Raw genomic sequence first — 111,701 nt, 5'->3', positions numbered from 1 at the left:
TGAACAAGGGCACGGTCACGCTGGAGAAGCGGGTCGAGCCCTGCGTGTGGCCTGCGAAGATCGTCTCGGAGGCCGGGCCCGTGACCGTCTTCGACCCCGGATTCCCCGTGCATTGGCACGTCGTGACCTGACCGCTCCTCGATGACTTCGTCACTCGTCGCTTGCGAGGAGAAGCCGAAGGCGCACGACGAGCCCCGCCCGAAAGGACCGCAGAATGATCCCCTCGACCTTCCCGCCCAAGGACGAAATTGCCCGCCTCACCGCGCGCGCACTGCTGGAAATCAAGGCGGTGCATTTCAACGCCGAGACGCCCTTCACGCTCGCCTCGGGCCTGCCCAGCCCCACCTACATCGACTGCCGCAAGCTGATCAGCTACCCGCGCATCCGGTCGACCCTGATGGACTTCCTGGCCGTGACGGTGATGCGCGAGGCGGGATTCGAAGCCTTCGACAACATCGCGGGCGGCGAGACGGCGGGCATCCCCTTCGCGGCTCTGGTGGCCGAGCGGCTGGCGCTGCCGATGACCTATGTCCGCAAGAAGCCCAAGGGCTATGGCCGCAACGCGCGGATCGAGGGCGCGATGACCGAAGGTCAGCGAGTGCTGCTGGTCGAGGACCTGACAACCGACGGCGGCTCGAAGCTGAGCTTCGTCGACGCGATCCGCGAGACGGGGGCCAGTTGCGGCCATACGGCGGTGATCTTCTACTATGGCATTTTCGCCGACACCGAGGCGAAGCTCGGCGCACATGGGGTGAAGCTGCACCACCTCTGCACCTGGTGGGACGTGCTGGCCGAGGCCCGGGCGCAAGGCGCCTTCGATGCCGCGACGCTGGCGGAAGTGGAAAACTTCCTCAGGGCGCCGCGCGCCTGGCAGGACGCGCGGAAACCTGCCTGACGCTGCGGCAACCGCCGAAATAGCGGGGGGCAGGTCTGTGGGCCGATCTGGGGAAAACTGACAAGGAATCGTTACATCGCACGCGAGCGGTCAAGATGTGGTAGGCTGACCGCCAGAGCAAACAATCAGATGCGAGTCGCCCCACCTTTTCCACAGAGTTGTTCCGGGATTGCGGACCACCCTGCGGATCGGGCAGAGAAGGCGCCGGCAGGAGGCAGAGATGACCGAGATCACCGCGCTACGACCCATGGTTCCGGCGCAACCCGCACCCGACGCCGAGGTCCTGCCGCACAATATCGAGGCCGAGCAGCAGCTGCTGGGCGCAATTTTGACAAACAACGATGTGTTCGACCGCATCTCGTCGCTGGTCCGGGCCGAGCATTTCTTCGATCCCGTGCACCATCGCATCTTCGAGATCGCCGCCGCGCGCATCCAGAAGAACGCGCTGGCCTCGCCCGTCACGCTGAAGGCGTTCCTGGAGGATGACGACGGGCTGAAACAGCTGGGCGGGCCTGCCTACCTGGTTCGGCTCGCCGGAGCGGCGATCTCGGCCTATGCCGCGCGGGACTATGCGCAGATGATCTACGACCTCGCGGTGCGGCGCGAACTGATCCAGCTGGGTCGCGACATCGCGGCGCAGGCGGCGAAAGTCGAGGTGGCGTCAGAGCCGAAGGACCAGATCATCGAGGCGGAGCAGCGGCTCTACAAGCTGGGCGAGCAGGGTGTTGCCGAACGTGGGTTCCAGAGCTTTCTCAAGGCAGTAACGGACGCTGTTAACGTGGCCAATGCCGCCTACCAGCGCGACGGCGGGCTGGCGGGCATCTCCACCGGCCTGATCGACATGGACAAGAAACTGGGCGGGCTGCACTCTTCCGACCTTCTGATCCTTGCGGGGCGTCCGTCGATGGGCAAGACCTCGCTTGCCACCAACATCGCCTTCAACATCGCCAAGGCGCACAAGCGGGGCCGGTTGCCGGATGGCACCGAAGGGTCTGTCGAAGGCGGCGTGGTCGGGTTTTTCAGCCTGGAGATGAGCGCCGAACAGCTGGCCGCGCGAATCCTCTCCGAAGCCGCCGAAGTGCCGTCCGAACAGATCCGCCGGGGCGACATGACTGAACAGGAGTTCCGCCGCTTCGTCGAGGCCGCGAAGGCGCTGGAGGCCTGTCCGCTGTATATCGACGACACGCCCGCCCTGCCGATCAGCCAGGTCGCGGCCCGGGCGCGGCGGCTGAAGCGCACCCATGGGCTGGACGTGCTGATCGTCGACTACCTGCAGCTTCTGAAGGGCTCGTCCAAGGACAACCGGGTGCAGGAAGTCAGCGAGATCACACAGGGGCTGAAGGCGATTGCGAAGGAACTGAACATCCCGGTCATCGCGCTGTCGCAGCTTTCCCGCGCCGTTGAAAGCCGCGACGACAAGCGCCCGCAGCTTTCCGACCTGCGGGAATCGGGGTCGATCGAGCAGGACGCCGACGTGGTGATGTTCGTGTTCCGCGAGGAATATTACCGCGAGCGCGAGAAGCCGGGCGACCACGAGCTGGAGAAGATGGCGCAGTGGCAGGCGCTGATGGAATCGGTGCATGGCAAGGCCGAGGTCATCATCGGCAAGCAGCGCCACGGCCCGATCGGCACGGTGGAGCTTTCGTTCGAGGGCCGCTTCACCCGCTTCGGCAACCTCGCCCGGCCCTGGCAGGGTCAGGGCGGGCCGGACGTGGGATTCTAGGACCGCGCCCGGATCGGGTCGGCCAAGAGGCGTAACCCGTTCAGCACGACGAGAAGCGTGCCGCCCTCATGGCCCAGTACGGCAAGCGGCAGCGGCAGGTCGAAGAACAGGCTGCCCGTGACCAGAAGCGCCATTGCCCCGATGGAGATCGCGAGATTCTGCCGGATCACCCCTGCCGCGCGGCGGGAGAGCGCGCGGGCGGCGGCGAGTTTGCGCAGATCCTCGGCCATCAGCGCGACATCGGCGGCTTGCAGGGCGACCTCGCTGCCTGCGACCCCCATCGCCACGCCGACATCGGCGCGTGCGAGGGCGGCAGCGTCGTTCACCCCGTCGCCGATGAAGGCGACCTTGCCACGCTGCGCGGCGCCATCGACCAGCTTCACCTTGTCGCCCGGCAGGAGGCCCGCATGGATTTCCCCTGGTGCGAGGCCGAGTTGCGCGCCGATCCGGGCGGCCACCGGGGCGCGGTCGCCCGTCATCATGAGGATATCGGTGCGGCCCCCCGCCTTCAGGTCGTGTAAGGCCTCGGCGGCGGTGGCGCGGGGTTCGTCGGCAACTGTCACCCCGCCCAGGACGCGGGAGCCGCGACCGACGAGGACCAGCGTTTCGGACCCGTCCGCAAGCGGGGCGAGGGTCTCGGGGAGTGTCGCCCCCATCGCCGCCAGCATCCGTGCGTTTCCGGCCCAGACCGGCCCCTCGGCATCCTGCCCGGTGATCCCCTCGCTGGGATGGGCGCGAACGTCGTCCACCGGAACCGGCGCGACCCCGCGTTCACCCCCCTCGCGCCGGATGGCCGCGGCGATGGGGTGTTCGGACTGCGCCTCAAGCCCGGCGGCCAGCGCGAGGAAGGCCGCCTCGTCCCCCTCCAGCGCGACGACATTCGTCACCGAGGCAAGGCCGGTGGTCAGCGTGCCGGTCTTGTCGAAGGCGAAGGTCCTGACCTCGGCCAGGCCCTCCAGCGCCGCGCCGCCCTTGAAGAGCACCCCGCCCCGCGCCGCCGCCGACAAGGCCGAGAGAATCGCTGCGGGGACCGAGATCACCACCGCGCAAGGGCTGGCCGCGACGAGAAGCGTCGCCGCGCGGTAAAGCGCTTCGCCGGGGGCGTGGCCGATGAAGCGGAAGGCGAACCACGACAGGAAGGACCCGACGAAGACGGCGATGGTGTAACGCTGACCGAACCAGTCGGAGAACCGCTCTGAGGGTGCCTTCTGTGCCTGTGCCTCGGTAACGAGCCTGATCATCTGCGCAACGGTGCTGCTCTCCAGTCCGCGCAGGACCTCGACCGTGAGGACGCCGTCGAGGTTCACCGTTGCCTCGTGGACCGGATCGCCCGGCACCTTGCGGACCGGCGCCGATTCGCCGGTGACGGTGCTTTCGTCCAGATGCCCCGAACCCACGACGACGCGCCCGTCCACCGGCACCCGCGCGCCGGGGCGCAGGATCACCCGCTCGCCGGGGACCAGATCTGCGACCGGCACCTCGACCACACCCTCGGGGCCTTCGAGAAGCGCCGTCTCGGGCCGGAGATGCATCAGCGCCTCGACCGCGCGGCGGGCCTTGCCCATCGAGCGGTGCTCCAGCGTATGCGAGAGCGAAAACAGCGCCAGCAGCACCGCCCCCTCCAGCGCCGCGCCGACCGCAGCCGCCGCAAGGGCCGCCACCACCATGAGGAGGTCGATGTCGAGCCGCCGCTCGTGCCACAACTCGGAAAGCGCGGTGCGCAAGGGCGGGATGCCGCCCGTCAGGTAGGCGAGGCCGAGCGAGGCCCAGACCAGCCCCTGCGGCAGCGGTTGCAGGAAGGCATGAAGCGCCGCAAGGCCCAGGCCCGCCCAGCACAGGACGGTCAGATAGAGCCCCGCTTCCTCGTCTTCTTCATGGTCGTGGGACTGTGTGCTCACACCGGCCTCCTGCGTTCGTCCCACCGTCGCGCAGGGGGCGGGAAAGGGCAAGCGCCCGCCCCGCCGGGAGTTTCCCCCTTGACCAGGCCTTCGCCCCGGTCGAAACAGCCGCATGGCAACCGGAACCCTGACCATCGACCTCGACGCCATTGCGGCGAACTGGCGCGCGCTGGACCGGATGACCGGCGGCGGCGTGCAGACGGCTGCCGTGGTGAAGGCCGACGCCTACGGGCTGGGCGTGACCCGGGTGGCCCGCGCGCTGGCCAATGCGGGCGCCCGGCGCTTCTTTGTCGCCGCGGCCGAGGAAGGCGCGGCAGTCCGTCAGGCGCTGGGGCCGGGGCCGCAGATCGCGGTCCTGTCCGGCCATATGGCCGGCGATACCGAGATGATCCACGATCTCGACCTGACGCCGATGCTGAACAGCCTGGACCAGATCACCCGGCACCTCGAATCGCTGCCCGGCCATCCGTTCGGGGTGCAGCTCGACACCGGGATGAACCGGCTGGGCGTCGAGATGCTGGAATGGCAGGCGGTCGCGCCGATCCTGGTCGAGGCCGGGCCGGAGCTGCTCATGAGCCACCTCGCCTGCGCCGACGAGCCGGATCATGCGCTGAACGAGGCGCAGCTCAAGGCCTTCCACGAGATGACCGACGGCACCGGCCTGCCGCGCAGCCTTGCGGCGACGGGGGGCATCCTCCTCGGGCCGCGCTATCATTTCGACCTGACCCGCCCCGGCGTGGGGCTTTTTGGCGGGCGGCCCTATGAGGCGGCGATCCCGGCGCTGACCCTCTCGCTGCCGGTGATCCAGACCCGCGAGGTGAGCGAGGGCGAAACGGTGGGCTATGCCGCGAGCTGGACCGCGACGCGCCCCTCGGTCATCGCCACGCTTGCGGCGGGCTATGCCGACGGGCTGCCGCGCACCTTGTCGAACCGGGCGCAGCTCTGGGATGGCGACACCGCCTGCCCACTGGTGGGCCGGGTCTCGATGGACATGATCACCGTCGACATCACCGACCTGCCCGAAGTACCGAGAAGTCTCGACATCATCGGCCCGAACCAGCCGGTCGATGTGCTGGCCGACATTGCAAGCACCATCGGCTACGAACTGCTGACGGCGCTTGGCGCGCGTTATACCCGCCGCTATCAGGAACGTCCGGCATGATTTCCGGCACCCTTGGCGGCATCGGCCGCCCGGTGTTGCAGGCCATCGCCGCCGTGGGCCGTGTGGCGCTTTTCGCCGCCTCCATCCTTGGGCATTTGCTGCGTCCGCCCTTCTACCTGCGCGAACTCGGCGTCTCGCTCCTGCAGATCGGCTGGTATTCGCTGCCCGTCGTCGGCCTGACCGCGATCTTCACCGGCGGTGCGCTGGCCTTGCAGATCTATGCCGGCGGGTCACGCTTCAACGCCGAATCCGTCGTGCCCTCCATCGTCGCCATCGGCATGACGCGCGAGCTTGGCCCGGTACTCGGGGGCCTGATGGTCGCCGCGCGGGTGGCGTCGTCCATCGCAGCCGAGATCGGCACGATGAAGGTGACGGAGCAGATCGACGCTTTGGTCACATTGTCCACCAACCCACTGAAATACCTGGCCGTTCCCCGTGTCGTGGCCGCGACCCTGGCAATGCCGGTGCTGGTCGCCACCGGCGATGCCATCGGCATCATGGGCGGCTGGCTGGTCGGCATCACAAGGCTCGACTTCAACTCCGCCGCCTACCTCAAGAATACGGTCGATTTTCTGGAGGCCTGGGACGTGGGTTCCGGGCTGGTCAAGGGCGCGGTCTTCGGTTTCATCGTGGCGCTGATGGGTTGCTATCACGGGATGAATTCGGCCCGGGGGGCGCAGGGCGTGGGGGCGGCGACGAAATCCGCCGTGGTCTCGGCCTCGGTCCTGATCCTCGCGGCGAACTACGTCCTGACCGAGGTGTTCTTCTCGTCATGATCGAGCTTCGCGATGTCCACAAGCGGTTCGGCGAGAACCGGGTGTTGCAGGGGGTGAACCTCTCCATCGCCTCGGGGACCTCGATGGTAATCATCGGCGGCTCGGGCACGGGCAAGTCGGTGCTCTTGAAATGCATCCTCGGCCTCGTGCGACCCGACAGCGGGACGATCACGCTGGACGGGCAGGATGTGACGACAGGCGACCGCGACGCCTTCCTCGCCCGCTTCGGGATGCTGTTCCAGGGCGGGGCGCTCTTCGACTCGCTGCGTGTCTGGGAGAACGTCGCCTTCCGCCTGGTCCGCGGCCCGAAGGCCCTGCCCAAGGCGCAGGCGCGCGAGGTGGCGGTGGAGAAGCTGCGCCGCGTCGGGTTGAAGCCCGAGACCGCCGACCTTTACCCCGCCGAGTTGTCGGGGGGGATGCAGAAGCGCGTCGGCCTCGCCCGCGCCATCGCGGCGGAACCGGAGATCATCTTCTTCGACGAGCCGACCACGGGGCTGGACCCGATCATGGCGGGCGTCATCAACGACCTGATCCGCGAGATCGTGGTGGAGATGGGGGCAACGGCGATGACCATCACGCACGACATGTCCTCGGTCCGCGCGATTGCCGACAACGTCGCGATGCTGCACGGCGGGGTGATCCGCTGGACCGGGCCCGTCGAGGAAATGGACGCGACGCCAGACGCTTACGTGCAGCAGTTCATCCACGGGCGGGCGGATGGGCCGATCGAATCCGTCCGCTGACCGCTAAACCTTGATTCAAATTGCGCTCGCTCCTTGAAGAAATACTCCACAGGAGGTCTGAAGGGTGTGAAACCCTCCAGACCGCCGCCGGTCACGGGAAACAACGATGAAGTACCTGAACCTCACCCTCCTCATCCTCTTCCCCGTCGCCTGGTTCGCCCCCCTCCTCCGCGCCGCGATCCTGCCGATCTTCGGGATGGACGAGATCAGCGTCATCACCGGCCTGCAATCGCTATGGGAATCCGACGCAGGCCTAGCCCTCCTCGTCACCTTCCTCGCCATCTTCGCGCCCTATGCCAAGACCATCGGCCTCGCGCTTCTGCACTGGAACCTGCTTTCCCCGAAGACCCTTCCGGCGCTGGAAATCCTCGGAAAACTGGCGATGGCCGATGTCTTCCTGATCGCGCTCTACATCGTCATCGTGAAGGGCGCGGGCCATGTGACGGTGGAAACCGCCTGGGGGCTCTACCTCTTCACCGCCTGCGTGCTGGCCTCGATCCTGATCTCATGGAAATCGAAGCCTGCGGCCTGAAGGTCAGCGGGTGGGCAACATGTCCCGCAATTCTGGCGGGATGTCGGCCTCGGGAACGCGGTCCAGAGTATAGGTGACCGTGCCCATCGGCGGCGGCAGGTCGACGAACATCAGCAACTCATCGCCTGAACAGCTTTGTCGCATCGGCATCACGGACACGTCACCGTCGGGCACAACGGGCGCTGGAGACCCATCCATCGTCACCGTCGCGAAGCCCCCGGTCATCGAACAGAAGGCGAGAGTGTCACCGCTGCCGGCGGTGAAGAACCCCGTTCCGCCCGTCGTCCTCAGCGCCACCTCCATCTCGCCGGCCGAACCGGAATCGGTCAGGAAAGTGATATCGGCACCGGCGCTGAGGGTAGAAGTGACAAACCAGCCGTCCCGCTCGATCCGGATGAAGAGCGCCCGGCCGGAACTCTCCATTGCGTGGGCGCGGACGTTTTCGGGCAGGCCTGCAAACATCATCTCCATCCGCTCGGCCATGTCGCTGGACCCAACCCAGGTCCCGACCATGCAGGGCGGCACCAATCCTGTTTCGACCGTGCACATCGTCTGGGTCGCGGCTGGACTGGCCACACATGCGACAACAATCGTCAAGCGCCACATTCCGAATTTCCGCTTCCGTTCACACGTCATACCATCACCCTCCACGGCAAATCTGTCAGAAGGATCGCACGCAATCTGCTCGTTCCTTCGCCTTGATACTGCCCAAAAGTCCCGGCACTGTCGCGCCTCATGAAACAGAATGTCTCGTTCACCTGCACTGTCTGCGGCGCCGCCTATCGCAAATGGGCCGGCAAATGCGACGCCTGTGGCGGGTGGAACACCATCGTCGAGGAGGCGCCTCTTTCCACCGGCCCGAAGGCGCTGGGGGCCAAGGGCCGGGCGATTCCGCTGACCGATCTGGCGACCGAGGAAGCCCCGCCGCCCCGCGCCTCGTCGGGCATTGATGAACTGGACCGGGTGCTGGGCGGCGGGCTGGTCCCGGCCTCGGCGATCCTGGTCGGCGGCGACCCCGGTATCGGCAAGTCCACGCTCCTGCTGCAAGCTGCCGCAAGTTTCGCGCGCAAAGGGTTGAAGTGCCTCTATATCTCCGGCGAGGAAGCCTCTGCCCAGGTGCGGATGCGCGCCCAACGTCTCGGCCTCACCGACGCCGCCGTCCACCTCGGCGCCGAGACCAACCTGCGCGACATCCTGACCACGCTCGACGCCGAACGCCCGGCACTGGCGATCATCGATTCCATCCAGACCATGTGGCTGGACCAGGTCGAGGCGGCGCCCGGCTCGGTCTCACAGGTCCGCGCGGCGGCGCATGAGCTTGTCACCTTCGCCAAGCGGCGCGGCGTGGCGGTGGTGCTGGTCGGCCATGTCACCAAGGAGGGCCAGATCGCCGGCCCCCGCGTGGTCGAACACATGGTCGACACCGTGCTCTACTTCGAGGGCGAGCGCGGCCACCAGTTCCGCATCCTACGCGCGGTGAAGAACCGCTTCGGCCCGGCGGACGAGATCGGCGTCTTCGAGATGACCGGCGGGGGGCTGGCCGAAGTGCCGAACCCTTCGGCCCTGTTCCTGTCGAACCGCGACCAGCCCGCGCCGGGTTCGGCGGTCTTCTCCGGGATCGAAGGCACCCGCCCGGTCCTGACCGAGATCCAGGCGCTTGTCGCCCCCTCCACCCTCGCCAGCCCGCGCCGGACGGTTGTGGGCCTCGACTCGGGCCGCGTCTCGACCATCCTCGCCGTGCTCGAGGCCCGCTGCGGCATTCCCTTCGCGGGGCTGGACGTTTTTCTGAACGTCGCGGGCGGCCTGAGGGTCAGCGAACCCGCCGCCGACCTTGCCGTCGCCGGGGCGCTCCTTTCGGCCCGCGAGGATGTGGCGATCCCGCCAGACATGGTGCTTTTCGGAGAAATCAGCCTCTCCGGCGCGCTGCGCCCCGTGGGCCAGACGGAAAACAGGTTGAAAGAAGCCTCGAAACTTGGTTTCTCACAGGCAACTGTGCCATCCCATTCAAAGATCGAAGGGACGGCAGGGCTGACGGTCCGGCAGATGGCGGACCTGACGGCGTTTGTGGGCGAAATGTTCGGGGCAGGATAAGCCCTTTGAAAAGAACGGAATGGGGACGTAAGCGATGGAAAACCTGACCGCAGTTGATGGGGGCGCGGCGCTCATCATCATCATTTCGGCCATTCTCGCCTTCTCGCGCGGTCTGGTGCGGGAGTTGATGGCGATCCTCGGCTGGATCGGCGCCGCCATCGCCGCCTATTACTTCGCGCCCGGCGTGCAGCCGCTGGTCAAGGAGCTGCCGGTCGTCGGCGAGTTCCTGTCCGACAGCTGCGAATTGTCGGTCGTTGCCGCCTTCGCGGGTGTCTTCGTCATCGGCCTGATCGTCGCTGCGCTCTTCACGCCGCTCTTCTCCGGCGCGGTGCAGCGCTCGGCGCTTGGCGGGATCGACCAGGCGCTCGGCTTCCTGTTCGGGGCGGCGCGGGGCGTCCTGCTGATCGCCATCGCTTTCATCGTCTACGACCGGGTCCTCAGCGATCAGCGGATCGAGATGATCGACAACAGCCGCACCGCGCTCGTCTTCGCCAATTTCCAGGCCCAGATCGACGACAACATCCCCTCGGATGCGCCGGGCTGGATCGTCGAGCGTTACAACGAGCTGACCAATGTCTGCGCCACCGGCACCGCGCCGGCGCCGGTCACGCCCGAAGCCCCCGCGCCCACGACCGAGGCGCCTGCCACCAATCCGTGAAGCCCGACCGGCGTTTCGGGGCGTGACAGCCCCGGACGGCTGCCGTAAAGAGCGGGCCAAGGCTTCTGACAGGATTCGGACGCATGGCCCCCTTCCGCTCGCACCCCTTCGATGACGACAAGCTGAAGGAGGAATGCGGCATTTTCGGCGTGGTCGGCGTGGCCGATGCGTCGAATTTCGTGGCGCTTGGCCTGCATGCCCTGCAACACCGCGGGCAAGAGGCCGGGGGGATCGTCTGCTATCACCCCGAGCATGGCTTCAACTCGGCCCGCCGCTTCGGCTATGTCCGCGACAACTTCACCAAGGCCGACGTGATGGACACGCTGCCGGGGTCGCTCGCCATCGGTCATGTGCGCTATTCCACCGCCGGATCCAAGGGCGCAACGGCGATCCGCGACGTGCAGCCCTTCTTCGGCGAGTTCTCGATGGGCGGCTGCGCCATCGCGCACAACGGCAACCTCACCAACGCGGCGGCCCTGCGGCGCGAGTTGATCGAGCGCGGGTCGATCTTCCAGTCCTCGTCCGACAGCGAATGCATCATTCACCTGATGGCGCGGTCGATCCAGAAGAACCTGTCCGAGCGGATCAAGGACGCGCTGCGCCGGGTGGAGGGCGCGTTCAGCGTGGTCGCCATGACCCGCACCAAGCTGATCGGCGTCCGCGACCCCTTGGGCGTGCGGCCTCTGGTCCTGGGCCGCGTCGGTGATACCGGCTGGGCACTGTCGTCGGAAACCTGCGGGCTCGACATCATCGGCGCGGAATTCGTCCGCGAGATCGAGCCGGGCGAGATGGTGGTGATCGAGGGCAACAAGGTGGAATCGACCCGCCCCTTCACCCCGGCGAAACCGCGCTTCTGCATCTTCGAGAATGTCTATTTCTCGCGCCCCGACAGCATCATCGGCGGCCGGTCGGTCTATGAAACCCGCCGCCAGATCGGCGTGGAACTGGCGCGCGAGGCCCCGGTGGATGCCGACCTCGTCTGCCCGGTCCCCGACAGCGGCACCCCTGCGGCCATCGGCTTCAGCCAGGAAAGCGGCATCCCCTACGCGATGGGGATCATCCGCAACCAGTACATGGGCCGCACCTTCATCGAGCCCACCGACCATATCCGCAACATGGGCGTGCGGCTGAAGCTGAACGTCAACCGCGCGCTGATCAAGGGCAAGCGGGTGATCCTGGTTGACGACTCGGTCGTGCGCGGCACCACCAGCCGCAAGATCAAGGACATGATCCTCGAGGCCGGCGCGGCAGAGGTCCATTTCCGCATCGCCTCGCCCCCCACCGCCTGGCCCTGTTTCTACGGGGTGGACACGCCGGAACGCTCGAAACTCCTCGCTGCGACGATGTCCGAGGACGAGATGCGCGACTGGATCGGGGTGGACAGCCTGAAGTTCATCTCGCTCGACGGCCTCTACCGCGCCGCCGGTGAGGCCGCAGGCCGCGATCCCGCCAACCCCCGCTTCTGCGACGCCTGCTTCTCCGGCGACTACCCGGTGGCTCCCTCCGACAAGATCGAGGAAGGCTTCGAGATGAAGGCGGCGGAGTGAGCCCCGCCGATCCCGCATCGGTCGACGCCTATATCGCCGCCCTGCCCCCTGATCAGCGGGACGCTTTGACCGACCTCCGAGCACGGCTCAATGCGCTTCTCCCCGACCACATTGAGGTCATGTCCTACGCCATGCCTGGCTTCCGCCAACCCGGCCCGAAGGGCAAGATGGTCGCGGGCTACGCGGCATTCGCCAAACACCTCGGCCTCTACCCCCATTCCGGCAGCGTCATCCCCCGGATCGACTGCTCCCCGTTCAAGACCTCCAAGTCCGGCGTCCTCTTCACCCCCGATCGGCCGCTGCCCGACGCGCTCCTGCGCCAGATCATCGAGACCCGCCAGGCCGAGATCGCTGCGGGATATGGCCGCAAGGGTTGAAGACCCTCCCCCTTGCCCTTTCATACTGGGACAAATATCCCCGCCGGAGGCTCCGACGCCTCCAGAAGGACAAACGCATGACCCAGAAGATCGCCCTCGTCACCGGAGCCTCGCGTGGCCTCGGCTCGGCTATCGCCGAGCAACTGGCGCTTCGGGGTTGGCACGTCGTGGCCGTTGCCCGCACCGTTGGCGGGCTTGAGGACCTCGACGACCGGGTCAGGCGCGCGGGCCTGCCGGGGGCGGGCAGCCTGACGCTCGCGCCGATGGATGTGACCAACGACGATGCGATGCGCCACCTGTGCCGCAGCATCCACGACCGCTGGGGCGGGCTCGGCCTCTGGGTCCATGCCGCGATCCATGCGGCACCGCTGGCCCCGGCGGGCCATGTCGACCAGAAGGACTGGGAGAAGTCGCTTTCGACCAACGCCCGCGCGTCGGGGATGCTGATCCCGATGGTCGAACCGCTTCTGCGCGCGCATGAGGGGACGGCCCTCTTCCTCGATGATCCCCGCGCCGGACAGCCGTTCTTCGGCGCCTATGGCGCGACGAAAGCCGCCCAGATCGCGCTGGCGCGCAGCTGGCAGGCCGAGACGGCGAAACATGGGCCGAGGGTGGTCATCGCCGCGCCCGCAGGCCTGCCCACCGCCACCCGCGCGCGGTTCTTCCCGGGAGAAGACCGGACGAAGCTCGCCGATGTGCAGGCCGAGGCGGCGCGGATTCTCGACGCCTTGTAAGCCCGGACCCAAATTCCTTGAGCAAGGAATTTGTCAAATTTCTTCCTCAAGAAATTTGGGGCCTACGCCGCCAGTGCCGCCTCGATGGTGGACCACAGGGTCTCCACCGGCTCGACCCCGACCGAAAGCCGGATGAACCCCTCAGCCACCGCATCGCCCCAGCGCGACCGGCGTTCGGCAGCGGTGTGGACGCCCCCGAAGCTGGTGGCCTGCTCGATCAGCGGACAGCGGGCGAGGAAGGCCTCCGCCGCTGCCTCATCCGCCAGTTCGAAGCCGATCAGGAAGCCGCCGTTGGCCATCTGCCCTCCGACCGACCTGTGCGATGGATCGCCCGGCAGGCCGGGATAGCGCAATCCCCGCACCTTGGGATGGGCTGCCAGCCGTCCGGCGATCACCGTCGCCGAGGCGCACATCCGGGTCAGGCGGACCTCCAGCGTCTCCAGGCCGCGATGGACGAGATAGGCCTCGAACGGCCCCGGGACCGACCCCGACTGCCGCCGCCATTCGCGGATGCGGGCCATCAGGTTCGGGTCCCGCCCGGCGACATGGCCGAAAAGCGCGTCGGAATGGCCCGCCGGGGCCTTGGTGTCGGCGGCGACCACCAGGTCGGCGCCAAGGTCCAGCGGGCGCTGGAGAAGCGGCGTCATCGTCGTGTTGTCGGCGATCAGCAGCGCCCCGGCGGCATGGGCCTTCCGCGCGAGGGTCGCGATGCCCACCGTGTCGAGGCCGGGATTCGAGGGGGTCTCGATGTAGATCACGTCGAAGCCGGTGAAGTCCTCCACCTCCATCTGCGCCGTCGGGACCCGCGCCACCTCGACCCCATAGACCTGCAACAGGTCACGGCCGAGGAGGCGGGTGACGTAGTAGCCGTCGGCGGGGAGCATCACCTTCGCCCCCGCCTTCAGGCTGCAGACCAGCGCCGCCGTGATCGCGGCCATGCCGGAGGGGAAGGCGACCGTCTCGGCGGCCTCCAGGATGGACAGCTGCGCCTCGACGGCGTCCCAGGTCGGCTGGCCGGAGCGGCCGTAGTAATGGGCGGCCCCCTGCGCCTCGGGCAGGTGGAAGGTGGTCGCGACCGAGATCGGGGGCACGACCGGCTCGCCCAGGGCGAGGCCCGCCTTGCGGTGGTGGAGGAGGCGGGCGATGCGGGCGTCAGCGTCGGCGGTCATGGCGGGCTCCAGGGTGTCCACGGTGGACAAGAAGAGGACCCGCAGCGAAATCAAGCACTTGGCCGCGGGCGTTTACCGAACCTTAACCTGCGTCCTGAGCGCCCTCAAGCGCTCACTCCAGCCGCGCCGGGAAGCCTTCGGCGCGCAGGTCGGTGCCCAGCAGATCTTCCAGCAGCTTCGCGATCATCGGCGATTGCGCGGCGCCGCCATAGGCCGCCCTGGCCGCGATATAGGTCTGGTTGGTGATCGAGGCGAGGTCCAGCGGCACACCGAATTCCTTGCCGAAGCCAAGCGCAAACCCGAGGTCCTTCAGCGCCAGGTCGATGTTGAAGGCGATGTCGTAGGAGCCGTTCAGGATCAGCGCGCCTTCGGTTTCATGGACGAAACTGTTTCCGGAACTGGCAGCAATCGCCTGCCAGGCCTGCCCAAGGTCCAGCCCGCCGCGCTTGGCCAGCATCAGCGCCTCGGAGGTCGCCTTGAGGTGGATGAAGGCCAGCATGTTGGTGATGACCTTGATGATCGCCGCCGAGCCGAGCGGCCCCATGTGGAAAAGCCGCTTGCCGATGACCGACAGCGCCGGGCGGTGGAGGTCCACCAGGTCCTGATCGCCGCCCAGAAGCACGGTGATCTCCCCCCGCGCGGCAAGGTGGACTCCGCCCGTCACCGGCGCCTCCAGGAGGCGCACCTGCCCGATCCGCGCGAGGCCCGCGAGGCGCAGCACGTCGTCGCGGCCGAGGGTGGAGTTCTCGATCCAGGTCGCGCCCGGTTTCAGCCCGGTCATCAGTTCGGCCAGCACCGCCTCGGAGACGGCGGGGTTCGGCAGGCAGGTGAAGACATGGTCCACCTGCTCTGCCAGCGCGGAGACCGAGGGCGCGATGGTGGCCCCCAGCGCGGCATGGCGTTCGGCGAGTGCCGGGTTGCGGTCATAGACCGTGACGCGGTGTCCCGCCTGCAAAAGGCTGACAGCAAGATGGCCGCCGAGGTTGCCGAGACCAATATAGCCGTAGTGCATTTGCATTTCTTTTCCAAGCGTTGTGCGCGCTACCTGAAGTGGATGTTGAACCGCTTGCGGATCGCTGCGTCGATCTCCGGCTCAATGCGGCAGCCGGCTTTCGCGAGGATTGAATTCTTCCGGGCGATGGCCGTATCGAGGAGCAGCGGCTTCCCGGCCTCGTTCCACTCCTTCGGCGACATGCGGTTGCCGACAGCGGGGTAGATGTACTCGGTCTGCATCAGCCTCAAGGTCTGGTCCGAGCCGAGATAGTGGCCGGGGCCGCCGAGGCAGACGTCCTTCATCGCCTCGATGGAGGTCGAGTCGGGCGTCACGTCGATGCCGCGCACCAACCGCATGGCCTGGCCGAGGAGGTCGTCGCCGAGGACCAGCGATTCCAGGCAGAAGCCGAGAAGCGAGGCATGCATCCCCACTGCCTCGTAGCACATATTCAGCCCCGCGAGACCGGCGAGGGCGTTGGTGATGCCCTGCTCCCATCCCGCCTGCATGTCGGGGAGCTTCGAGTCGCTGATGCCGCTCGCAGCGCCACCCGGCAGGTCGTAGAAGCGGTGCATCTGAGCGCAGCCCGCGGTGAGGAGCGCCTGTTCCGCGCTGCCCCCGGACATGGCGCCTGTTCTCAGATCGGAAACGAAGGGCCAGGTGCCGAAAATCGCCGGGGCACCGGGCTTGATCGCGTTGACATAGACCACGCCCGCCAGACATTCCGCGACCGCCTGCACGATGGTCAGCGCGATCGGCGCGGGCGCGGTGGCCCCGGCCTGCCCTGCCGACAAAAGCAGCATCGGCATGCCGCGGCGGATGCAATCCTCCATCGTGATGCAGCTCTCCTCGGCAAACTTCATCGGCGGGACGACGAAGCAGTTGGAGTTCGAGACGAAGGGGCGTTCCAGCCACTTCTCCTCGCCCCCGGCGACCATGTGCAGCATCTCGAAGCAATCGGCCACGTGGGAGGGGTCGGAGAACGAGGTGCCGACGTGTTTCACGGTGCCCGCAAGGCTGCCATAGAGCGTGTTGAGGTCCATCTCCTTGTTGTCGGTGACGTCCCGGCAGACCATCGTGCGCTGGTAGAAGTGGATGTTGTCGAGATTGTCGACGAGACGCGCCGCGTCATAGAGGTCCTGCGCGGTCGACTCCCGGTAGTCGAGGGTAATGGGGTCGACGATATGCACCGCCGCGCCCGCGGTGCCGTAGTGGACGTTGGTCCCGGTCAGGTGCAGATCATGCTTCGGGTCGCGGGCGTGGAGCGTGATGTTGCGGGCAGCCTTGGCCAGCATGTCCTCGACCAGCGCGCGGGGAAAGCGGATGCGGCCGTCGTCGCCCTGGATCGCGCCCGCTTCGGTCAGAAGCTTGACGCCGGAGGGTGGGGCCTGGCTCAGGCCGATCTGTTCCAGCGCGTCCAGTGCTGCGGCATGGATCTGCCGGACTCCGGCCTCGGTCAGGGGCTTGTACTGGCCGCCGGGCAGACCCGCGCGGACGGGTTTCACATCGTCGGCGAGGGGTGCGGCGCGCAAGGCCACGCGAGCCTGTCGGCCTCCGCTGCGGCGGGCGCGGGCGGGTTCGCAGGTCTCGCCGATGTCGGGCATGTCGGTCATTGGGAGGCTCCTTTCAGGAGAAGCGCGTCGATCTCGTCGCCACTGGCGGTGGTGGCGAGGGGGGCAAAGCTGCCGTGGTTCAGCATGGCGGTCACGCTGTCGCGGATCGCGGCATGGGTGAGGCGAGCGATCTGGCTGCCGAGGGAGATACGGCGGACGCCGATTGTCGCGAGTTCGGCGACGGTAAGCTGTTTGAGCGGCCCGGCGGCGAGGGCGTTCACCGGCTTGGTCACGGAGGCAACGATCTGCTTCAACTCGGCGGGTCCGGGGGGCACGGGGATGTAGAGGAGATCCGCCCCGGCGGCCTCGAAAGCCTGCAATCGGCGGATGGCTTCGGTCAGGTCATAGGTGCCGTGCATCACCCCGTCAGCGCGGGCGCAGAAGATGAAGGGACGCCCCAGCGCGCGGGCAGCGGCGGCCCCGGCCTTGATGCGTTCCACCGCCAGATCAAAGGCGTAGGGCGCGTTGCCGGGGATCATCTGCGTATCCTCGACGCTGATGCCGGACAGGCCCACCTCAGCCGACAGGCGGACGGTTTCGGCCACGTCCTCGGGGCTGTCGCCGAAGCCGTTCTCGAAATCGCCGGAGACGGGGAGCGGCGTCGCGGCGATCAGGTCCTGCGCATGGGCCAACGCCTCGTCGCGGGTGACGCCACCGAGGTCGGGGCGGCCGAGAGTGAAGGCATGGGCGGCGGAACTGGTCGCCAGCGCCCTGGCCCCCAGCGCCGCCATCATCTGTGCAGAGCCCCTGTCCCAAGGGTTCGGGATGACGAAACAGCCCTGCTGGTGCAGGTCGTGAAAGGCCTGATGGCGCGCGGCCAGGCTCATGCGCGGATCCTTTCGGATTTCGGGTCGTACATCGGGGCGAGGCTGGCGATGGCCTCATGCCGCTGGCCCGCGACTTCGACTTCGTAAGTGGACGACAGGATCTCTTCATCGCTCTGGCCTTTGGCAGGGACATAGCCCATGCCGATGGCCCCGCCGAGGTGGTGGCCATAGGCGCCGGAGGTGACGGGGCCGACGATTTTGCCATCGCGGACAATGGCTTCGTTGTGGAAGAGCAGCGGCTCGGGGTCCTTGAGGCGGAATTGCAGCAGCTTGCGGTCGAGGCCCTGCTGTTCGCGGCGGAGCACCGCCTCGCGCCCGATGAAGGCAGGTTTCTTGCGGCTGACGGTGAAGCCGAGGCCCGCGTCCAGGACGTGATCCTCATCGGTGATGTCATGGCCCCAGTGGCGGTAGGCCTTCTCGATCCGGCAGCTGTCGAGCGTGTGGAGGCCGCAGAGCTTGAGGTCGGGAGCGGCCTCCATGATTGCCTCGAAGACATGGGCGGTCTGGTCGGTCGGTATATACAGCTCCCAGCCCAACTCGCCGACATAGGTCACGCGATGGGCGCGGGCGAGGCCCATACCGATCTCGATTTCCTTTGCTTTACCAAAGGGGTGCGCGGTGTTGCTGAAGTCGTTGGGCGAAACCTTGGCCAGCACGTCACGGGACTGCGGACCCATCAGGCAGAGGACCGACTCGGCAGCAGTGACATCGGTGATCACCGCGAAGTCGTCGCCGACATTGGCCCGCATCCAGGCGAGGTTGCGTTGCAGGGTGGCGCCGGGGACGACAGCAAGGAAGGCAGTCTCGCCAAGGCGCGCCACGGTAAGATCGGCCTCTATCCCCCCATTTTCATTGAGGAACATGGTATAGACAATCCGCCCTTCGGCCAGATCCATCTGCGCCGAGGAGATGCGGTTCAGGAATGCGCAGGCATCCCGGCCCTCGATCCTGATCTTGCCGAACGAGGTCATGTCGAACAGACCTGCCGCCTCGCGGACCGCCATGTGTTCGGCGCGGCTGTTGTCGAACCAGTTCTGCCGTTTCCAGGAATAGCGATACTCCCGCTCCTGCCCTTCGTTCGCGAACCAGTTCGCGCGCTCCCAACCGGCGACCTCGCCGAAGACCGCGCCACGGGCGGCAAGGTGATCATGGATCGGGCTGCGCCGGACGCCGCGAGAGGTGACGACCTGCCGGTAGGGGAAGTGGTCGGCGTAGAGAAGGCCCAGCGTCTCCGACACCCGCTCTTTCAGATACTTGCGGTTCTTCTGGAACGGCTGCGCGCGGCGGATGTCGACTTCCCAGAGGTCGAAGGGCGGCTCGCCTTCGGTGATCCAGTGCGCCAGCGCCTGCCCCGCGCCGCCAGACGAGACGATGCCGATGGAATTGTATCCGGCGGCGATCCAGTAGCCCTTCACCTCGGGCGCCTCGCCCAGGTAGTAGCGGTCGTCGGGGGTGAAGCTTTCCGGTCCGTTGAAGAAGGTGTGAATGCCCGCGGTCTGGAAGAGCGGCATCCGGTGCATCGCATGTTCCAGGATGGGCATGAAATGATCCCAGTCCTCGGGCAGGGTGTCGAACTCGAAGTCCTTGCGGATGCCCTCCATGCCCCAGGGTTTCGCCTTCGGCTCGAAGGCGCCGAGCATCATCTTCCCGGCGTCCTGCTTGTAATAGGCACATTCGTCCGGCACGCGGAGGACGGGGGTATTCGGGTCCAGCCCGGCGACGGGTTCGGTGATCAGGTAGAAATGCTCGCAGGCATGAAGCGGCAGCGTGACGCCGTTCTGGAGCGCAAGGTCCCTGCCCCACATCCCGCCGCAGTTGACGATCACATCGGCCTCGATATGCCCCGGACCCGCGTCTGTTTCATAGTCGACGCCGGTGACGCGGCCCCCGGCGGTCGTGACCTTCGTCACCAGAGCGCCCTCGAAGATCTTCGCCCCCCGCATCCGCGCGCCCTTGGCCAAGGCCATCGCGATATTGGCGGGGTCGCATTGGCCGTCGAGCGGCAGCGCCACAGCACCGACCACGCCGTCGATGTTCAGGTGGGGATATTTCGCCTTGGCCTCGGCGGGTGAAATCTCATGCACCTCCACGTCGAAGATCCGCGCGACGGTCGCCTGCCGCAGCAGTTCCTCGTGCCGCTCTCTGGTCAGCGCGACCGAGATCGAGCCGACCTGCTTCATGCCGGTGGCGACGCCGGTCTCGGCCTCCAGCCCGCGATAGAGATCGGCTGAATACTTGGCGAGCCGGGTCATGTTCGCCGACCCACGCAGCTGGCCAATCAGCCCCGCAGCATGCCAGGTCGTGCCGGAGGTCAGCTTGCGCCGCTCCAGGAGAACCACATCGGTCCAGCCCGCCTTGGCGAGGTGATAGGCCACCGAACAGCCCGAGACCCCGCCCCCGATCACCACCGCCCGCGCTTTCGTCGGAACCTCAGCCATCACTCTGGTCTTTCATACTGGTCCAAATATCCCGGGGGTCCGGGGGCTGGCCCCCGGTCCGCCCGCCGTCACGCGCGAATCCGCTCGTTCTTCGCGTCCCAGGCCGGGCCGTCCGGCAGGACCACGGCCTTCACCCGGTCGCCGAAGATTTCCACCTCGACCTCGGTCCCCGGCACCGCCAGGTCGGCCCGCAGCATCCCCAGCGCCAGCGAATGCCCGACCCGATAGCCCCAGGCGCCCGAGGTGGTTTCACCCACCACCTGTCCATCCTGCCAGAGGGTCGACATATAGGGCGCGTCGCAGTCCCTTGCCTCCACCTTCAGCGAGACGAAGCGCTTCCTCACGCCGCGCTGCTTCTCGGCGGCGAGCGCGGCCTTGCCGGGAAAGTCGTGGCCCCAGTCGATGAAGCGCTCCAGCCCGCCTTCCAGGAGGGAATAGTCGGTCGAGAGATCGCCCTTCCACGCCCGGTAGCCCTTTTCGATGCGGAGCGCGTTCAGCGCCTTCATGCCGAAGGGCTTGGCGCCCGCAGCCAGCAGCGCGTCATAGATCTGCGCCGCATCGTCCCGGTCGCAGTGGATTTCCCAGCCGAGTTCCCCCGCGAAGGAGACGCGGACCAGCGCCACGTCCCTGCCCGCGACCTTGGCGAAATACTGCACCGAGAGCCAGGGCAGTGTCAGGTCGGCCTCGGCGATCCCGGCGAGCAGGTCGCGCGCCTTGGGGCCGGTGACGATGAAGCAGTGGATCCTGTCGGTCCAGTCTTCCAGCGTGACACCTTCCGGCAGGCCCTTGCGCAGGATGTCGGCGTCGTGGGACTGCGCGACCGCAGCGGTGATCACGCCCACGTCTTCGTCGGAGAACGGCAGGCAGGTCATCTCGGTGACGATGCGGCCGCGGTCGTCGGCGAAATACAGCAGTCCCGTGCGCCCCGGCTGCGGCAGTTTCGAGGCGGTGAGGCTGGCGAGATGCGCTCGCGCGCCCGGCCCTGCGAGCCGCAGGCGGGTGAAACCCGGCAGATCCAGCACCCCCACCCCGTCACGCACCGCTTCGCATTCGGCCTTGATCCGCTTCTCCCAGGGACCGCTGCGGCCCCAGGTCTGGGTCTCCTCCCAGGAGGTGTCGTCGCCGGTGGCGGCGAACCATTCCGCGCGCTCCCAACCGTTGTAGGGGGCGAACTGCGCGCCGAGAGCCTTCAGTTTGTCATGCACTGGCGAAAGCTTGCGGTCGGGCGCGGCGGGCCAGCGGGCCATCGGGAAATGCATGCCGTATTCGTGGCCGTAGACCTCCTTGCCCTTGGCGACAAGATAGTCGTGATCCTCCCACCCCGTGAATCGCCGGGGGTCGCAGGACCACATATCCCATTCGGTGCCGCCTTCGGTCACCCATTCCGCCAGCACCTTGCCCGCGCCGCCCGCCTGGCAGATGCCGAAGGTGAAGACGCAGGCCTCGAAGGCGTTCGGCACGCCGGGCATCGGGCCGATCAGCGGGTTGCCGTCGGGGGTATAGGGGATCGGGCCGTTGATCACCTTGGTCAGGTTGGCCTGTGCCAGCAAGGGCACCCGCGCCATCGCGTCGTTGATGTGCCACTCCAGCCGCTCGAGGTCGTCGGGGAACAGCTGGAAGCTGAAGTCTTCCGGCATCGGGTCGTCGGGCGTGGCCCAATGCGCGCGGCAGGGGTTCTCGTAGGGGCCGAGGTTGAAGCCCATCTTCTCCTGCCGGAGATAGTAGGAGGAGTCCACGTCGCGCAGGAGCGGCAGCTTGTGGCCAACCTCCTTCGACCAGGCCTCCAGCTCGGGGATGGTGTCGAACAGCATGTACTGGTGGCTCATCACCATCATCGGGACGCGGCGCCCGAACATCGCGCCGACATGGGCGGCATAGTAGCCGCCGGCGTTCACCACATATTCGGCCCGGACCTCGCCCTTCGGGGTCGTCAGCACCCATTCCGAGCCGGTCCAGCGCGCCGCCGTCACCGGGCAGAAGCGTTCGATCCGCGCGCCGAGCTTGCGCGCCCCGGCGGCCAAGGCCTGCGTCAGCTGCGCGGGGTCGATGTCGCCGTCATAGGGATCGTAAAGCGCGCCGGTCAGGTCGTGGGTTTCCAGGAAGGGATATTTCGAGCGGATCTCGCCCGGGCCGAGGATCGTCAGGTCCATCCCCTGATAGCGGCCCATGCCGACGACGCGCTTGAATTCCTGCAACCGCTCGCGGCTATGGCCCAGCCGCACCGAGCCGGTGACATGGTAGTTCATCGGATAGTCCACCGCCTCGCCAAGCCCCCGGTAAAGGCTGGCCGAATAGCGCTGCATGTTCATGATCGACCAGCTGGCGGAAAACGTCGGCACGTTGCCCGCCGCGTGCCAGGTGGACCCCGCTGTCAGCTCATTCTTCTCCAGCAGCAGCGCATCGGTCCAACCGGCCTTCGCCAGATGGTAAAGCGCCGAGGCCCCCACCGCCCCGCCGCCGATGATCACCACCCGCGCTTGCGCAAATTCCGCCATGACCGCCCTCCCGAACCTTGCGACACTATCCGCCGCCACGCGCCCGCTTTCAATTCGGGCGGAACCGGGCTATTGATCGACAAACTCGATCAGGAGACCATTTTCTGTCTCCAAATATCCCACGGGGGTCCGGGGGTGTGAAACCCCCGGCACTCACCACCAGGTGTCACGGCCCGCAATGCAGATCGACCTTCTCGAAACCTTCCTTGACCTGGCGGAAACCCGCAGCTTCCACCGCACGGCGGAGCGGCTTCGGATCACCCAGTCCACCGTCTCTGCCCGCGTGACCGCCCTGGAACAGGCCGTCGGGTCAAGGCTCTTCGACCGCTCGCGCGCCGGGACCGACCTCACGCCCGAGGGCAAGCGGTTCGAGCCCCATGCCCGCGCCCTGCGCCACGAATGGAACGAGGCGCGGCGTCGCATCCAGATCCCGCAAGGCGCCTCGCAGCTGATGCGGCTTGGCATCCAGAACGACCTTGCGGCGGTCTATCTGGGCGACTGGGTGGCGCGGTTCCGTGCGGTCCTGCCCGAGACCGCCTTCTACATCGAGCCGGATTATTCCAACCAGATGTGCGCCGACCTTCTGACAGGGATCCTCGACTTCGCGGTGATGTTCAGCCCCAAGCCCCACCCCGACCTGCATTTCGAAAGCGTGGGCGACGTGACCTACCGCATGATCTCGACCGAGACCGCGAGACTGGCCGAAGTCACGCCCGCCCGCTTCGTGTTCGCGCATTTTTCTCCCGCCTTCGAGGAGATGCATCGCCAGCTGACGCCGGACCTTGCCACGGCGGCGGTTTCGGTCGGGCAGTCGGGTTCCGTCGTGTCGCTGCTGACGGCGATGGGCGGGTCGGGCTATGTGCTGGAAAAGACCGCCGCCGATCTTGTGGCGGGGGGCCGCTTCATGGCGGTGGAGGATGCGCCGGACCTGCGCCAGCCGGTCTTTGCGGCGATCCACATCCGGCACCGGACCCTGCCCCTGCACCGCAGGCTGACGCAACTGGTCGCGCGGAACTTCGGCTGAAGCGCTGCCCCCCGCTAGAACGTCATCTGCACCCGATGCCCCGGCGCATGGGCGAGCCGCACCAGCGTCACCGGCCCGGCGGTGCCATGGGTCGTCCGTTCCGCCACCAGAAGCGCCGTGCCGGGGGCTACGCCCAGCACGTCCGCCTCGCGCGCGCCGGCCGGTTCGGCGGTGAAGGCGATATCGCCAGAGACGAGGCTGACATGCGTCACCAGCCACTCATTCGCGCTGACCCTGGCGAAATCGGGCGTCGGTACGGGAAGCGCGGCGGGATTCAGCCAGCGGCTTTCCAGAACATATGGCCTGCCGCCCGCCAGATGCAGCGTTTCAAGGCAGCGCATCTGGGTGCCCTCGGGCAGACCAAGCCTGGCCGTCACCGGCACCGGCGCAGGGGTCAGACGGTCGGCCAGAAGCTTGAAGTCATAGGTCAGCCCGCGGCCCAGTACATCCAGCCGGATCACCGGGATCTCCAGCCGTGCCCGCCTGACCGGCAGCTCGGCGACCCGCGTCCCGGCCCGCTTCTTGCGCTCGATCACCCCGGCCTCGGCAAGGTCGCGCAGGGCGCGGTTCACCGTGGCGCGGGCCACGCCGAATTCCTCGGCCAGCGCCTCCTCGCCCGGGATCAGCGCACCGGGAGGCCAGTCGCGCGCCCGGATGCGGCGCAGCACTTCGGCGCGGATGTCCTCCCAGCCCAGTGTCACAGCGCCTCGCGCAGGCGGCGCATGGTGGCGCGGAAGCGGGCCTCCACGGCGTCTCGGGCGATGTGGCGGCCCTCGCGGACGATGTGGCGCCCGGCGGACCAGAGGTCGGTCACAAGGCCGTCGCGCCCGGCGAAGAGGAAGGCGTCAAGCAGCTGGTCTCCCTGAACCCCCTCCAGCCGCAGATCGCCGGTATCGAGCGCAACAAGGTCAGCCCATTGCCCGACCTCGATGCGGCCACTGGTCCGCCCCGCCGCCTGCGCGCCGCCCTTCAGCGCCCGCTCCCACAGGAAGCGCCCGGTAGACCGGGCGTCGGCCATGACAGCCCGCGCCTTGTGGTTGAGGCGCTGGGAATACTCCAGCAGCCGCAACTCCTCGGCCAGCGAGATGCGGACGTTGCTGTCCGTCCCGACCCCGAAGGCGCCGTCCGCCGCCATCCAGCCGGGGCCGTCGAAAATGCCATCGCCGAGGTTCGCCTCGGTGATCGGGCAGAGGCCCGCGACGGCCCCGGTCCTCGCCAGCGCGGCGGTTTCGGAGGAGGTCATCTGAGTGGCGTGGATCATGCACCAGCGCGCGTCGAGGGGCAGGTTTGCCAGCGCCCAGTCGACGGGACGCGCGCCCCAGGCGGCCTGGACTTCAGTCACTTCGGCGACCTGCTCGGCGATGTGGATGTGCACCGGCCCGCCGGGCACCATGCCCGCGACCTTGTCCAGCGTCGCCCGGCTGACCGCCCGCAGCGAATGCGGTGCGACGCCTAGCCCGGCGTCGGGCAGAACCGACAACGCCGCCCGCGCCCCTTCAAGGATGGCGGCATAGACCTCGGGCGAGGAACCGAAGCGCAACTGCCCCCCGGCCAGCGCACGACCATCGACTCCGCCCTGTTCGTAGATCACCGGCAGATGGGTCAGCCCCAGCCCGGTCTCACCCGCCGCCGCCGCGATCCGGGCCGACATCTCCGCCGGATCGGCATAAGTGCCACCGCCGACCGGGTGGTGCAGGTAGTGAAACTCGCATACCGCCGAGAAGCCGCTCTCCGCCATCTCCACCATCGCTTGCGCCGCGATCGCCTGCACATCCTCGGGCGAGAGCCTTTGGAGGAAGCGATACATCAGCGCGCGCCAGGTCCAGAAACTGTCCTGCCCCGCGGTTCGCGCCTCGGTCATTCCGGCCATCGCCCGCTGGAAGGTGTGGGAGTGCAGGTTCACCGGTGCCGGGACAAGACAGCCGTAGGCCAGCCCCTCGGGCGCGTGGCCATGGTTGACCGAGGCAATGCGACCGTCCTCGATCACGATACGGACGTCGCTTGCCCAGCCCTCGGGCAGCAGAGCGGATTCGGCGTGCAGGATCATGGCGACTCACTTGACTTGCATTATGTCTAGACATATTAGCCATTACACCACGCATAAGGCAAGCCGATGCTCCTGACCCATGCCACCCTTGCGACGATGACGAATGGCTACGGCCTGATCCCCGACGCTGCCGTGGCGCTGGAGGGCGAGCGGATCGCCTGGGCGGGGCCGATGGCCGACCTGCCTGCCGCCTATCGGTCGCTTCCCGGGCATGACGCCGCGGGCAGGCTTGTCACTCCCGGCCTGATCGACTGCCACACCCATGCGGTCTTCGGCGGCCACCGGGCGGTGGAGTTCGAGCTGCGGCTGAAGGGGGCGAGCTATGAGGAGGTCGCCCGCGCCGGGGGCGGGATTCTCTCGACCGTGACGGCGACGCGGGCGGCTTCGGAGGCGGAGCTGCTGGCGCGCGCCCTGCCCCGCGTCGACCAGCTGATCACTTCGGGTGCCACGACCATCGAGGTGAAATCGGGCTATGGGCTGACGGTTGCGGACGAGCTGAAGATGCTGCGCGTCGCGCGCCGGATCGGGCAAGAATGCCCGGTGACAGTGAAGACGACGCATCTTGCCGCCCACGCCATCCCGCCGGAATTCAAGGGCAATGCAAAGGGTTATATTGCCGAGGTGGCGATCCCCTCGCTGCGGGCGGCCCATGCCGAGGGGCTGGTCGATGCGGTCGATGCCTTCTGCGAAACCATCGCCTTCTCGGTCGAGGAACTGGCGCCTTTGTTCGCCGAGGCCCGCGCGCTTGGCCTGCCGGTGAAGCTCCATGCCGAGCAGTTGACCGACCAGGGTGGGGCCGCCTTCGCGGCGCAGCGCGGGGCGTTGTCGGCGGACCATCTGGAATATCTTTCGCCCGAAGGGATCGCCGCGATGAAAGCGGCGGGCACCGTCGCCGTGATCCTGCCGGGCGCGTTCTACACCCTGCGCGAGACGCAGGCGCCCCCGATCGCCGCCCTGCGCGCCGCAGGGGTGCCGATGGCGGTGGCGACCGACCTCAACCCCGGCTCCTCGCCGCTGGCTTCCTTGACGCTGGCGATGAACATGGCTTGCACCCTCTTCCGCCTGACGCCGGAGGAAGCGCTGCTGGGCACCACCGCCCATGCGGCGAAGGCCCTCGGCCTTGCCAACCGGGGCCGCATCGTGCCGGGCCTGCGGGCCGATCTCTGCATCTGGGACGCCGACCACCCGGCGGAACTCGCCTACCGCATCGGCGCAACGCCACTTTCCAAACGCATCTTCGGAGGCCGTCTTGACGCCTGAAATCCTGATCCCCGGCCAGGTCACGCTGGCGCAGCTTGAGCGCATCTTCCGCGGCAAGCTGCCGGCCCGGCTGGCCGACAGCGCCCGTCCCGGCATCGAACGGGCGGCAAGCCACATCGCGGCAGCGGCGAATGGCGGTACGGCGGTCTACGGGGTGAACACCGGCTTCGGCAAGCTGGCCAGCATCAAGATCGCGCCGGAAGACACTGCCACGCTTCAGAAAAACCTGATCCTCAGCCATTGCTGCGGCGTGGGCGCGACGATGCCGGAAGACGTGGCGCGGCTGATGATGGTGCTGAAACTTCTGTCGCTCGGGCGCGGGGCCTCTGGCGTGCGCCCCGAAGTGGTGGCCTGCATCGAGGCGATGCTGGAACACCGTGTCACCCCGGTGATCCCCGACCAGGGCTCGGTCGGCGCCAGCGGAGACCTCGCGCCCCTGGCTCACATGACCGCCGTGATGATCGGCCATGGCGAGGCCACGGTCGACGGTCAGGTGAGGCCCGGCGCGGAAGCGCTTGCGATGAAAGGCATTTCACCCATCCGCCTTGGAGCGAAAGAAGGGCTGGCGCTGATCAACGGCACCCAGTTCTCCACGGCCTACGCGCTCGCCGGCCTCTTCCAGGGCTGGCAGGCCGCGCGCGAGGCGCTGGTGATCTCGGCGCTCTCGACCGACGCCATCATGGGCTCCACCGCGCCGCTGGAAGCGGAAATCCATGCGCTTCGCGGCCAGCCGGGGCAGATCGACGCGGCCACCACCATGCGCGCCCTCCTGGCGGGCAGCGAAATCCGCGAAAGCCACCGCGAAGGCGATACCCGCGTGCAAGACCCCTACTGCATCCGCTGCCAGCCGCAGGTGACGGGCGCCGCGATGGACGTGCTGCGCATGGCCGCGCGCACCCTGCAGACCGAAGCCAATGCCGCGACCGACAACCCCCTGGTGCTATCGGACGGCCAGATCGTCAGTGGCGGCAACTTCCATGCCGAGCCGGTGGGCTTTGCCGCCGACATGATCGCCATGGCGCTTGCCGAAATCGGCGCGATTGCCCAGCGGCGGGTGGCGCTGATGGTCGACCCGACGCTGTCGTTCGACCTGCCCGCCTTCCTGACGCCGAAGCCCGGCCTGAACTCCGGCCTGATGATCGCCGAAGTCACCACCGCCGCCTTGATGAGCGAAAACAAGCACCTGGCGCATCCGACCGTGATCGACTCGACTCCGACCTCCGCCAACCAGGAGGACCATGTCAGCATGGCCGCCCACGGCGCGCGCCGCCTGCGCCGGATGGTGAAGAACCTGAACGTGATCCTCGGGGTCGAGGCGATGTGCGCCGCGCAAGGGGTGGAGTTCCGCGCACCGCTGAAGACCTCCGCCCCCCTGCAAGCCGCCGTCCGCGCGCTGCGCACCGAGGTTCGCGCGCTGGAGGACGACCGCTATCTCGCCCCCGACCTTGCGAAAGCCGCAGCGCTGGTGGCGGCAGGCACCCTCTCCCAAGCCACCGGCATCCCGATGCCGGACCTATCTGCATTTTCTGTCTGAAAGTATCCTCTGGGGGTCCGGGGGGCGAAGCGCCCCCGGGGCCTCCACCAGCGATGGAGCCTGACCATGACCAACCCCCGCCACAACCTGCGCGACATCTACCCGCCGACCGGCCCCGAGAAGACCGCGAAGACCTGGGCCGGCGAGGCCGCGATGCGGATGCTGATGAACAACCTGCACCCGGACGTGGCCGAAAATCCGCATGAGCTGGTGGTCTATGGCGGGATCGGCCGGGCGGCGCGGACCTGGGAGGATTTCGACCGCATCGTCGCCGGCCTGAAGGACCTGGAGGCCGACGAGACTCTGGTCGTCCAGTCCGGCAAACCCATCGCCATCGTGCGCACCCACACGGACGCGCCGCGAGTGCTGATCGCGAACTCGAACCTCGTGCCGCATTGGGCGACCTGGGCGCATTTCAACGAGTTGGATAAGAAGGGCCTGATGATGTATGGCCAGATGACCGCAGGGTCCTGGATCTATATCGGCACGCAAGGCATCGTGCAGGGCACCTACGAGACCTTCGCCGAGGCGGGTCGCCAGCACTATGGCGGAGATCTCAAGGGCAAATGGATCCTGACCGGTGGCCTTGGCGGCATGGGTGGCGCGCAGCCTTTGGCGGCGGTGATGGCCGGGGCCTCATGCCTGGCGGTGGAGGTCGACGAGACGCGGATCGACTTCCGCCTGCGTACCCGCTACGTCGACGCCAAGGCGAAGACGCTGGACGAGGCGCTGGCCCTGATCGCGGAGTGGACCGCGAAGGGCGAGGCGAAGTCGGTGGGGCTCCTCGGCAACGCGGCGGAGGTCTTCCCGGAACTATTGAAGCGGGGCGTGCGGCCCGACATCGTGACCGACCAGACCTCGGCCCACGATCCGCTGCACGGCTATTGCCCGGCGGGGTGGTCCGTCGCGGAATGGCGGGCGAAGCAGGAGACCGATCCGGCGGCGGTGGAAAAGGCCGCGCGCGCCTCGATGCGGGTGCATGTCGAGGCGATGGTCGGATTCTGGAACGCGGGCGTGCCGACGCTGGACTACGGCAACAACATCCGGCAGGTCGCTAAGGACGAGGGGTTCGCCGAGGCTTTCGCCTTCCCCGGTTTCGTGCCCGCCTATATCCGTCCGCTCTTCTGCAAGGGGATCGGGCCGTTCCGCTGGTGTGCCCTCTCCGGCGACCCGGAGGATATCCGCAAGACCGACGCGGCGATGAAGCGGCTCTTCCCCGAGAACGCCCATCTGCACCGCTGGCTGGACATGGCGGGCGAGCGGATCGCCTTCCAGGGGTTGCCCGCGCGCATCTGCTGGATCGGCCTCGGCGACCGGCACCGGGCGGGGCTGATGTTCAACGAGATGGTGGCCTCGGGCGAGCTGAAGGCGCCGATCGTGATCGGACGCGACCATCTGGATTCGGGGTCGGTGGCGAGCCCGAACCGCGAGACCGAGGCGATGCGGGACGGGTCGGATGCGGTTTCCGACTGGCCGCTCCTGAACGCGCTGGTCAACACCGCCTCGGGGGCGACCTGGGTCAGCCTGCATCACGGCGGGGGCGTGGGGATGGGGTTCTCCCAGCACGCCGGGGTGGTGATCCTGGCGGACGGGACGCCGGAGGCGGCGAAGCGGCTGGAAAGGGTCTTGTGGAATGACCCGGCCTCTGGCGTCTGGCGGCACGCGGATGCGGGGTATGAGACCGCCATCGCCTGCGCGAAGGAGCATGGGTTGCGGCTGCCGGGGATATTGGGGAACTGAGGGCTGTCCACGCAGGACAGGCCCTTGGTTCATAGCGGAATCAGGGGGTTGGGTGTGGGTGTTCAGAGAATGTCAACCATCGGAGAGTCGGGGCAAGCCCCGACCTACGGGCGCGGTCAGTATTCGGTGGCGCCCTTGCCCGCGAGGATCTTCGCGCGGCCCTTCGCGATCCGGGAAAGCCGGGTCGCCGGGGTCTTGGTGCTGGTCAGATGCAGCGCCCAGCTTTTCTGCCGTCCGGGGGTGAGGGCGGCGAAGGCCTCGGCCAGCTCGGGATCGGCATCCAGCGCTTCGACCAGTTCGGGGGGCAGGTCGATCTCGGAGCGCTCCTTCAGCGGCAGGAGGCCCTGGTCGGCGTATCTCATCGCCTCGGCCAGATAGGCGCGGATCACCGGCGCCAGCGCGGCGGGGGCGGCGTTGTCGGTGAAGCGAAGGCAGTCGGGGTGCCGGGTGTTCGGGCCCTGTTTCTCCAGCACACCCTCGGGGTCCTGCATCAGGGCGGCGTTGAAGAAGGTCAGGCGGAAGTCGTCACGGAAGGCGCCCATGATCGCGATGTTGCGGCCTGCATGCATGTAGCAGGGATGGCCCCATTTCGCGGTTTCCTCAAGGCCCGCGTCCTGCGCGAGGCGGCGCAGCGCGAGGAGGCCGGACAGCCAGCGGCGGGTGGAGCAGTCCGGCGTGGCGAAGCGGTCGCAGCGGCCGCAACCTTCAGCGAAGAAGACCTCGGGGTCGGTGATCATGACGCGGTCGGGCATCGGTCCTCCTGCCGAAGCAGTGTCGACCGCGGGCGGGCGAGACGCAAGGGCGGAGGCGCTGCGGACATGGCAGTCCGGGTCGCGGTCTGGCCTGGCCTGTCGTTCAGTGCTGCCGGTCCCGCCTCGGGCCGCGCAACAGCGTGGCGGATTCCGTCCGATCGTTCGGGGATCGCGCCCCTTTCCACGATCCCGCCATCATCTTTCCCCGAATTTCCTTGGATCGGCCATCTGCGGCACAACTTATGCGGGAGAATTTCATTAACCAAAGCCATCCTGGGGAGAGAGACATGAGCGGTTCGAGAGCAGTCCTGACCTGGTGTTTCCGAGCGATGTGGCGCGAAGATCCGGCGCTGCGGCGGATCGAACGGCTGAAGGGATATCGGACCGATCCGGCGAAGGCCCGGGTCCCGGTGTTCCTTACCCAGAAAGGGTCGCTGGCCTGACTCTGCCGCTGGCGGATGGGGCCCGCGCCCCGGGCTGACCCGGACGCAGGCCGAAGTGGTTTCACAGGATGCGCGGGTTCTTTCCCGCTTCACGCCAGATCGGGTTGGACCAGGCGCGGCGGCCTGCGGCGTCGATGACCGAGACCCGGACCCAGGGGCTGCCGAGCAGACGGTCGAGCGGAACCTCGCAGCGGGTCATCGAATGGCCGTGCACGCCCTGCGCGCCGGTGCCCCAGCCCATCGCCACCACCGAGACGGCGGCCGAGCATTCGACCACCGCCTTGCCGCCATCAAGATACACGTCATGGATCTGCGGACCCTGGCTGGAGTAGAAGTCGCCGCGCTTGAGGGCGGCGAGCAGCGCCTCGGGCGTGTTCTCGGTGGCCTTGACCATGACCCAGCCGCCGAAATGGTCGGGCTCGTGGAAATGCGCGTCGTCCGTGGCGATAAGGCTGAGCCTGCGGCCCTCGGTCAGCAGCAGGTCGGCGATCCCTGCCCCGTCCGGACGGTCGCAGCCGGTCGCGCAGCCGTGGTTGTAGATCTCGACCGCATGGGCGGCCTCGATGGTTCGGGCGTCGGCCAGCGTCAGGCCGGACCATTGCGGATGGGCCACGGCGACGAAGGCCCCGGCGGCGACGGCGCGGGCGGCGATCTCGGGCCCGGTCTCCTGCCCCGGCTCGGCGATGAAGCTGGTCGTCGCGGGCGGCGCGAAATCGTCGGGCAGGCCCACGGCGAGGATATGCCACAGCTCGCCGTTCGACTGCGCGCCGGAATGCAGCTCGGCGCCGATCAGGGTGGTGAAACCCTCGGTGCGGAAGGGGCGGGTATCGACCATCGGATAGCCGTAGATACCGATGAAATGGTCGGTGATCGCCAGGAAGTCATAGCCTTCGGCCCGGTAGCGGCGGCAGACCTCCTCGGGCGAGAGCACGCCGTCGGAGCGGGTGGAATGGGTGTGCAGGTTGCCGCGCCAGAAGCGGCCGGGGGCGGTAAAGGCAGAGGGTCGCATTGTGGATCCTTCGGCAGAGCGGCGGGACGGCCCCGCGCTTCGGCGGAACCTTGCCCGGCGGCGGCGCGCCTCGCAAGGGACTGTCGTGGTGGCCTGCGGCACATGCTATCGGTTTGCAATGTGAGGTTGTGTGGGTGGTGTAATGAGGATGGAGCGCGTCGATGCAGGCCCGGCCCGGGTGGAGGATCACGAGATCGCCCCATGGATGACCGGGCGGGCCGAGGAGATCGCGGCCTTCCTGAAGGCGATGAGCCATGAGGGACGGCTGCTGATCCTGTGCCATCTCGCGGGCGGCGAGAAGTCGGTGACCGAACTGGAGGGGCTTCTCGGCCAGCGCCAGGCCGCCGTCAGCCAGCAGCTCGCCCGGCTGCGGCTTGAGGGGCTGGTGAGCACGCGGCGCGAGGGGAAAGCGATCTATTATGCGCTGCATGATCCGCGCGTGATGAGCCTTCTGCGCGACTTGCCGCACAGTTTCACCTGAACCGGGGCGTCCGGGGACGGAAACCAGGTATCCGGGAATTCCTGAACCTGGTCGGCGGGTCTGGTCAGCCACGCCCGATATAGGGCATGTCGCGGGCCATGATCGTCACGAAGGGCGTGTTCACGTCGAGCGGCAGGCTGGCCATGTGCAGCACCATGGCCGCGACATGGCCGACGTCCATCACGGGTTCCACGCGGGTTTCGCCATTCGCCTGGGGCACGCCGGTCGTGAAGGCCGAGGCCATGTCGGTCAGCGCGTTGCCGATGTCGATCTGCGCGCAGGCGATGTCGAAGGCGCGGCCGTCGAGGCCAAGGGTGCGGGTCAGGCCGGTCACGGCATGTTTCGACATGGTATAGGGGGTGCTTCCGGGCCGGGGCACATGCGCCGAGATCGAGCCGTTGTTGATGATGCGGCCGCCACGCGGGGACTGCCGGCGCATCAGGCCGAAGGCGGCGCGGGCGCAGAGGAACATGCCGGTGATGTTGGTGCGACTGACTTCCAGCCATGTCTCGACCGGGATTTCGTCGATGGGCGCGGCGGGGGCGGCAATGCCCGCGTTGTTGAAAAGGACGTCGAGACGGGGAAGCTCGGCGAAGGCGGCGTCGACCTGCGCCGGATCGCCGACATCGGCGGTCAGGATGCGGGCGGTGTAGCCCTCGGCGGTCTCCTCCAGCGCAGCGCGGCGGCGGCCGAGGAGCGTGACCTCCCAGCCTTCAGCGAGGAAGAGCCGGGCGGTGGCGCGGCCGATACCGGCCCCGGCGCCGGTGATCAGGACCCTGCGGGTCATCCCGGCACCTGTTGCAGGAAGTGATATTTCAGGAGCCAGAGCGAGGCCCGGGCGATCATGGCGGTGGGCAGGCGGGTGGCGGCGGCGATCTCGGCCTCGGTGGCCCCCCCCGGGCCGGTGGCGGCATAGGCGGCAAGGATTGTCTCGATCCGGGCCGGGTCTTCCAGCAGGCGGCGGCGGGCGACGTAGTTCCGGAGTTCGAAGGTCTCGGCGGCGGAGGCGCGGCCGCTTGTCCCGGTGGCAGCCAGGCGGCGGTCCGGGGCGGCGAAGGCGGTCGGGTAGGCGGCGAACATCTCCTCGACGGCGGGGCCGACCGGGATCAGCCCGGGCTCGCGCGGGGCAAGCGCGGGGCCGCCTTTCGCGCGGGCGTGGGCCAGCATCGCTGCCTGTTCGCCCCAGAGCGCCTGCATCTGCGGGATCACCGCCGACCAGTCGTAGAGCCGCCGCGCCCTGTCGCGCGCGGCGGCGCCCATCCGCGCCCGCAAGGCGGGGTCGCGCGCCAGCGTCGCCAGCGCGCGGGCCAGGGCGGCGACGTCGATCGGGGTCATCGCCGAGAGCTGGCTGAGGTATTGCAGGTAGCTGTCGGTGCCGCCGAGGTAGCGGTGGCTCACATAGCTCGAAACCCCCGTGCGCGGCAGTTCGGTCGGGATGCGGAAGCCCACGTCGGGCGTCACGGTGTCCTTCATCCCGTCCCAGTCCGAGACGATGACCGGCAGGCCCGCCGCCATCGCTTCCACGGGGGCGAGACCGAAGGTTTCCTGAAGGTTGTCGATGGGAAAGACGAAGACATCGCCGCCGGAGAGCGTCGCCCTGCGCTCGGCGGGATCGGCGCCGTCGAGCAGGCGGTAGCCGCAGGAGGGCATCAGCCGGGCGGCGGCGGTGGCAAAGACCTCCTGCCAGAGGGGTTCGGAGAACTGGCCGCAGAGAACGAGGTGGAGCTTGCCGCCGCCCTCGGCGCGCCAGGTCGCGGCCGCTTCTTCCATCGCCAGGAACAGCGGCAGCGGGTCGAATTTCTCGTCGGGGGTAAGCCGGGCGATGGAGACGGCGACCAAGTCGCCGGGACCGGCGCCGATGCGGTCGCGGAGGGCCGAACCGGAGGCGGCGTCGGGCTGGAACGCGGCGCAATCCACCCCGAGCGGGATCACCGGCAGCAGCGGGCGCGCAGGCAGGATCGCGCCGGAAAAGCGTTGGGAAAGATGCGCCTCGGCCAGTTCCATCAGGCGGCGAACCGAAGCCTGCACCGCCTTCGAAGTGCAGATCACCGCGTCCCAGGGCATTTGCGGGGCCGAGCGCAGGTCGAAAAGGCACTGCATGACGTTGCGCGTGGCGGTGGTATGGGTGATGCCGCAGAGCGCCCAGGCCGCGGCGCCCTCCGGGGCGCGACGCCACAGCTCTGTCGACGAGATCGGCGCGGGGTAGTGCACCACATCGACCGGACGCAGCGCCATCGGCGTGTCGAGACGTACCCCGCGCAGGGGGGCGGTCACGCCGCTGGCGCGGGCGAGGTCGGCAAAGGCGGCATGGTCGGACCGGGAATGGGCGAAGGAGACGTATTCGTCCACCTCGCCATGGGCGAAGAAGCCGCGCAGGAAGCTTTCGCCCGCGACGCGGCGACCGTTGATGCCCTTCTTGACCGGATCGTAGCCGTCGGTGGCAAACCAGATTGCGGCATTCGTGGCGGTCATCAGAGGCCTGTCCCTGCGGTGTCAGCCCATCGGTAGAGGCTGGGCCGGGCTTCGGCAAGCCGGATCAGGCGGTGGGACCCTGGGCGCGGCGGGTCAGGATCACCCGGCGCAGGAAGGCCATGAGGAAGAGGCCGGTCAGGATCAGGATGATGGTCGGCGCGGGGGCCGAGTCGAGATGGAAGCTGGCCCAGAGCCCGGCGAGCATGGCGAGGAGGCAGACAAGGGTCGCCGCGATCAGCATGGCGCCGAAGCTGCGGGCGATGAGGAAGGCGATCGCCCCCGGCGCAATCAGAAGGCCGATGGCAAGGATCAGGCCGACGGAGGACAAAGTGGCGACGATGGTCAGCGCCAGTATGGCGAGGAGGCCGTAGTGCAGAAGCTTCACCGGCAGGCCCGAAACCTGGGCCTGGGCCGGGTCGAAGGCGTGCAGCATCAGGTCTCGCCATTTGAGCGCGAGGACAAGGGTCACGGGGGCGGCGATGGCAGCGGCTGTGATCAGGTCCCCCTGCCCCACCCCGAGCATGTTGCCGAAGAGGATGTGGTCGAGGTGCACATCGGTCGGGAAGGCGGTGATCAGCACGACTCCGCTGGCGAACATCGCGGAGAAGACCACGCCCATCACCGTGTCACGCTTGATCCGGCTGTTGTCGGCAAGGTAGCCGGTCAGGAGCGCCGAACCGAGGCCGGCCACGAAGGCGCCGACCAGCAGGGGGATGCCCGCCATGTAGGCCAGCACGATGCCGGGCAGGACGGCATGGCTGACCGCATCCCCCATCAGCGCCCAGCCCTTCAGCACCAGGAAGCAGGAGAGAAGCGCGCAAGGCGCCGCCACGATCAGCGCGATCAGGAAGGCGTTCTGCATGAACGGGAACTGGAAGGGCTGGAGAAGCGCGTCGATCATGCGCTTGCCCTCCGCTTCGCGGCGAGAAGGCCGTGTTTTGGGGCGAAGACGAAGGCCAGCGCGAAAAGGGCCGTCTGGAGGAGGACGATGATGCCGCCGGTAGCGCCGTCGAGGAAGTAGCTGACGTAGGCGCCCACGAAGCCGGTCGTGGCCCCGATGCTGGCGGCCAGCGTCAGGAGGCGGGGAAAGCGGTCGGTCAGGAGATAGGCGGTGGCGCCGGGGGTGACGACCATGGCAACGACAAGGAAGGCCCCCACCGTCTGCATCGCGGCGACGGTCGAGGCGGAGAGGAGGGTGAAGAAGACGAGCTTCAGGAGATCGGGGCGCAGGCCGATGGTGCGGGCATGGGCCTCATCGAAGAAGGTGACCATCAGGTCCTTCCAGAGAACCAGCAGGATCGCGGCGGAGACCCCGCCGATGATCACGAGTTGAGCCGTGTCGCCGGGGGAGATGGCGAGGATATTGCCCATGGTGATGGTCTGGATCGAGACGGAGGTGGGGTAGATCGAGATCAGGAACAGGCCGAGGCCGAAGAAGGAGGTGAAGATCAGGCCGATGACGGTGTCGGTCTTCAGCCCGGTGCGGGTGCCGAGAAACAGCATGGCGGCGGCGGCGAGGCCCCCGGAGAGGAAGGCGCCGAGGGCGAAGGGGAGGCCGAGGATATAGGCCCCCGCGACACCGGGGACGACGGAATGGGAAAGCGCGTCGCCGATCAGCGACCAGCCCTTGAGCATGAGATAGGCGGACAGGAAGCCGCAGACGCCGCCGACGAGGGCCGAGACCCACATCGCGTTGGTCATGTAGCCGTAGGCGAAGGGTTCAAGCATGAAGTTGGCTCCCATGCCCCGCGATGGGGAGGGCATCGAGGCGGGAAGAGCCTCCGGCGGGGATATTTGGGCAAAGATGAAAGACGGGGCGGGTCATCTGTCGCCCTTCCGGCCGTATTGCACGAAGGGGCGTTCGTCGTCGGTCAGGATGCTGATCTCGCGGGTGTCGTCGTCTTCGTGCAGGTCGGTGCCGCCGAGGGTGAAGTGACGCAGGACGCCGCCGAAGGCGCGTTCGAGGTTGTCACGGGTGAAGGTGGTTTCCGTGGGCCCGTGGGCAAGGACGGTGCCCTTCACCAGCACGGTCCGGTCGCAGAAATCGGGGACCGAGCCAAGGTTGTGGGTCGAGACCAGCATGACATGGCCCTCGTCGCGGAGCGTGCGGAGAAGGGCGATGATCTGCTCTTCTGTCTTCACGTCGACGCCGGTGAAGGGTTCGTCGAGGAGGATGATCCGGCCCTCCTGTGCCAGCGCGCGGGCAAGGAAGACGCGCTTCTTCTGGCCGCCCGAAAGCTCGCCGATCTGGCGGTGACGAAGGTCGGTCAGGCCCACCCGCGCCAGCGCCTCATCCACCTTGGCGCGGTCGGTGGCGGAGGGGCGACGGAGCATCCCCATATGGCCGTAGCGGCCCATCATGACCACATCCTCGACCAGGACGGGAAAGGACCAGTCCACCTCCTCGGCCTGGGGGACATAGGCGACGAGGTTCCGGCGCAGCGCCTCGCGCACGGGCAGGCCGAGAAGGCGGATCGTGCCGCGGGCGACGGGGACGAAACCCATGATCGCCTTGAAGAGGGTGGATTTCCCGGCGCCGTTCACCCCGACAAGGGCGGTGATCGTGCCGTGGGGGATCTCGAAGCTGGCGTCGGTCAGCGCGGTCAACCCGTTGCGGTAGGTGACGGTGACGCCTTCGGCGAAGATGCCTTCGGAGGTTTCGGTATTCGCCTGATGGTCGCGCATCTGCTCACTCCGCCGGGGCCAGGCCGCGGGCGATGGTTTCGGTGGTGACTTTCAGCAGGTCGAGATAGGTCGGGACCGGGCCGCCCTCGTCTGACAGGCTGTCGACGTAAAGCACGCCGCCGAAGGCCGCGCCGGTTTCGCGGGCGACCTGTTCGGCGGGGTCGGAGGAGACGGTGCTTTCGCAGAAGACCGCGGGAATCTGATGCTCGCGCACCCCGTCGATCACTGCCCGGACCTGGCGGGGGCTGCCCTGCTGGTCGGCGTTGATCGGCCAGAGATACAGCTCGGAAAGGCCAAGGTCGCGCGCGAGGTAGGAGAAGGCACCCTCACAGGTGGCGAGCCAGCGGCGGTCTTCCGGCAGGGCGGCGATCTGGGCCTTCAGCGGGTCGAGCGCGGCGGCGAGGGTCGCCTTGTAGGTCTCGGCATTGGCCTTGTAGGTCGCGGCATTCTCGGGGTCGGCGGCGGACAGCGCACCCGCGATGTTGTCGACGTAGATCGCGGCGTTCGCGAGGCTCATCCAGGCATGGGGGTTGGGCTTGCCGTCGTAATCGCCGCCGGTGATCGAGATCGGCTCGATTCCGTCGGTCAGGGTGGCCGAGGGCACGTCACCGAGGTTGCCGAGGAACTGCTCGAACCAGCGTTCGAGGCCGAGGCCGTTCCACAGGATCAGGTCGGCGTCGGAGGCGGCGACGATGTCCTTCGGTGTGGGCTCGTAGCCATGGATCTCGGCGCCGGGCTTGGTGACGGAGACGACATCCACCCCCTCGCCCGCCACGTTGCGCGCCATGTCGGCGATCACGGTGAAGGTGGTGACGACCTTGAGCCGGTCTTGCGCCTGCGCGGAGAGCGGCAGGGCGAGGAGGCTTGCGAGGATCAGGGCTCGGCGAGGAAGGTGCATGGACGCTCCTTTGGTTGGGCGGAGTAGAATGTAAATGAGAAGCATTTGCAAGAAGGCAAGGGGCAGCTGCGCGACGACCCTGCGAAAGCGGAAGCGTTCCGAGCCTTACGGGTCGCGCTGCACCAGCCGCACCAGCACGGGCGCCACGACGATGACCACCAGGATGCGCACGACGTGATGCAGGGCGACGAAGGCCACGTCGGCGTGGATGGCGAGTGCGATGAGGCCCATCTCGGTCAAGCCCCCCGGCGCCAGCGCCAGCAGGGCCTGGTCGATCCCGACCCCTGCGCCCACCTGCATGGCGAAGGCCCCGACCAGCGCGAGGCAGAGCGTCAGGACGGTGGCGCCGAGGCTCAGGAGCCCGGCGCGGAACAGCATGCGGGTGTCGATCCCGAGGAAGCGGCAGCCGAGGATGGTGCCGAGCGCGACCTGGGCCGCGTTGATCAGCATGCCAGGCGGCGCGCTTTCGGTGAGCCCGGCCATGTGGATCGCGGCCGAGAGGATCAGCGGGCCAAGGAAGGTCGGCGCAGGCAGCCGCAGACGGGGACCGAGGATCGCCCCCAGCACGGCGCAGGCGGCCAGTGCCGCGGCATCCGTGAGCCCCAACGCCGTTCCCGCGACCGCACTGCCCGCCGCGCCCACGTCATAGCCCAGCACCAGGCGGAAGAGGACCGCCATCAGCCCGATGGTCAGCACGATCCGCAGCGAATGCGCCAGCACGATGGCGGGCACGTCGGCGCCCTTCGCCTCGCCGAGTTCGACCATTTCCGACAGGCCGCCGGGCATTCCGGCGAAATAGGCGGTTGTCCAGTCGACCCGCGCGACGAAGCGGTACCAGGGCACCACGACGGCGGCGACGGCGGCGAGGTAGACCATCAGGATCGACAGCGTGACCAAGGCCTCGCCCGCCTGGCCGATGACGGCGGGGGTGAAGCGCGAGCCGAGGAGCACGCCGATCACCGCGACGATGGCGGGCCGAAGGCGCATCGGCCCCGCGACCGGCAGCCCCGCGACCGAGGCGGTCATGGTGGCGAAAAGCGCGCCCAGCATCCAGGGCAAGGGCAGCGACAGGGCGTAGAAGACGAGCCCGCCCAGGGTTCCCAGGCCAAGGCCTGCTGCTATTCGGGCCAGTGGCGGCAAGGGTGCGTCCAAGGTCAGGCAGGCCCGACGACTGGCCGACGGCGGGCCGGAGCGGGCAGGAGGGGCTGGCGCACCCAGCACGATTCGAACGTGCGACCTTTGCCTTCGGAGGGCAACGCTCTATCCAGCTGAGCTATGGGTGCCTGGGGCCGTCCTTAGCGGAAGGCGCCGGGGGTTTCAATGGTCGACCTGCATCAGGCAAAGAGATCATGGGCCAGCTCCAGCGCGCTGACCAAAGCGTCGACCTCCTCCACCGTGTTGTAAAGCCCGAAGGAGGCGCGGCAGGAGGCGGTGATGCCATAGTGCTCCATCAGCGGCATGGCGCAATGGGTGCCAGCGCGGACGGCGATGCCGCGCTTGTCAAGGATGGTGGAGATGTCATGCGCATGCGCCGCGCCCTCCATCGTGAAGGAGAAGATCGCCCCCTTCCCCGCCGAATTCCCCTGCACATTCAGCCAGTTGAGACCCTTGAGCCGGTCACGGGCATAGTCGCGCAAGCTGCGTTCATGCGCCGCGACATCGGCCATGCCGAGGCCCATCAGATAGTCCAGCGCCACGCCGAGGCCGATCTGCTGGACGATGCCGGGGGTTCCGGCCTCGAATTTCATCGGCGGGTCGGCCCAGGTGATCGTCTCACGCGTCACCTCGCGGATCATGTCGCCGCCGCCGAGGAAGGGCCGCATCTCGGCCTGCCGCTCGCGGGCGATCCAGATGCCGCCAGAGCCGGAGGGGCCGTAAAGCTTGTGCCCGGTGATGGCGTAGAAGTCGCAGCCGATGGCCTGCACGTCGACCGGCATGTGGACGGCGGCCTGCGAGCCGTCAACCAGCACCGGCACGCCCTTTTCCCGCGCGCCCCGGCAAATGGCGGCCACGTCGACCACAGTGCCGAGGACGTTCGACATATGGGTGACGGCGACCAGCTTCGTCTTCGGCCCGATGGCCTCCAGCACCGCCTGCGGGTCGAGGTCGCCGTTCGCGTCCACCTCCACCCATTTCAGCACCACCCCCTGACGTTCGCGCAGGAAATGCCAGGGCACGATGTTGGCGTGATGCTCCATGATCGAGAGCACGATCTCGTCCCCCGGCTGCAGGCGCGGCGCGGCCCAGGCGTAGGAGACGAGGTTGATGCCTTCCGTCGTCCCGGTGGTGAAGACGATCTCCTCCTCCGAACCGGCGTTCAGGAAGCGGGCGATCACGCCGCGGGTGGATTCGTAGTGCTCGGTCGCGAGGTTCGACAGGTAGTGCAGGCCCCGATGGACGTTCGCGTATTCCTGGGAATAGGCCCGGGTCATCGCGTCGATCACCACCTGCGGCTTCTGGGCGCTTGCGCCATTGTCGAGGTAAACCAGCGGCTTGCCGTTCACCTCGCGCGCGAGGATCGGGAAATCGGCGCGGATTTTCCGGACGTCATACATCGGCAAAGGCCTCCGGGCCAAGAATCAGGACTGCCGCGATGCCCAGGATCAACCCGGTGCCAAGCGCTGTCAGCACCAGTCCCAGGAACACCCGCCCGCGCGAGCGGAAGCCGTGCAGTTCGGCAACGAAGGCGGTCATCAGCCAGAGGAAGAGCGCAAGGCCGCCAAGGCCGATGATCCCGGCCAGGGGCGGCGCGACCAGCGTGGCGGCGAGTTGCAGGACTTGCAGCGCCAGCATCGGCAGCTGCAACCAGACCACGACCAGAAGCGCATCGGGCAAGCTGCCGTCTCCGCCGAAGGCCCGCCCGACGCGGTGGATCAGCACGACGGAAAGCGCCAGGAAGAGCCACTGGAAGACGGCGGCGCGGAGGGGGCTGGCCAGCATGAAGCGGCTGAACGGGTCGAGTTCGGCGAGGCCCGGCCCGACCTGAAGGCTGGCGAAAAGCGCCGAAAGGACGGCCACCAGCAAGAGCCCCGCCGTCCGTGCCCGCATCGGCACGCCCTCGGCCAGAAGCGCGCGGGCCGCCTGCCGGGGCTCTTGCAGGGTCAGTCGCGCCAGCGCGCCGATGCGGTGCGTGAGGGTCGTCATCCGTGCTCTGCCTCGTGCAGAAGGGTGGCCCAGAGCCAGAGGAAGGCCGCGCCGACCAACAGCGTCACCAGCGTCAGCGCCGGGCCGGGGCCGATCATGCCCGAAACCAGGCCTTGCAGCAGCAGCAGCGGCCCGATGCAGGCAAGCGCCCAGAACAGTGCGATGCGCGCGCCATGCCACGTGCCCTGCCCCCCCATCGCCCGCGCTGCGATATGCCCCAGTGCGGCAAGGCCATACCAGAGCGGGATGGTCGCAAGGACGGCGAAAGCCCGCGCCATGATGCGGGGGCTGGCCGAGGGCTCGCCCGCAAGGAAAGCCTCGCGCGCGGCGACGGGCCATTGGCCGATGAAGGCGAGCGCGAGGAAGATCAACAGAAGCGAGAGTGCGAACGGCTCCGACTGCCCCCGCGCAAGGTGCTGCCGCAGGATAGCGCGCGGTCGGGCCCAGGTGGCGACGAGGTCGGTGGTGACGGTCATCCCCGCACCCTCACCCCTTCGTCCCGTGCCGCGCCAGCCAGCGTTCCAGCCGGGCGCGGATGTCTTCGGCGATGTCCTCGTCGGCGATTTCCTGGATCGCCTCGGCGAGGAAGGCAAGAACCAGAAGCGCCTGCGCCGTCCGCCGCGGAAGCCCGCGCGATTGCAGGTAGAAGAGCGCCGTTTCGTCGATGGCGCCGGAGGTGGAGCCGTGGCTGCATTTCACATCGTCGGCGTAGATTTCCAGCTCGGGCTTGGCCAGGAACTGGCTGTCCTCGTCCAGAAGCAGCGACTGGCTGATCTGGTAGCCGTCGGTCTTCTGCGCGCCGGGTTTCACCAGGATCTTGCCCTGGAACACCCCCGTCGCCCCGTTCATCAGCACTTTCTTGAACACCTGCCGGCTTTCGCAAGCCTCGGCGGCATGGGTGATGAAGACCGTATCGTCGTGATGGAACTCGCCGTCGCCGACCGCCGCGCCCGCCAGATGCGCCCGGCCCTCGGTCCCGGTCAGCTCCACCACCGCCTCGTTGCGGGTCAGGCGACCGTTGGCGGTGAGGGTGAAGGACCGCATCTCGGACCTGGTGCCGAGACGGGCGAAGACATGGGTCACGGCGCGGCGTTCATGGTCGCGGCCTTGCAGGCGGATATGGTGGAACCGGGCACCGTCGGCGACCTCGACCTCCAGCACCTTGGAGAAGCGCGCCGCGGCAGGGCCGTTTTCCAGAAGCGTCAGCTCCGCCCCCGGGTCCAGCTTCACGCAATGGTGGAGGATCGCGTCGGAAGTCTCTGACTGATGGACATAAATCAGCGAAACCGGCTTGGCCGCCCTGGCCGTGACATGGATCAGAACACCATCGGTTGCATGGGCGGTGTTCAACGCCGCGAAGGGTCGGGCGACCGGGGTCTGGCCACGCGCCTCAAGGATGCCATAGGTGCCTTGCGCCCAGTGGATGTCCTTCGACCCGGCCTCGGCCAGCCGTTCGATGGTCACGCCCGCAAGCGTCAGGTCGTCCGAGGCCTTCGGGTCGAAGACACCGTCCACGAAGACCACCTTAAGCCGGTCCATCCCGTCGAAGGGCGGAGCTTCATCGCTGGCATCGAAGCGATGCGCGACCGGCGCCTCGGGGGCGTTCAGGCTGGCCGGATCGGTGTAGCGCCAGTATTCGTCGCGCCGGACGGGCAGGCCCATGGCGTCAAGGCGCGCCAGAGCCTCGCCCCGTGCCGCCGCGAGCCATCCCTTGCCGGACAGCGCCGGCAACCCCGCCAGCCGCGCTTGCAGCGCGTCTTCCTTCGCCTTCGGCAATGCCATCAGCCCACCTCGCTCAGGATGTCGGCATAGCCATTGGTTTCAACCTCCAGCGCCAGTTCCGGCCCGCCGGTCTTCACGATCCGGCCCGCCGCCATGATATGCACCACGTCGGGGTGGATATGGTCCAGAAGCCGCTGGTAGTGGGTGATCACCAGGAAGGACCGGCCTTCGCTGCGCAGCGCGTTCACCCCGTCCGCGACCAGCTTCATCGCATCGACGTCCAACCCCGAGTCGGTCTCGTCCAGGATGCACATCCGGGGCTCCAGCATCGCCATTTGCAAAATTTCGTTGCGCTTCTTCTCGCCGCCGGAAAAGCCCACGTTAACCGGGCGCTTCAGCATCTCGGCGTCGATCTTCAGGGTCTTTGCCTTCGCCCGCACGACCTTCAGGAAGTCGCCCGCGCTCAGCTCCTCCTCGCCCCGCGCCTTCCGCTGGGCGTTCACCGCCGTCCGCAGGAAGGTCATGTTGCCGACGCCGGGGATTTCGACCGGATACTGGAAAGCCAGGAAGAGGCCCGCCGCCGCACGTTCCTCGGGCTCCATCTCCAGCAGTTCCTGCCCGTCGAGCGTGGCCGACCCTTCCGTCACCTCATAGCCGTCGCGGCCGGACAGCACATAGCTGAGCGTCGACTTGCCCGATCCGTTCGGCCCCATGATCGCATGGACCTCGCCCGCGCCGATCTTCAGGTCGACGCCGTTCAGGATCACCTTGTCCTCTTCTTCAAGTTTGACGTGCAGATTATTGATTTCAAGCATGATTTCTTTCCTTGTGGCCTCAGCGCAGATCGGAGAACCAGCCGATGGCCTGGGTGACCATCTCGGGCGGTATCGCGCCGGGGGTGACGGTGAAGCGGGCCATGCGGCCCACGATTTCCTCCAGGCGGGCCAGGCGTTCGACGCCGTGGTAATAGCGCCGGTCCTTGTAGTCGTCGAAAAGCACCGTGACCGGCCTTGTCGCGCGCAGCATCACCGCAACAAGGCATGAGGCGCGGAAGCGGCCGTCGATCAGCACCAGGTCGGGCTCGACGAAATCGGGACGGTCCCAGACCGACAGGGCATAGCCGGGAAAACTGCGGTGCTTCCGCGCCTTCAGCGGCACGCCCCACTCTCCCGTCGGTCCGATATTGGCGTAATGGATCACCGCCTTGTCCGAGATCGGTTGCAGATGCGCGGCGAGGCGCTCGGCCCAGGCCTTGTCGCTTTCCACACTGAACACGGTGCGGCCAAGCTCGGCGGCAAGGACGGTGGACCCGCCGCTGCCGTATTCCAGGATGACATCCGCCCGCTTGTAGGCAGCTTTCAGGATGGCGGCTTCCGCGGTTGGAAGGGTCAACTTGAAGCTGACAGGCGCGGCTTCCGGCGCGACAGCAGGCTCGGCGGGAACAGGCTCCGCCGGCAGATCAGGCTCTTCCAGCTGCAACATGACACGCTTCACCAAAGCCTCCGACGCCGCAACCGCAGGCGCAACGTCGGGAAGGCGCAGCAAGCGGGCCATCTCTTCGGTCACGGCCTCCTGCCATTTCAGGATCGTCCGATCTTCCATCTCGTTGCGGTCATATTCGTGGAAGAACGCTTCCGTATGACGAAGATTGGCGGCCCCCGCCGCATCCGGCTTGTAACCGCGGCCCCGCACCCGCTTCAGTGCAAACAAGTCCGGGGTTCGAACGATGTAGTGGTTGATCTGAGCGACGGCCCAACCGAACTCTTCAAGCGGAACGCGGCTGGTGCCTCCGGTATCCACCCCCTTCAGCCAGCGGTGATGCATTTTTACCTGATCGGAGGCAGAATGGCCGTTGCCGACCAGAACATCCTCCAGGCGGATATCGGACCCACGGGCAATCAGCGGTCGGTTGATGCCGTAGCGGGCAAATCCCCGTATCCCCGGCGAAAAGCGGAACAACGATTTCACCTCGAGGTTTGGCAGGAAATCCGGCAGCGACGCCCCGCTGAAGACCGGATCGACGAAGCGGCCGCCGAAGCGCGCCTGTCCACTTGCCCCGAACACACGCCAGTTGATCAGCGCGCATTGCTTTGTACCCATGTACCGGATGAGAGCATCGACGGTTCCGTCACCGACATGGACATTCAGGAACTCATCGGCGTCCAGCCAGAGATACCAGTCGCCGTCGCGATAGCCGATCTCATCCGAAAAGGCTATCGAAGCAACGCGTTGCGGGGAGTCCCCTTTGTTCACAACGGTCTTCAGATGGGTTACCTCGCCCGCTTCTGCCAAAGCCGCAAGGACTTCCTCCATTCCGTCGTTGGAGGGATTCGAGCAGATGACGATCCGGTCGAACCCGATCACCTTGTGATAAGCGATCCATTCCAGAAGGAAGGGCGCTTCGTTCTTCATGGCCGAATACAGCACCTTGCGGGCCATGCCCGCAGGTCTCACCGGCATCGCATTCTCAGCCGACTCCGCCTCAGAACGCGTCTGATCCTTCATCACCCCACCGAGCCTTCCAGCGAAATCGCGACCAGGCTCTGCGCCTCCATCGCGAATTCCATCGGCAGGGCTTGCAGGACTTCCTTGCAGAAGCCGTTCACCACCAGGGCCACCGCCTCTTCCTCATCCATGCCACGGCTGCGGCAGTAGAACAGCTGGTCATCATCGACCTTGGAGGTGGTCGCCTCATGTTCCACGCGCGAGGAATTGTTGCGTACCTCGATGTAAGGCACGGTATGCGCCCCGCATTTGTCGCCGATCAGGAGACTGTCGCACTGGGTATAATTGCGGCTGTCCTTGGCCTTGGGGTGCATCGACACGAGGCCGCGATAGGTATTCTGCGCCCGGCCCGCCGAGATCCCCTTCGACACGATCCGCGACTTGGTCCGCTTGCCGAGGTGGACCATCTTGGTCCCGGTATCGGCCTGCTGGGCGTTGTTGGCGATGGCGATGGAGTAGAACTCGCCCTGCGCATCGTCGCCGCGCAGGATGCAGGAGGGATATTTCCAGGTGATCGCCGACCCGGTTTCCACCTGTGTCCACATCACCTTGGCCCGGTCGCCCCGGCAATCGGCGCGCTTCGTCACGAAGTTGAAGATGCCGCCCTTGCCATTCTCGTCGCCCGGATACCAGTTCTGCACCGTGGAATATTTCACCTCGGCATCCTTCAGGATCACGATCTCCACCACCGCCGCGTGCAGCTGGTGGGTGTCGCGCTTCGGCGCGGTGCAGCCTTCCAGGTAGCTGACATAGGCGCCCTCGTCGCAGACGATCAGCGTGCGTTCGAACTGGCCGGTGTTCTCGGCGTTGATGCGGAAATAGGTCGAAAGCTCCATCGGGCAGCGGACGCCCGGGGGCACATAGACGAAGGAACCGTCGGAGAAGACCGCCGAATTCAGCGTCGCGAAGAAGTTGTCGGTCGGCGGCACGACCGAGCCGAGATATTGCTTCACCAGTTCCGGATGCTCGCGCACGGCTTCGGAGATCGAACAGAAGATCACCCCGGCCTTGGCCAGTTCCGCCTTGAAGGTGGTGCCCACCGAAACGCTGTCGAAGACGGCATCCACCGCCACCTTGCGCGGCTCCGCCTCACCTTCAACTCCGGCCAGAAGCATCTGTTCCTTCAGGGGAATCCCGAGCTTGGCATAGGTCGCCAGCAGCTTGGGGTCGACCTCGTCCAGGGACTTCGGCTTTTGCGCCATGCTCTTCGGCTTGGCGTAGTAATACTGGTCCTGGTAGTCGATTTCGGGATAGTTCAGCATCGCCCAACGCGGCTCTTCCATCTTCAGCCAGCGCTGGTAGGCGGCCAGCCGCCAGTTCAGCAGCCACTCCGGCTCGCCGTTCTTCTGGCTGATCAGGCGGACGATGTCTTCGGAAAGGCCCTTCGGGGCATATTCCGTCTCGATCTCGGTTTCCCAGCCGTATTTGTACTTGCCGGCCATGGCCTGCACGGTCTCGATCGTCTCGCGATCGACGCCCTCGCGCAGATCCGGGGTGGTTTCGAGAATCGCGGTCATCAGCGTCTTCCTTTCAGGCAGCCCGTGCCCGGGCCTTGGCATAGGCGGCAGTCCAGGCATCGCCGAACCGCAGCACGTCGTCTTGTCTCACCCCCGGGCCGATGGAGACCCGGATCGCCTGCGCGGCAAGGGATTCGCTGAACCCCATGGCCGTCAGCACGCGGCTGGCCCGCACCTTGCCGGAGGAACAGGCCGAGCCCGCGGACACCGCAAACCCCGCAAGGTCCATCGCCATCACCTGGGTCTCGCCCCGCCAGCCGGGTGCGATCAGGCAGAGCGTGTTCGGCAATCTAGGCGAACCATTCCCGACTGAAATAGTCCCGATTGCCGCAGCCGACAACTGCGATTCTAGAATATTTCTAAGTTCGGCGACCTCGTCCCAGACCCCGGCCGCCAGATCCCGCGCGGCGGCCTCGGTGGCGGCGGCAAAACCGGCGATGCCGATCAGGTTCTCGGTCCCCGCCCGGCGGCCCATCTCCTGCCCGCCGCCCTTGAGCTGCGGCGGCACCTCGACCCCCTGCCGCACCACCAACGCGCCGATTCCCTTCGGCCCGCCGAGCTTGTGGGCGGAGATGAGGCCCATCTCGCAACCAAGCCAGTTGAAGGCGAAAGGCACCTTGCCGAAGGCTTGCGTCAGGTCGCTGACGGCAAGTCCCGGTTGCAGGTCCTGCAATATCCCGGTCTCGCTGTTTGCCAGCTGAAGCGCGGTCTGCGCGGGCTCCGCGACCGCCACCCTGCCCTGCCCGTCCACCGGCAGGCTGACGTCGCACCACGCCGCCACCGCATCATGCTCCAGGCCCGCGCAGACCAGTCCCCGCCCCGCGCAGGCCAAAGCGGCCGCCTCGGTTGCGCCGGAGGTGAAGACGATATCCGCCCCCTCGGCCCCCAGCGCCGCCGCGACCTTTGCGCGCGACCGCTCCAGCAATGCCTTCGCCGCCCGCCCCTCGGCATGGACGGACGAGGGGTTGCCCACCACCTCCATCGCCGCGGCCATCGCCGCCTTCGCCTCGGGGCGCAGCGGGGCGGTCGCGTTCCAGTCGAGGTAGAGCCTAGTCATGCTCATCGACCACCCGGAAGAGCGAGGGCACCGCCGGGCATGGCGTCAGGTCGTTCTTCACCACGTCCGAAAGCCGCACCTGATGCAGGAAGACATAAACGTTGGCCGACAGGCTTTCCCACAGTCGATTGGTCAGCGACTGCGCGCGCGACCCCGAGAGGCCACCAGAAGCCCCGGCCCCGGTGTGCATCGCGTCGACGGTTTCCTCGACCGCCTCCATCACTTCGGAAATACGGATCTCGTTCGGGCTGCGGGCCAGCTTGTAGCCCCCGCCCGGCCCGCGCACCGCCTCGACCAGGCCGGCGCGGCGCAGCTTGACGAAAAGCTGCTCCAGATAGGGCAGGCTGATGTCCTGCCGTTTCGAGATCGCGGCCAGCGAGACAAGCTCGTCACCGTCCGATTTCGCCTCGGCCAGCGCGAGATCCGCCAGCGCCACCATCGCATAGCGACCTTTGGTCGACAGCTTCATTCCACCCTCCTGCCCCCGGCATCGGGGAATCGCAACCGCATTGACGCCGCGCGCGGCGCAGATTACCTCAAACAGGCCCCGAAAAAAGTCGGCCGGGAACAGACCTGGCCCACTTTAGAACGGTTCTAGTTTAGCCGAGCGAAAGCGTCAAGAAATCGCTCCCGCATGAGAAGTGAGCAATGCCCGAGGTAATCTTCGCCGGCCCCGATGGACGCCTGGAAGGCCGCTATCACCCGCAAAAGGACCGCGACGCCCCCATCGCCATCGTGCTGCATCCGCATCCCGCCTATGGCGGCACGATGAACAACAAGGTCGTCTACAACCTGCATTACGCCTTCTACAACCTTGGCTTTACCGTGCTGCGCTTCAACTTCCGCGGCGTCGGAAGGTCGCAGGGCGAATACGACCAGGGGATCGGGGAACTCAGCGATGCGGCCTCCGCGCTGGACTACCTCCAGGCGATGAACCAGAATTCCAAGCAATGCTGGGTCGCGGGCTTCAGCTTCGGCGCCTGGATCGGGATGCAGCTTCTGATGCGGCGGCCCGAGATCACCGGCTTCGTCTCGGTCGCGCCCCCCGCGAACCTTTACGACTTCTCCTTCCTCGCCCCCTGCCCCTCGTCCGGGCTGATCATCAACGGCACCGCCGACAAGGTGGCGCCGCCCAAGGACACCAAGACGCTGGTCTCCAAGCTGCACGAGCAGAAGGGGATCACCATCACCCATACCGAGATCGAGGGCGCCGACCATTTCTTCAAGGACGAAGAAGCGCATATGACGCCGATGATCCAGACGGTTTCGGACTATGTCCGCCGTCGGATGACCGAGGCCACGCGCTGATGTCGGTGCTACAGGACATGGCCGACAAGCTGGCCGATGACGTGCTCGCCGCCGAGGCCGAACTTGGCGACGACCGCTTCTACGAGAAGGTGGCGCAGGTGCTGATGGCGGCCTCGCCCACCTTCCAGGAGGCCTATATCACCTCGATCCGCGTCCGCCTCGCCGAACGCCGGGGCCGCGCCTTCCTGGAGCGGGCGCTGGCCGCCAAGCGTGGCGATGTCGTCGAGGAAGAGGTTGCCGAGGAGCCGGTCATCGACATCAGCTCGGGCCATTGACGCGGTGACGGACCGGCTGGAGCGGCAGTTCGCCTTTCTGAACGAGGCCGACCGGCTGAAGCATGTCCTGCGCGCGACGACGCTGGTCGACGGCTCGCGGCCCGAGAATTCCGGCGAACATTCCTGGCATCTGGCGCTTTACGCGCTGGTCCTGGCCGATCAGGCCGGGCCCGGGGTCGACATCAACCGGGTGATCCGGATGCTGCTGATCCACGATCTGGTGGAGATCGACGTCGGCGACGTGCCGATCCATTCGCAGAACGGCACCGCGCATGCGAGCGTGGAGACACAGGCCGCCGAAGCCAAGGCCGCCGACCGGATTTTCGGCCTCCTACCCAATGACTTGGCCGCCGACCTTCGCGCGCTCTGGGAGGAGTTCGAGGCGGCTGAGTCCCCCGACGCCCGCTTCGCCAAGAGCCTCGACCGGGTGCAGCCGGTGATGGCCAACCTGATGTCCGGCGGCGGGACCTGGGCCACCTACAACGTGAGCTTCGACCAGCTGGAAAGCCGCGTGGGGTCCAAGATCGCCAACGGCGCTCCGTCATTGTGGGACTGGGTGCGGGAGAAATGCATTGCCTACTTCCACTTCTAGGGTAAGGCAGGCCGTCGTATGGCTTGTTCGTTGGAGCGTTGTGCTATTGCTCCCCAGTCTACTTTGGTTGTGCGTTCTGCGCCTCTCCAGACTGCTGTTGCGTGACGGGTTCGCCAACCCGGCCTTCCAAGTCGTTTCTTTCTTTTCTGGTATACTGATCGCATTCGTGGCGATCAGTTCGGTCGGTATGCTTGCACGGCGAGATGGTTCGCCAACACATTTCGCGAACGTCCTAACGGCCAGCTTTATCGCGATCTACCTGTATATCGACCCGGACAGGCTCGCTCTATGGCTTTGGCCACATGTGTCTGTTCCGGCACTAGTCACCGCTGTTGCTGTTGCCTTTGCTATATGGTTGCGACGCAGGAAGGGCACCTGGAAAACTGGCCAGCTATAGGGCGGACAAAAAGCTAACGGTATACAATCGCATACCGCCCTTCCCAAGCCCGCCCTTTTCCGCTATGCACCCGGCAACGAATCCCTCAGGAGGCTTGCGATGTCGAAGATCAAGGTAGCCAACCCCGTCGTCGAACTCGACGGTGACGAGATGACCCGGATCATCTGGGACTTCATCAAGAAAAAGCTGATCCTGCCCTACCTCGACATCGACCTGCACTACTATGACCTCGGGATCGAGGAGCGCGACCGCACTGATGACCAGATCACCGTCGACGCGGCCCATGCGATCCAGAAATATGGCGTCGGCGTCAAATGCGCGACGATCACCCCGGACGAGCAGCGGGTCGAGGAATTCGGCCTGAAGCAGATGTGGAAATCGCCGAACGGCACGATCCGCAACATCCTGGGCGGCGTGATCTTCCGTGAGCCGATCATCTGCAAGAACGTCCCCCGCCTGGTGCCGCACTGGACCCAGCCCATCGTCGTCGGCCGCCACGCCTTCGGCGACCAGTACCGCGCGACCGACTTCCGCTTCCCCGGCAAGGGCAAGCTCACGATGAAATACGTCGGCGACGACGGCACGGTGATCGAGCGCGACGTCTACTCCGCGCCGTCGGCGGGCGTCTACATGGGGATGTACAACCTCGACGACAGCATCACCGACTTCGCCCGCGCCTCGCTCAACTATGGCTTGGTACGGAACGTTCCGGTCTATCTCTCGACCAAGAACACCATCCTGAAAGCCTATGACGGGCGCTTCAAGGATATCTTCCAGCAGGTCTTCGACGCGGAATTCGCCGAGGAATTCAAGAAGCGCGGCCTGACCTACGAGCACCGGCTGATCGACGACATGGTGGCCTCGGCGCTGAAATGGTCGGGCGGTTATGTCTGGGCCTGCAAGAACTACGACGGCGACGTGCAGTCCGACATCGTGGCGCAGGGCTTCGGCTCGCTCGGCCTGATGACCAGCGTGCTGATGACGCCCGACGGCAAGATCGTGGAAGCCGAGGCCGCCCACGGCACCGTGACCCGCCACTACCGCGAGCACCAGAAGGGCAAGCAGACCTCGACCAACTCCATCGCCTCGATCTACGCCTGGACCGGGGGGCTGAAGCACCGCGCCAAGCTGGACAACAATGACCAGCTGATGCGCTTCGCCACCACGCTGGAGAAGGTGACGGTCGACGCGGTGGAAGACGGCTACATGACCAAGGACCTCGCGCTTCTGGTCGGGCCGGACCAGAAGTGGCTGACCACGATGGGCTATCTGGAGAAGGTCGACGAATACCTGGACAAGGCCCTGAAGGGGTAAGTGTAGGGTGGGTTCCAACCCACCATCCATCGCGATCCATCGCGCGGGGCCGGGGGGAGACCTCCGGCCCTTCTCATTCGCCCCGACAAAAATAGGTCAATCTTATTGACTTTAAATGCGGCAGAGATTATGATCTAGCTGCCCTCGAGAAATCCCCCATGCCCGACCGTCCTGACCAGATCACCGACCACCCGCGCCACAGCGCGGTGGATGATGCGCAAGGCATCGGTTTCGGCGTAGTCATGGCCGCGCTCGGGATGCATATCCTGACGCATATGGGCTTCGTGACCGGCCAGACCACCGGCCTTGCCGTGCTGATCGCCCATGTCACCGGCTTGCCCTTCCCGGCGGTCTACTTCGCGGTGACCCTGCCCTTCCTCGGCCTCGCCTGGCGCCGGATGGGCGCACGCTTCGCACTGAAGACGCTGGCGACGACTGCCGCCCTGTCGGGCCTGGTGGCCGTCCTGCCGGGCTGGATCGAACTGGGCCGGATCGAGCCGACGGTGGCAGCCGTGCTCTTCGGCCTTCTCTTCGGCATCGCGGGGCTGGCGGCGATCCGGCATGGCGGCAGTTTCGGCGGTCTCTCGGTGCTGTGGATCGAATTGCAGGACCGCACCGGCTTTCCGGCGGGACATGCGCAGCTCTTGTCCGACGTGGTGATCTTCGCCCTCGCCGCGCTGGTGCTGCCGCTGGATACGCTTGCCTACAGCTTCCTTGGCGCGGCGGTGTTTTCGCTGTTCCTCGCGGTCAACCACCGCCGCGACCGCTATATCGCCGCCTGACCGGCCTGGGCAGGTGTTAAGATTTCCTGAACGCCCGCGCCCAAGCCCTTGATATCAATCGGCTTGCGAGTCTTGTCCACTGTGGACACCGCACCCCCTCTGGCGGCGTGAAAGAAAACCCTGTAAGGCCCCGCCAACCTTCTCAGGACCCGGACCCCCATGGAACTGCGCAACATCGCGATCATCGCCCACGTCGACCACGGCAAGACCACGCTGGTGGACGAGCTTCTGAAACAGAGCGGCGCCTTCCGCGACAACCAGGCCGTCTCCGAACGGGCGATGGATTCGAACGACATCGAACGCGAGCGCGGGATCACCATCCTGGCGAAGTGCACCTCGGTGGAATGGAACGGCACCCGGATCAACATCGTCGACACCCCCGGCCACGCCGATTTCGGCGGCGAGGTCGAACGCATCCTCTCGATGGTCGACGGCGTCTGCCTCTTGGTCGACGCCGCCGAAGGCCCGATGCCGCAGACCAAGTTCGTGCTGACCAAGGCCCTCGCCCTTGGCCTGCGGCCCATCGTGGTGCTGAACAAGGTCGACAAGCCCGACGCCGAACCCGACCGCGCCCTGAACGAAGTCTTCGACCTTTTCGCCAACCTCGGCGCCGACGACAACCAGCTCGACTTCCCCCATGTCTATGCCTCCGGCCGCGCCGGCTGGGCGGATGCGGAGCTGGACGGGCCGCGCAAGGACCTCTCGGCCCTCTTCGACCTGATCGTCCGCCACGTCCCCGCCCCGGCGCAGATTGCCCGGCAGGACGAGCCCTTCTCGATGCTGGCGACCACCCTCTCCGCCGACCCCTATCTCGGCCGCATCCTGACCGGCCGGGTCGAGACCGGCAAGATCACCACCGGCACCTCGCTGAAGGCGCTGTCGCGCGATGGCGAGCGGCTGGAGCAGTTCCGGGTGACGAAGATCCTTGCCTTCCGCGGGTTGTCGCAGGCCCCGATCGACGAAGCGGTCGCCGGCGACATCGTGACCCTGGCCGGCATGACCAAGGCCACCGTCGCCGACACGCTCTGCGCGCTGGAGCTGGACACCGCCCTGCCGTCGCAACCCATCGACCCTCCGACGATCACCGTGACCTTCGGCATCAACGACTCGCCGCTCGCGGGCCGTGACGGCAACAAGGTGCAGTCCCGCGTGATCCGCGACCGGCTGATGAAAGAAGCCGAGGTCAACGTCGCGATCAAGGTCGCCGACACCCCCGGCGGCGAGGCCTTCGAGGTCTCGGGCCGGGGCGAACTGCAGATGGGCGTTCTGATCGAGAACATGCGCCGCGAAGGGTTCGAACTGTCGATCTCCCGTCCCCGCGTCATCATGCAGGATGTGGACGGCGTGCGGCAGGAGCCGATCGAGGAGGTCATCGTCGACGTGGACGACGAATATTCCGGCGCCGTCATCGACAAGCTGACCGGCGAGCGCAAGGGCGACCTGGTCGAGATGAAGCCCGCCGGCGTCGGCAAGACCCGGATCATCGCCCATGTCCCCTCGCGCGGGCTGATCGGCTATCAGGGCCAGTTCCTGACGGATACGCGTGGCACGGGCGTGCTGAACCGCATCTTCCACGGCCATGCGCCGCACAAGGGCCCGATCCAGGGTCGGCGGCAGGGGGTGCTGATCTCGACCGAAAGCGGCGTCTCGGTCGCCTATGCGCTGTGGAACCTGGAAGACCGGGGCCGGATGTTCATCGGCCCGCAGGAGCAGGTCTATGTCGGCATGATCATCGGCGAGCACAGCCGTGACAACGATCTGGAAGTGAACCCGCTGAAGGGCAAGAAGCTGACCAACGTCCGCGCTTCGGGGACGGATGAGGCTGTACGCCTGACCCCGCACATCAAGATGAGCCTGGAAGAGGCCATTGCCTATATCGACGACGACGAACTGGTCGAGGTCACGCCGAAGATCATCCGGCTGCGCAAGCGGGAACTGGACCCGAACGAACGCAAGCGGGCGTCGCGGAAGGAGTGAGCTGTCAGACCAAGTGCAAGAATTTTAAGTAAAATTCTTGGCAAATTCCTTACTTAAGGAATTTGGGCCCGCTCAGGCGGCAGCGGCGAGGCGGCAGGGCAGGAAGTCCTCCACCATCGCCGTTTCGCCGTCGAAGGTGCAGAAGCTATAGGGCGGCACCTCTTCCCAGCCGCCCTCTTCCGCTTCCAGCGGCTCCGACACCACCGCCCGGCCCTGCCTCGTCTCCGACCAGCGGTGATAGAGCGAGGGCGCGGCATCGTCGGTGGCATAGCGCACGGCGTAGAGGCGCTGCCCATCGCTGAGCGCCGCCGTCATCCGCAGGTGCGGCCCCTGCCCCTTGTCCCGTGCGAGCCGGATGAACCGCGCCGCCGCGCGTTCCAGCGCCCCGCGCGGATCGGCGTCCAGCCCCTCGGCCAGCGCCACCAGGAACAGCGCCTCACTGTCGGTCGCGCCCTTGCGGTGCGGATACAGAGCTTCCGGGATCATCATGTCGGCATCGCGACGGAAGGCGTCATAGCCACCGACCTGGCCGTTGTGCATGAAGCTCCACCGGCCATGGGTGAAGGGATGGCAGTTGTTGCGGCTGGTCGCGGTGCCGGTAGAGGCCCGCACATGGGCGAGGAAAAGGTGCGATTGGACCTGTGCCGTCAGGCTTTTCAGGTTCGGGTCCGACCAGGCGGGCAGCACGTCACGGAAAAGGCCCGGTTCCGGCTTCGCGCCATACCAGGCGATGCCGAACCCGTCGGCGTTGATCGCGGTATGGCACTGCGTGGCGCAATGGCTTTGGTGGATGAGGGAGTGACCAGGGCGGCTGACGATCTCCTCCAGGAAGATCGGCGCGCCGGTATAGGCGGCCCAGCGGCACATCAGCGTGCCCTCGTCTGCAAGATCATGCTCTGCCTCGTTTTCTATCAGCATAGCCGATCCCGCCCCGCGAGGCGAGGCGGGATTTCCGGACAATTCTTCTGATGGGCAGTGATGAAGTCTAAAATTTTTCGTCGAAAAATTTTAGACTGCAGGGTGTGCTACTCCACTTCCTCCACCACCATCAGGTCGCGCACGCTGGCCCCCTTGGCATGGGCAAGCGCAGCCTGATAGGCGGGGGAGTTGTAGCATTCCACCGCCTTTTCCAGGCTCGGGAAGCGCGCCACCACGTTGCGCGGGCGATCGTTGCCTTCCAGCTGCACATAGCGGCCGCCGCGGGCGAGGAAGACGCCGCCATGGGCCGCGATGGCCTCGGTCGCGCCCCTGGCGTAGCGGCCATAGGCTTCGGCATCGGTGACATGGACATGGGCGATCCAGAGAGCGGTCGGCATGTCAGGCTCCAATCGCGGCTTCGGCCGCCTTGATTGCGGCCTCGGCCTGGGCGATGTCGGCACCCCCGGCCTGGGCCATGTCGGGGCGGCCACCCCCGCCCTTGCCGCCGAGAGCTTCCGCCGCGGCCTTGACCAGCGTGACGGCGGAGAGCTTCGCGGTCAGATCCTGCGTCACGCCGGCCGCCACCGCCGGTTTCGCCCCGGTGTCGGCGATGAGGAGGACGGCGCCGGACCCGAGCCGGGTCTTCATCTCGTCGATCAGCGCCGGAAGGTCTTTGCCGGATACACCAGAAAGAACCTGGGCAATGAACTGTACCCCGTTGATTTCCTTTGGTGTCGGGCCAGAGGCCTTGCCCCCCATCGCCACCTCGCGGCGCAGCTGCGCGACCTCGTTCGCCAGTGCCTTGCGTTCGTCGAAAAGCGCGCGGATGCGGTCGGCCAGTTCACCCGCCGGGGCCTTGATGATCGTGGCGATGTCGTTCAGCCGCGCGTCCTGCTGGCGCAGGTGGTCCAGCGCCGCCTGCCCGGTCAGCGCCTCGATCCGCCGCACCCCGGCCGAGGAGGCGCTTTCCGACAAGAGCACCATCGCCCCGATGTCGCCCGTGCGCCCGACATGGGTGCCACCGCACAGCTCGAGGCTATAGGTCTTGCCGTCCGTTCCCTTGCCCGATCCGTCGAGCGTGCCCATCGACACCACCCGCACCTCATCGCCGTATTTCTCGCCGAACAAGGCCTGCGCGCCGATGGCGCGGGCGTCGTCAGGGGTCATGATCCGGGTCTCGACCGGAGAATTCTGGCGGATGAAGGCGTTGACCTCGGCCTCGATGGTTTGCAGGTCCGGCGCCGAGATCGCAGCCGCATGGCTGAAGTCGAAGCGCAGCCGGTCGGCGGCGTTGAGGCTGCCCCGCTGGGCGACGTGATCGCCCAGCGTGCGGCGCAGCGCCTCATGCAAGAGATGCGTCGCCGAGTGGTTGGCGCGGATCGCCGAGCGGCGGCTGTGGGACACTTCCAGCTTCGCCGGTTGCCCCTTAATCACAGTGCCTTCCATGACATGCCCGATGTGGATGAAGACCCCGGCGGCCTTCTTCACATCGCTGATCTGCACCATACCGGTGTCGGTGCGGATGAACCCGGCATCGCCGACCTGGCCCCCGCTTTCGGCATAGAACGGGGTCTGGTTCACCACGATCTGCACCGCCTCGCCCTCGGAGGCCTGGCCTGTGGCCACCCCGTCGCGGACCAGCGCGGTGATCACGCCTTCGGCCGTCTCGGTGTCGTAGCCGAGGAATTCGGTCACGCCATGCTCTTCCGCCAGGTCGAACCAGATCTTCGCATCGCCAGCCGCCCCGGTCCCGGACCAGGCCGCACGCGCCTTGGCCTTCTGCTCGGCCATTGCGGCATCGAAGCCCTGCACGTCGACCTCGCGGCCCTTCTCGCGCAAGGCGTCCTGCGTCAGGTCGAGCGGGAAACCATAGGTGTCATAAAGCTTGAACGCCGCCCCACCCGGCAACGCGCCGCCGTCGGGCAGTTTCGCCAACTCGTCGTCCAGAAGCCGGAGGCCCCGGTCGAGGGTCTGCTTGAACTTGGTTTCTTCCAGCCGCAGCGTTTCGGTGATCAGCGCTTCGGCGCGAGAAAGCTCTGGATAGGCGCCGCCCATCTGGCGAACGAGCGCCGGAACCAGCCGGTACATTACCGGATCCTGCGCGCCGAGCATATGGGCATGCCGCATCGCGCGCCGCATGATGCGGCGGAGGACATATCCCCGGCCCTCGTTCGAGGGCATCACCCCGTCGGCGATCAGGAAGGAGGTGGAGCGCAGGTGATCGGCGATCACGCGGTGGTGGATTTTCCCAGGACCGTCAGGGTCTTGCGAGGTGACATTCGCGCTGGCCTCGATGAGGGAACGCATCAGGTCGGTGTCATAGTTGTCGTGCTTGCCCTGCAATAGCGCGCCGATCCGTTCCAGCCCCATGCCGGTGTCGATCGACTGCATCTCCAGGGGAACCAGCCGCCCGTCGGCGAACTGTTCGTTCTGCATGAAGACGTTGTTCCAGATCTCGATGAAACGGTCGCCGTCTTCCTCCGCCGAACCCGGAGGGCCGCCCCAAATGCTCGGCCCATGGTCGTAGAAGATTTCGGTGCAGGGGCCGCAGGGGCCGGTCGGGCCCATGCGCCAGAAATTGTCGTCGCTGGCGATGCGGATGATCCGGTCGTCCGGCAGGCCCGCGACCTTCTTCCAGATCGCCGCCGCCTCGTCGTCGGTATGGTAGACGGTGACGAGAAGCTTGTCCTTCGCCAGACCGAAGTCCTTGGTCAGCAGCTCCCAGGCGAAGGCGATGGCCTGGTCCTTGAAATAGTCGCCGAAGCTGAAATTCCCCAGCATTTCGAAGAAGGTATGATGCCGGGCGGTATAGCCCACGTTGTCGAGGTCGTTGTGCTTGCCCCCGGCGCGGACGCATTTCTGCGCGGTGGTGGCGCGCTTGTAATCCCGCGTCTCGACCCCGGTGAAGAGGTTCTTGAACTGCACCATGCCCGAGTTGGTGAACATCAGCGTCGGGTCGTTCCGGGGCACCAGCGGAGAGCTGTCCACCACCCGGTGATCGTTGCGGCGGAAGAAGTCGAGATAGGTGGAGCGGATGTCGTTCAGCGAGGCCATCGTGGGGCGGTCCTTGGCGAGATCGGGGCGAAAGCAGGAATTCGATCCGCTCCGTGTAGCCCCCTGCCGGGGGCCTGTCCACAGCCCGGCCTTCGCAGATGCAAAAAACCCCTTGCGGCGCCCGGCAAGGGATCAGCGCTGGACCTGAACCCTGTCGACGTTCCGGATCACGCCGTCCCGTTCTATGCTGCACAGGACCCCGCGCAGGCGCAGGGGCTTGTGCCCGGGCGCGCGGGCCCAGTCATAGGCGTCGGTGCCGTAGCGGACCTTCCACTTGGCGCAGCTGCCGTTGAACACTTCGGAGACCCGCAGGACGGCGGTGCCGACGGCCAGAAGCTGACCCTCGGGCAGGTTCGCCTCGGTCATGTCGAGATCGCAGACGAAGGTGTCACCCGGATGCACCACGCTCTCGCGGTCGCGCCAGACAAGATCAAGCACCCGGCGTGGCAGGATCGAGACCTGGATGCCGGGGTGGCCGGAGCCATCTGGCAGCTTCAGCCAAGGCGCGGTTTCCCAGCGCTCGCCGGGAATGCCCCGGTCACGGGTCAGGGTCAGTTCCTGCACGAAGCGGCGCTCGCCGTAGCCAGGGCGGAAGCACAGATACTCGACCGCGCTGCCGGTCTTGGGCGCGGAAAGCACACCCGGCAGCGCGGCCATCAGCGCGTCATATGAGACGGGGTCGGTCACTCGTCCAGCACGTCCCCGCTCTCCTCACCCGCCATCGTGAAGTCGAGCCCATTGGCGGCGCGGATCTTGTCCTCGATCTCCAGCGCGACCCCAGGGTTCTGCTTCAGGAAGGCCTTTGCGTTCTCACGCCCCTGGCCGATGCGTTCGTCCTTGAAGGAATACCAGGCTCCCGATTTCTCCACGACCCCGGCCTTGACGCCGATGTCGATGAGTTCGCCGGTCTTCGAGATGCCTTCGCCATACATGATGTCGAATTCGATCTGCTTGAAAGGCGGGGCCACCTTGTTCTTCACCACCTTGACGCGGGTCGTATTGCCGACCACTTCCTCGCGGTCCTTGATCGCACCGATGCGGCGGATGTCGAGCCTGACGGACGCATAGAATTTCAGCGCGTTGCCGCCGGTGGTGGTTTCGGGGCTGCCGAACATCACGCCGATCTTCATCCGGATCTGGTTGATGAAGATCACCATGCAGTTCGACCGTCCGATGGAGGCGGTCAGCTTGCGCATGGCCTGGCTCATCAGCCGGGCCTGAGAGCCCATCTGCATGTCGCCCATGTCGCCCTCGATCTCGGCCTTGGGCACCAGGGCGGCGACCGAGTCGACCACAACCAGGTTGACCGCCCCGGAGCGGACCAGGGTATCGACGATTTCCAGCGCCTGTTCACCGGTGTCGGGCTGCGAGATCAGCAGTTCATCCAGGTTGACGCCCAGTTTCTTGGCATATTGCGGGTCGAGCGCGTGTTCGGCGTCGACGAAGGCGCAGACGCCACCCTTTTTCTGCTCCTCGGCCACGACATGCAGGGTCAGCGTGGTCTTCCCCGACGATTCCGGCCCGTAGATCTCGATGATCCGGCCCTTGGGCAAGCCGCCGATGCCAAGCGCGATATCGAGGCCGAGCGAACCGGTCGAGGTGGCCTCGATCTCCATCGCCGGGCTGTCGGCACCAAGGCGCATGATCGAGCCCTTGCCGAACTGCCGTTCGATCTGCGCGAGTGCGCTTTCCAGCGCCTTCGACTTGTCCATATCCCGCTTGCTCCCAAGGTCGAGGAGGTTTGCCACCGCCATGTCGTTCTCCTTATTTCACAGCCGCCGGGGGGCGGCAATCCTTGCCCATGTTCCCCAAGTGTTCTTGCACTTATGCAAACAAAGCGGGAACATTTCAACCCAATTCTCGTGATGGCAGTTTCGTCCGGGTTTGGTTAAGGGAGTGTTGACGAAGACCCGGCACAACCGGGTGACGCGGAAAAAACGGGGGCTTTGGAGCAAGATGCTGGTGTTCTGGGAGCAGAGGCTCGCGTTTCTGGCCACACCGAAGACCGGGTCGACCGCGATCGCCGCGGCGCTCGAATCGCTGGCGGCGGTGTCGATCCAGCGCCCGCCGCTTCTGAAACACACCACTGTCCACCGCTACCGCCGCTTCATCGGGCCCTATCTCGAGGCGGCGTCGAAGGACACGTTCACGCTGGTTGCCCTGATGCGCGAGCCGAAGGACTGGCTCGGGTCGTGGTATCGGTTCCGCCAGCGCGAGGAGACCGAGGCGGGAAAGTCGACCAGGGGCATGAGCTTCGACGCCTTCGTCCGGGCCTGGTGCCAGGACCCGCGGCCCGACTTCGCGGATGTGGGAAGCCAAGGCAAGTTCCTGCGGCCGCGGCAGGGCGTGGGGGTGGACCGGCTGTTCCGCTATGAGGAGATCGGGAGCTTCGTGCATTTTCTGGAGGAGCGGCTGGGCTGCGAGATCACCCTGCCCCGGCTGAATGTCTCGCCCTCCGGAGCAACGGAGTTGTCGGGGGAGACCGAGACGCTCATGCGGAAGGTCGCGGCGGAGGATTATGCGCTCTACCAGACGCTTGGCTAGGCGCGGGGTCGCCGGTGGGGCTTTCCGGGCATGACAGGCGGCCGGAAAGCGGGTAGTTTTGCGGCCAAGGGGCAGGTGAGACCCCATGAGGCATGAAAGGGCGGACAGAATGAGCGAGATGATATTTACGCGGCGCGGGCTGGTGCTGGGCGCGGGGGCTGTCGTGGCGACCGGGGCGTTGGCGGGCTGCAACAATGGAATCGGGTCGAACGGGGCTAGCCAGATCGAGGCGCGGGTCAGCGCGACGCAGGACTACCTGTTCAACCAGTATCCCGGCACGCGGGATCTGGCGGCCCGCGCGGCCGGGGTGCTTTACATGCCGCTGATGACCGAGGCGGGCCTCGGCTTCGGCGGGGCCTTCGGGCGGGGGGCGCTGCGGATCCAGGGGGTCACGGTCGACTATTATGCCGCCGCCAAGGGGTCGTTCGGGATCCAGATCGGGGCGCAGCAATATGCCCATGCCCTGTTCTTCATGTCCCCCGACGCGCTGGAGAAGTTCCGCCGGTCCTCGGGCTGGGCGGTGAGCGGGGATATCCGCTATGCGAGCCCGGAGGAAGGCGCCTCGATCGGCAAGGAGTCGACGGAGCTGAACGACGTGATCGCGCTGGTCTTCGGCCAGCAGGGGCTGATCGCGGGGGCGACGCTGAGCGGGGTCAAGTACACCCGGATCATCCCCTGACCTGTCCACGGTGGACAAGAAGAGATATCCACTTTTTTTCAGCACGTTACGCGCGGACGTTCAGGATTTCTTAACCCTTGGCCCGCGGGTCCGGTTTCCTGACGTGACGGTGGGCCGCAAGCGGAGTATCCTGCGGCTTTAAAGTCATTTTCAGGAAGGGAGTCTTGCGATGGCAGTTCCGTCATCCGTGTTGAAGGGCTCGGTCGGGTTCGGCGGCAGGAACCAGGCCCCCGATGTCCGGCTGGTGCAATCGATGCTGAATGCCGTCCCGCAGAACCGGGGCGGGGCCTTTCCGCCGCTGGCGGTCGACGGCCTGTGCGGCGTGATGACCAACGGGGCGATCAAGCACTTCCAGTCCACGAACCAATGCTATGCCGATGCCCGGATCGACGCGGCGGCCAAGACCGAGCAGACCCTCCTGACGCTGCTGGACCAGTTGGGGAAGTTGGCCGCGATCCTGGGCGGAACCTTCGTCGTTCCCCCCGCTGCCCCCACTGGGCCGACGGTCGCGGGGCCGAATTCGCCGGTGCGGCGGAAATACGTCGAGACCGCACGGTCGCTGGTCCCGCCGGGCGGGCTGACCTCGGGCGGCAGCGGACCGAAGGGCGCCACCGGCTGCGGCGAGTTTCCCGGCCGGGTCTTCACCAAGCTGCCGGTAATCCCACCGGGCCAGCCGGGGGCCTTCAAGGTGCATGTCCAGGGTGCGGGAAACCTGTACCTGACCACGCCCACGACCTGGTGGGAACAACTGGCGCAATCGGTGGACAAGCAGTACTCGCCCGCAAAGAAATGCTGGGTGCCTTTCGTCGGCGGCAACCGGCCCCTGCCCGGCGATGTCTACCTTCTATCGCAATACGACAAGCCGGGGCAGTTCCAGCATGTCGGCGTGATCCTGGATGCCTCGGGCAGCGAATGGAGCACCTGCGACGGGGGCCAGGGGAACGGCTGGCAGTCGGGGATGGTAAAGCGACAGTTCCAGCCGGATGGCGTGATTACCGGAGAGTTCGGAAACAAGGCGCGGTTGAAGGGCTGGGTCGATCTGGACAACCTCTACGCCGTGGCGCAGGCGAGTTTTCCGGCGTTGAGCTAGGGGCGGTGGCGGTCGGGTGAAAAGAGTCGGGGCAAGCCCCGACCTACGGGTGGTGCGTCGTGGCGCGCCCCACCCTACTTCAACCGCCGGATCAGGCTGGAGGTGTCGTTCCGGCCGCCGCCCATCAGTTGCACGTCCTTGTAGAACTGGTCCACGAGCGCCGTCACCGGCAGGCGAGCACCGATGTCGTCGGCGGTCTGAAGGCAGATATGAAGGTCCTTCCGCATCCAGTCCACCGCGAAGCCGAAGTCGAACTGATCGGCGAGCATGGTCTTGTGGCGGTTGGCCATCTGCCAGCTTCCCGCCGCGCCCTGGCTGATGACCTCGACCACCTTCTCGCCGTCGAGGCCCGCCTTCTGGCCGAAGGCAAGCGCTTCGGAAAGGCCCTGCATCAGGCCCGCGATGCAGATCTGGTTCATCATCTTGGCAAGCTGCCCCGCGCCCTGCGGCCCGATCAGGCGGCAGATGCGGGCGTAGGCCGCCATCACCGGCTCGGCCCGCGCGTAGTCTTCGGGCGTGCCGCCGCACATGATGGAGAGCTGGCCGTTCTCGGCCCCCGCCTGGCCGCCGGAGACCGGGGCATCGACGAAGTGAAGGCCGAGCGCCTTGGCCTTTTCGCCCAAGGTGCGGGTGATGCTGGCCGAGACGGTGGTGTGGTCGACGAAGACCGCGCCGGGGGTCATGCCGGAGAAGGCGCCGCCCTCGCCGGTGCAGACCTGGGCGAGGTCGTCGTCGTTTCCGACACAGGCCATCACGAACTCTGCCCCCTCGGCCGCCTCGCGCGGGGTGGCGGCGGTCTGGCCCTTATGCTTCGTGACCCAAGCCCCGGCCTTCGCGGGCGAGCGGTTGTAGACCGTGACCTCATGCCCCTTGGCCGCGAGATGCCCGGCCATCGGGAATCCCATGACTCCCAAGCCAAGAAATGCCACTTTCGCCATCAGCGCCCCCCGATCATTGCCCTTCATCGGCGCATCGACTAGGAACCGATCCGCTTCCCGCCGTCAAGGACAGCACCCTAAAGGACCGTCCCAAATGTTGACTGCCTTTCGCTGGCTGATCCGGATCGTCTCGGGGCTGATCGCCCTGGGCGTCGTCCTGGCATTGCTTGCCTATTACATCCTGTCGCGGTCGCTGGTGGATTATTCCGAGGATTTCACCGTGGCGGGTATCTCGGCCCCGGTCGAGATCGTGCGCAACAACGACAATGTGCCGCATATCTTCGGCAAGACGGACGCGGATGTCTTCTTCGCGCTGGGGTTCGCCCATGCGCAGGATCGGCTGTGGCAGATGACCATGCTGCGGCGCACGGCGCAGGGACGGCTATCAGAGATCTTCGGTCCGGCGACGGTGAAGGTGGACGAGCTGATGCGGCGCTATGACCTTTACGGTCTGGCGCTGGACTCGGTGAAAGCGCAGGACCCCGAGACACTGGCGGCGCTGGAGGCCTATTCGGCGGGGGTGAACGCCTGGATCGAGGAGGTGAACAAGGGCGCGCGGGGGCGTGGTGCGCCGGAATTCTTCCTGTTCGAGCCGGAAATCTCGGCCTGGGCCCCTGCGGATTCGATCGCGATCCTGAAGCTGATGGCCTTGCAGCTGTCGAGTGCCTTGCAGACCGAGGTCTTGCGGGCGCGGGTATCGCTCTTGTTGTCGCCCGAGCGGTTGGCCGACATCCTGCCGGACGACCCGAGCCAGGGGGTCGCGGCGCTGCCGGATTATGCCGCGCTGGTGCCGGGCGTGGTGCCGTCCGCGAAGCCGGTGGAGTTTGCGGAAGGGCCGTTCTCACCGGTGGCGGACCCGGCGATGGCGGGGGCGTCGAACTCCTGGGCGGCGATGCCGGGGCGGTCGGCGGCGGGAGGGAGCCTTCTGGCGAACGACCCGCATCTGGGGCTGACGGCGCCGACGATCTGGTATCTGGCGCGGTTGGAGTTGCAGTCGGGGGGCGTGATCGGAGGGACGATCCCCGGAGTGCCGCTGGTGCTGGTCGGGCGGTCCGACAAGCTGGGCTGGGGGCTGACCACGGCCTATGTCGACGATCAGGACGTGGTGATCGAGAAGGTCAACCCGGAGAACAAGGAAGAATACCAGACGCCGGAGGGCTGGGCGCGGTTCCAGAGCCGACAGTCGATCATCAAGGTCAAGGATGCCGAGCCGGTGACGCTGACTTTGCGCTGGTCAGAGCACGGGCCGATCCTGCCGGGGGGGCATTACGACCTCGGCTCGATCACGCCGGGAGGCCATGTGGCGGCGATCAGCTGGACGGCGCTGACCGGGGCGGACACGTCGATCAGCGGAGCGATGGCGCTGATGCGGGCGCAGACTGTGGATCAGGCGATCGCGGCGGGGCGCAAGGTGGTGGCCCCGGCGCAGAACGTGATGCTGGCGGATGGGTCGGGGATCGCGCTTCAGGTGATGGGGGCAATCCCGGCGCGGGATGCAGGGCATCCGTCGCAGGGGCGCTTGCCGGCGCTCGGGTCGGATGCGCGGGTGGGGTTCAAGGGGGTCCTGCCCTATGAGACGAACCCGAGCTTCCGCGACCCGGCCTCGGGGCTTTTGGGCAACACCAACAACAAGACGGTCGACCGGCCCTTCCCGGAGCATGTCAGCTTCGACTGGGGCGACACGCAGCGCATCCAGCGTTGGCTGACGCTGATGAAGGCGCGCGAGGTGCATACGCGGGAAAGCTTCATCGAGGCGCAGCTGGATACGGTGAACCCGACGGCGCGGTCGCTCTTGCCGCTGATCGGGGCGGATTTGTGGTTCACCGGCGAGGCGGCGCCGGAAGGCACGCCGGAGCGCCTGCGGCAACGGGCGCTGGTGCTGTTGGCCGAATGGAACGGCGAGATGAACGAGCATCTGCCGGAGCCGCTGATCGCCCAGGCCTGGCTGCGGGCGTTGCAGAAGCGGCTGATCCAGGACGAGCTGGGGGCGATGTCGGAGAGCTTCACCCATATCTCGCCGGTCTTCATCGAGCGGGTCTATCGCAATGTCGGCGGGGCGAGCGTGTGGTGCGACGTGATCCAGTCGGCGGCGGTGGAAAGCTGCACCGACATCGCCCGGATCGCGCTGGACGAGGCGCTCCTGGAGCTGACCGAGAAATATGGCGACAACCTGGAAAGCTGGCGCTGGGGCGATGCGCACCAGGCCACGCACGACCATCCGGTACTGGGCGAGGTGCCGTTCCTGAAGTATTTCGTCAACATCCGGCAGTCGACCAGCGGCGGGGACGACACTCTGATGCGGGGCGTCACGCGGGGCGAGGGGCCGGAACCCTATCAGAACGTGCATTCGGCGGGCTATCGCGGGGTCTATGACTTCGCCGATCCGGATTCGTCGGTCTTCATCATCGCCACCGGGCAGTCGGGGCATCCGCTGTCGCGGCACTATGACGATCTGGGCGAGTTGTGGCGTCGAGGGGAATATATCCCGATGTCGCTGGACCCGGAACTCGCTCGCGCAGCGGCGGCGGGGGTGATGGTGCTCACGCCGGAGGAGCAGTGATCCGGACCGAACGGCTGCTGCTGCGTCGCGCGACCTGGGGCGACCTCGAGGCGGTGCACCGGCTGTTCTCGAATCCGCAGGCGATGCGCTACTGGTCGCGACCGGAACACGAGACGCTGGAGGAGACGAGGGCCTGGCTACGGTTCCTGGTCGAGCCTGCGGCGGACAGCCTGGACTTTCTGATCGAGAAGGACGGCGCGGTGATCGGCAAGGCCGGGGCCTGGCAACTGCCGGAGGTCGGGTTCCTGCTGCACCCCGACCATTGGGGACAGGGGCTGGCCTTCGAGGCGATGGCGGCGGTGATCGCGCATGTCGAGGCGGAGCACCCTGCCCTGCCGGAACTGACCGCCGAGGTCGATCCGAGGAACGCCGCTTCGCTTCGGCTGCTGGACCGGCTGGGATTCCACGAGACCCATCGGGCAGAGCGGACGCTTCTGTGGAAGGACGAATGGTGCGACAGCATTTATCTGGCGCGACCCCGTTGGGGACTGGCGGCCTGAGCGGGTCGGGGCGGTTGTCAAATTGAGCGCTGACGCGCGAAGACCTTTTGTCTCGCGCTTTTGCGTGAAGGACGCAAAAGCGCTCGGCTCTGCCTCCGGCGGGGATATTTGGGCCAGTCTGAAAGGACTTGTCTCTGGCTTGCAGTTTGGGACTACAGGTCGCGGTAACGCTTTTCCTGCCGGGCGGTCCAGCGCACGGTGATCCGGTGGCCGTCGTCGGTTTCCGTCTCGGACTGGACCACGCCTTCCTGGTGCAGCCAGGCGCGTTTGCGACCTTCGGCGAAGGACAAGGTGAGGCTTCGCTCGGATTTCTCTTCGTCGAAGGCCCTGGAAATGGCGGCAAGGAGGTCGTCGATCCCTTCGCCGGTCAGGGCGGAGATCGGGAAGATACGGTCGCGACCCTCGGCGTTCACGGCCAGAACGGCGCGGGCAGGAGGGTCGACGAGGTCGAGCTTGTTCCAGACCTCGAACTGCGGGACGGCGGGTTTGACGCCGAGCGAGGCGAGGATTTCGGCCACGTCCTGCGCCTGTTCGGTGGTTTCTGGGTGGGAAATGTCGCGGACATGGAGGATGAGATCGGCCTCGAGCACTTCCTCCAGCGTGGCGCGGAAGGCGGCGACGAGCTGGGTCGGCAGGTCGGAGATGAAGCCCACGGTGTCGGAGGCGATGATCTTGCGCCCGGAAGGCAGGACGATGCCGCGCATCGTGGGGTCGAGCGTGGCGAAGAGCATGTCCTTGGCCATGACCTCGGCCCCGGTCATCCGGTTGAAGAGGGTGGATTTGCCGGCGTTGGTGTAGCCGACGAGGGCCACCAGCGGAAAGGGCACCTTGCGGCGGGCGGCGCGGTGCAGTTCGCGCGTGCGGACGACGCGGTCGAGCTGGCGCTTCAGGCGCACCACCTGGTCGTCGATGGCGCGACGGTCGCTTTCGATCTGCGTCTCGCCCGGGCCGCCGACGAAGCCGAAGCCGCCGCGCTGGCGTTCGAGGTGGGTCCAGGCCCGGACAAGCCTTGTGCGCTGGTAGCTGAGCGCGGCGAGTTCGACCTGGAGGACACCCTCGTTGGTGCGGGCGCGGTCAGCGAAGATTTCCAGGATCAGCGAGGTGCGGTCGAGGAGCTTGACCCCCCATTCCTTTTCCAGGTTGCGCTGCTGGACGGGCGAGACGGCACCATCGACAAGGACCAGTTCGATCCCGTCTTCCTTGAATCGGCTCTTCAGCTCTTCCACCTTGCCGGAGCCGAGGAGCGTGCCGGGGTGGACGCGCGACAGGCGCACGACCTCGGCCCCCACGACATCAAGCTCGGGCAAGGCCGCCGCCAGCGCCACGGCTTCGGCAAGCCCATGCTCGGGCAGGCGCCGGGCCTTTGCCGATTTCAGCGCCGGATGCAGGACATAGGCGCGGGTTGCCGCAGCCGCAGTGTCGCGCAGCCGGTGGCCTGCCCGGTCAGACAGAAGATCGTCGTCATCCTGTGGATCGCGGACGATCAGTCTTCCCCTTCGTAGAGGCTGATCGGCGCCCCCGGCATGATGGTGGAGATCGCATGCTTGTAGACCAGTTGCGACTGCCCGTCCCGGCGCAAAAGCACGCAGAAGTTGTCGAACCAGGTGATCACGCCCTGAAGCTTGACGCCGTTGATCAGAAAGATCGTCACCGGAACCTTGGCTTTGCGAACGTGGTTGAGAAAGGCGTCCTGCAGGTTTTGCTTGTCAGCGGCCATCGTTGTTGTGCCTTGTTTTTCTATCGCTTCACTGTCGCGTCGTGGTCGTTTGTCGTTGAGCCCTGTCTTCACCGCCCTTGACGGTTTTCATAAGTATGAAGGGACGGCGCAGGAGTTTCCAGCGCAAAAATCAGGCTGTTAGGCGGAGGACTTGCGACGGGTTCATCGCCGGCTGCGACCGGGCAGGACCAGTGCGAGGAGCGCCAGGGTTTCCAGCCGCCCGACGACCATCGCAAGCCCGAGGATGACCTTCACCGCGCCGGAGAGATCGCCGTAGAGGATAGGCTGGGCGGCGCCGACATCGGCGAGCTGGCCGGTGGTGGTGAGGGCGGCGATCGCAAGGATCATGGTCCGCTCGAAATCCACCCCGGCGAGGAGGAGAAGCGCGGAGACCGCGGCGATCGAGGTGGCGAAGAGCATGAAGAAGACCCAGGCGAACTGCGCGCCATCGCGGCGCAGGCGGCGGGCCTCGGCCCCTCCCCTGCCGATGGAACTGGGGTGGATGATCTTCTCCAGCTCGCGCTCGCCATGGCGGAGAAGCGCGTAGACGCGGAGAAGCTTGACCCCCCCGGCAGTGGTCGCGGTGCCGCCGCCGATGATCGCGAGGCCGAGGAGGATCAGGCCATGCGTGCCGACCCCCGACCAGAGCGAGGCGGCCTGCCAGTCGGCGGAGACATAGCCGGTGGTGGTCAGGAACGAGGCCACGGTGAAGAGGATGCCCCAGACGGCGTGCAGGCCATTGCCCCGGGGGGTGGCGTCGCTTTGGCCCGCGACGAACCAGTGCCGCAGGAAGAGGATCAGCGTCACGGCGAGAATGAGGAGCGCGGCGAGGCGCAGTTCGGGGTCTTGCAGCAGGGGGCGGCGGTTCTCGGTCAGCCGCACTCCAGGGAATGCGCGGCGGGTGAGCGCGAAGGCGAAGCAAAGAAAGACAAGGACCTCGCCCGCAGCCCCGGTGCCGGAATCCTGAAACGGGGTGCGCCCGCTGATCCCCGAGGTGGAGAGCGTGCCCATGGCGTGAATGAGCGCTGCGATGCCGGTTTCGCCGAGGATCAGGAGGCCACACCAGAGGAGCACGGTGAGCGCGGCATAGGCGGGAAACAGCATCAGCGCAAAGCGGGTGAGGCGCTGGCCGGGATCGGCGGTGCGGGCGACCTGGGCGTTGCCGATGCCACCGCGACCGGGGGGACGGCCGGAGGAGACCTCGGTCCCGCCAAGGTTCAGGGGGGCGAGGATGGCATAGGCCGCGAGCAGGATCAGGAAGCCGCCGAACCAGCCGACCGTTGCACGCCAGAGATGGACGGCATCGGCAAGCCTCTCCGGGGCATAGACCGACGCGCCGGTGGTGGTAAAGGACGAAACCATCTCGAACCAGGCGTTGGTGAGTGTGGTGTCGGGCAGGGCATCGGCCAGCGGCAGCGCCAGGGCAAAGGGCAGGACCGCATAGGCCAGCACGAGCGCCGCCAGGTGGCTGCGGGCGGGGTCGCGGGGCGCATAGGCGGCGGTGGCGATGCCGAGCATCACGGTAAGGACCAGAAGGATCAGGGCGGAGTAGAGGAAATTGCGCGCATGGTCCAGATCGTCGGCCCCCAGGGCATAGAGGGCGGGGATCAGCGCGATCGCGCCGGACAGGCCCATTAGGACGACCAGAAGCGGCAGTTCGGCGAGGCGCGCCAGCATCAGAAGAAGTCGATCGAGACTTGCAGGAGGCGCTCGACTTCCGGCACGTCCTTGGCCATGGCGAAGAGCGCGATCACGTCGCCGGGCTCGATGCGCAGGTCGCCGGTGGGTTTCAGCACCTTCTCGCCCTTCATCACCGCGCCGACGAGGACGCCTTCGGGAAACTCGATGTCGCGCACCAGGCGACCGGCAAGGGGCGAGGTGGAGAGGACCTGCGCCTCGATCATCTCGGCCTCGGCATCGCCGATGGAGTAGACGGCGCGGACACGGCCATGGCGGATGTGGCGCAGGATCGACGAGACGGTGGTGGCGCGGGGATTGATGTAGGCGTCGATGTCGAGGGGCGCCATGAGGGGCGCGAGCGTGGGGTCATTGACCAGCGCGATGGTCATCGGGCAGCCGGCCTGCTTGGCACGGACGGCGACGAGCAGGTTGGTCTTGTCGTCGTCGGTCACGGCCAGGATCGCATCGGCGCGGTCGACCGAGGCCTCCATCAAGAGGTCCGAATCCATCCCGTCGCCGTTCAGCACGATGGTCCGTTCCAGCGCGTCGGCGGCGAGTTCCGCGGTCGCGCGGTGCTTTTCGATGATCTTGGCGCGGATGCGGTCGGTGCGGGTCTCCAGCGCGCGGGCGACGGCGAGGCCGACATTGCCGCCGCCAACGATGACCACACGTTCCTGCTTTCTGGTCTTCTTGCCGAAGATTTCCAGAGCGCGGTTGATGTCCTCGAAATGGGTGAAGACATAGATCTGGTCGTCGGCGAGCAGCAGATCGCCGGGGTCGGGGGCGAAGAGCCGGTCCTCGCGGCGGATGCCCACGACGATGGCGCGGAGGGTGGAGAACAGCTCGTTCAGCTGGCGGAGGGGGGTGTTGAGGACCGGGCAGTCCTCGTCAAGCTGGATACCGAGGAGCTGCGCGCGGCCCCCCATGAAGCTTTCGGTGTCGAAGCTTGCCGGCGCGGCGAGGCGTTGCAGCGCGGCCTCGGCCACCTCGCGTTCGGGAGAGATCACCACGTCGATCGCCAGCCCGTCGGTGTTCGTCAGGTTGCCGTAGAGCGGGTCGAGATAGTTCTGCGCCCGGATGCGGGCGATCTTGCGGGTGATGTTGAAGACGGTGTGCGCCACCTGGCAGGTGACCATGTTCACTTCGTCTGAATGGGTGGCGGCGATCAGCATGTCGGCGTCGCGGGCGCCCGCCTTGGCCAGCACGTCGGGATGGCTGGCGAAGCCGACGACGCCCTGCACGTCCAGCGTGTCGGTGGCGCGGCGGACGAGATCGGCGTTCACATCGACGAGGGTGACATCGTTCTTCTCGCCGGACAGGTGCCGGGCGATCTGCCAGCCGACCTGACCCGCCCCGCAGATGATGACTTTCATCAGTGACCCCGCGATCCGCCGTCTGGGCCTGAATGTCAGATCGGGGAGGAGGGGTCAATCATCCCGCCTTTCGCCCAGGCGCACGAGCCGCCGGGGCTGGCCAAGGGCGCGGCCAGGCAAGGGCACCGCCACCAGACAGGGGAACCGGCGCGCGTTCTTCCCACCTATGGGGGAATTGCGCGGCAAACCGGCTACAGTTATGCGCAGGATGGCGCCCGACCGACAGTTCCGGCTTTCATTTTCGGGCAACCATGCAACGACTATTATCTTGCGTGGATGGTCAACAAGTAACTGGATCGAACGTCATGGCGACACTTGAAGGCGACGGCACCGCGAACAGCCTTGTCGGGAACGATGCCGACAATGACTCGATCTGGGGCGCGGGTGGCAACGACACGCTGCGCGGCGGACCAGCGGCGGGCACCGGCGGCGGAAACGACCTTCTCGACGGCGGCGACAACGCCGACCTGATCTATGGCGGCGATGGCAACGATACGCTCATCGGCGGTCCGGGCAGTTCAAACGACACGCTCTACGGCGGCAGCGGCACGGACACCGCCGATTACAGCCGCTGGCTGACCGATCTTGTCCCATCGCCGGTCTTCGCGACCAACTCGACAGGCGTCACCGTCAACCTTGCCACCGGAACGGCAACCGGGCTCGGCACCGACAGGCTGTTTGACATCGAGAACGTGATCGGCGGCGCGGGCGCCGACAGCATCACCGGCGATGGCAATGCCAACCGGCTGGAAGGCGGCGCCGCGAACGATACGCTTTACGGTGCGGCGGGGGCCGACACGCTGTACGGCGACGCAGGTGTCGACCGGATCTATGGCGGGGCCGATGACGACCTGGCCTATGGTGGCCTGAACGGCGACCTGATCTACGGCAACGACGGGCTCGACACCCTGTTCGGCGACGGCGGGAACGACACGCTCTACGGCGATGCCGGCAATGACGTCCTTGACGGCGGGACGGAAGCCGACGCGCTGTACGGCGGCACGGGCAATGACACGCTGTATGGCGGGGCCGGGGTCGATACGCTGCGCGGTGGCGACAACGACGATCTGCTCTACGGCGGCAGCGAGGGCGACGATCTGGCGGGCGAGGCCGGGAACGACACGCTTTACGGCGGGACAGGTACGGATACGCTGACCGGCGGCGACGGCAACGATTTCCTGCTGGGAGAAGACGGCGCGGATGCTCTGGACGGCGGCGCGGGCGACGACACCTTGCGCGGCGGGGCCGGCGGCGATGCGCTGAACGGCGGATCGGGAATGGACTATATCGACTACAGCGACTCGGGCGCTGCGGTCTCGGTCAACCTGGCGACGGGCAGCTTCTCTGGCGGCGATGCGACAGGCGACAGCGGCGCCGGGGTCGACGGCATCATCGGCTCGGCCTTCAACGATACGCTGGTGGGCTTCGACGGCTCCAACAACAGCACCGTCGCCGGTGCGGACAACTACACCAACATCTTCTATGGCGGCGCGGGCGACGACAGCATGTCGGGTCTGGGCGGCGGCGACCTGCTCTACGGCGGCGCGGACAACGACACCGTTTCGGGCGACGGCGGAGACGACCTGGTCCGGGGCGGCACCGGGAACGACCTGCTCTATGGCGGCACTGAGAACGACACGATCTATGGCGACGAGGGGCAGGACAGGCTCTTTGGCGGGGCCGGTCGCGACCTGATGTTCGGAGGCGATGACCAGGACCGGTTCTTCGTCAGCTTCACCGGAAGCGCGAACGATGTCGCGATGGCCGAATCGGTCGACGGCGGTTTCGGGGGCAATGACAACGACACCCTGACGGTCGACATCACGGGCTTCGGCTGGGGCAGGATCGACATTGCCTACGACCCGATCAACGGCGAGAACGGGACGCTCACCTTCTTCGCGGCGGATGGCACCACGATCGTCGGGACGCTGGCCTTCACCGATATCGAGCATCTGGTGATCGTCTGCTTTGCCGCGGGCACCCGGATCATGACCGACCGGGGCGAGGTGGAGGTCGAGGCGCTGAAACCCGGCGATCTGGTCGCGACGCGCGATCACGGTTTGCAGCCGCTGCGCTGGGTCGGGCAGCGCGCGCTGTCCTACGCCGATCTGCTGGCCCAACCCCAGCTGCGACCGGTCCGCATCGGGCCGGGGGCGCTTTTCGGGGCGGGTCCGGCAAGCCCGCTCCTGGTGTCGCCGCAACACCGGGTGCTGGTCGAAGGGGCGCTGGCTGAGCTGTATTTTGGCGAGACCGAGGTTCTGGTTCCGGCGAAGCACCTTGTCGGCCTGCCGGGTCTGAGCCGGGAGTGCCCTGTCGACGGCGTGACCTATGTCCACATCCTGTTCGACCGGCACGAAATCGTCATGTCGAACGGCTGCTGGACGGAAAGCTTCCAGCCGGCAGAGCGGACGGTGAACGCGCTGGACGCGGCAGTCCGGGCCGAGGTTCTGGAGCTGTTCCCCGAGCTTGGCGGAGAGGCCGCAGCTTTCCCTTCCGCACGGATGACGCTCAAGGCGCATGAGGCGAGGATACTGGTGGCGGGGTAACGCTGCCTGCGACGGGGGTGCCCCGTGGCTATTCCTCGAACTCCGCAAGCCCCCTGCCCCCGCGGGTGGACCCCACCACGCCCAGCGACTTCAGCTTGCGGTGAAGCGCCGAGCGTTCCATGCCGACGAAGCTGGCGGTACGGCTGATGTTGCCGCCGAAACGATTGATCTGGGTCAGCAGATATTCGCGCTCGAACAGCTCGCGCGCCTCGCGCAGGGGAAGCGTGGCGATGGTGCCCGAGAGCGAGAGCGCGCTTTCCGCCTCGGGCTTCGGTTCGTTGCCGGGGATCTCGCTGGTGTCGATGGGGCCGGTGCCGTCGCCGAGGATCAGGATGCGCTCGATCACGTTCCTCAGCTGGCGGATGTTGCCGGGCCAGGGGAGGGTCTGGAGAACGGTGTCGGCTTCCTCGGACAGGCTGCGATTGGGCAGGCCTTGCGTCTTGTGGAACCAGTCGATGAAATGGCGGGTCAGCTCCGGCACGTCTTCCCGGCGGGAGGCGAGCGAGGGGACGGCGATGGGGACGACATTGAGGCGGTCGTAAAGCTCCTGGCGGAAGCGGCCAAGCCCGATCTCGGAGCGCAGGTCGCGGCAGGTGGAGGAGATGACGCGGAGGTCGACGCGGACCTTGTCGGTGCCACCGGCGCGGGTGAACTGCTGTTCGGTCAGGACGCGCAGGATCTTGCCTTGCGTGCCCAAGGGCATATCGGCGACCTCGTCGAAATAGACGATGCCGCCATGGGCTTGCTCCAGAAGGCCAGGCTCCACGCCGCGCTCCGGCGTTTCGCGGCCGAAGAGCACCTCTTCCATCCGCTCGGGCTCGATCGAGGCGGAGGAGACGGTGACAAAAGGCGCTGCGGCGCGGCTGGAATGCATGTGGATGTAGCGCGCGGCCATCTCCTTGCCGGTGCCGGGTTCGCCGGTCAGCATCACGCGGGCGTTGGACTTCGTCACCTTGTCGAGGTTGGCCTTCAGCGTCTTGAAGGCGAGCGAGGAGCCGACCATGTCGGAGGAGGTCACGTCGCGGCGGCGCAGTTCCTGGTTTTCGCGGCGCAGGCGGCTGGTCTCCATCGCGCGGGCGACGACGACCATCAGCTGGTCGATGTTGAAGGGCTTCTCGATGAAGTCGTAGGCGCCCTGCTTGATCGCGGCGACGGCGATCTCGATGTTGCCGTGGCCGGAGATGATGACCACCGGGATGTCGGGGTTGTCGCGCTTCACCGTCTTCAGGATGTCGATCCCGTCCAGCCGGCTGTCCTTGAGCCAGATGTCGAGGATCATCAGCGACGGCGGATCGGCGTTGATTTCGGCCATGCAGTCGTCGGAATTGGCGGCGAGGCGGGTGGTGTAGCCTTCGTCGCGCAGGATGTCGCCGATCAGCTCGCGGATGTCCTGTTCGTCGTCGACGATGAGAATGCTCATGCTTTGGCCTCCTTCGTGGGCGGGGCGGCTTTCAGGGGAATATGGGTTCGGGGCCGCTTGCGGGCGGTCCGCGGCAGGCGGATCTCGGCCATGGCGCCGGGATGGTCGTTGCCGTCGAAGACGGGCGCGTCGAGCAGCGCGAGCGTGCCGCCGTGTTCCTCGATGATCTTCTTGACGATGGGCAGGCCGAGGCCGGTGCCCTTTTCCCGCGTCGTGACGTAGGGCTCGAAGAGGCGGGCGCGGTCGGGGGGCAGGCCGGTGCCGTTGTCCATGATGCGGATCACCGCTTCGTTGTCGTCGGCGGAAAGGGAGATGCGGATTTCCGGAGAGAAGGTTTCGGGTTTTGCCTTTTCCTCATACGATTCAATGGCCTCCCCGGCGTTCTTGATCAGGTTGGTGAAGGCCTGGCCGATCATCGTGGCGTCGAGATCAAGGTGCAACTCGCCATCGGGGATGTCCTTGACGAAGCGGACGCCGGGCTGGCCGTTTTCCTGCAACAGGACCGCGCCTTTCAGAAGCGCGGCGAGGTCGCAATCGCGGCGGTCGGGTTCGGGCATCCGGGCGAATTTGGAGAATTCGTCGACGATCCGGCGCAGGTCGCCCGTCTGGCGGACGATCACGTCGGTGTATTGTTCCAGGTCTTCGTGGTCGCGGACCTGGGTCGCGAACTTGCGCTTGATGCGTTCGGCCGAAAGCTGGATCGGGGTCAGCGGGTTCTTGATCTCATGCGCGATGCGGCGGGCGACGTCGCCCCAGGCGGCCATGCGCTGCGCGCTGACGAGGTCGGTCACGTCGTCGAAAGCGACGACATAGCCTTCCAGCGACCCGTCCTCGCTGCGGCGGGTGGACAGGCGGACAAGGAGGCTTTCCAGCTTGCCCTTGCGAGTGAGGCGGACCTCTTCCTGCACGGCGTTGCCGCCGCTCTCGCGCAGTCGGTCGAAGAGCGCGGCGAATTCCGGGACGGCGGCGGCAAGCGGCGTGTCCACCTGCCGGTCTGTGAAGTCGAGAAGCTTTTCCGCAGCGCGGTTCACGAAATCGATGTCGCCGTCTGAATCGAGACCGATCACCCCGGCGGTGACGTTCGACAGCACGGAATCGAACAGCCGTCGCCGGGTTTCGGTCTGGGCATGGCTTTCGACCAGCGCCTCGCGCTGGCCCTTCAGCTGGCGGGTCATCTGGTTGAAGAGACGGCCGAGCGAGGCGATCTCGTCATCACCTTCCTCTTCCATGACCTGCACGTCGAGATCGCCGCCCCCTACCCTTTCGGCCGCGCCCGCCAACCGCCCGACGGGCCGAGACAGGCGTTCGGCGAACCAGAGGCCGAGCCAGATCGCAGCAAGGATCAGGATCAGCGCGAAGCCGAGGTAGATCAGGCCGAAGTTGAAGAGAAGCCGCCCGCGTTCGGATTCGAGCTGATTGTAAAGCTGGACGGTTTCCTGGGTTTCGTCGAGAAGCGAGAGGATGGAACCGTCGACGGTGCGGGTGACGTAGAGGTAGCGGTCCGTATAGGCGTCCAGCAGGATCAGCGCGCGGAATTCGTTGTTCGACCAGTCGGGGATCAGGACGGTGTTGCCCTCCTTGGCGAGGCGCAACTGTTCCTCGGTCAGGTCCTCGAAGTCGAAGAGGTAGGAGCGTTCGCCGCGGGTCTTGAGCGCGCCGGTGCCGTCGACGAGATAGGCCTCTTTCAACCCGCGCTGGACGACGGCCTGGGCCTGCGACAGGAGCGGGCGCAGCTGGTCGTCGCGCAGGAAGGTGGTCTTGCGCTTGGCCTCGTTCAGGTAGCCTGCAAGGGTGACGACATCGGCGGCAAGGTCGTCGCGCTGCACGGCCTCATAGGCCTGGGCGGCGTCGAGCGAAGAGCCGACGACAGAGCGGACGCGGTCGGAGAACCAGCCTTCGAGGCCGATGTTGATGGACAGGACGGCGAAGACCGCGACCAGCACGGTCGGGATCAGCGCGATCAGCATGAAGACGCCGGAGAGCCGAAGGTGCAGCCGCGACCCGGCAGAGCGCGACCGGCGATCGGCAATCAGGCGGACGACGCGGGCGAGGACGAGGGCCGCGATGACGAGGACGTAGATCAGGTCGGCGAGAAGGATCAGGCGCAGGACCGGCGAGGCGGCGCTTTGATTGATGGAGCCAAGGGCAAGGAAGGTGGCGACGGCAAGGACGGGGCCGAGGAAGACGAGGCCAAGCGTCAGTGCGGTCTGCACCCGGCGTTGCCGACGCAGGCGGGAAAACCGTAGCCAGATATCCCTTCGAGCTGCCCGCTCCACCCTGCCCCGCCCGTCAGCCGGTGGCTCGCCCACCCCCATCCACTATATCTAGGTGTGTGTCGGGGTGAAACCGAAAAGACACAATCGGCCGTTGCGCGCTTACATCAACTTTCGGCGACGGGTCACGCGGATGTCGAGATCGGTGATCTTCTTGCGCAGCGTGTTGCGGTTGATGCCAAGAAGATCGGCGCATTTCGCCTGGTTCCCGGCGGTGGCGTCGAGCGCGATCTCGATCAGCGGCAGTTCGACCTCGCGCAGGATGCGCTGATAGACGCCGGGGGGCGGCAGCTGGCCGCCGTGCAGGTCGAAGTAGCGCTTCAGGTGCCGGGCGACGGAGGCGGAAAGCTTGTCGCCCTCGCCCACGCCCGCCAGCGGTTCGGGGCTGGGCTGCTGGCCGAGAACCTGCTCCACCTCTGCCTTGGCGATGTCGGTTTCCGTGGCGGTGACAAGAAGGCGGCGGATCGTGTTTTCCAGCTGGCGCACGTTGCCGGGCCAGGGCCAGGCACGGATCAGGTCAGAGGCCCCCGGCGACAGGCGGCGGACAGTGCCGAGGTCGCGCTCACCCTTGGCGAGGAAATGTTCGGCGAGAAGCGGAATGTCCTCGACCCGTTCGCGCAAGCTCGGGACATGCAGGGTGACGCCGCCGAGGCGGTAGTAGAGGTCCTGCCGGAACTGGCCGGCCTCCATCCGGGCGGCGAGGTCGGTCTGGCTGGTCGCCATGACGCGGGGGGCCTTGTCGCCCAGCATGTCCAGCATGCGGACAACCCGGGCCTGGGTGTCGGCGTCGTAATCGGCGACCTCGTCGAAGACGATGGAGCCGCCCCGCGCCCTGGAGAGGAGCGTGGCGGGGCCGTCGATGCCTTGCAGGTCGGGGCCTTGCGCGACGATGAACGGGAGCGTGCGGCGGTCGGAGAAATCATGGATCGCACGGGCGATGAGCGACTTGCCGGTGCCGGATTCGCCGGTGATCAGGACGGCAAGCTCGGTGTTCATCACGCGCGCGACAAGACGGTAAAGCGCCTGCATCGCGGGGGTCCGGCCGACCAGCGGCAGGTCGTCCCCGGCCTCGCGCGCAGGCAGCACGACCCGGGCCGCATGACGCTTCTGGTCCAGGGCCTTGGCGGAGCGCTTCATCAGGTCGGGCAGGTCGAAGGGTTTGGGGAGGTAGTCGAAAGCCTCGGCCTCTGCCGCCTGAATCGCGGTCATGATGGTGTTCTGGGCGGAGATCACGATCACCGGTAGGCCGGGGCGCATCTTCGATATTCGCGGCAGGGCATCGAGGCCGTTGCCGTCGGGCATGATCACGTCGCTGATCACCAGATCGCCCTTCCCCTCCTCGACCCAGCGCATCAGGGTCATCAGGCTGGAGGTCGCATGGACCTTGCAGCCCGCGCGGGTCAGCGCCTGGGTCAGGACGGTGCGGATCGTGCGGTCGTCGTCGGCGACGAGGATGGTGCCATCCATCTAGCGGGTCTCCTTCTTCTCGCGCGGCGCCATGGGAAGCGAGACGCGGAACACAGTGCGGCCGGGGGCGGAATCGACGGTGATCCAGCCCTCGTGGTCGGTGATGATCTTCGAGACCAGCGCAAGGCCGAGGCCGGTGCCGTTCTCGCGGCCCGAGACGAAGGGCTCGAAGATGTTGGCGGCGATCTCCGGCGGGATGCCGGGGCCGTCGTCGATGATCTCAATCTGCAGCGGAAGCGCGGCGGAGGCCCCGTCCTTGCGGCGCAGGCGCAAGCTGAGGTCGTAGAAGGTGTGAAGCCGGATCGTGCCGCCCTGCCTGCAGGCCTCGGCGGCGTTCTTGATCAGGTTGAGGAAGACCTGCATCAGCTGGTCGCTGTCGGCGAAGGTGGGGGGCAGCGAGGGGTCGTAGTCTTCTACGATGGTCATGTGCGCGGCGAAGCCCACCAGGGCCGAGCGGCGGGCACGGTCCAGCGCGTCGTGGATGTTCACCGGCTTGCGGTCAGGCGGGCGCAGGTTGCCGAACTGCTCCACCTGTTCCAGAAGCTTCACGATGCGGCGGGTTTCCTCGACGATGAGGTCGGTCAGCTCTTGATCCTCGGGGGTGAGGTTCATGCTGAGGAGCTGCGCCGCGCCGGAAATTCCGGCGAGCGGGTTCTTGATCTCATGCGCCAGCATCTCGGCCATGCCGATGGCAGAGCGGGCGGCGGTCTTCGCGCCCATCGAGCGGCCCAGACGGTCGGCCAGTTCGCGTGGGGAAAGGATCAGCATGACGATGTCGGGGTTGTCGTGCATCGGCGCGAGATGGACGGTGCATTGCAGGGGCGGGCGGTCGCCGGTGGTCACGTCGACGTCGTTGATGTTCAAGGGTGACTGGTTGGCGCGGACGCGGGTCAGCGCCTCTTCCATCGGGGCCTCGATGGCGAGGCGGTCGAAGACGGGCTGGCCGCGCAAGGCCTTCTGCGAGGTGTTGAGGAAGGTCTCGGCGGCGGGGTTGGCTTCGAGGATCGTGGCGGCCTGGTCGATGAGGAGCGTCGGGAAGGGCAGCGAGGCCCAGATCACCCCCGGCACCGGATAGGGCGCGCGGTAGGGGGTCATGCGGCAAGCTCCAGTTCCGCGAAGGCCTGTTCGATGAGCTGGATCACCTCCGCCGGGTCGGTGGAGGTGAGGATGGGGTCGCGCGCATGGGGCAGGCCCGCTTCGTCCAGATACCAGCCGAGGTGCTTCCTTGCCATGCGCAGGCCCAACTCGCGGCCATAGAAGGTGAGCATGTCGTCATAGTGGTCGAGGATCATCCGGCCAAGCGCGCCGCCTTCGGGGATGTGTGGGGCGGGGGTGCCGTAAATGTCGTGGGCGACCTGGGCCAGTTTCCAGGGCGCGCCTTGGGCGCCGCGACCGATCATCACGCCATCGGCGCCGCTTTGGCGCAGGGCTTCGCGGGCCGCGGCGGTGTCGGTGATGTCGCCGTTGGCGATGACGGGGATGGTGACGGCCTCCTTCACCGCGCGGATCGCCGCCCAGTCGGCATGGCCCTTGTAGAACTGGCAGCGGGTGCGGCCGTGGATGGTGATCAGTCGCACGCCTGCACCTTCCGCCCGGCGGGCGAGGTCCGGCGCGTTGTGCAGCGTGTCGTCCCAGCCGAGGCGGGTCTTCAGCGTGACGGGGACCCTGACCGCCTTCACCACCGCCTCGATCAGGGTCAGCGCGAGGTCGAGGTCGCGCAGAAGCGCCGAGCCGCAGAGGCCGGTCGTCACGCGCTTCGAGGGGCAGCCCATGTTGATGTCGATGATCTTCGCGCCCTGCCCTTCGACGAAGCGGGCGCCCTCGGCCATCCAGTATGGATCGCGACCAGCCAGTTGGACCGAAGTCGCCTGTTCGCCGAACCCGAGTTCGGCCCGCGCCCGCGCCTCGGGTTGCGCGCGGACGACCTCGGCGCTGGCCACCATCTCGCTGACCACCAGCCCCGCGCCGAAGCGGGCGACGAGGCGGCGGTATGGCAGGTCGGTGATTCCGGCCAAGGGGGCCAGGAAGACCGGAGGGGTCAGCGACAGCGGGCCGAGGGGAACGGGCAAAGCCTTGTCCTTGTGCGTTTGATCAAGGGCTAGCCTGTGGCGAGGGTCGCTCCAAGGCAGCGCGGGGGGATTATGACTGAAAAACATGCGATGCACAAATTTTGGGCAATCAGGGGCCGCAAGCGCCAGATTGTCATGCAGGTCGGGCTGGATTAGGCAGGGGCGAAGGAAGGTGCCATGCAGACAGCCGTGATCATCGTCGCCGCCGGTCGCGGCAGCCGCATGGGCGGCGGGGTGCCGAAGCAATGGCAGCTGCTTCAGGGCAAACCGGTGCTGGCGCATACGTTGGCGGCCTTTGCCGGGATGCGGGTGCTGCTGGTGATCCACCCGGAGGACCGGACGCGGGCCGAAGCCCTGGGGGTTCCGCTGGTCGAAGGCGGCGCGACGCGGGGGGCCTCGGTCCTGGCCGGGTTGCAGGCGCTGGAGGGGATGGGGATCGAGGCGGTCTTGATCCATGACGGCGCGCGGCCCCTCGTCTCGCCCGCGCTGATCGGGCGGCTGGTGGCGGCGCTGGAGGAACATGACGGCGCGGCCCCTGCCCTGCCGGTGACGGATGCGCTGTGGCGGGGCGCGGATGGCCTGGTCGCGGGCACGGTGGACCGGGCCGGGCTTTACCGGGCGCAGACTCCGCAGGCTTTCCGTTTCGCTCCCATCCTCGCAGCGCATCTGGCCCATCCGGGCGGGGCGTTGGACGATGTGGAGGTGGCGCGGGCGGCGGGGCTTGACGTGGCGATCGTCGAGGGCGAGGAGAGCAACCTGAAGCTGACGTATCCGGGCGATTTCGCCCGGGCCGAGGCGATCCTGAAAGGGCGCGAGATGGATGTGCGCTTGGGCAACGGCTATGACGTGCATGCCTTCTGCGAGGGGGATCATGTCTGGCTCTGCGGAGTGAAGGTGCCGCATTCGCGGGGGCTGCTGGGGCATTCCGACGCCGATGTGGGGATGCATGCGCTGACCGATGCGATCTATGGTGCGCTTGCGGAAGGGGATATCGGGCGGCACTTCCCGCCCTCTGACCCGCAGTGGAAGGGGGCGGCAAGCCATATCTTCCTGAGCCATGCCATCGGGCTGGCCGCGGCGCGGGGTTACAAACTGGCGAACTGCGATGTGACGCTGGTCTGCGAGCGCCCGAAGATCGGCCCGCATGCCGCTGATATGCAAGCGGAACTGGCGCGGATCATGGGGGTGGATGTGGGGCGGGTGTCGATCAAGGCGACAACGTCGGAACGGCTGGGCTTCACCGGGCGCGAGGAGGGCATCGCGGCCCTGGCTACGGCGACGCTGGTGCGGGAGTAGCCGAAATTGGTCGACCTTGTTATAAGCGGCGTTGTGATTGGAGCCACTATTGCCGTGACTCTATGGACAATCGCCAATCATAGGGTGCTGAAAGATCGGCTGTTCAGGTCCAAACTGATCAGAAGATTTATGCAACTGACAGGCATCAATTCAATCGCAGAACCTAAGGTAACAAATGTTGGCTTAGCTGGTCATATAGCCACCTTCTTCGGTGCGGGGTTCCTGCGTCCGGCCTCCGGCACCTGGGCCAGCGCGATCACGGTAGCGCTGGCCGTCGCGGCCTATCAGGCGGGCTGGGCGCTGGCGGTGCCTGTGGGCTTCGTTCTGGCGACGCTGGCGGGGTTCTGGGCCGTGCCGGGCTACCTGCGGGCGACGGGGGGCGAGGACCCCTCGGAAGTGGTGATCGACGAGGTGGCCGGGCAGCTCTTGGCGCTCTCTTTCACCGTGATCCCGCTCTGGCGACATCAGGTGCCGGACCTGCTGACCGGGGCCTGGCCGGGCTGGGTGGTACCGTTCCTGCTGTTCCGCCTCTTTGACATCTGGAAGCCCTGGCTGGTGGGTCGCGCCGACCGGCGGGGCGATGCGGCGGGGGTGATGCTGGATGACCTCTGGGCCGGGCTTTTCGCCGGGCTTTGTTCGGTGGCGCTGGCGGGGGCCTGGCATGGCCTGGTGCAACCGTGGCTGGGGTAGCGGTCGCCGAACTTCTGGCGCGGGCGCGCTATTGGGGCCTCAAGCTCGCCACGGCGGAAAGCTGCACCGGGGGCATGGTGGCGGCGGCGCTGACCGAGGTGGCGGGGTCCTCGGACGTCTTCGAGCGCGGCTTCGTCACCTATTCCAACGAGGCGAAGATGGAACTGCTGGGCGTCAGGGCCGAGACGCTGGAGGCCCATGGCGCGGTGTCGGAAGAGGTCGCGCGCGAGATGGCGGAGGGCGCGCTGACCAATTCGCGCGCCGATATCGCGGTGTCGATCACCGGGATCGCCGGGCCGGGCGGGTCGGAGCACAAGCCCGAGGGCCGGGTCTGCTTCGGCGTCGCGCGCAAGGGCCGGGCGACGCGGGTGGAGACGGTGGAATTCGGCGCGCGCGGCCGGGCGAAAGTGCGCGAGGCCGCGATGCACCGCGCGCTGGAGATGCTGGCTCAGGCGATGGAGTGACCATCAGCCGTTCGCCTTGAAGAAACGCAGGATTTCGGTGTTGGCGTCGATCTCCTGCGTCTTGCCTTCGTGCAGCCTTGCCTTGCGGCCGCCCGGCCAGTGATGCGCGCCGCCCTCGACCGTCATCAGGCGCAGGACCACGCGGCCGCGTTTCTGGTAGTCGGTGACGATCACCGAGGTGCCGTCGTCCTTGCTGTCGATGGTGCGGGGGGTCTTGGCCAGGACCCCGCCCCAGGGCGCGAGAAAGGCCTGCACCACGGAATCGACCGAGGCGAAGTCGGTGCGGGTGAGGCTGCTGTCCCCTACCCCGCCGTCGTAAGGAACCATCGGGTCGGCAGTGCCGTGGATGATCAGCGCCGGGACCTTGCCCTGCACGCGGGTGCGGCTTGTGTCCATCGTGCCGGATACCCCCGCGACGGCGCGGACGAGGCCGGGGTTCCGTGCGGCGAAGGTCTCGGCGAGGATCGAGCCGTTCGACATGCCGGTCAGGTAGACGCCGGAGCCGTTGGTGCCGAAGCGGGAGGCGGCGTCCGCGATTACCGCTTTCAGGAAGCCGATGTCGTCGACCCCTTTCCGCGCTGCTGAACCGCAGCAGTAGCCGCCGTTCCAGGTGAGAAGGCGCTCGCCCCGCCGCCCGCTGCCGGCCGGGAAGGCCACGGCGAACCCGGCGCGGGTGGCGGCGCGGGCGAGGCCCGAGGCCTTGGCGAACTGGTCGGGATCGCCTCCACCGCCATGCAGCGCAAGGATCAGGGGCGCACCCTTCGGGTTGGCCGGCAGGTCGATCCTGTACCAGCGGTCGCCGAGGCGGACGGTTTCGGCGGACAGCGGTTGGGACAGAAGCAGGGCGATCAGGATGGCAAGCATGCGCATGGAAACCTCCGGCCGGATGTGAAGGCTTTCACGCCCGCACCGGCGGTTTCCGTCGCGTCAAGATGGCCCCGGCCCGTACAGTTCCGCCGCACGGCGCTCGAAGGCGCGGACGATGCGGTGCATGGCGTCATTGAACACCACGCCGATGATGCCTTGCAGGATGGCGTTGCGGAATTCGAAATCGACGTGGAAATCGACCTCGCACCCCCCGGGACTATCACGGAAGGCCCAGTTCGAGCGCATGTGCCGGAAGGGACCGTCGAGATATTCGGTGTCGATCTTCATTGCCTCGGGCCAGAGCGTCACCCGGCTGCCGAAGCGTTCGCGGAAGACCTTGAAGCTGATCACCAGGTCTGCCTCCATCACCTCGCCGCCGTCCTCGACGGGGGTGCGAGAGCGGATGCGGGCGGCAGAGTTCCAGGGCAGGAACTGCGGATAGGAGGCGACATCGGCCACCAGATCGTACATCTGGCGGGCGGTATAGGGCAGGCGCTTGGTCTCGGAATGGGTCGGCATCGTGGTCCTTTGACCCGAGATGTGGCCCGGCGCGTGGCCAAGATCAAGCAGGGGGCGATGTCACGCCTCGCCAACTGTGGCTTTGGGCGCTAGGAAGGGGGCGCAACAACCGGATCAGACCATGCCCGACCGCCCCTATGTGATCGATCAGATGATCAGCGCCAAATCCATCGCGGCGCGGGTCGAGGCGCTGGCGCGCGAGATCACGGCGCATTTCCAGGGCTGCGACAAGCTGGTGGTGGTGGGCCTTCTGCGCGGGTCCTTCGTCTTTATCGCCGACCTTGTCCGCGAGATCGACCTGCCGGTCGAGGTGGATTTCCTTGAGGCCTCCAGCTATGGCGATTCCATGCATTCCAGCCGCGAGGTCCGCATCCTGAAGGACCTGCGGGGTGAGATCGCGGGGCGCGACGTGCTGCTGGTCGAGGATATCGTGGATACGGGATTCACCCTGCACCATGTGATCCATCTGCTCAAGGCGCGCGAGCCGAAGCGGCTGAAGGTCTGCGCTTTGCTGGACAAGCCCTCGCGCCGGGAAGTGTCGGTCAAGGCCGACTGGACCGGGTTCGAGATCCCGGACGAATTCGTGGTGGGCTACGGCATCGACTTCGCGCAAAGGAACCGCAACCTGCCCTTCATCGGCAAGGTGCGGTTCACGGAGGCGGGATGAACCAGCTGCACTGGCTGCTGCGTGCGAAGCGTTGGGCACAGAACCCGCCCTCGGCGGGGCGGGTCAAGCTGGTCTTCGCGGTGATCGCGATCTGCCTGGTGATCGCAGGCGTCGAGCATTTCATCGGCTGGCCGGACTGGATGACGGTCGACCGCCTGCGCCAGAAACCGTGATTGGACGCAGGCGGGAGGTCAGTTAGGTTCGCCGCCAGGTTGAAAACGGAGAAGAGCGATGCGGATCATGCGCTGGCTGATCGTCCTGGGGCTGGCCGCAGCGGGTGGGGTTTACCTCATGGCCCGACCGAAGCCGCTCGCGGCCGCGGCGGTGGCAGAGTTGACCGGCGATGCGGTGCACGGCGAACAGGTCTTCTGGGCGGCGGGCTGCGCCTCCTGCCACATGGCGGCAGAGGCCAAGGGAGAGGCCGAGTTGGTCTTGTCCGGAGGGCAGAGGTTCCCCTCGGACTTCGGCACCTTCATCGCCCCGAACATCAGCCAGGACGTCGAGCACGGCATCGGCAGCTGGACGCTTCTGGACCTCGCCAACGCGATCACCCGGGGGGTCAGCCCGAAGGGCGAGCACTATTACCCCGCCCTGCCCTATGCGTCCTATGCCAAGATGGAGATGCAGGACGTGGCCGACCTTTACGCCTTTCTGAAGACCCTGCCGGCAGATCCGACGCCAAGCCAGCCGCATGAACTGGGCTTCCCGTTCAACATCCGCGACTCGATCGGGGTCTGGAAGCTTCTGTTCCTCTCGAAGAACTGGGCGCTTCCGGGGAACCTGACCCCTACCGCCACACGCGGCCGCTATATCGCCGAGGCCATGGCGCATTGCGGCGAATGCCACACGCCGCGCAACCTGCTGGGCGGCATGGACACGACCCGTTGGCTGGGTGGCGCGCCGAACCCCTCGGGTGACGGGCGTATTCCGAACATCACGCCAGGCAAGCTGGCCTGGTCTGCGGCGGACATCGTGCAGTATCTGACCACGGGCTTCACGCCAGACTTCGACAGCGTGGGCGGGCACATGGCGCATGTGGTCGAGAACATGGCACGGCTGCCGGAGAGCGACCGGCAGGCCGTCGCCGAATACATCCTGGCAGTGCCGAGCGTGGAATAGGCAACGAACTGCCGAAATGCAGGCCGGGTTTGCGGGAATCTGCCGTAAACCAAAGGGATAAGCCACCCGCATACTACATCAGTTCTATTGCAGGTGCTCTTCTGCCCGGGGTTGTCTCGCCGCACCTCATGCAGGGAGAGACCAATGAGACTCGTATTGATGATTGTAGCGGCCGGTGCCGCACTCGCCTCGGGCGCGTTTGCAGAGGACGAGGACCCCTTCGCCGATACCGTCGAGATACGGCACGGCCTGATGCTGCAAATGGCGTCGGAACTGGGCAAGGTCGGCGCAATGGCCAAGGAAGAAGCGCCATACGACGCGGCGGTGGCAGGCAAGGCGGCGGCGAATATTGTGGCCATCGCCTCGGTGCTGAGCATGGACCAGTTCCCGGCAGGCTCGGAGTACCAGAAGGCGACCGACAGCTTCGCCCTGCCCGCCATCTGGGAGAAGCAGGACGACTTCCTGACCAAGATCGCCGATCTCAACACGGCGGCGGCGGCGTTCCAGACCGCGGCAAGCACCGACCTTGCCAGTCTGAAAACCGGGATGGAGGGCATCGGCGGCGCCTGTGCAGCCTGCCACAAGGCCTATCGCCAGCCGGAAGAATAGGGTTGGTAGCGAGTGGAAGTCGGTGGCGGGCAGGGTTTTCCCTGCCCGTTTCACATCCATTGCCCTGCGAAGGGTCGGGCGGACCTGCTCTCAACATATAGGCAACCATACAAGATATTGATCACTATCGCTTTCCTGTTCCGAAAACTTGCTGTATGGTGACAAAAAACACGAGCAGAACGGAAACTTCCCATGACCAGATTTATGATCCCCGCGCTTGTCGCGCTGACTTCGCTTCCCGCCGCCGCGCAGGATGGGGGCAACGGCCTCTCCTTCGGCGGCGCGGTGAAGCTGGAATATCTTGACGCAGACTCTCATCTCTGGGCCTTCGACGGCGACGTGGGAATGAGCTGGCGGTCGGGCGGCCTTCTGGGCTTCGACGCCTCGGTCGACACGACATACCTGGACGGCGACGGCACCAGCGATGACCTTACCAACGTCTGGGCGGCTCTGGTCCTGTCGACCGGGGCGGGCGAGTTCGCCGTCGGCGCCCCGCGCCCGCTGGTCGATACGCTGGCCGTGATGCCGAAATTCTCGTCCTCGCGGGTTCTCGACCTGGAGACGAGCTTCCTGCGCGGCCCGATCACCTCGATCGCCAGCGCGTCGGACAATGGCATCACGCCGGGCATCACCTGGAAGCAGGACACCGGCAACCTGACGTTCGGCGCGGGCTACCACCACCTGAACGACGGCGACAATGTCGAGATCCTGGAAGGGATCATGCGCTACCAGACCGGAGAGACCACCTTCTTCATCACCGGCGAATTCGCCGAAACCGAAGGTCCGAATGCGACGCTGATGCAGATCGGCGCCTTCCATGACGCCGACCGCTTCGCCTTCGGCGCGGCGCTGTCGCAGCTGGATCTGACGGACGCCACCCGCAGCCTGCGGCTTTACGGCAGCTTCGACGTGATGCCCTCGCTGACGCTGCGCGGGGATGCGATGATGATCCAGGACGCGAGCGACATCTATTCGCTGTCGGCGACCTACGGGATGGACAACGGCCTGTTCATCGAGGGCGGCGGCAGCAAGATCGGCGGCTCGGACGAGATCTATGACATCGGCGTCGGCTTCAAGTTCTGAGGCCAGCCGTCATGTCTGACGAAAGGGCCGCCACTGTGCGGCCCTTTTCGTTTCGATCAGCCCAGGCCCGCCTGCCGCGCCGCGCGCATCCGGTCGAAATCGTCGCCGGCGTGGTAGCTGGAGCGCGTGAGCGGCGTGGCCGAGACCATCAGGAACCGCTTGCTCCAGGCCGCCGCCTCGTAGGCCTTGAATTCTTCGGGAGTGACGAAACGGTCGACCCGGTGATGCTTGGGCGTCGGTTGCAGATACTGGCCGATGGTCAGGAAATCGACATCTGCCGACCGCATGTCGTCCATCACCTGCAGCACCGCCTGCCGGGTCTCGCCAAGGCCAACCATGATGCCGGACTTGGTGAACATTGTCGGGTCCAGCTCCTTGACCCGTTGCAACAGGCGCAGGGAATGGAAGTAGCGGGCGCCGGGCCGGACCTCATGGTAGAGGCCGGGCACGGTTTCAAGGTTGTGGTTGAAGACGTCGGGGCGCGCCTCGACCACCTTCTCCAGCGCCGAGGGCGGACATTTCAGAAAGTCGGGCGTCAGCACCTCGATGGTCGTCGCGGGGCTGCGGTGACGGATCGCGCGGATGGTCTGGGCGAAGTGCTCGGCCCCGCCATCGTCAAGATCGTCGCGGTCGACCGAGGTGACGACGACATGGGCCAGGCCAAGCTCGGAGACCGCATGGGCCACCCGACCGGGCTCGAAGGCATCAAGCGTATTGGGTTTGCCGGTCGCCACGTTGCAGAAGGTGCAGCCGCGGGTGCAGATTTCGCCCATGATCATCATGGTGGCATGGCCCTGCGCCCAGCATTCGCCGACGTTCGGGCAGCCCGCTTCCTCGCAGACCGTAACCAGCTTCTTCTCGCGCAGGATGTCGCGGGTCTTCTTGTAGCCTTCCGAGGTCGGCGCCTTGACCCGGATCCAGGACGGTTTCTTCGGCTGGGCGTTGTCCGGGCGATGCGCCTTTTCCGGGTGCCGTTCTTCGGGAAGCTTGAGGTCGCGCACGGAATTTTCCCCCTGACCCAGTGGCTAAACCCCAGATAAGCCGGTTTTGCCCCCAAGGCAACGTACCGAACCCTTGTCGAATTGCCGCGTCCCCATGCGGGATGCGCAAAATCCATGGAGAATCCGATGGTCAAATTCTTTATTGCCGAGATGATCGGCACCGCGATCCTTGTCCTGTTCGGCTGCGGTGCAGCGGTGCTGATGGGCGCGCATATAGGCATGATGGGCATCGCCCTTGCCTTCGGGCTTTCAATCGTCGCGGCGGCCTACGGCCTGGGGCCGATCACCGGCGCGCATCTGAACCCGGCAGTAAGCCTGGGCGCTTTCGTTGCGGGGCGGATGCCGGTCGCGACGCTGGTGAACTATGTCGCCGCACAAGTGGTCGGCGCGGTGCTAGGCGCCGGTCTTGTGTATCTGATCGCCTCCGGCCAGGCGGGTTATGATCTGGCGACCAACGGTCTGGCTCAGAACGGCTACGGTCCTGGATATCTGGGGGAGTACGCACTTGGTTCGGCCTTGGTGTTCGAGTTTGTCATGACCTTCGTCTTCGTGACGGTGATCCTCGGCGTGACGCAGGCCGACTCGCCCGTGGCTCTGGCCGGCCTGGCCATCGGACTGACGCTGACCGGCATCCACCTTGTCGGGATCAACGTGACCGGCGTTTCGGTCAACCCGGCACGGTCCTTCGGCCCGGCGCTGTTCGTCGGCGGCAAGGCGATGGCCGACCTCTGGGTCTTCATCGTGGCGCCGCTTGCGGGTGGCGCGGTCGCGGGCCTCGTGCATCGGATGGGAATCACGCGCGCCGCCTGACACCCTCAACGGTGCGCGATCCGGGGACGGGGAAGTCCCGGGAGAGAGGGGGGTGCCCATGCGGCACCCCCCTTTCGATTGTCCGTTCGGGTTTGACAGGGATCAAGGCCGCGCCGCGGTCAAGCTGACATCAGACCGCCAACAACCGAGGCGACGATGTCCCTTACCGAGCTGACCCTTGCCGTGCTGGCCCTGCTCCTGACGCCGGGGCCGACGAATTCGCTGGTCCTTCTCGCCGGGGGCGAGCGGGGCTGGCCGGGCGCGCTGCGGCTGGTTCCGGCCGAGCTTTCCGGCTATCTCGTGACCGTCCTGCCGCTGGCCGTGATGGGCGCGACGCTCTTTGCCGATCACGATGCCCTGCGCACAGCGGTAACGCTGGCGGCGGCGCTCTGGGTGGCGGTGCTGGCGGTGAAGCTGTGGCAGATGCCGGAGGTCGCGGGCGATGGAATGTCGGTCGGGGGCAGCGCCCTGTTCGTGACCACCGCGCTGAACCCCAAGGCGCTGATCTTCGGCCTGGTGCTCCTGCCCTCTCCCGACCGGATTGCGGCCAACCTTGCGATCTTCACGACTCTGGTTGTCGCCGTGGCAATCTTCTGGGCCGGACTTGGCGCGGCGCTGCGGAAAGGCGGATCGGGCCAGCCGCGAGCAATCCCACTGCTGCGGCGGCTGGCCTCGGTCTGGCTGGCGGCGATCTCGGTGGTGCTGATCGCACGCGGCATGGGCGCCTAGCCGATCAGCGGACCGGACTTGCCATAGGTTTCCTCGTAGTGCCGCCAGAGCCGCATCAGCGCGATGCGCAGCACGATCTTGCCCGACCGCGCCGCCCAGCCCATGCGCTTTTCGGCGACCTCCAGCCCTTCGAGGAAACAGCAGCAGCGCAGGGCCACATCGCCAAGCCCCGGCCCCAGGTCGCGCAGCGCCACCGCCACCCGGCCCCGGGCCGACGAAGGTCCCTCGCCCAAGCCGCTGTCGGGCTGGAACCCGCCGCGGTCGCCCGGGGTCAGGAACCGGTCCCAGTTCTGCGCCACGCGCGGGCCCATCTGCGCCAGTTCGAAATCCTCGCGCAGGCGTTCCGCAGCGGCAACCAGCTCGGGTTCCAGGAAGGGCTTGCCGTCGCGGTCGCGCCTGCGGCCAAGCAGCGCCACCGGGCTTTCCGCAAGGTTGTAGCGCACCCTGCGCGGGCCGCTGTCATCCATCACCTCGCGTTCGCCCCAGACCCGGTGCTGCTCGCCGAAGGGTGCCGCCGCCTCGGACAGGCCATGACGGCGGCGGTCCTCCTCGTCCACCATCCGCTTGAGCGCGGCCCGGCCCGCCGAGGTGATCTCGTAGGTCGAAACGCGGCCCGGCTTGCGGCAGGTCACCCAGTCCTTCAGCACGAAGGCATGGGCAACCGCGCGTTCCAGCACCGCCGTCCGCAGGCTCTTGCCGTCCGGAAGGTCACGGATCACCGCTGCCCTTTCAAGATCGGGCGCGATGGCCATCACGGCACCGGGCTCCGCCAGGCGGCGCAGGACACGCATCCCCTCGCGCAGCAGCGCCTGTTCATCGCAGATTTCCGGCTGGGCCGCCGGGGCCTGAAGACGCGGGTGGACGGACATGGGCTGGTCATCCTTCTGGGCTGGGTCTGCAGGGGCGCGCAGCGCGATACGGGTGATGGCCGACAGCGCCTCGTCCATCAGCGGGTCATCGCGACGGTTCTCGAACCGGCGCACCTGCCGCAGAACCGTCGAGGCGTGAATTCCTTCGCGCCGCGCAAGTTCCCTTAGCGATGTTCCCTCTTCGGTATGGTCGAGATAGTGGCGCACGGCGGCGGGAAGCCAGTCTGGCAGGCTGGCAACAGTCAATTCAGGCAATTCAGTCGTCCCGTCCTTGTCCACCCCGGGGCTGCAACAGGTCCAGCCTTGGACTGAACAACCTAAGGTAGAATTGGTTACTCGATCGTTAAGCTCACGACCGACTCCAACAATTCGACAGAATCCTTAAACCCTTCGGTAACTACCGAACGCTCAAACCGATTGGTACGCAACGTAGGGTTGTAGTGGCGCAGGATGCGGCCATCTAGAATGGAGAATCCGATGACCGACTGCCGCACCATGCTTGAAACCCTGCGCCGCCCGCGGCTCCTGATGCGCGCCGCGCGGTTCGGACTGGCGGAGTATCGGCGTGAGCGCGACCTGCGCCGCTATGTCGAGGGGCCAACCTCGCCCGAGGACACGGTCAGTTCGCTGATGTCGGTCGAGGCCCGGCTGGAGGCGACACGGATCACGGGCGATGCTGCCTATTCCGTGGCGCGGCATATCGAGGTGCTGATCGCGCTTCTGGCCGAAGCGCAGTTCCTGCGCCGGGGCGGTCTGGCCTGACATGCCTGCGCAAACGAAAAGGGGGCGGCTCGACCGCCCCCTTCCCGTCTTTGCTCACGCCCTGCGGCCTCAGATGAAGGCGTCCGGCATTTCCGCCTTGCGGGTGGCGACGAAGGCGTCCAGTGCCTCGCGGGTGCCGGGGTCCATGTCCGGGGCCTGGTAGTCACCCAACTGCTTGCGGACCCGTTCGTTGGCAAGGGTCTGGGTGTCGCGCGACCCTTCCTCGGCCCAGGTCTCGAACGGCTTGTAGTCAAGGAGGTCCGACCGCCAGAAGGCCGACTTGAAGTTTGCCTGTGTATGGGCACAGCCAAGGTAGTGGCCGCCGGGACCGACTTCGCGGATCGCGTCCATTGCCTGGCCGTTGGTGTCGATGCTGACCCCCTGCGCCAGGTGATGCAGCGTACCGAGCTGGTCGGCGTCCATCACGAATTTCTCGTAGGAGGAGACCAGCCCGCCCTCCAGCCAGCCGCAGGCATGGAGCATGAAGTTCACCCCCGCCAGCAGCGCCATGTTCAGGCTGTTCGCGGTCTCATAGGCCGCCTGCGCATCGGGCAGCTTCGAGCCGCAGAACGACCCGCCCGAGCGGTAGGGCAGCCCCAGCCGCCGCACCAGCTGGCCCGCGCCATAGGTGATATGCGCCGCTTCCGGCGTCCCGAAGGTCGGCGCGCCCGAGTTCATGTCGATGGACGTGACGAAGGCCCCGGCGATGACCGGCGAGCCCGGACGGACCAGTTGCGAATAGCTGACCCCGGCCAGGATTTCCGCCAGCACCTGCGTCAGCGTCCCCGCCACCGTCACCGGCGCCATCGCGCCACCGACGATGAAGGGCGAGACAATGCTGGCCTGGTTGTTGGCCGCATAGACCTCCAGCGCGCCCATCATGATGCCGTCGAAGGTCATCGGCGAGTTGATGTTGATGAGGCTGGTCATCACCGTGTTCTGGTCGACGAAATCATTGCCGAACAGGATCTTCGCCATCGCCACCGAATCCGCGGCGCGGGAGGGCTCGGTCACCGACCCCATGAACGGCTTGTCCGACAGCGTCATATGCGCGAGCAGCATGTCGAGGTGGCGCTTGTTCACCGGAATGTCCGTCGGCTCGCAGACCGTGCCGCCGGAATGGTGCAGCCACTTGGACATATAGCCGAGCTTCACGAAGTTCCGGAAATCCTCCAGCGTGGCATAACGGCGACCGCCTTCCATGTCGCGCACGAAGGGCGGGCCGTAGACCGGAGCCAGCACCAGATTGCGACCGCCGATCTCGACGTTGCGCTCGGGGTTCCGCGCGTGCTGGGTGAAGGTCTTCGGCGCGGTCGAGACCAGTTTCCGGGCCAGCCCGCGGGGAATGTGCACCCGCTCGCCCTTCACGTCGGCGCCTGCCTCGCGCCAGCGGCGCAGGGCATCGGGGTTCTCGACGAAGTTGACGCCGATCTCTTCCAGCACCGTTTCGGCGTTGGCCTCGATGATCTGCAGCGCTTCCTCGTTCAGGATCTCGAAGTTCGGGATGTTGCGCTGGATGTAACGCGCGGTCTCGAAGCTGATCGCGGTGCGTTCCGCCCGGCGGCTGGCTCCCCCACCACTGCGCGACCTGCGCCCTGCAACTTCGTTCATGGTCCACCTCCGGGAATTGTCTGCCGCCCTTATGCCGCCAAACCGCTGCGGACCGCCCCTCGAAACCGTCCAATCCTTTCCAAAACCGACATGCATACCCGTCGCAAACGACATCGCGCAGCCGACCGGACGCGCGCGATATCTTGCGCTCGCGCCCGTCCCGGCCTAATCGGGCGCATGAGCCAGACACACGACCGCCTCCTCATCATCGACTTCGGGTCCCAGGTGACGCAGCTGATCGCGCGCCGCCTGCGCGAGCTGAACGTCTACTGCGAAATCCACCCCTACAACCGCGTGGACGAGGCTTTCCTGAAAGCCTTCGCGCCGAAGGCGGTGATCTTCTCTGGTGGACCGGCCAGCGTCTACTGGGACAATGCCCCGATGCCCCCCGCCGGGGTCTTCGACCTGGGGGTCCCGATCCTCGGCATCTGCTACGGCCAGCAGGTGATGATGCATGCCTTGGGCGGGCATGTCGAAGGCGGCCACGGCACGGCAGAGTTCGGCAAGGCCTTCGTCACCCCCACCGACCTGACCCACCCGATCCTCGCCGGCTGGTTCCCGCCCGAAGCCGGTCCGCAGGCACAGGAACAGGTCTGGATGTCGCACGGCGACCATGTGTCGAAGCTCGCCCCCGGCTTCCAGGTCTACGGCACCTCGCACAACGCCCCCTTCGCCATCACCGCCGACCCCGCGCGGCATTTCTACGCCGTCCAGTTCCACCCGGAGGTCCACCACACCCCGAAAGGCGCCCAGCTTTACGAGAATTTCGTCAAGCTCGCGGGCTTCAAGGGCGACTGGACGATGGGCGCCTATCGCGAGGAGGCGATCCGCAAGATCAGGGAGCAGGTCGGCGACGCCAAGGTGATCTGCGGGTTGTCGGGCGGAGTGGACTCCTCCGTCGCGGCGGTGCTGATCCACGAAGCCATCGGCGACCAGCTGACCTGCGTCTTTGTCGACCACGGGCTTCTGCGGCTGGGCGAGGCCGAACAGGTCGTCACCATGTTCCGCGACCATTACAACATGCCGCTGATCCATGCCGACGAAAGCGACCTCTTCCTCGGCGCGCTGGAGGGCGTCTCCGACCCCGAGGTCAAGCGCAAGACCATCGGCAAGCTCTTCATCGACGTGTTCCAGAAGCACGCGAACGAGGTCGGCGGGGCAAAATTCCTCGCCCAAGGCACCCTCTACCCCGACGTGATCGAAAGCGTCAGCTTCTCCGGCGGACCTTCCGTCACCATCAAGAGCCACCACAACGTCGGCGGACTCCCTGCGAAGATGGGCCTGAAACTGGTGGAACCCCTGCGCGAGCTTTTCAAGGACGAGGTCCGTGCGCTCGGCCGGGAACTCGGCCTGCCGCAAAGCTTCATCGGCCGCCACCCCTTCCCCGGCCCCGGCCTCGCCATCCGCTGCCCGGGAGAGATCACCCGCGAGAAGCTCGACATCCTGCGCCGGGCCGATGCGGTCTACATCGACCAGATCCGCAAGCACGGGCTCTATGATGAGATCTGGCAGGCCTTCGCCGCCATCCTGCCGATGCGCACCGTGGGCGTGATGGGCGACGGGCGGACCTATGACTACGCCTTGGCCCTCCGCGCCGTTACCAGCGTGGACGGGATGACCGCCGACTACTATCCTTTCACCCATGATTTCCTGGGCGAAACCGCCACAAGGATCATCAACGAAGTCAAGGGCGTGAACCGGGTCTTCTACGACTGCACCTCGAAGCCGCCGGGGACCATCGAACTGGAGTAGGTGATGGAGCTTCACCGCAAGGGCAGCCGCTCAGCCGTCCAGGGCCAGGAGCAATGGTTCACCGGAAGCGTCCGCATGGACCCCGTGATCGGGGCCGAGCCGCCGGGGCGTCCCGGATCGGCCATGGTGACCTTCCAGCCCGGTGCCCGGACCAACTGGCACACGCATCCGCTGGGCCAGCTTCTCATCATCACCGAAGGCCGTGGCCGGGCGCAGTCAGACGGCGGCCCGGTGGTCGAGCTTCTGCCCGGCGACGTGGTCTGGTTCGCTGCGGGCGAGCGGCACTGGCACGGCTCCGCGCCGGATGCCGCCATGACCCATATCGCGGTGCATGCGGCGCTGAACGGCAGCACGGTCGACTGGGAAGGCCCCGTCGCCGACCATGACTATCTTGCGGAACCGGAGAATCCGGCGGGCTAGAACCGCCCGTGGACCGAGAATTCACTGACCGGCTTCCGCCCGCTCGGCTTCTCCCGCTCGCGCAGATGATCGGGCAGCGCCTTGGCTGGCCCCTGCTCGCCCACTGCCACAACGCAGTGCAGCGTGTGGCTGTCCGGAAGACCCACCGCAGCCGCCAGCCGGTCCTTGTCAAACCCGCCCATGGCATGCGCGAACAGCCCCATTGTCTGTGCCTGTAGCGCAAGGCTCATCCAGGCCGCGCCGGTGTCGAAGCCCGCCGTGTGGTTCGCAACCTCCGCCCCTTCGCGGTTCAGCACCGTATCCTTCGAGGCCACCGCGAACAGCACCGCCGCCTTCCCGGCCCAGAGCGGGTTGTTGCCGGTTAGCGTGTCCGCGATCGCCGCAAATCCCGCCTCGCCCCGGCGCGTCCAGACCAGCCGCCAGGGCTGGTGGTTCGATGCCGATGGCGCCCAGCGAGCGGCCTCCAGCAGAGACATGACCTCGCCCTCCGACAGCTCCCGGTCGGTGAAGGACCTCGGCGACCAGCGCGCCGGAAACTCGGGGGCGACCGGGTGGTCGGTCTGGCGCCCGGTGGCTTGATCGAGGCTCATGCGGCTTCCTTTCCTGCTGCAGCCGACCAGATAGGCCGCCTCGCGAGTCAAGGCAACCGTGGGGCCCTGCACCCTGCCCCTCCGCCTGTGCACAGAGACCCGGCGACAGGCCCCTGCGCCCATGCCATGATCGCCGGGTCAAGGGAGGGGCGAAAATGCAGGCAGTCCGGTTGCAGGCGGTGGGCAGGATCGGCCTGGTCGAGGTCCCGGATCCGGGTCCCGGTCCCGGCGAGGTCCTGGTCCGGGTCCAGGCGGCGGGCATCTGCGGCACCGACCGGCATCTCTTCAGGGGCGAGTTTCCCTGCGCCCCGCCCGTCACGCTCGGCCATGAATTCGCGGGCGAAGTCGTGGCCTGCGGCGAGGGCGTCACCCTGCCCCTCGGCACCCGCGTGACCTGCGACCCGAACATCGCCTGCGGTTCTTGCGACCAATGCCTGCGCGGGAGGGTCAACCTCTGCGCCCGCAACAGCGCCATCGGCATCCACCGCGACGGCGGTTTCGCCGAACGGACGGTGATCCCCGCCCACCGCGCCATCCCGGTCCCTGGCCTGAACCCGCAGCACGCCGCCTTCGCCGAACCGCTCGCCTGCACCCTGCACGGGCTGGACCTCGGCGCGCCGATCCCCGGCGAGCGGGTCATCGTCCTTGGCGGCGGGGTGATCGGTCTTCTCGCGGTGCAACTGGCGCGCAACGCCGGGGCCGAAGTCACCCTCGTCACCCGCCACCCCGCCAAGCGCGACCTTGCCCTGTCGCTCGGCGCCAGCCACACCGCCGCGACCGAGGCCGAGGCCCACGCGCTTCTTCCGCAAGGCGCCGATCTCGTCCTCGAATGCGCAGGCGTCGCCGAAACGGTGGAGATGGCCCCGCGCCTCACCCGCTCCGGGGGCCGTGTGGTGGTTCTCGGCGTCATGCCGCAGGGCGAGACGGTCAGGATCGAGCCCTTCGACCTGCTCTTCCGCGAAATCCGGCTGCTCTACAGCTTCATCAACCCCTTCACCCAGGCCCGCGCAGCGGCGATGCTGAGCGAGGGCCGGATCGACACTACCCCCCTGATCTCGCGCGTGATCCCGCTCACCGAGGCGCCGGAGGCCATTGCCAACCCTGCATTGCCGGGAGAGGTCAAGGTCCTCGTCGTACCCGGCTAGTAGAGCCCGCCATGCGCGCCCTGCACCGCGCCTGCCACCGCCAGCGCCGACAGCGCCAGCAGCACCCGGTGCAGCCGCAGGACGAGCGCGAAGGTGCCCTCCGGGTCGCGCGTGGCGCGGACGTGGAACCAGCGGTGCAGGACCAAGGGCTCCAGCACGAAGAGGATCAGCGTGAACAGCGCCCAGACCGCGACCATCAGGTGCAGCCACCAGTAGCCCGGCAACAGGAACAGGCCCCAGCCGTCGGTCAGTCCCAGCATCCAGAGGCCCGACAGGCCCGCGACCAGCGTCGACAGCTTCGCCTGCCCGCCGAAGCGGCCCTCCAGCCGCTCGAAGGTCGCGATCCGGTCCGCCGCAGGCAGTCCTCGCATCTGCGGCAGGATCACCAGCGTCACCATCGCCACCCCGCCGATCCAGTGCACCACCGCCAGCACATGCAGGACCCGCGCCAGCACATAGAGATCCATGTCCGACCCTCCTGCCCTGTCCCTACCCGAGGCCCGCCCTGCCCGCCTTGCCCGAAGTCAAGCTCTGGACATTCCCGCCCCACCCGGCAAGGGTCTGCGGCATGACCCACCGCCCGCTCGCCGCCGCGCTCTGGATGACCGGAGCCATCGCCGCCTTCACCGCCATGGCCATCGCCACGCGGCAGATCAAGGGCGTGCACGACACGTTCGAGATCCTCGCCTACCGCTCGATGATCGGCTGGGTCATCATCGTCGCCGTCGCGCTGGCCCTCGGCAGGCGCGGTGACATCCGCACCGACCGGCTTCCCAGCCACCTGGTGCGCAACGTCTTTCATTTCACCGGCCAGTCGCTCTGGTTCTGGGCACTCACCATGATCCCCCTCGCCCAGGTCTTCGCGCTGGAGTTCACATCGCCGATCTGGGTGATCCTGCTTTCGCCCCTCGTCCTGGGCGAGGCACTGACACGCCGCAAGCTTGTTGCCGCCGCGCTCGGCTTTGCCGGGGTGCTGATCGTCGCCCGCCCCGACTTCGGCCATGTCGAGCCCGGCGTCCTGGCCGCCGCGGGGGCAGCGTTCTTCTTCGCCTCGACCAGCCTGATGACCAAGCTTCTGACCAAGGGCGAGCCGATCCTGTCGATCCTCTTCTGGCTGACGCTGATGCAGGCGGTCTTCGGAACGCTGGCGATCATGCTGTTCGGCCCCGTGACATGGCCGACGCTGGCCACCCTGCCCTGGCTCGTGCTGATCGGCATTTCCGGCATCACCGCGCATTTCTCGCTCACGACGGCCCTCTCGCTCGCCCCCGCCAGCACCGTCGTCCCGGTTGACTTCGCCCGCCTGCCGATCATCGCCGTCGTCGGCGCGCTGTTCTACGACGAGCCCATCCAGGCATCGCTCTTCGCCGGGGCCGCGCTGATCTTCCTCGGCATCTGGATCACGCTGCGGGGTGGCGCATCTGCGCCACAGGGTCGCAGGGTCACGAATCCGTGACGCGGCGTCATTGATTGACCGGTTGACGCGCTGCGCCTAGCCTTCTTCGCAGGGGAAATCCTTGATCGGGGATGAGGAACATGAAGCGCATTCTTTTGGCCACCACGGCCCTGGCAGCCGCCGCAACCGGCGCACACGCAGGGGGCGTGGAACGGTCGACGCAGTCGGTAGCCATTCTCTTCGAGCAGGGCCGCTACGCCGAGCTCAGCTTCGGGCATTTTGACCCGACGGTCGAGGGCGCGGTCGGCGGCGGAGCGGTCAGCTCGGGCGACATGGCCGGAAGCTACAATTCCTGGAGCCTCGGCTACAAGATGGACATCGGCGACCGGATGGCGCTGGCGATGATCCTCGACCAGCCGATCGGCGCGAACGTCAACTATCCGGCCAGCGCAGCGCCCTATCCGCTTGCGGGGTCCACCGCCGAGCTGACCTCCAACGCCATCACCGCGCTTCTGCGCTACAAATTCGAGAACAACGTCTCGGTCTATGGCGGTCTGCGCTACGAGACCGTGCATGGCGAGGTCTCGCTGCCCTTCATCGGCGGCTACACGCTGACCACCAACCACGATTCCGAACTGGGCTATGTCCTCGGCATCGCCTGGGAAAAACCGGAAATCGCCGCCCGCGTCGCATTGACCTACAACTCGGCGATCACCCACTCTCTCGAGTCGGTGGAGTTTGGCGCCATCCCGGGGACATTCGACACCGAGATTCCGCAGTCGGTGAACCTGGAATTCCAGACCGGCATCGCCAAGGACACGCTGCTCTTCGGCTCGATCCGCTGGGTGGACTGGACCGCCTTCATCATCGACCCGCCAATCTATCCGCCGGCCGACCCGCTGGTCGACTATGCCAGCGACCGCGTGACCTACAACCTTGGCATCGGTCGCCGATTCAACGAGAACTGGTCGGGTGCCGTGACCCTTGGCTACGAGAAGGCCGATGGCGAGACCACAGGAAACCTCGGCCCGACCGACGGGATGAAGAGCATCGGCCTCGCCGCGACCTATACGATGGACAACATGAAGATCACCGGCGGCATCCGCTACGTTGATCTTGGCGATGCCACGACGAACCCGCCGATCGGCGGCGTCTTCACCGGCAACAGCGGTGTCGGCGTCGGCATCAAGATCGGCTATACGTTCTAATACGCCACACCCTGCGATAACAAACCCCGCCCCCGACCGGGCGGGGTTTTCCGTTGTGGAACGCCCCCCGCCCGGCTAACAGATGCCGCGAAGAGGTGACGCGATGATCTACCGTTCCGGTGCCGACTACCTGAAAGCCTCCCGCAAGCGGATCATGCTCTTCGGCATGTCCGGCCTCGGCAAGACCTACCTCTCGAACCTCCTCCGCGATCACGGCGACTGGTTCCACTACTCGGTCGACTACCGGATCGGCACCCGCTACATGGGCGAATTCATCGCCGACAACTTCAAGCGCGAGGCGATGAAGGTGCCGCTCTTGCGCGAACTCCTCATGACCGACTCGGTCTACATCGCCTCGAACATCACCTTCGACAATCTCGCGCCGCTCTCCACCTACCTCGGCAAGCCCGGCGACCCTGCCAAGGGCGGTGTGCCCTTCGCCGAATACATGAAGCGGCAGGACCAGCACCGTCAGGCGGAAATCGCCGCCACGCTCGACACCGCCCGCTTCATGGAACGGGCCGAGGAAATCTACGGCTACCCGAACTTCGTCTGCGATACCTCCGGCTCGATCTGCGAGGTGGTCGAGCCCGAGGACCCGCAGGATCCGGTGATGCGCCAGCTTGCCGACACCCTGCTGATGGTCTGGATCAAGGGATCCGATGCCCATACGGCGGAACTGGTGAAACGCTTCGACCGCGCGCCGAAACCGATGTATTACCAGCCAACCTTCCTTCACGCGATGTGGGAAGATTACCGCGCAACCCATTCCGTGACCGAGGAAACCTGCGATCCAGACCATTTCGTCCGCTGGACCTTTGCCCGCGCCCTTGCCCACCGCCAGCCGCGCTATGCCGCGATGGCGCGCTGGGGCGTGACCGTTACGGCCGAGGAAGTCGGCGCGGTCGCCAGCACGCAGGATTTCGACGCGCTCATGGCCCGCGCCATCGACCGCGCCTGACCTTGCAACCGGAACGATAACCCCCTAGCTCTTGGCCCTCATTCCAAGGACCCGACCCATGCCCATCACCCTGCCCGAAACCCTGCCCGCCTATGACGTGCTGCGGTCCGAGGGTGTCATGGTCATGTCCCCCGACCGCGCCGCGCATCAGGACATCCGGCCCCTGCGGATCGGTCTTCTCAACCTGATGCCGAAGAAGATCCAGACCGAGAACCAGTTCGCCCGGCTGATCGGGGCCACGCCCCTGCAGATCGACCTGCACCTGATCCGCATGTCCGAACACACGACGAAGAACACCGCCGCCGAGCACATGGCGACCTTCTACCGCCCTTTCCAGGACGTCCGGAGCGAGAAGTTCGACGGGCTGATCATCACCGGCGCGCCCATCGAGCACCTCGCTTTCGAGGATGTCACCTACTGGGACGAGCTTTGCGAGGTGATGGACTGGACGCAGTCCAACGTGCAGTCCACCTTCGGAGTCTGCTGGGGCGGGATGGCGATGATCAACCATTTCCACGGCGTGAAGAAGCACATGCTGCCCGCCAAGGCCTTCGGCTGCTTCCGCCACCAGAACCTCGCCCCCACCTCGCCCTATCTGCGCGGCTTCTCGGATGATTTCGTGATCCCGGTCAGCCGCTGGACCGAGATGCGCGAGGGCGAGATCGCCGCCGCGTCGGGGCTGAAGACTCTTCTCGGCTCGGACGAGGTCGGGCCCTGCCTGGTCGAGGACGCCGCCCACCGTGCGCTCTACATCTTCAACCACTTCGAATATGACAGCGACACGCTGAAGCAGGAGTACGACCGCGACGTGGCCAACGGCACCCCGATCAACGTGCCGCTGAACTACTACCCCGACGACAACCCCTCGCGCCCGCCCTTGAACCGCTGGCGCAGCCACGCGCATCTTCTCTACGGCAACTGGATCAATGAGATCTACCAGTCCACGCCCTACGACCTGGACGAGATCGGCCGCTGAGCCACGCCACATTGCGCTGGTCCACCCAATCGCCATACTGGCGGCAAACCGGGAGGCCTGCCATGACCCTACCATTCGACGGCGCGATCAGCCGCTACTTCCGCGAAGGCGCGCCGAAAGAGGTGCGCACGGCAATCGAGAAGGCGGGGAAGGACGACATCCTGACCAAGTCCTATCCCTACCGGGAGGAGATCAAGGGCAAGGACTACGACGCCCGGATGGAGGCCCTGCAGATCGAGCTGGCCAAGATGCAGGCCGGGCTCAAGACCTCGGGCAAGCGCCTGCTGGTGGTGTTCGAGGGCCGCGATGCCGCCGGCAAGGGCGGGACGATCAAGGCGGTGACCGAGAACCTGAACCCCCGACAGGCCTATGTCGTCGCGCTCCCGAAACCCAACGAGCGGGAAAGCCAGCAATGGTATTTCCAGCGCTACGTCGACTGGCTGCCCGCCAAGGGCGAGATCGCGCTGTTCGATCGCAGCTGGTACAACCGCGCGATGATCGAGCATGTCTTCGGCTTCTGCAAACCCGAGGAGCGGGAGAAGTTCTTCCGCCAGCTTCCGGAGTTCGAGCAGATGATCGTCGATGAAGGCATCATCCTGCTGAAGATCTGGCTGGAGGTCGGGCGCGCCGAGCAGCTGAAGCGCTTCCTCGATCGCGAAGGGGATCTCTTGAAGCAGTGGAAACTGTCCCAGATCGACGTGGACGGGCTGGCGAAATGGGACGACTACTGCACCGCCATCGACGAGACGATGCAGAAGACCCATTTCAAGCACGCGCCCTGGACGGTGATCCTGTCCGACGACAAGAAACGCGCGCGGATCGCGGCGATCCAGACGATCCTGTCGGCGGCGGACTACCCCGGCAAGGACAAGGCGGCCATCGGCAAGGTCGACGACAGGATCTGCGGCGGGCCGAAGCTGCGGTCGAAGGACTGACCTTGAAGCGGGGCTACCACCACGGCAACCTCCGGCAGGCGCTGGTCGAGGCGGCACTGGCGCTGATCGCCGAGAAGGGGCCGCAGGGCTTCACCCTGTCTGAGGCGGCGAAGGCTGCGGATGTGACCCCGGCGGCGGTCTACCGGCATTTCGCGGGGCGGGACGACCTGCTGGCCGAGGTCGCGCGGCAGGGGTTCGACATCTTCGCGGCGCTGCTGGAATTCGCCTACGATCAGGGGCGGCCTTCCCCCCTTGCGGCCTTCGAGGCGACGGGGCGGGCCTACCTTGCCTTTGCCCGGAAATATCCCGGCCACTATCAGGCGATGTTCGAGAGCGGCCTCCAGCCGGGCCAGCATCCCGATCTGGCCCAGGTTTCGGCCAAGGCGCGGGCCACGATGGACCGGGCGGCGGAGGGGCTGGTGCGGGGCCTGCCCGAGGGGCGGCGCCCCCCGGCCAGCATGGTCTCGGCCCATGTCTGGGCAGTGTCGCACGGGGTGGTGGAGCTGTTCCTGCGCGGCAACGGCGGGCCGCAGCCCTGGCCGCCGGAGGACTTGCTGGAGACCGGGATCGGGATCTATCTGCGGGGGCTGGGGCTCTTGTCGCCGGATCGGTGAGGACGGGTGTCCACGGTGGACAAACGCTGATAGGTCAACAAAATCAGTAAGTTGGTTGCGGACGTTAAGACTTTCGTAACCCGCCCCAGAGGCTCGTCGGTGACTTCGCCCCTCCTCGCTGGGTTTGCCCCACGACGAGGAGGACGAAGTCGAACGAGGAGTATTTCTACCGGAACAATACCAGCGCAGACGGCGACCACGCCACCCGCACCTTCGTCCCCACATCCAGCACCGGGCGGCCGGGGACGTTGCGCATCGACAGCCGCACCTCAACATCCGTCCCGCCGAGATAGACGTCGTAATAGGTCATGTCGCCGAAATAGATCACCTCGTCGATCACGCCTTCCGTCTCACGCTCGGCAGCCTTCTGGTCGTCGTAGAGCAACGTCAGTGTCTCGGGCCGCAGCCCCACCACCGGGCTTTCGCCCTTGGCCGGAGGGGCCATCGCGGCGTCGATAGTGACGTGACCCAGACCCTTGGCGTCCACCTCGACCTTGTCGCCCGCTTCCGACAGCACCGTCGCCGGGATGAAGTTCATCGTGCCGATGAAATCCGCGACCTTCTTCGAGTTCGGGCGGCGATACAGCGTTTCGGGGTCGGCCAGCTGCGCGATCTCGCCCTCGAACATCACGGCGATGCGGTCGGACATGACCAGCGCCTCTTCCTGGTCATGCGTCACCAGGATGAAGGTGATGCCGACCTGGCGTTGCAGCTTGATCAGTTCCACCTGCATATGTTCGCGCATTTTCTTGTCGAGCGCCGAAAGCGGTTCGTCCAGCAGCAGGACCTTCGGCTTCAGGATCAGTGCCCGCGCCAGCGCCACCCGCTGTCGCTGGCCGCCCGACAGCGCATGGGCTGCGCGTTTGCCATAGCCCTTGAGGCCGACCATCTCCAGCGCCTCGGCGACCGCGGCAGCCTTCTCGTCCTTCGAGCGCGGGTCCTTGCGCAACCCGAAGCCCACGTTTTCCGCCACGCTCATATGCGGGAAGATCGCGTAGCTCTGGAAAACCATGTTCGTCGGCCGGGTATTGGCTGCGACGCGGGCCATGTCCTTGCCGTCGATCATGATCACGCCCGAGGAGATGTCCTCGAATCCGGCGATGGTGCGCAGGAGCGTGGTCTTGCCGCAGCCCGAGGGACCGAGGAGCGAGAAGAACTCCCCCGCCTTGATCGTGCCATTGATCCCCCGCAGCGCGTGGTAGTCGCCATAATACTTATGGACGTCCTTGAATTCGATCATCGTGGGTTGGTCAGCAGACGTCACAGGAAGCCTCCGGAATCTTTGCCACCCGCCTTGGCGATGCCGCGGCGGCGCATGTACTCGGCGAAGCCGAGCAGGATGATCGAGAAGAGAACGAGGATCGTCCCCAGCGCCAGCATCGAGGGCACTTTTGCGGGGAAACGGAACTGGCCGAAGATATAGACCGACAGCACCGGCTTGCCCGAGCCGAGGAAGTTCGCCAGCACGAATTCGTCGATCGAGATGGTGAAGCAGATCAGGAAGCTGGCGATGATCCCCGGCATGACCAGGGGCAGGATGATCAGCCGGAAGGTTGCGGCGCGGGTTTCGCCCAGGTCCAGCGCCGCTTCCTCCAGCGACTTGTCGAGGCTCTGGAAGGCCGAGGTGAGGATCGCCACCGCGAAGGGCATGCACAGAAGCACATGGCCCATGATGATCGTCAGCATCGACAGCGGCACCGAGAGCGACAGGAGCACGATCAAGAGCGCCATGGCGATGACGATGTCGGGCAGCACCATCGGCAGCATGATCAGGCCCATGGCGGGGGTCTTGCCGGGGAAATTGTAGCGCACCGAGGCGCGGGCGGCGAAGAGGCCCAGGATCGTGGCGAGCGAGGCGGTGCAAAGCGCAATCACCAGGCTGCGGAAGAGCGCGCTCCTCAGGTTGGCATCGGCCCACATCTCGCCGAACCACTGGGTCGTGAAGCCCTTGAGCGGAAAGGCCACCACCTGCGAGTCGTTGAAGGCGAAGACCGGCAGGATCAGGATCGGGGCATAGAGGAAGATCAGGTAGAGGATGGCGTAGACCGAGAGACCAGAGCCCTTCTTCATTTGCGGCCTCCCAGGAAGCGGCGGTTCCAGAGCACGAAGGCGATGGAGATCAGCGCCACGATGGTCATCGCCGCCACCGCGATGGCCGAGCCCATGGCCTGATCGCGCTGCTTCAGCATCTGTGTCTCCATCAGGTTGGCGATCATCGGGGTGCGGCCGCCGCCGATGAGTTCCGGCGTCACATAGTCGCCCACCGTCGGGATGAAGACGATCAGCACCGCGGCGATCACCCCCGGCAGCGACAGCGGCAGCGTGACGCGCAGGAAGGTCATCCAGCGGCTTTCGCCGAGGTCCTGCCCGGCCTCGAGCAGGCTGCGGTCGACCTTCTCCAGGCTGACGAAGATCGGCAGCACGGCGAAGGGCGCGTAGGCATGGGCCAGCGTGATGATGATCGACAGGACCCCGTTCGACAGGATGTTCGGCTGGGTGTCGGAAAGGCCGAGGCCCATGACCACGGAATCGAGGATGCCGTCGTAGCCAAGGATCGTCCGCCACAGCGAGACGCGGATGATGTAGCTGGTCCAGAACGGGATGGTGATCAGGAAGAGCCACAGCGACTTGCGCGACGGGTTGACGTGGAAGGAGACGAAATAGGCCACCGGATAGGCCAGAAGCACGGTGGCGAGCGTCACGAAGAACGACACCATCAGTGACCGCCACATCAGCGCGCGGTAGATCGGCTTGGTGAAAAGCTCATAGTAGTTGTCAAGGGTAAGCGGGAGGGAGACAGCGCCCTTCTCGCCGGTCATGACCGAATAGATCAGGACCGTGGCAAGCGGCGCGGCCAACATCAGAATCGCGTAGAATACCGGTGGCGAGATCAGCTTGAGGCCGGATCTGACCTCGGAACTGGGCGTTGCAGCCATCTTTCCCCCTGTCCGACCGCACTTCGGCAGCCTTGTCATTTGATCAAAACTAGACCGAATGATCCCGTTCAGGCAAGAGGGTCATCATTTCCTGATGAAATCAACCCCGCATGAGCCAAGGCCGGGGACTTGCGGCCCCGGCCCCGGCATGTGTCAGAGCTGAGGTCTTATCCGGCGATGCGCTCGATGGCGATCGCCCGTTTCTTAAGCTCGTCGTAAAGCGTGGGCACGATGCGGATCGCACCGACCGCGACGCGCAGCGCCTCGCTGATGCGGGCCTCCGACGGGTCGTCGGTGGCGACGCGCCAGATCATCCGGCGGGCAACGCCGTCGTCATAGACGATTTCGGTCGATCCTTGCCGCGTCTTGCGCCAACCAAGAAAATCCGCGCCGCCATGCGGCGCGTGAAAGGCATGTTGCAGTCCCATTTTCGGGCTCTCTTTATTGTCTGCTCGTGCGGCAACTTTCGGCCAGCGCCTGCCCTTCGGTCAACCTTTCGATAGATCAAATCCTCAGCAACGAGTCCGATCTGCAACAGGTAAGGGATCCCCTACACCAGCAGATCCGAGGGCGGACGGGCCAGAAGGTCGGCCAGCGTGCGCATCGCGGTGACGAACGACTCGCGGCTGACGCCTGCGGCGATGGCAATGCGGACGGCGTTCGGGGCGCGGCCATGGATCAGCGCATATTCGTCGGCCGAGCGGACGAGGACACCGCGCGCCTCGGCGGTGCGCAGGAAGGTCGAAGCGCGCCAGCCCAAGGGCAGCCGCAGCCAGACGAAGGGCACGCCGGGTTGCCAGCCAAGGTCGAAGGCGCCGATGTGGTTGACGAGGATCTGCTGGCGGGCGGCGAATTCGGCCTGCACCCGCTCGCGGATACGGGCGGCTTCGCCGGACTGGAAGAGCCGCAACATCAGGTCGGACACCGGGCGGGACAGGGCGAAGAAGCCGTGCTGGGCGGTCAGGCGACCCGCCTCGCCCATGCCGGCGGGACAGATGACATAGCCGAAACGCAGGGCTGCGGAGAGGGTCTTCGAGACAGAGCCCACCAGCCAGACCCGTTCGGGAGCGAGCGCGCGCAAGGAGGGAATGTCCGAGACGGCGACGGAATAGCAGTCGTCCTCGAGGATCTGCAGGTCGTAGGCGCGGGCGATTTCGGCGATGGCCTGCCGCCGTTCCACCGGCATCCGTCCGGTCGTGGGGTTCTGCGCCTCGGTGGTCAGGCACAGGACCTGCGCGCCGTGGCGGCGGCAGGCGGCCTCCAGCGCTTGCGGCACGATGCCGTGCTCGTCGATCTCCACCGGCACCACCTCGGCCCGGGCGGCACGGGCGGCATAGCGGAAGCCGGGATAGGCCAGATCCTCGATCAGCACCACGGGGCGTTCCCCGCGCAGGCAGCAGTCGAAGATCACGTGGATCGCGTTCTGCCCGCCATGGGTCAGCGCCACATCCTCCGGCCCCACCGGCCCCAGGATCCGGTCGCCCATCCAGGCCACAACCTCGGCCCGCAGACCCGCTTCGCCGGTCTGGCTGGTATAGTCGAGCCACCCGGCGCCGGTGTCCTCGGCCATCTCCAGGAGCGCCCGGCGGAAGGCCTCGCCCTGCCCCATGTCGGGAACCTGCGGGGCGCGGAGATCGACCAGCCCGGTCGCGCCGCCGGTGATGCGTTCAGCATACAAGGGCTGGGTCGGCCCAAGGCGCGGCGATTGTGCCGCTACAAACGTCCCCCGCCCCACGGTCGCCGCCAGCAGCCCTTCCTGGGTCGCCAGTTGATAGGCCCGGGCCACGGTTCCCGGGGTAAGCTGCAACCGCCAGGCAAGGTCTCGCACCGTCGGAAGTTGGGAATTTGCAGGCAGATCCCCACTCCGGATCGCATCCCGCAAGGCGCGAGACAGCGCCAGATACTTCGGACCGGGGAATTGAGTCAGATCGGGCGCCCAACTTGTATCAGTCACAATAAACCTCTGGCGACTCATTGCGGGATATTGATACAATATACTTACCTTGGAAGGCATATTGTATCAACACAAATCGAAGGAGGCAGCAATGCCCCACAGCCACATCGAAACCCTTCCCCTGCGCGCCCGTCCGGGTGTCGTCGCGCGCCTGATCGCTGCCGTCACCGCCGTCGCCAGCCGCCGCCGCGACCGCCAGCGCCTTGGCCAGCTGGACGCGCATCTGCTGCGCGACATCGGCCTCGAGGCGCAGGACGCGCGCCGCGAAAGCGCCAAACCCTTCTGGCAGTCCTGACAGCCCATCCCCGAGCGGTCTTCGCTCTTACCCCTGACTGGGCCGGGTCTTCCCCGGCCCTTCTTTTTTGCGCCACGCCAAAGCAAAAGGCCCGCCGGTGGGGCGGGCCTTCGCATTCGTAGGGTGTGCTTCAGCGCACCGTTTACCGCTTCGAGAACTGGAACGAGCGGCGGGCCTTCGGCTTGCCGTATTTCTTCCGTTCGACGACGCGGCTGTCGCGGGTCAGGAAGCCTGCCGCCTTCAGCGCCCCGCGCAGCGCGGGTTCATAGAGTTGCAGCGCCTTCGAGATGCCGTGCTTCACCGCGCCGGCCTGGCCCGAGAGCCCGCCACCGGCGACGGTCGCATAGACGTCGAACTGGCCTTCCACATTGGCCACGGTGAAGGGCTGCTTCAGGATCATCTGGAGCACCGGGCGGGCGAAGTAGACAGCCATTTCCTTGCCATTGACCACGACCTTGCCCGAGCCGGGCTTGACCCAGACGCGGGCAACCGCGTCCTTGCGCTTGCCGGTCGCGTAGGAGCGGCCCAGCTTGTCGCGGACGGGCAGACGGGGTGCGGCTTCGACCGCGGCGGGCGCCGAGCCGACAGCCGACTTCAGGTCATCGAGAGATTTGATATCGGCCATGATCACGCGCTCCGGGTGTTCTTCGGGTTCAGGACCTTGAGGTCCAGAACGGTCGGCTGCTGCGCCTCATGCGGATGCGCGGCACCTGCGTAGACGCGGAGGTTGGTCATCTGCTGGCGGCCCAGGCGGTTGCGGGTGATCATCCGCTCGACGGCCTTTTCCACCACACGTTCCGGGTGGGCGCCTTCCAGCACCTGCCGCGCGGTCCGCTGCTTGATGCCGCCGGGGTGGCCGGTGTGCCAGTAATAGACCTTGTCGTCGCGCTTCTTGCCGGTCATCTGCACCTTGTCGGCGTTGATGACGATGACATTGTCACCCATGTCCATGTGGGGGGTGAAGGTCGGCTTGTTCTTGCCGCGCAGGATG

Annotated in this window: 108 protein-coding genes and 1 tRNA gene (1 of these 109 running past the window's edge); 51 read left to right on the top strand and 58 right to left on the bottom strand. The window is 66.6% G+C overall.

Annotated elements, in window-relative coordinates; all coding sequences use genetic code 11:
- The 3 genes from pyrC to JNJ68_RS03100 form a co-directional block, all read left to right on the top strand.
- A protein-coding gene (pyrC, locus tag JNJ68_RS03110; RefSeq protein WP_294978811.1) for a dihydroorotase crosses the window boundary here: on the top strand, positions 1-131 show its 3' end. 910 nt of this gene lie to the left of the window's left edge; only the last 131 of its 1,041 coding nucleotides appear in the window; its start codon lies off the left edge, out of view; it ends in the stop codon at positions 129-131.
- Positions 132-214: 83 nt separating this feature from the next.
- Positions 215-895 carry an orotate phosphoribosyltransferase gene (locus JNJ68_RS03105; protein ID WP_294978808.1) on the top strand — a complete coding sequence of 227 codons (681 nt, stop codon included), beginning with the start codon at positions 215-217 and terminating at the stop codon, positions 893-895.
- Between the two features lie 220 nt (positions 896-1,115).
- Positions 1,116-2,618 carry a replicative DNA helicase gene (locus JNJ68_RS03100; RefSeq protein ID WP_294978807.1) on the top strand — a complete coding sequence of 501 codons (1,503 nt, stop codon included), beginning with the start codon at positions 1,116-1,118 and terminating at the stop codon, positions 2,616-2,618.
- Here the strand turns inward: JNJ68_RS03100 and JNJ68_RS03095 are convergent.
- Entirely contained in the window at positions 2,615-4,516 is a 1,902-nt protein-coding gene (locus JNJ68_RS03095; protein ID WP_294978805.1) for a cation-translocating P-type ATPase, read from the bottom strand. The two genes, JNJ68_RS03100 and JNJ68_RS03095, sit on opposite strands and share 4 nt — an antisense overlap.
- Positions 4,517-4,628: 112 nt before the next feature.
- Here JNJ68_RS03095 and alr point away from each other — a divergent pair, with 112 nt between their 5' ends.
- The 4 genes from alr to JNJ68_RS03075 all read left to right on the top strand — a co-directional run bounded on the left by alr (position 4,629) and on the right by JNJ68_RS03075 (position 7,729).
- The gene (gene alr, locus JNJ68_RS03090; protein ID WP_294978803.1) at positions 4,629-5,678 is read left to right on the top strand and encodes an alanine racemase; all 1,050 of its coding nucleotides are present in this window, start codon (positions 4,629-4,631) and stop codon (positions 5,676-5,678) included.
- Positions 5,675-6,454, top strand: coding sequence for an ABC transporter permease (locus tag JNJ68_RS03085; protein ID WP_294978800.1), 780 nt, complete (start codon positions 5,675-5,677; stop codon positions 6,452-6,454). Before alr ends, JNJ68_RS03085 begins: the two co-directional genes overlap by 4 nt.
- A complete protein-coding gene (locus tag JNJ68_RS03080) occupies positions 6,451-7,197 on the top strand; it encodes an ATP-binding cassette domain-containing protein (protein WP_294978798.1) in 747 nt (248 codons plus the stop codon). The genes JNJ68_RS03085 and JNJ68_RS03080 overlap by 4 nt, the downstream gene beginning before the upstream one ends.
- Positions 7,198-7,303: 106 nt before the next feature.
- Entirely contained in the window at positions 7,304-7,729 is a 426-nt protein-coding gene (locus JNJ68_RS03075) for a paraquat-inducible protein A (RefSeq protein ID WP_294978795.1), read from the top strand.
- Positions 7,730-7,732: 3 nt separating this feature from the next.
- Here JNJ68_RS03075 and JNJ68_RS03070 read toward each other — a convergent pair whose 3' ends face one another.
- Positions 7,733-8,212, bottom strand: a complete 480-nt coding sequence (locus tag JNJ68_RS03070) for a hypothetical protein (RefSeq protein ID WP_294978792.1) — start codon at positions 8,210-8,212, stop codon at positions 7,733-7,735.
- A gap of 252 nt (positions 8,213-8,464) precedes the next feature.
- On the opposite strand from JNJ68_RS03070, the gene radA reads away from it, so the two are divergent.
- From radA to JNJ68_RS03045, 5 genes are all read left to right on the top strand, one after another.
- On the top strand, positions 8,465-9,820 hold the full coding sequence (radA, locus tag JNJ68_RS03065) for a DNA repair protein RadA (protein WP_294978790.1): 1,356 nt from the start codon (positions 8,465-8,467) through the stop codon (positions 9,818-9,820).
- A 34-nt stretch (positions 9,821-9,854) separates the two neighbouring features.
- Positions 9,855-10,478, top strand: a complete 624-nt coding sequence (locus JNJ68_RS03060; protein ID WP_294978788.1) for a CvpA family protein — start codon at positions 9,855-9,857, stop codon at positions 10,476-10,478.
- Between the two features lie 83 nt (positions 10,479-10,561).
- On the top strand, positions 10,562-12,025 hold the full coding sequence (gene purF / locus JNJ68_RS03055) for an amidophosphoribosyltransferase (protein WP_294978785.1): 1,464 nt from the start codon (positions 10,562-10,564) through the stop codon (positions 12,023-12,025).
- Entirely contained in the window at positions 12,022-12,402 is a 381-nt protein-coding gene (locus JNJ68_RS03050) for a DUF1801 domain-containing protein (RefSeq protein ID WP_294978783.1), read from the top strand. Before purF ends, JNJ68_RS03050 begins: the two co-directional genes overlap by 4 nt.
- 77 nt (positions 12,403-12,479) lie before the next feature.
- A complete protein-coding gene (locus tag JNJ68_RS03045) occupies positions 12,480-13,136 on the top strand; it encodes an SDR family oxidoreductase (RefSeq protein ID WP_294978780.1) in 657 nt (218 codons plus the stop codon).
- 62 nt (positions 13,137-13,198) lie between these two features.
- Here the strand turns inward: JNJ68_RS03045 and JNJ68_RS03040 are convergent, their stop codons facing one another.
- The 6 genes from JNJ68_RS03040 to JNJ68_RS03015 form a co-directional block, all read right to left on the bottom strand.
- On the bottom strand, positions 13,199-14,305 hold the full coding sequence (locus JNJ68_RS03040; protein WP_294978777.1) for a cystathionine gamma-lyase: 1,107 nt from the start codon (positions 14,303-14,305) through the stop codon (positions 13,199-13,201).
- 112 nt (positions 14,306-14,417) lie between these two features.
- Positions 14,418-15,317: an NAD(P)-dependent oxidoreductase gene (locus JNJ68_RS03035; RefSeq protein WP_294978774.1), complete on the bottom strand. Its 900-nt coding sequence runs from the start codon at positions 15,315-15,317 to the stop codon at positions 14,418-14,420.
- Between the two features lie 29 nt (positions 15,318-15,346).
- Entirely contained in the window at positions 15,347-16,900 is a 1,554-nt protein-coding gene (locus JNJ68_RS03030; protein ID WP_294978859.1) for a trimethylamine methyltransferase family protein, read from the bottom strand.
- A 5-nt stretch (positions 16,901-16,905) separates the two neighbouring features.
- On the bottom strand, positions 16,906-17,736 hold the full coding sequence (locus JNJ68_RS03025; RefSeq protein WP_294978771.1) for an isocitrate lyase/phosphoenolpyruvate mutase family protein: 831 nt from the start codon (positions 17,734-17,736) through the stop codon (positions 16,906-16,908).
- Positions 17,733-20,174: an FAD-dependent oxidoreductase gene (locus tag JNJ68_RS03020; protein ID WP_294978769.1), complete on the bottom strand. Its 2,442-nt coding sequence runs from the start codon at positions 20,172-20,174 to the stop codon at positions 17,733-17,735. The genes JNJ68_RS03025 and JNJ68_RS03020 overlap by 4 nt, the downstream gene beginning before the upstream one ends.
- Positions 20,175-20,242: 68 nt before the next feature.
- A complete protein-coding gene (locus JNJ68_RS03015) occupies positions 20,243-22,669 on the bottom strand; it encodes an FAD-dependent oxidoreductase (RefSeq protein WP_294978766.1) in 2,427 nt (808 codons plus the stop codon).
- A 178-nt stretch (positions 22,670-22,847) separates the two neighbouring features.
- Here JNJ68_RS03015 and JNJ68_RS03010 point away from each other — a divergent pair, with 178 nt between their 5' ends.
- Positions 22,848-23,693, top strand: a complete 846-nt coding sequence (locus tag JNJ68_RS03010; RefSeq protein WP_294978763.1) for a LysR family transcriptional regulator — start codon at positions 22,848-22,850, stop codon at positions 23,691-23,693.
- Positions 23,694-23,707: 14 nt separating this feature from the next.
- Here JNJ68_RS03010 and JNJ68_RS03005 read toward each other — a convergent pair whose 3' ends face one another.
- Both JNJ68_RS03005 and JNJ68_RS03000 read right to left on the bottom strand, forming a co-directional pair.
- Positions 23,708-24,394, bottom strand: a complete 687-nt coding sequence (locus JNJ68_RS03005) for a GntR family transcriptional regulator (RefSeq protein ID WP_294978760.1) — start codon at positions 24,392-24,394, stop codon at positions 23,708-23,710.
- A complete protein-coding gene (locus JNJ68_RS03000) occupies positions 24,391-25,740 on the bottom strand; it encodes a formimidoylglutamate deiminase (RefSeq protein WP_294978758.1) in 1,350 nt (449 codons plus the stop codon). Before JNJ68_RS03000 ends, JNJ68_RS03005 begins: the two co-directional genes overlap by 4 nt.
- Before the next feature lie 66 nt (positions 25,741-25,806).
- Here JNJ68_RS03000 and hutI point away from each other — a divergent pair, with 66 nt between their 5' ends.
- The 3 genes from hutI (at position 25,807) to hutU (ending at position 30,274) form a co-directional block, all read left to right on the top strand.
- The gene (gene hutI, locus JNJ68_RS02995; protein WP_294978755.1) at positions 25,807-27,000 is read left to right on the top strand and encodes an imidazolonepropionase; all 1,194 of its coding nucleotides are present in this window, start codon (positions 25,807-25,809) and stop codon (positions 26,998-27,000) included.
- Entirely contained in the window at positions 26,990-28,534 is a 1,545-nt protein-coding gene (gene hutH / locus JNJ68_RS02990) for a histidine ammonia-lyase (protein ID WP_294978752.1), read from the top strand. The genes hutI and hutH overlap by 11 nt, the downstream gene beginning before the upstream one ends.
- Positions 28,535-28,600: 66 nt before the next feature.
- Positions 28,601-30,274, top strand: a complete 1,674-nt coding sequence (hutU, locus tag JNJ68_RS02985; protein WP_294978749.1) for a urocanate hydratase — start codon at positions 28,601-28,603, stop codon at positions 30,272-30,274.
- 116 nt (positions 30,275-30,390) lie between these two features.
- Here hutU and JNJ68_RS02980 read toward each other — a convergent pair whose 3' ends face one another.
- The gene (locus JNJ68_RS02980; protein WP_294978746.1) at positions 30,391-31,026 is read right to left on the bottom strand and encodes a YdeI/OmpD-associated family protein; all 636 of its coding nucleotides are present in this window, start codon (positions 31,024-31,026) and stop codon (positions 30,391-30,393) included.
- A gap of 287 nt (positions 31,027-31,313) precedes the next feature.
- Between JNJ68_RS02980 and JNJ68_RS02975 the strand changes: the two genes are divergently transcribed.
- A complete protein-coding gene (locus tag JNJ68_RS02975) occupies positions 31,314-31,469 on the top strand; it encodes a hypothetical protein (protein WP_294978744.1) in 156 nt (51 codons plus the stop codon).
- Positions 31,470-31,530: 61 nt separating this feature from the next.
- Here JNJ68_RS02975 and JNJ68_RS02970 read toward each other — a convergent pair whose 3' ends face one another.
- Positions 31,531-32,478, bottom strand: a complete 948-nt coding sequence (locus JNJ68_RS02970; RefSeq protein ID WP_294978741.1) for a PHP domain-containing protein — start codon at positions 32,476-32,478, stop codon at positions 31,531-31,533.
- 205 nt (positions 32,479-32,683) lie between these two features.
- On the opposite strand from JNJ68_RS02970, the gene JNJ68_RS02965 reads away from it, so the two are divergent.
- A complete protein-coding gene (locus tag JNJ68_RS02965) occupies positions 32,684-32,959 on the top strand; it encodes a metalloregulator ArsR/SmtB family transcription factor (protein ID WP_294978857.1) in 276 nt (91 codons plus the stop codon).
- A gap of 64 nt (positions 32,960-33,023) precedes the next feature.
- On the opposite strand, the gene JNJ68_RS02960 is transcribed toward JNJ68_RS02965, so the two are convergent.
- From JNJ68_RS02960 to JNJ68_RS02875, 17 genes are all read right to left on the bottom strand, one after another.
- Positions 33,024-33,746, bottom strand: a complete 723-nt coding sequence (locus JNJ68_RS02960) for an SDR family oxidoreductase (RefSeq protein ID WP_294978738.1) — start codon at positions 33,744-33,746, stop codon at positions 33,024-33,026.
- A complete protein-coding gene (locus JNJ68_RS02955) occupies positions 33,743-35,431 on the bottom strand; it encodes a glycosyltransferase family 4 protein (RefSeq protein ID WP_294978736.1) in 1,689 nt (562 codons plus the stop codon). Before JNJ68_RS02955 ends, JNJ68_RS02960 begins: the two co-directional genes overlap by 4 nt.
- 64 nt (positions 35,432-35,495) lie before the next feature.
- Positions 35,496-36,332, bottom strand: coding sequence for a metal ABC transporter permease (locus JNJ68_RS02950; RefSeq protein WP_294978734.1), 837 nt, complete (start codon positions 36,330-36,332; stop codon positions 35,496-35,498).
- Positions 36,329-37,159, bottom strand: coding sequence for a metal ABC transporter permease (locus JNJ68_RS02945; protein ID WP_294978732.1), 831 nt, complete (start codon positions 37,157-37,159; stop codon positions 36,329-36,331). Before JNJ68_RS02945 ends, JNJ68_RS02950 begins: the two co-directional genes overlap by 4 nt.
- Positions 37,160-37,252: 93 nt before the next feature.
- Positions 37,253-38,116, bottom strand: coding sequence for a manganese/iron ABC transporter ATP-binding protein (locus tag JNJ68_RS02940; RefSeq protein ID WP_294978729.1), 864 nt, complete (start codon positions 38,114-38,116; stop codon positions 37,253-37,255).
- Positions 38,117-38,120: 4 nt separating this feature from the next.
- Positions 38,121-39,014, bottom strand: a complete 894-nt coding sequence (locus JNJ68_RS02935) for a metal ABC transporter substrate-binding protein (RefSeq protein WP_294978727.1) — start codon at positions 39,012-39,014, stop codon at positions 38,121-38,123.
- 105 nt (positions 39,015-39,119) lie between these two features.
- A complete protein-coding gene (locus JNJ68_RS02930) occupies positions 39,120-40,154 on the bottom strand; it encodes an AbrB family transcriptional regulator (RefSeq protein ID WP_294978724.1) in 1,035 nt (344 codons plus the stop codon).
- 66 nt (positions 40,155-40,220) lie between these two features.
- Positions 40,221-40,297, bottom strand: a tRNA-Arg gene (locus JNJ68_RS02925).
- Between the two features lie 51 nt (positions 40,298-40,348).
- The gene (locus tag JNJ68_RS02920; protein WP_294978722.1) at positions 40,349-41,569 is read right to left on the bottom strand and encodes a cysteine desulfurase; all 1,221 of its coding nucleotides are present in this window, start codon (positions 41,567-41,569) and stop codon (positions 40,349-40,351) included.
- Positions 41,562-42,158, bottom strand: coding sequence for a YIP1 family protein (locus JNJ68_RS02915; protein WP_294978719.1), 597 nt, complete (start codon positions 42,156-42,158; stop codon positions 41,562-41,564). Before JNJ68_RS02915 ends, JNJ68_RS02920 begins: the two co-directional genes overlap by 8 nt.
- Positions 42,155-42,634 carry a YIP1 family protein gene (locus JNJ68_RS02910; protein ID WP_294978716.1) on the bottom strand — a complete coding sequence of 160 codons (480 nt, stop codon included), beginning with the start codon at positions 42,632-42,634 and terminating at the stop codon, positions 42,155-42,157. Before JNJ68_RS02910 ends, JNJ68_RS02915 begins: the two co-directional genes overlap by 4 nt.
- Positions 42,635-42,644: 10 nt before the next feature.
- Positions 42,645-43,940 (bottom strand): Fe-S cluster assembly protein SufD, encoded by a 1,296-nt coding sequence (gene sufD / locus JNJ68_RS02905; RefSeq protein WP_294978714.1) that lies wholly within the window; start codon positions 43,938-43,940, stop codon positions 42,645-42,647.
- Complete coding sequence (gene sufC, locus JNJ68_RS02900; RefSeq protein ID WP_294978711.1) at positions 43,940-44,695, bottom strand: Fe-S cluster assembly ATPase SufC; 756 nt, start codon at positions 44,693-44,695, stop codon at positions 43,940-43,942. The genes sufD and sufC overlap by 1 nt, the downstream gene beginning before the upstream one ends.
- A 19-nt stretch (positions 44,696-44,714) precedes the next feature.
- Entirely contained in the window at positions 44,715-46,340 is a 1,626-nt protein-coding gene (locus JNJ68_RS19420; RefSeq protein WP_363165268.1) for a glycosyltransferase family 2 protein, read from the bottom strand.
- Positions 46,341-46,384: 44 nt separating this feature from the next.
- On the bottom strand, positions 46,385-47,902 hold the full coding sequence (gene sufB / locus JNJ68_RS02885; RefSeq protein WP_294978708.1) for a Fe-S cluster assembly protein SufB: 1,518 nt from the start codon (positions 47,900-47,902) through the stop codon (positions 46,385-46,387).
- Between the two features lie 13 nt (positions 47,903-47,915).
- Positions 47,916-48,959, bottom strand: coding sequence for an aminotransferase class V-fold PLP-dependent enzyme (locus JNJ68_RS02880; protein WP_294978852.1), 1,044 nt, complete (start codon positions 48,957-48,959; stop codon positions 47,916-47,918).
- On the bottom strand, positions 48,952-49,428 hold the full coding sequence (locus JNJ68_RS02875) for an Rrf2 family transcriptional regulator (protein ID WP_294978706.1): 477 nt from the start codon (positions 49,426-49,428) through the stop codon (positions 48,952-48,954). Before JNJ68_RS02875 ends, JNJ68_RS02880 begins: the two co-directional genes overlap by 8 nt.
- A gap of 179 nt (positions 49,429-49,607) precedes the next feature.
- On the opposite strand from JNJ68_RS02875, the gene JNJ68_RS02870 reads away from it, so the two are divergent.
- From JNJ68_RS02870 to typA, 6 genes are all read left to right on the top strand, one after another.
- Positions 49,608-50,267 (top strand): alpha/beta hydrolase, encoded by a 660-nt coding sequence (locus JNJ68_RS02870; RefSeq protein ID WP_294978704.1) that lies wholly within the window; start codon positions 49,608-49,610, stop codon positions 50,265-50,267.
- Positions 50,267-50,542 (top strand): hypothetical protein, encoded by a 276-nt coding sequence (locus JNJ68_RS02865; protein ID WP_294978703.1) that lies wholly within the window; start codon positions 50,267-50,269, stop codon positions 50,540-50,542. Before JNJ68_RS02870 ends, JNJ68_RS02865 begins: the two co-directional genes overlap by 1 nt.
- Before the next feature lie 4 nt (positions 50,543-50,546).
- The gene (locus tag JNJ68_RS02860; protein WP_294978701.1) at positions 50,547-51,134 is read left to right on the top strand and encodes an HD domain-containing protein; all 588 of its coding nucleotides are present in this window, start codon (positions 50,547-50,549) and stop codon (positions 51,132-51,134) included.
- 496 nt (positions 51,135-51,630) lie between these two features.
- Positions 51,631-52,845 carry an NADP-dependent isocitrate dehydrogenase gene (locus tag JNJ68_RS02855; RefSeq protein WP_294978698.1) on the top strand — a complete coding sequence of 405 codons (1,215 nt, stop codon included), beginning with the start codon at positions 51,631-51,633 and terminating at the stop codon, positions 52,843-52,845.
- A 158-nt stretch (positions 52,846-53,003) separates the two neighbouring features.
- A complete protein-coding gene (locus JNJ68_RS02850; protein WP_294978695.1) occupies positions 53,004-53,627 on the top strand; it encodes a YitT family protein in 624 nt (207 codons plus the stop codon).
- A gap of 159 nt (positions 53,628-53,786) precedes the next feature.
- Positions 53,787-55,604, top strand: a complete 1,818-nt coding sequence (gene typA, locus JNJ68_RS02845) for a translational GTPase TypA (protein ID WP_294978693.1) — start codon at positions 53,787-53,789, stop codon at positions 55,602-55,604.
- Positions 55,605-55,676: 72 nt separating this feature from the next.
- On the opposite strand, the gene JNJ68_RS02840 is transcribed toward typA, so the two are convergent.
- From JNJ68_RS02840 to recA, 5 genes are all read right to left on the bottom strand, one after another.
- On the bottom strand, positions 55,677-56,471 hold the full coding sequence (locus tag JNJ68_RS02840) for a class II glutamine amidotransferase (RefSeq protein WP_294978850.1): 795 nt from the start codon (positions 56,469-56,471) through the stop codon (positions 55,677-55,679).
- A gap of 158 nt (positions 56,472-56,629) precedes the next feature.
- Positions 56,630-56,920, bottom strand: coding sequence for a DUF1330 domain-containing protein (locus tag JNJ68_RS02835; RefSeq protein ID WP_294978690.1), 291 nt, complete (start codon positions 56,918-56,920; stop codon positions 56,630-56,632).
- Position 56,921: 1 nt separating this feature from the next.
- Entirely contained in the window at positions 56,922-59,576 is a 2,655-nt protein-coding gene (gene alaS, locus JNJ68_RS02830; RefSeq protein WP_294978687.1) for an alanine--tRNA ligase, read from the bottom strand.
- 132 nt (positions 59,577-59,708) lie between these two features.
- Positions 59,709-60,233, bottom strand: coding sequence for a hypothetical protein (locus JNJ68_RS02825; protein WP_294978847.1), 525 nt, complete (start codon positions 60,231-60,233; stop codon positions 59,709-59,711).
- Positions 60,234-60,259: 26 nt separating this feature from the next.
- Entirely contained in the window at positions 60,260-61,330 is a 1,071-nt protein-coding gene (gene recA / locus JNJ68_RS02820; RefSeq protein ID WP_294978684.1) for a recombinase RecA, read from the bottom strand.
- Between the two features lie 202 nt (positions 61,331-61,532).
- Here recA and JNJ68_RS02815 point away from each other — a divergent pair, with 202 nt between their 5' ends.
- The 3 genes from JNJ68_RS02815 to JNJ68_RS02805 all read left to right on the top strand — a co-directional run bounded on the left by JNJ68_RS02815 (position 61,533) and on the right by JNJ68_RS02805 (position 63,889).
- Positions 61,533-62,120 carry a hypothetical protein gene (locus tag JNJ68_RS02815; protein WP_294978843.1) on the top strand — a complete coding sequence of 196 codons (588 nt, stop codon included), beginning with the start codon at positions 61,533-61,535 and terminating at the stop codon, positions 62,118-62,120.
- 109 nt (positions 62,121-62,229) lie between these two features.
- Entirely contained in the window at positions 62,230-62,799 is a 570-nt protein-coding gene (locus tag JNJ68_RS02810) for a YSC84-related protein (protein WP_294978681.1), read from the top strand.
- Positions 62,800-62,968: 169 nt separating this feature from the next.
- The gene (locus tag JNJ68_RS02805; RefSeq protein WP_294978678.1) at positions 62,969-63,889 is read left to right on the top strand and encodes a hypothetical protein; all 921 of its coding nucleotides are present in this window, start codon (positions 62,969-62,971) and stop codon (positions 63,887-63,889) included.
- A gap of 74 nt (positions 63,890-63,963) precedes the next feature.
- Here the strand turns inward: JNJ68_RS02805 and JNJ68_RS02800 are convergent, their stop codons facing one another.
- Positions 63,964-64,827, bottom strand: coding sequence for an NAD(P)-dependent oxidoreductase (locus JNJ68_RS02800; RefSeq protein ID WP_294978676.1), 864 nt, complete (start codon positions 64,825-64,827; stop codon positions 63,964-63,966).
- Positions 64,828-64,921: 94 nt separating this feature from the next.
- Between JNJ68_RS02800 and JNJ68_RS02795 the strand changes: the two genes are divergently transcribed.
- Both JNJ68_RS02795 and JNJ68_RS02790 read left to right on the top strand, forming a co-directional pair.
- On the top strand, positions 64,922-67,387 hold the full coding sequence (locus JNJ68_RS02795) for a penicillin acylase family protein (RefSeq protein ID WP_294978674.1): 2,466 nt from the start codon (positions 64,922-64,924) through the stop codon (positions 67,385-67,387).
- Complete coding sequence (locus JNJ68_RS02790; protein ID WP_294978672.1) at positions 67,384-67,887, top strand: GNAT family N-acetyltransferase; 504 nt, start codon at positions 67,384-67,386, stop codon at positions 67,885-67,887. The genes JNJ68_RS02795 and JNJ68_RS02790 overlap by 4 nt, the downstream gene beginning before the upstream one ends.
- A gap of 152 nt (positions 67,888-68,039) precedes the next feature.
- Here the strand turns inward: JNJ68_RS02790 and hflX are convergent, their stop codons facing one another.
- The 4 genes from hflX to trkA all read right to left on the bottom strand — a co-directional run bounded on the left by hflX (position 68,040) and on the right by trkA (position 72,657).
- Positions 68,040-69,338 (bottom strand): GTPase HflX, encoded by a 1,299-nt coding sequence (gene hflX / locus JNJ68_RS02785; protein ID WP_363165286.1) that lies wholly within the window; start codon positions 69,336-69,338, stop codon positions 68,040-68,042.
- Between the two features lie 32 nt (positions 69,339-69,370).
- Entirely contained in the window at positions 69,371-69,604 is a 234-nt protein-coding gene (gene hfq, locus JNJ68_RS02780; protein ID WP_008028786.1) for an RNA chaperone Hfq, read from the bottom strand.
- Between the two features lie 162 nt (positions 69,605-69,766).
- Entirely contained in the window at positions 69,767-71,281 is a 1,515-nt protein-coding gene (locus tag JNJ68_RS02775; RefSeq protein WP_294978670.1) for a potassium transporter TrkG, read from the bottom strand.
- Positions 71,281-72,657, bottom strand: a complete 1,377-nt coding sequence (trkA, locus tag JNJ68_RS02770; RefSeq protein WP_294978668.1) for a Trk system potassium transporter TrkA — start codon at positions 72,655-72,657, stop codon at positions 71,281-71,283. Before trkA ends, JNJ68_RS02775 begins: the two co-directional genes overlap by 1 nt.
- A 305-nt stretch (positions 72,658-72,962) precedes the next feature.
- Between trkA and JNJ68_RS02765 the strand changes: the two genes are divergently transcribed.
- Entirely contained in the window at positions 72,963-75,203 is a 2,241-nt protein-coding gene (locus tag JNJ68_RS02765) for a Hint domain-containing protein (protein ID WP_294978667.1), read from the top strand.
- 28 nt (positions 75,204-75,231) lie between these two features.
- Here JNJ68_RS02765 and JNJ68_RS02760 read toward each other — a convergent pair whose 3' ends face one another.
- The 5 genes from JNJ68_RS02760 to dusB are packed head-to-tail and all read right to left on the bottom strand — an operon-like array spanning position 75,232 to position 82,432.
- Complete coding sequence (locus JNJ68_RS02760; RefSeq protein WP_294978664.1) at positions 75,232-76,623, bottom strand: sigma-54 dependent transcriptional regulator; 1,392 nt, start codon at positions 76,621-76,623, stop codon at positions 75,232-75,234.
- On the bottom strand, positions 76,620-78,938 hold the full coding sequence (locus JNJ68_RS02755; protein ID WP_294978661.1) for a PAS domain-containing sensor histidine kinase: 2,319 nt from the start codon (positions 78,936-78,938) through the stop codon (positions 76,620-76,622). The genes JNJ68_RS02760 and JNJ68_RS02755 overlap by 4 nt, the downstream gene beginning before the upstream one ends.
- A gap of 60 nt (positions 78,939-78,998) precedes the next feature.
- Positions 78,999-80,363: a response regulator gene (locus JNJ68_RS02750; RefSeq protein ID WP_294978657.1), complete on the bottom strand. Its 1,365-nt coding sequence runs from the start codon at positions 80,361-80,363 to the stop codon at positions 78,999-79,001.
- Positions 80,364-81,458, bottom strand: coding sequence for an ATP-binding protein (locus JNJ68_RS02745; RefSeq protein WP_294978654.1), 1,095 nt, complete (start codon positions 81,456-81,458; stop codon positions 80,364-80,366). It abuts the gene before it with no gap.
- Positions 81,455-82,432 (bottom strand): tRNA dihydrouridine synthase DusB, encoded by a 978-nt coding sequence (gene dusB / locus JNJ68_RS02740; RefSeq protein ID WP_294978651.1) that lies wholly within the window; start codon positions 82,430-82,432, stop codon positions 81,455-81,457. Before dusB ends, JNJ68_RS02745 begins: the two co-directional genes overlap by 4 nt.
- Before the next feature lie 177 nt (positions 82,433-82,609).
- On the opposite strand from dusB, the gene JNJ68_RS02735 reads away from it, so the two are divergent.
- The 3 genes from JNJ68_RS02735 to JNJ68_RS02725 all read left to right on the top strand — a co-directional run bounded on the left by JNJ68_RS02735 (position 82,610) and on the right by JNJ68_RS02725 (position 84,882).
- Positions 82,610-83,728, top strand: coding sequence for a bifunctional 2-C-methyl-D-erythritol 4-phosphate cytidylyltransferase/2-C-methyl-D-erythritol 2,4-cyclodiphosphate synthase (locus JNJ68_RS02735; protein ID WP_294978648.1), 1,119 nt, complete (start codon positions 82,610-82,612; stop codon positions 83,726-83,728).
- 129 nt (positions 83,729-83,857) lie between these two features.
- Positions 83,858-84,418 (top strand): phosphatidylglycerophosphatase A, encoded by a 561-nt coding sequence (locus tag JNJ68_RS02730; RefSeq protein WP_294978645.1) that lies wholly within the window; start codon positions 83,858-83,860, stop codon positions 84,416-84,418.
- Entirely contained in the window at positions 84,406-84,882 is a 477-nt protein-coding gene (locus JNJ68_RS02725; protein ID WP_294978642.1) for a nicotinamide-nucleotide amidohydrolase family protein, read from the top strand. Before JNJ68_RS02730 ends, JNJ68_RS02725 begins: the two co-directional genes overlap by 13 nt.
- 3 nt (positions 84,883-84,885) lie before the next feature.
- On the opposite strand, the gene JNJ68_RS02720 is transcribed toward JNJ68_RS02725, so the two are convergent.
- Positions 84,886-85,752, bottom strand: coding sequence for a PHB depolymerase family esterase (locus tag JNJ68_RS02720; protein ID WP_294978639.1), 867 nt, complete (start codon positions 85,750-85,752; stop codon positions 84,886-84,888).
- Between the two features lie 57 nt (positions 85,753-85,809).
- On the bottom strand, positions 85,810-86,268 hold the full coding sequence (locus JNJ68_RS02715) for a type II toxin-antitoxin system RatA family toxin (protein WP_294978636.1): 459 nt from the start codon (positions 86,266-86,268) through the stop codon (positions 85,810-85,812).
- A 121-nt stretch (positions 86,269-86,389) separates the two neighbouring features.
- Here JNJ68_RS02715 and hpt point away from each other — a divergent pair, with 121 nt between their 5' ends.
- From hpt to JNJ68_RS02690, 5 genes are all read left to right on the top strand, one after another.
- Entirely contained in the window at positions 86,390-86,935 is a 546-nt protein-coding gene (hpt, locus tag JNJ68_RS02710; protein ID WP_294978633.1) for a hypoxanthine phosphoribosyltransferase, read from the top strand.
- Positions 86,932-87,108, top strand: coding sequence for a hypothetical protein (locus JNJ68_RS02705; protein WP_294978631.1), 177 nt, complete (start codon positions 86,932-86,934; stop codon positions 87,106-87,108). Before hpt ends, JNJ68_RS02705 begins: the two co-directional genes overlap by 4 nt.
- Before the next feature lie 58 nt (positions 87,109-87,166).
- Positions 87,167-88,054: a cytochrome c gene (locus JNJ68_RS02700; protein WP_294978629.1), complete on the top strand. Its 888-nt coding sequence runs from the start codon at positions 87,167-87,169 to the stop codon at positions 88,052-88,054.
- A gap of 144 nt (positions 88,055-88,198) precedes the next feature.
- Complete coding sequence (locus tag JNJ68_RS02695; RefSeq protein ID WP_294978627.1) at positions 88,199-88,663, top strand: cytochrome c; 465 nt, start codon at positions 88,199-88,201, stop codon at positions 88,661-88,663.
- Between the two features lie 192 nt (positions 88,664-88,855).
- Positions 88,856-89,746 carry a porin gene (locus tag JNJ68_RS02690; protein ID WP_294978624.1) on the top strand — a complete coding sequence of 297 codons (891 nt, stop codon included), beginning with the start codon at positions 88,856-88,858 and terminating at the stop codon, positions 89,744-89,746.
- A 56-nt stretch (positions 89,747-89,802) separates the two neighbouring features.
- On the opposite strand, the gene lipA is transcribed toward JNJ68_RS02690, so the two are convergent.
- Positions 89,803-90,747 carry a lipoyl synthase gene (gene lipA, locus JNJ68_RS02685; protein ID WP_294978621.1) on the bottom strand — a complete coding sequence of 315 codons (945 nt, stop codon included), beginning with the start codon at positions 90,745-90,747 and terminating at the stop codon, positions 89,803-89,805.
- Positions 90,748-90,873: 126 nt separating this feature from the next.
- Between lipA and JNJ68_RS02680 the strand changes: the two genes are divergently transcribed.
- Together JNJ68_RS02680 and JNJ68_RS02675 are read left to right on the top strand one after the other, a co-directional pair.
- Entirely contained in the window at positions 90,874-91,557 is a 684-nt protein-coding gene (locus tag JNJ68_RS02680; RefSeq protein WP_294978619.1) for an aquaporin, read from the top strand.
- Positions 91,558-91,713: 156 nt separating this feature from the next.
- Complete coding sequence (locus JNJ68_RS02675) at positions 91,714-92,286, top strand: hypothetical protein (protein WP_294978616.1); 573 nt, start codon at positions 91,714-91,716, stop codon at positions 92,284-92,286.
- On the opposite strand, the gene JNJ68_RS02670 is transcribed toward JNJ68_RS02675, so the two are convergent.
- A complete protein-coding gene (locus JNJ68_RS02670) occupies positions 92,283-93,410 on the bottom strand; it encodes a DUF6456 domain-containing protein (protein ID WP_294978613.1) in 1,128 nt (375 codons plus the stop codon). The two genes, JNJ68_RS02675 and JNJ68_RS02670, sit on opposite strands and share 4 nt — an antisense overlap.
- A 222-nt stretch (positions 93,411-93,632) precedes the next feature.
- Between JNJ68_RS02670 and JNJ68_RS02665 the strand changes: the two genes are divergently transcribed.
- Positions 93,633-93,917 carry a DUF6477 family protein gene (locus tag JNJ68_RS02665; protein WP_294978610.1) on the top strand — a complete coding sequence of 95 codons (285 nt, stop codon included), beginning with the start codon at positions 93,633-93,635 and terminating at the stop codon, positions 93,915-93,917.
- A gap of 69 nt (positions 93,918-93,986) precedes the next feature.
- Here the strand turns inward: JNJ68_RS02665 and JNJ68_RS02660 are convergent, their stop codons facing one another.
- Positions 93,987-95,528 (bottom strand): trimethylamine methyltransferase family protein, encoded by a 1,542-nt coding sequence (locus JNJ68_RS02660; protein ID WP_294978607.1) that lies wholly within the window; start codon positions 95,526-95,528, stop codon positions 93,987-93,989.
- Positions 95,529-95,705: 177 nt separating this feature from the next.
- Here JNJ68_RS02660 and guaA point away from each other — a divergent pair, with 177 nt between their 5' ends.
- Positions 95,706-97,280 (top strand): glutamine-hydrolyzing GMP synthase, encoded by a 1,575-nt coding sequence (gene guaA / locus JNJ68_RS02655; RefSeq protein ID WP_294978605.1) that lies wholly within the window; start codon positions 95,706-95,708, stop codon positions 97,278-97,280.
- A gap of 3 nt (positions 97,281-97,283) precedes the next feature.
- Complete coding sequence (locus tag JNJ68_RS02650; RefSeq protein WP_294978602.1) at positions 97,284-97,700, top strand: cupin domain-containing protein; 417 nt, start codon at positions 97,284-97,286, stop codon at positions 97,698-97,700.
- Here the strand turns inward: JNJ68_RS02650 and JNJ68_RS02645 are convergent.
- Positions 97,697-98,290, bottom strand: coding sequence for a nitroreductase family protein (locus tag JNJ68_RS02645; RefSeq protein WP_294978599.1), 594 nt, complete (start codon positions 98,288-98,290; stop codon positions 97,697-97,699). The genes JNJ68_RS02650 and JNJ68_RS02645 overlap by 4 nt on opposite strands.
- A gap of 155 nt (positions 98,291-98,445) precedes the next feature.
- Between JNJ68_RS02645 and JNJ68_RS02640 the strand changes: the two genes are divergently transcribed.
- Complete coding sequence (locus JNJ68_RS02640) at positions 98,446-99,435, top strand: zinc-dependent alcohol dehydrogenase family protein (protein ID WP_294978596.1); 990 nt, start codon at positions 98,446-98,448, stop codon at positions 99,433-99,435.
- On the opposite strand, the gene JNJ68_RS02635 is transcribed toward JNJ68_RS02640, so the two are convergent.
- The gene (locus JNJ68_RS02635) at positions 99,432-99,902 is read right to left on the bottom strand and encodes a hypothetical protein (RefSeq protein ID WP_294978593.1); all 471 of its coding nucleotides are present in this window, start codon (positions 99,900-99,902) and stop codon (positions 99,432-99,434) included. The genes JNJ68_RS02640 and JNJ68_RS02635 overlap by 4 nt on opposite strands.
- A 101-nt stretch (positions 99,903-100,003) precedes the next feature.
- On the opposite strand from JNJ68_RS02635, the gene JNJ68_RS02630 reads away from it, so the two are divergent.
- The 6 genes from JNJ68_RS02630 to JNJ68_RS02605 all read left to right on the top strand — a co-directional run bounded on the left by JNJ68_RS02630 (position 100,004) and on the right by JNJ68_RS02605 (position 105,525).
- Positions 100,004-100,891: a DMT family transporter gene (locus tag JNJ68_RS02630; protein ID WP_294978589.1), complete on the top strand. Its 888-nt coding sequence runs from the start codon at positions 100,004-100,006 to the stop codon at positions 100,889-100,891.
- Between the two features lie 80 nt (positions 100,892-100,971).
- On the top strand, positions 100,972-102,039 hold the full coding sequence (locus tag JNJ68_RS02625; protein ID WP_294978586.1) for a hypothetical protein: 1,068 nt from the start codon (positions 100,972-100,974) through the stop codon (positions 102,037-102,039).
- A gap of 103 nt (positions 102,040-102,142) precedes the next feature.
- A complete protein-coding gene (locus tag JNJ68_RS02620; RefSeq protein ID WP_294978583.1) occupies positions 102,143-103,000 on the top strand; it encodes an ATPase in 858 nt (285 codons plus the stop codon).
- Positions 103,001-103,058: 58 nt separating this feature from the next.
- Positions 103,059-103,976, top strand: coding sequence for a homoserine O-succinyltransferase (gene metA, locus JNJ68_RS02615; RefSeq protein ID WP_294978580.1), 918 nt, complete (start codon positions 103,059-103,061; stop codon positions 103,974-103,976).
- 62 nt (positions 103,977-104,038) lie between these two features.
- On the top strand, positions 104,039-104,911 hold the full coding sequence (gene ppk2 / locus JNJ68_RS02610; RefSeq protein ID WP_294978578.1) for a polyphosphate kinase 2: 873 nt from the start codon (positions 104,039-104,041) through the stop codon (positions 104,909-104,911).
- Entirely contained in the window at positions 104,908-105,525 is a 618-nt protein-coding gene (locus JNJ68_RS02605) for a TetR/AcrR family transcriptional regulator (RefSeq protein ID WP_294978837.1), read from the top strand. Before ppk2 ends, JNJ68_RS02605 begins: the two co-directional genes overlap by 4 nt.
- A gap of 166 nt (positions 105,526-105,691) precedes the next feature.
- Here the strand turns inward: JNJ68_RS02605 and JNJ68_RS02600 are convergent, their stop codons facing one another.
- The 5 genes from JNJ68_RS02600 to JNJ68_RS02580 form a co-directional block, all read right to left on the bottom strand.
- Entirely contained in the window at positions 105,692-106,765 is a 1,074-nt protein-coding gene (locus JNJ68_RS02600; protein ID WP_294978576.1) for an ABC transporter ATP-binding protein, read from the bottom strand.
- Positions 106,766-106,785: 20 nt separating this feature from the next.
- Positions 106,786-107,595, bottom strand: coding sequence for an ABC transporter permease (locus tag JNJ68_RS02595; RefSeq protein ID WP_294978573.1), 810 nt, complete (start codon positions 107,593-107,595; stop codon positions 106,786-106,788).
- On the bottom strand, positions 107,592-108,461 hold the full coding sequence (locus JNJ68_RS02590) for an ABC transporter permease (RefSeq protein ID WP_294978570.1): 870 nt from the start codon (positions 108,459-108,461) through the stop codon (positions 107,592-107,594). The genes JNJ68_RS02595 and JNJ68_RS02590 overlap by 4 nt, the downstream gene beginning before the upstream one ends.
- A gap of 167 nt (positions 108,462-108,628) precedes the next feature.
- On the bottom strand, positions 108,629-108,889 hold the full coding sequence (locus JNJ68_RS02585) for a hypothetical protein (protein ID WP_294978567.1): 261 nt from the start codon (positions 108,887-108,889) through the stop codon (positions 108,629-108,631).
- 122 nt (positions 108,890-109,011) lie between these two features.
- Positions 109,012-110,436 (bottom strand): PLP-dependent aminotransferase family protein, encoded by a 1,425-nt coding sequence (locus tag JNJ68_RS02580; RefSeq protein WP_294978564.1) that lies wholly within the window; start codon positions 110,434-110,436, stop codon positions 109,012-109,014.
- Positions 110,437-110,506: 70 nt separating this feature from the next.
- Between JNJ68_RS02580 and JNJ68_RS02575 the strand changes: the two genes are divergently transcribed.
- Positions 110,507-110,710 (top strand): DUF1127 domain-containing protein, encoded by a 204-nt coding sequence (locus tag JNJ68_RS02575; RefSeq protein ID WP_294978561.1) that lies wholly within the window; start codon positions 110,507-110,509, stop codon positions 110,708-110,710.
- 142 nt (positions 110,711-110,852) lie between these two features.
- Here JNJ68_RS02575 and rpsI read toward each other — a convergent pair whose 3' ends face one another.
- Positions 110,853-111,335 carry a 30S ribosomal protein S9 gene (gene rpsI, locus JNJ68_RS02570; protein ID WP_294978559.1) on the bottom strand — a complete coding sequence of 161 codons (483 nt, stop codon included), beginning with the start codon at positions 111,333-111,335 and terminating at the stop codon, positions 110,853-110,855.
- Between the two features lie 2 nt (positions 111,336-111,337).
- A partial coding sequence (gene rplM / locus JNJ68_RS02565) for a 50S ribosomal protein L13 (protein ID WP_294978556.1) occupies positions 111,338-111,701 on the bottom strand: 364 nt, incomplete at its 5' end.

The sequence above is a fragment of the Tabrizicola sp. genome, assembly GCF_016793705.1.
Taxonomy (GTDB): domain Bacteria; phylum Pseudomonadota; class Alphaproteobacteria; order Rhodobacterales; family Rhodobacteraceae; genus Tabrizicola.
Note: the sequence above shows the minus strand (reverse complement) of the source record. Positions and strands in the feature narration are given on the sequence as shown.

Excerpts from the sequence above, each read along its gene's own strand:
- hutI (WP_294978755.1), top strand. The coding sequence starts at position 25,807 with ATGCTCCTGACCCATGCCACCCTTGCGACGATGACGAATGGCTACGGC.
- JNJ68_RS02750 (WP_294978657.1), bottom strand. The coding sequence starts at position 80,363 with ATGGATGGCACCATCCTCGTCGCCGACGACGACCGCACGATCCGCACC.
- JNJ68_RS02575 (WP_294978561.1), top strand. The coding sequence starts at position 110,507 with ATGCCCCACAGCCACATCGAAACCCTTCCCCTGCGCGCCCGTCCGGGT.
- JNJ68_RS03010 (WP_294978763.1), top strand. The coding sequence starts at position 22,848 with ATGCAGATCGACCTTCTCGAAACCTTCCTTGACCTGGCGGAAACCCGC.
- JNJ68_RS03105 (WP_294978808.1), top strand. The coding sequence starts at position 215 with ATGATCCCCTCGACCTTCCCGCCCAAGGACGAAATTGCCCGCCTCACC.
- hpt (WP_294978633.1), top strand. The coding sequence starts at position 86,390 with ATGCCCGACCGCCCCTATGTGATCGATCAGATGATCAGCGCCAAATCC.
- JNJ68_RS03020 (WP_294978769.1), bottom strand. The coding sequence starts at position 20,174 with ATGGCTGAGGTTCCGACGAAAGCGCGGGCGGTGGTGATCGGGGGCGGG.
- metA (WP_294978580.1), top strand. The coding sequence starts at position 103,059 with ATGCCCATCACCCTGCCCGAAACCCTGCCCGCCTATGACGTGCTGCGG.
- JNJ68_RS02765 (WP_294978667.1), top strand. The coding sequence starts at position 72,963 with ATGGCGACACTTGAAGGCGACGGCACCGCGAACAGCCTTGTCGGGAAC.
- JNJ68_RS02920 (WP_294978722.1), bottom strand. The coding sequence starts at position 41,569 with ATGTATGACGTCCGGAAAATCCGCGCCGATTTCCCGATCCTCGCGCGC.
- JNJ68_RS02875 (WP_294978706.1), bottom strand. The coding sequence starts at position 49,428 with ATGAAGCTGTCGACCAAAGGTCGCTATGCGATGGTGGCGCTGGCGGAT.
- guaA (WP_294978605.1), top strand. The coding sequence starts at position 95,706 with ATGAGCCAGACACACGACCGCCTCCTCATCATCGACTTCGGGTCCCAG.
- JNJ68_RS02635 (WP_294978593.1), bottom strand. The coding sequence starts at position 99,902 with ATGGATCTCTATGTGCTGGCGCGGGTCCTGCATGTGCTGGCGGTGGTG.
- JNJ68_RS02855 (WP_294978698.1), top strand. The coding sequence starts at position 51,631 with ATGTCGAAGATCAAGGTAGCCAACCCCGTCGTCGAACTCGACGGTGAC.
- JNJ68_RS02595 (WP_294978573.1), bottom strand. The coding sequence starts at position 107,595 with ATGAAGAAGGGCTCTGGTCTCTCGGTCTACGCCATCCTCTACCTGATC.
- JNJ68_RS02640 (WP_294978596.1), top strand. The coding sequence starts at position 98,446 with ATGCAGGCAGTCCGGTTGCAGGCGGTGGGCAGGATCGGCCTGGTCGAG.
- JNJ68_RS02940 (WP_294978729.1), bottom strand. The coding sequence starts at position 38,116 with ATGCGCGACCATCAGGCGAATACCGAAACCTCCGAAGGCATCTTCGCC.
- JNJ68_RS02795 (WP_294978674.1), top strand. The coding sequence starts at position 64,922 with ATGTTGACTGCCTTTCGCTGGCTGATCCGGATCGTCTCGGGGCTGATC.
- JNJ68_RS02700 (WP_294978629.1), top strand. The coding sequence starts at position 87,167 with ATGCGGATCATGCGCTGGCTGATCGTCCTGGGGCTGGCCGCAGCGGGT.
- JNJ68_RS02580 (WP_294978564.1), bottom strand. The coding sequence starts at position 110,436 with ATGAGTCGCCAGAGGTTTATTGTGACTGATACAAGTTGGGCGCCCGAT.
- JNJ68_RS02755 (WP_294978661.1), bottom strand. The coding sequence starts at position 78,938 with ATGGGGGTGGGCGAGCCACCGGCTGACGGGCGGGGCAGGGTGGAGCGG.
- JNJ68_RS02970 (WP_294978741.1), bottom strand. The coding sequence starts at position 32,478 with ATGCGACCCTCTGCCTTTACCGCCCCCGGCCGCTTCTGGCGCGGCAAC.
- alr (WP_294978803.1), top strand. The coding sequence starts at position 4,629 with ATGGCAACCGGAACCCTGACCATCGACCTCGACGCCATTGCGGCGAAC.
- JNJ68_RS02705 (WP_294978631.1), top strand. The coding sequence starts at position 86,932 with ATGAACCAGCTGCACTGGCTGCTGCGTGCGAAGCGTTGGGCACAGAAC.
- JNJ68_RS03070 (WP_294978792.1), bottom strand. The coding sequence starts at position 8,212 with ATGGCCGAGCGGATGGAGATGATGTTTGCAGGCCTGCCCGAAAACGTC.
- JNJ68_RS03035 (WP_294978774.1), bottom strand. The coding sequence starts at position 15,317 with ATGCACTACGGCTATATTGGTCTCGGCAACCTCGGCGGCCATCTTGCT.
- JNJ68_RS02745 (WP_294978654.1), bottom strand. The coding sequence starts at position 81,458 with ATGACCCCCTACCGCGCGCCCTATCCGGTGCCGGGGGTGATCTGGGCC.
- JNJ68_RS03040 (WP_294978777.1), bottom strand. The coding sequence starts at position 14,305 with ATGACCGCCGACGCTGACGCCCGCATCGCCCGCCTCCTCCACCACCGC.
- JNJ68_RS02585 (WP_294978567.1), bottom strand. The coding sequence starts at position 108,889 with ATGGGACTGCAACATGCCTTTCACGCGCCGCATGGCGGCGCGGATTTT.
- JNJ68_RS03080 (WP_294978798.1), top strand. The coding sequence starts at position 6,451 with ATGATCGAGCTTCGCGATGTCCACAAGCGGTTCGGCGAGAACCGGGTG.
- JNJ68_RS02665 (WP_294978610.1), top strand. The coding sequence starts at position 93,633 with ATGACCGACTGCCGCACCATGCTTGAAACCCTGCGCCGCCCGCGGCTC.
- JNJ68_RS02735 (WP_294978648.1), top strand. The coding sequence starts at position 82,610 with ATGCAGACAGCCGTGATCATCGTCGCCGCCGGTCGCGGCAGCCGCATG.
- typA (WP_294978693.1), top strand. The coding sequence starts at position 53,787 with ATGGAACTGCGCAACATCGCGATCATCGCCCACGTCGACCACGGCAAG.
- JNJ68_RS02675 (WP_294978616.1), top strand. The coding sequence starts at position 91,714 with ATGTCCCTTACCGAGCTGACCCTTGCCGTGCTGGCCCTGCTCCTGACG.
- JNJ68_RS02870 (WP_294978704.1), top strand. The coding sequence starts at position 49,608 with ATGCCCGAGGTAATCTTCGCCGGCCCCGATGGACGCCTGGAAGGCCGC.
- ppk2 (WP_294978578.1), top strand. The coding sequence starts at position 104,039 with ATGACCCTACCATTCGACGGCGCGATCAGCCGCTACTTCCGCGAAGGC.
- JNJ68_RS02720 (WP_294978639.1), bottom strand. The coding sequence starts at position 85,752 with ATGCGCATGCTTGCCATCCTGATCGCCCTGCTTCTGTCCCAACCGCTG.
- JNJ68_RS02775 (WP_294978670.1), bottom strand. The coding sequence starts at position 71,281 with ATGCTGGCGCGCCTCGCCGAACTGCCGCTTCTGGTCGTCCTAATGGGC.
- JNJ68_RS02805 (WP_294978678.1), top strand. The coding sequence starts at position 62,969 with ATGGCAGTTCCGTCATCCGTGTTGAAGGGCTCGGTCGGGTTCGGCGGC.
- JNJ68_RS02680 (WP_294978619.1), top strand. The coding sequence starts at position 90,874 with ATGGTCAAATTCTTTATTGCCGAGATGATCGGCACCGCGATCCTTGTC.
- JNJ68_RS02910 (WP_294978716.1), bottom strand. The coding sequence starts at position 42,634 with ATGACCGTCACCACCGACCTCGTCGCCACCTGGGCCCGACCGCGCGCT.
- JNJ68_RS02955 (WP_294978736.1), bottom strand. The coding sequence starts at position 35,431 with ATGACCGCCACGAATGCCGCAATCTGGTTTGCCACCGACGGCTACGAT.
- JNJ68_RS02865 (WP_294978703.1), top strand. The coding sequence starts at position 50,267 with ATGTCGGTGCTACAGGACATGGCCGACAAGCTGGCCGATGACGTGCTC.
- alaS (WP_294978687.1), bottom strand. The coding sequence starts at position 59,576 with ATGGCCTCGCTGAACGACATCCGCTCCACCTATCTCGACTTCTTCCGC.
- sufD (WP_294978714.1), bottom strand. The coding sequence starts at position 43,940 with ATGGCATTGCCGAAGGCGAAGGAAGACGCGCTGCAAGCGCGGCTGGCG.
- JNJ68_RS03060 (WP_294978788.1), top strand. The coding sequence starts at position 9,855 with ATGGAAAACCTGACCGCAGTTGATGGGGGCGCGGCGCTCATCATCATC.
- JNJ68_RS02840 (WP_294978850.1), bottom strand. The coding sequence starts at position 56,471 with ATGTGCCGCTGGGCCGCCTATACCGGCGCGCCGATCTTCCTGGAGGAG.
- JNJ68_RS02760 (WP_294978664.1), bottom strand. The coding sequence starts at position 76,623 with ATGAGCATTCTCATCGTCGACGACGAACAGGACATCCGCGAGCTGATC.
- trkA (WP_294978668.1), bottom strand. The coding sequence starts at position 72,657 with ATGAAAGTCATCATCTGCGGGGCGGGTCAGGTCGGCTGGCAGATCGCC.
- JNJ68_RS02645 (WP_294978599.1), bottom strand. The coding sequence starts at position 98,290 with ATGAGCCTCGATCAAGCCACCGGGCGCCAGACCGACCACCCGGTCGCC.
- purF (WP_294978785.1), top strand. The coding sequence starts at position 10,562 with ATGGCCCCCTTCCGCTCGCACCCCTTCGATGACGACAAGCTGAAGGAG.
- JNJ68_RS03015 (WP_294978766.1), bottom strand. The coding sequence starts at position 22,669 with ATGGCGGAATTTGCGCAAGCGCGGGTGGTGATCATCGGCGGCGGGGCG.
- JNJ68_RS02850 (WP_294978695.1), top strand. The coding sequence starts at position 53,004 with ATGCCCGACCGTCCTGACCAGATCACCGACCACCCGCGCCACAGCGCG.
- JNJ68_RS02620 (WP_294978583.1), top strand. The coding sequence starts at position 102,143 with ATGATCTACCGTTCCGGTGCCGACTACCTGAAAGCCTCCCGCAAGCGG.
- sufC (WP_294978711.1), bottom strand. The coding sequence starts at position 44,695 with ATGCTTGAAATCAATAATCTGCACGTCAAACTTGAAGAAGAGGACAAG.
- JNJ68_RS02695 (WP_294978627.1), top strand. The coding sequence starts at position 88,199 with ATGAGACTCGTATTGATGATTGTAGCGGCCGGTGCCGCACTCGCCTCG.
- JNJ68_RS03100 (WP_294978807.1), top strand. The coding sequence starts at position 1,116 with ATGACCGAGATCACCGCGCTACGACCCATGGTTCCGGCGCAACCCGCA.
- JNJ68_RS02835 (WP_294978690.1), bottom strand. The coding sequence starts at position 56,920 with ATGCCGACCGCTCTCTGGATCGCCCATGTCCATGTCACCGATGCCGAA.
- JNJ68_RS02630 (WP_294978589.1), top strand. The coding sequence starts at position 100,004 with ATGACCCACCGCCCGCTCGCCGCCGCGCTCTGGATGACCGGAGCCATC.
- rpsI (WP_294978559.1), bottom strand. The coding sequence starts at position 111,335 with ATGGCCGATATCAAATCTCTCGATGACCTGAAGTCGGCTGTCGGCTCG.
- JNJ68_RS02980 (WP_294978746.1), bottom strand. The coding sequence starts at position 31,026 with ATGCCCGACCGCGTCATGATCACCGACCCCGAGGTCTTCTTCGCTGAA.
- JNJ68_RS02660 (WP_294978607.1), bottom strand. The coding sequence starts at position 95,528 with ATGAACGAAGTTGCAGGGCGCAGGTCGCGCAGTGGTGGGGGAGCCAGC.
- JNJ68_RS02600 (WP_294978576.1), bottom strand. The coding sequence starts at position 106,765 with ATGATCGAATTCAAGGACGTCCATAAGTATTATGGCGACTACCACGCG.
- JNJ68_RS03025 (WP_294978771.1), bottom strand. The coding sequence starts at position 17,736 with ATGAGCCTGGCCGCGCGCCATCAGGCCTTTCACGACCTGCACCAGCAG.
- JNJ68_RS19420 (WP_363165268.1), bottom strand. The coding sequence starts at position 46,340 with ATGCCGGTGAGACCTGCGGGCATGGCCCGCAAGGTGCTGTATTCGGCC.
- JNJ68_RS02945 (WP_294978732.1), bottom strand. The coding sequence starts at position 37,159 with ATGCTTGAACCCTTCGCCTACGGCTACATGACCAACGCGATGTGGGTC.
- JNJ68_RS02880 (WP_294978852.1), bottom strand. The coding sequence starts at position 48,959 with ATGACTAGGCTCTACCTCGACTGGAACGCGACCGCCCCGCTGCGCCCC.
- hutU (WP_294978749.1), top strand. The coding sequence starts at position 28,601 with ATGACCAACCCCCGCCACAACCTGCGCGACATCTACCCGCCGACCGGC.
- JNJ68_RS02590 (WP_294978570.1), bottom strand. The coding sequence starts at position 108,461 with ATGGCTGCAACGCCCAGTTCCGAGGTCAGATCCGGCCTCAAGCTGATC.
- sufB (WP_294978708.1), bottom strand. The coding sequence starts at position 47,902 with ATGACCGCGATTCTCGAAACCACCCCGGATCTGCGCGAGGGCGTCGAT.
- JNJ68_RS03075 (WP_294978795.1), top strand. The coding sequence starts at position 7,304 with ATGAAGTACCTGAACCTCACCCTCCTCATCCTCTTCCCCGTCGCCTGG.
- recA (WP_294978684.1), bottom strand. The coding sequence starts at position 61,330 with ATGGCGGTGGCAAACCTCCTCGACCTTGGGAGCAAGCGGGATATGGAC.
- JNJ68_RS03030 (WP_294978859.1), bottom strand. The coding sequence starts at position 16,900 with ATGCCCGACATCGGCGAGACCTGCGAACCCGCCCGCGCCCGCCGCAGC.
- JNJ68_RS03085 (WP_294978800.1), top strand. The coding sequence starts at position 5,675 with ATGATTTCCGGCACCCTTGGCGGCATCGGCCGCCCGGTGTTGCAGGCC.
- radA (WP_294978790.1), top strand. The coding sequence starts at position 8,465 with ATGAAACAGAATGTCTCGTTCACCTGCACTGTCTGCGGCGCCGCCTAT.
- JNJ68_RS02950 (WP_294978734.1), bottom strand. The coding sequence starts at position 36,332 with ATGATCGACGCGCTTCTCCAGCCCTTCCAGTTCCCGTTCATGCAGAAC.
- JNJ68_RS02975 (WP_294978744.1), top strand. The coding sequence starts at position 31,314 with ATGAGCGGTTCGAGAGCAGTCCTGACCTGGTGTTTCCGAGCGATGTGG.
- JNJ68_RS02625 (WP_294978586.1), top strand. The coding sequence starts at position 100,972 with ATGAAGCGCATTCTTTTGGCCACCACGGCCCTGGCAGCCGCCGCAACC.
- JNJ68_RS02825 (WP_294978847.1), bottom strand. The coding sequence starts at position 60,233 with ATGGCCGCGCTGCCGGGTGTGCTTTCCGCGCCCAAGACCGGCAGCGCG.
- JNJ68_RS02965 (WP_294978857.1), top strand. The coding sequence starts at position 32,684 with ATGACCGGGCGGGCCGAGGAGATCGCGGCCTTCCTGAAGGCGATGAGC.
- JNJ68_RS02960 (WP_294978738.1), bottom strand. The coding sequence starts at position 33,746 with ATGACCCGCAGGGTCCTGATCACCGGCGCCGGGGCCGGTATCGGCCGC.
- JNJ68_RS02915 (WP_294978719.1), bottom strand. The coding sequence starts at position 42,158 with ATGACGACCCTCACGCACCGCATCGGCGCGCTGGCGCGACTGACCCTG.
- JNJ68_RS03045 (WP_294978780.1), top strand. The coding sequence starts at position 12,480 with ATGACCCAGAAGATCGCCCTCGTCACCGGAGCCTCGCGTGGCCTCGGC.
- JNJ68_RS02810 (WP_294978681.1), top strand. The coding sequence starts at position 62,230 with ATGAGCGAGATGATATTTACGCGGCGCGGGCTGGTGCTGGGCGCGGGG.
- hfq (WP_008028786.1), bottom strand. The coding sequence starts at position 69,604 with ATGGCCGCTGACAAGCAAAACCTGCAGGACGCCTTTCTCAACCACGTT.
- JNJ68_RS02935 (WP_294978727.1), bottom strand. The coding sequence starts at position 39,014 with ATGCACCTTCCTCGCCGAGCCCTGATCCTCGCAAGCCTCCTCGCCCTG.
- JNJ68_RS02650 (WP_294978602.1), top strand. The coding sequence starts at position 97,284 with ATGGAGCTTCACCGCAAGGGCAGCCGCTCAGCCGTCCAGGGCCAGGAG.
- JNJ68_RS02715 (WP_294978636.1), bottom strand. The coding sequence starts at position 86,268 with ATGCCGACCCATTCCGAGACCAAGCGCCTGCCCTATACCGCCCGCCAG.
- JNJ68_RS02800 (WP_294978676.1), bottom strand. The coding sequence starts at position 64,827 with ATGGCGAAAGTGGCATTTCTTGGCTTGGGAGTCATGGGATTCCCGATG.
- JNJ68_RS02730 (WP_294978645.1), top strand. The coding sequence starts at position 83,858 with ATGCAACTGACAGGCATCAATTCAATCGCAGAACCTAAGGTAACAAAT.
- JNJ68_RS02815 (WP_294978843.1), top strand. The coding sequence starts at position 61,533 with ATGCTGGTGTTCTGGGAGCAGAGGCTCGCGTTTCTGGCCACACCGAAG.
- JNJ68_RS02690 (WP_294978624.1), top strand. The coding sequence starts at position 88,856 with ATGACCAGATTTATGATCCCCGCGCTTGTCGCGCTGACTTCGCTTCCC.
- JNJ68_RS03000 (WP_294978758.1), bottom strand. The coding sequence starts at position 25,740 with ATGATCCTGCACGCCGAATCCGCTCTGCTGCCCGAGGGCTGGGCAAGC.